Source organism: Pseudomonas sp. PB3P13, from assembly GCF_054897735.1.
Map to the genome: position 1 here is coordinate 3,426,302 of NZ_CM142702.1, position 115,343 is coordinate 3,541,644.

Below are 115,343 nucleotides of genomic sequence, written 5' to 3' on the forward strand. Positions count from 1 at the left end.
CCAAGCGCAAAAGGTTGCGCAGCACTTGGTCATCGCTCTCACTTTCAGCCAGGCATAATTTGCGCGCCCGCTGGACGTCCGACGCTTTGACTTCAGCATTGTCGACCAACCATTGGCCTATTCGGGATTGCGATGGTAGTTGCATCACACTGTTTAACCAGCTCAATAAGAACATGCGAATAAAACAAAAAAACAGACACACTTCACGCGTGTCTGTTTATGAGAATCATCGTTACAGCAACAGAGAAATTCGCACACTTTCGCAAGCGGGGACGAACAACTCCAAGTGACTTAAAAAATACGAACATGGATGAATCAATGAGCGTTGATCATCAAAAATACATCGCTGGAGAAGCTTATCAGATCACTAAACCTAATTGCAACTAGGTTTAGTGATTGATTATTTATTGCTCGAGACACAAAAATTTCGCCGTTCTGTTCTTGGAAAATGATGTAAACCGAATACAAACACCACCTTTGTGTGATTTATAGCTACCCGCACGTCACAGCTACCTTGGCGCTACCCTCCGAAACCGCTCAAGACGTCACTTTTCTCAAACAATAATTTCCTCGCGGAAAAATTTCTTTGCGACAACTGAACTTTCAAGTGCATGCTTCAGACTTATGATGCGACCCACTCTCGGACTTAATTGTCTGCGGTCGATCAATAACGACTCTTCCACCAATCGAGATCCGATCGATGCTTCGACTTATGTCGCCTGTAGTAGGCGCAATACTTTTGTGCGCGCAAAGTTTACCCGCCATGGCCGCGGATTCACCGTCTTCTGGCTATTCCATCAATGCTGAACATCAGCTACGCGAGCAGGTCGAGGCCAAACGGGATCGGCTTTCCGGTGCCGACCAAATCACGCCAACGGCACAAACGGGTTCCGCTGAAGTGCTCGACGCACCTGTGGCAACCGACGACGCCCCGACGCAGGTGCAGCAACCATGAGCGCACCTGACCTTCATCCTCCGATCACCCTCGCCAGAAGGACGCTTGCCATGTCGGCATTCAAACAGACGCTGGCTCTGAGCCTGCTGACCTTCAGTGTTATCCAGGCCAACCTTGCACTCGCGGCGGTCACGCCTGCCACTGGTAACGAAGTCGAAGCACGTGTCAGTTCGATTCTGGACAACATGAACACGTCGGAAAAAATCAACTTCACACGCGTGAACGACGGGCACATGATCCCTTCCCTGCTCAAGTGGGGAATCAAAGGCACTGTCGCCTATGACTCGTCGATGGGCGTACACGTCAACAACGCAACCTTCGGCGCGCAGTACCCGTCGCAGTCCGCGCTCGCCGCCACCTGGAGTATCAACCGGGCGAAGGAATTCGGCCTGGCCATTGCTTATGAAACACGGATTTCCGGCGGACAGCAGATGTTGTCACCGGGCGTAAACCTTTACCGCACCCCGTTCAACGGCCGCTCGGCGGAGTACGTGAGCGGCGAAGATCCGTTCCTCGGCGCGGTGCTCGCCCCCGCCATTGTCAACGCTATTCAGGCGCAAGGCATTCAGGCCAGCGGCAAGCATTACCTGGCCAACGAGCAGGAAGCCAACCGCCAGGCAGTCAACGTGATCGCTGACGAACGTACCCTGCGCGAGATGTACTTGCCTGGCTTCGAATCGATGGTGAAGAACTCCAACGTCGCATCGATCATGTGCGGTTTCAACAAGGTCAACGGCGATTACGCCTGCGAAAACCATCACCTGATCACTGATGTGCTCAAGGGTGAATGGGGCTATCAAGGCACCGTGATCAGCGACTTCAACGCGATCCACGATGCGTTCAAGGGCGCTTGGGCCGGCACCGATATCGATATGCCGTCGGGCCTGCAATTTACCGAAGCCAACCTGATGCCGTACGTGTGGAGCGGGCAACTGACGCAGAATGTCATCGATGACAAGGTCAAGCGCAACCTGCGGGCGATCGTCAGCTACGACTTCCAGGAAAACCTCAACACGGCCAAGACACTCGAGCACCCGGAGTACGGCGCACGCGCTGCACTGAACACCGCCCGTGAGTCGATCGTGCTGCTGCGCAATGAAAAGACCTCTGCTGGCCAGCCGCTGCTGCCACTGGCGCGATCCGCCAAAATCGCCGTGATTGGCGATTGGGCCAATCAGGCACCGGCCTCGCCGTTCGGTACCGCCAACTCACCTCCCAATAGCTACGTCACCGAGTTGAGTGGCTTGCAGCAATTGGCATCGAGCAGCGCCAATGTCACCTACCTGTCCGAGATGAGCCTGAACCCGAAAAGCTCGGTCTGGTACCAGCCTGCCACCGGCGACAACACCATCAGCAATTCCGGGGTAAAGGCCGAATACTTCGCCAACACCAGTTTCTCCGGCTCTCCCGCGCAAACCCGCGTCGAACCGGGGGTGAATTTCAACTGGACCACCCGCACCAACGAAACCAATGCCGGTACCACCACCGTGTCCGGTTTCAGTCCGACTGCCGGTAATTTCTCGGCGCGCTTCACCGCGAACATCAAGCCAACAGTGTCCGGTGCCCATGTGTTCAAAGTCCGAGCAGACGGCCCCTACAAACTGTGGGTGAACGACGAACTGGTGGTGCAGAGCGACGGCGTGCCGTACTCGAGCGACGTGGTCAACGCGCTCACCACTTCCGGTAAATCGGCGGCACTGGTGGCCGGCAAGCACTACACCGTGAAGCTCGAATACCAACGCGTGCAGGGCAACTTCACCCCGGCACTCGGCGGGCTCGCTGGCGTGCAGATGAGCTGGGCGTCACTGCGTCCGCCCAAAGATCTGTCGAAATACGATGCCGTCGTGGTTGCCGCGGGGAGCAATTATGAAAACGAAGGCGAAGGATCAGATCACGGCTTCGACCTGCCCGACCAACAGGCCGAGCTGATCAACTTCGTGACCCGGGCCAACCCGAACACCATCGTGGTAATGCACGGCGGTGGCGTGGCGAACATGCAGCCGTGGGCGAAGAAAGTCGGCGCAACGTTGCAAGCCTGGTTCCCTGGTCAGCAAGGCGGCCAGGCACTGGCCGAGATTCTCTACGGCAAGGTCAACCCGTCGGGTAAATTGCCGGTCACCATCGACAAAAAAATCGAGGACAACCCAAGCTACGCATCGTACCCGGACCCGGCTGCTTATCGCGGCGACAACGCACTGACCGAACTGACCTACAGCGAAGGCCTGTACCTGGGTTATCGCGGTTACGACAAGAAACACGCCAAGCCGCTGTACCCGTTCGGCTACGGTCTGTCCTACACCACGTTTGGTTACAGCGACCTGAAGCTGTCGAGCAACGTGATGACACCCGGGGCCACTGTCGACGTGAAGTTCACGGTGACCAACACCGGCGACAAGGCGGGCTTCGAGGTGGCGCAGCTTTACGTGCAGCCCGTGAACCCTGCGGTCGACCGTCCGGAGAAAGAACTCAAAGGCTTCACCAAGGTGTACCTCGAGCCTGGCCAGAGCAAGACCGTGAGCATCCCGATCGATTCGCGCTCGCTGTCTTACTACGTGGATAAAACCGCCAGCTGGAACGTCGATGCCGGCAAGTTCAAACTCCGCGTAGGTACCGATTCGGAAAATCTGGCCCTCAGCCAGACGCTGATCACCCTGTACCCGGAGCAACTCACCACGCGCGACAGTAACCCGCTGCCCGTGCCTCTGCGCAAAGCCGTTCAGGTATCGGCGGCACAGACTTACTGACCGTTGAATAAAGGCTCAGGGATGAGCCTTTTGCGCGACTTTCAGATCCGCGGCCAGGCGCCGCAGATAAACCTCGAAAACGCTCATGACGTCGACATCAGTCTGCCCCCTGAGCCATTGAATCTGCAGCCCGTCCATCATCGAGAAAATCTCCTGGGCGAGTGCTTTCACGTTCAGATCCTCTCGTATCTCCCCCGATTCGACCAACATGCCCAGGTGCGCCTGCGCATGAGCATGCACCAGCTCGAACTTTTCCTTGTACCAGGGGAAGGCCGGATGCTTGTCGGAGAGACTTTCCGTGTTGATCATCACCGAAGCCTGACATTCGCATGCATCCTCCACGCTTAAGCTCATGCTCAGCCTGAGGAACTGCAGAAAACCGTCCAGTGTCGGGGCCGTGGCCAGATCACCGAACCTGGCAACCACTCGCTCGTCCCGACGATCCAGCAGTGCGCGCAACAACGCGACCTTGTTGGGGAAATGATGCAGCAATCCGACCGTGGTGATTCCCGCAATATCGGCGACATCGCGCATCGAAGCGCCGAGGTAGCCATCGCGGGCAAACACTTCGGTGGCAGCGTCGAGCAGCGCCATACGGCGCATCTCCCCTTTCGGCGCACGTCGACGTTTGGGGCTTGGTGAATCGCCTGATTCGTTGTGAATGTCCATGACTGCCATACAATTCCGTTAATCGTTGACCACTCTGGCTGCCTGCTCCGGCAGTGGCGGGATTGTTATCAATGAGGCCGGGGCGTCTGCGCTCTTTGCAGAAAGTACCGCCGCGACACATGAGAAGCCGTAACGATTGCGACCATCGCCACCAAAGCGTTGCCCAACCACATGCCGATTACCGCGCCGCTCCCGTCAAACAGGTGAGCGCCTGCGTACACAAACGGCAGCGTACCCAGCGTGCCGCGAAGCCAGCCGAAGGTCGGCACCCACCAGGCGCGCTCCATCGTCAGAAACATCGACTGCGCAACAAAGTCCAGCCCGAAGAGAATCCACAGACCGGAGCCGTAATAGCAGACGGCCAGGAAGATCTCTCGGCCCATGTCCATCAGGTGAAAATAATCGGCAATCCAGGCTCCCGAAACGGCCAGCAGAAACCACAACGACACACCATAGAGGACGACTAACCGGCGGGTAAAGGTCAGGGTTTCCTGAGCCCGGTCGTCCCGCCCCGCTCCCAGGTTCTGTGCGAGTACCGGCACCAGCGCACCCGGCAAGGCGAAAAACACACAGTAGCCAAACTGCAGCACCCGATCCACGACCGCCATTCCGGCCAGCGCCGACGCGCCAAAACCGGCGAGCACCAGCATCAGGCAGGTGATCCCCACCGGCATGGCCAGATTTGCGAGCATCGCCGGAAACGCCACGCGCAAGGTGCGCGCCGTGTGCAGGGTCAGGAGCTGGCGATTGACCCTGGTCGACAATCCAATGCGACGTTTGACCAGTACCAGCCCTGTGAACATGGACACCGCCGCCGACAGCAGATAGGCAATGCCGGCACCCTCCAGGCCCATCCCCAAACCGAAAATGAACAATGGGTCGGCGACCGCCAAAGTCCCCGCCCCCACCAGCAACACACTCAGTGCGAGCCTGACCTGTCCTTGCGCCCTGAGCATCTGCACGCACATCTGCGTCGCGGCCATCAAAATGCTCGCGGGCACCACCATCCAGAGAAAATGCCGTGCAGCCCGATACACCGCAAGGTCTCCACCCAGCCACCGGGCCAACGGCACGGCGCTCAACAACTCCACGGCGACGAGAGTGCCCGAAAGCACGAGCGCCATGATCAGCATGTGGCTGGCAAGTCGGGCCAGCGAGCTGGAGGCGTGGCGACCGATGCGGTCCGACAGCAAGGCACCAGCGCCTATTACCAGCCCGGAGGTGAACGCGCCGTTGATGAACACCAGCGTCTTGCCCAGCCCCACGGCGGCCAGAAGACTTTGGTCATCCAGCATGGACACGTACAGCACCGTGAGGATGTCGACGAGAAAAACTGCCAGCAGGCCCAGAGCGCTGGTACTCACCATGCTCATTACATGCTTGCCCACGGGCCCTTCGGTAAACCTGGCACGATAGGTCTTCATAGGGGCTCAAAAAGCATAGGGGGATCAATCACGTTTGGCTGGCCCGTGCTTGCCTTGCTGGAAGCGCGACTGTCCGGGCGAATGTCGTAGGCACACAGGGGCGGATGATACGAGGGCGAGTCGATGTAAGCCAGCGCCAGTATCGTCTCAGGATGCGCTGCATGACACGACTCAGCCCCTCAGTCCGCCAGGTTCAATCCGGCCAATTTGATTGAGTCGTGGTTGTGAGCCTCACGAGTCGGAACATCCCAGGCCGCTCCACTCCGACTTTAATTACCCAAAGAATCTTAAATTTCACATAGACAGTTTCATCAGTAAAAACAATCAGTTGACTGCAACGCCACGCGAATTATCAGGATCAAAGGCATTTTTTTGACAAGTCGCGTTTGACAGTTTCATAAGACTGATCAATAACTAAAACGGTCTACCTAGCAAATAGTTGCGCGGGACTTGTCCTTGAACGCTCTTCCCCAGAGCGACCTTTGTACCCGTTATGTACAAGATCCCCAAACACGGACCATGCGGTAGCTTTGTCTGCGCAAACGCCCTGGAAAGCCCTCTTTATGCCATTACCTGCCCCACCCACTGGCGACCTGTACCAGCGTCCGCCTGACACGCATTTCCAAGCGATTTAGCCCTGGCGTAACAACCGGAGAAACATCCATGTCAGACCAAGCCGCCCCTCTATCGCATTCAGTGTGCGTCGTGATCCCGATGTATAACGGTGCCGCCAGCATCGAGCAAACACTGGCGTCCCTGGTGGAGCAAACCCGGCTGCCGGATCACGTCATTGTCATCGATGACGGTTCCACCGATGACGGGCCGCAGCGGGTCAAAGACTTTGCGGCACCGTTTCGCCTGACGCTGTTGCAGCAAGCCAACGAAGGCCAGGCCAGCGCCCGCAACCATGGTCTGCGACACTCCGAAGAGACGTTTGTGGCGATGCTCGATGCCGACGACCAATGGCTTGCGCAAAAGCTGGAGCTACAACTGGCCCTGTATGACGAACTCAGTGCCCAGGGACGGCCGGTGGGGCTGATCGACTGCTACACGCAGGTCAACTACAGCGACGGACGGCGGCAACTGGACAACATTCGCAAGAACGGCCGGCATTTCTACGACTTCATTCACGCCAACGTCGTTAATGGGGTCTCCACCGCACTGGTCAAGCGCGACGTGATCATGCAACTGGGCGGCTTCGATGCCAGCCTGCGTTATTCCGAAGACCGCTACATGTGGACCCGGATCGCCGAACACTGGGAGATTCACACGGTGCCGCACGTACTGCTGGAACGCACGGTCAATAGCGGAAACATGACCGCGCAACCGAAGAAGTACTACCAGAATAAAATCAGGTTCATCGAGGTTTATCTCGCCCGCTATGGCGCGCAACTGACCAAACAGCAACGGATCGATTTCGTGCTGGGCAACCACACCGACTTTCTCTATGCGTTTTCCCGCAGGGCCGAACATGCCGAAGTGATCGGCGTGTACCGGCGAATGCTGGAGTGTTCCTGGCAAACGCTGGTTTTCGACAACGGCAAACCGACCTTGCGCTACCTCTATGCCTGCGCTCGTTCATGGCGCAAGGCACCTGAATCGACGACCGCTCATTGAAACCAGGGCTACGGGTTTTCAGGACTGGGTATTACCGGGGCCAATGGCACTATGAGGCTTATCATGTTCGCCTGTAGCGAAGGCAGGCCCCTCAACGTGATAGACCGTCGGCTCCTCAGAAAAATAGTCCTGTAAGCCCTGCATGAACATTCGATGGTCTTCACTTTCTTCGAAGCCCGGCGTGTGGTCCTCGAGTGATTGCCATCGCACGATCAGGTTGAACAGCCCGGGCGTTTCGACACCTTGCGCGAGCACGTGACCGCCATAACCCTTGGCACGGCTGAGCAATGGGGCGACTTCGGCAAATGCACATCTAAACTGTGCGATGTGTTCTTTGTGTACGGGGAGCAGAGCGATTTCATAAATCATGGTATGCCTCTTCAATGAGTCCTGCGGTTAAAAATACGGACGTGCAACAAGCGCCGATGGCTAGACCGAAATGGCGATCTTGCCCTGGAGGCCATTGTTGGGACTTTCCAGGCGGGCATGGGCGATCGGGATGTCGGCAAGCGAATAGACGGCGCCGACATGTGGCCGCAACTGACCGCGTTCTATCAACGCGCTCAGCTCATCGAGCTTGCCGCGATTTTGTCTCGTGAAAACAAAGTGATAACTAGCGTTCTTGTCCCAGGCCTGAAGAACGTTTTGTGGCTGTGCAAGGTCTACAATCGTCACAACGCGGCCAAGTTGTGCAAGTGCGTCGGGGCTACGCGATAATGTATGGCCGCCGATGGTGTCGAACACGACATCGACTCCGCGGCCCCCCGTCTCCCGCATGATGACGTCGACGTAATCCTCTTTTTCATAGTCGATGAGCACGTCGGCTCCCAGGCTTCGTGCAAACTCGAAGTTTGCTTCGCGCACGGTCGTGAACACCCTTGCTCCGATGGCTTTTGCCATTTGGATCGCCACATGACCGACGCCTCCCGCGCCGCCATGTATCAGGATGCTTTCCCCTACTCTGAGCGCCGCGCGCACGACCAGTGCTTCCCATGCCGTACCGCCGACCAACGTCAGGCTTGCCGCCTCCAGATGGCTTAGCGAGGCAGGTTTTTTCCCGACAATGCTTTCGTTGGCAACGTGGTACTGAGCATAACTTCCCGGCCCGTCGAATATTTGCGGGGTGTACCAGACTTCGTCTCCGGGAACGAAGGACGTCACACCCGGACCGACGGCTTCCACGACACCCGATATGTCATGCCCTGTGATGGCCGGCAATTGCACCAGGTCTGAATAATCGCCACGTCGGACCTGGAAATCCAACGGGTTGATCGAGGTCGCGTGTACCCGGACCAGCACTTGTCCGGTGTGCGGCACTGGCTTTGGCACCTCGCGCAGTTCGAACGCTTCCGGGCCACCAAATGATTTAAGTATCATCGCTTTCATTTTCGCATCCTCATTTCGATAAAAAGGGATATCGAGATTTCTCGATATTGCCAGGCAAAAAAATTTACTGCGCTTTACCTGCGGCGAGACCACTGACTGCTCAGACTCGCCCTTGTGCTACCTCTTGTACCTCTTCATTTCGGCAAAACGGGATATCGGGATTTTTCGATGTAGCCAGACCAAAGAGAAATTCACAACTCTTTCCCTATGACCTCTGCAAGCGCACTGATGGTTGCTTCGTTGCGCTTGTAGTAAGTCCACTGACCGATGCGCGTAACCTCGACCAAGCCCACTCGTTGCAGTGTTGCCAGATAATCAGAAACCGTCGACTGCGACAGTCCGACGCCTTCCTGAATGCTGCTCACACAGACTCCCACCGTATGAACGTCACCCTCATCCTGCGCGGGGAAATTCCTGGCGGGGTCCTTCAGACCCTTCAGTATCTCCAGCCGTGTCCGGTTCGAGAGCGCTTTAAATATTTCGAGTAATTCCATGCCGCGATGATATCGAGATTTCTCGATATGTCAATACCCCACCCTCCTCGCCGCCATTTTCATACCTGCAATCCACCGCCGGCTCGACGTGCAATTTCTGCAGAATCGGTTTGCCCAGAAGCGCCGACAAGCGCTCAGTGAGTTGATTACGATTGATCGACATCCCGAGGTGCGCAAGATCGTCGCAGAAACGCATCGAGCGGATATCAGCTTGTGCGACAGTCAAGCGCGCGCCAACACGGCCGATAAACAATAAGTCGACGGCTATCAACCGCGCCTGCTGCTTTGAGTAAACCCAGGGTAATCGTCTATGGCTTCGCCGCTTAACCGCCTATTGATGTTCAGCGTCCTCATGTTTTTGGCTGCCTGCGGGTTTTCGCCAATCGCCTCGGCAGAGCCTGCGTTGCGGATCGTCACGGAGGAGTTGCCGCCCTACAACATGACGCAGGATGGCCACGTGACGGGCATGAGCACCGAAGTGGTTCAAGCCGTACTCAAAGAGATTGGCGTTGAAGCTTCGATCCAGCCCATGCCTTGGGCGCGTGCATACGAGCTGGCGCTCAATGAAAGCAATGTGCTGATTTACTCGATCGTCCGCACGCCTGCCCGCGAGCAGCTTTTCCACTGGGTGGGGGCCATCGCGCCGACCCAGTGGTACATGTTTTCGTTGGCAGAGCGGCCGATAAAACTCAACTCGCTGAACGATGCCCGCGGTTATCAGATCGCCACGGTCAATCAGGATGTGGGGGAGCAATATCTGATTTCAAAAGGTTTTCGCATTGGTGAAGAACTTCAGTCGAGCACCAAGTACGAACACAACTACCGCAAGCTCAAGGTCGATCATGTCGAGCTGTGGATTTCCAATGAACTCAACGCGCTGTACCTGACCCGCCAGAATGGCGAGGACCCGGAAAAGGTGCTGATCCGCTCACTGCCGCTTCCAGACCTCACCAGTGAGGAAGGCTTGAGCATGGCGTTCAGCCGCAAGACACCCGTTCAGACGGTCGAAAAATTCAGGAAAGGTCTGGAGACCATCCGCGGCAATGGCGTTTATGACGCCATCATGCGCAAGTGGTTATGACATGGCAGGCGATCTCGATAGCTCATCGCAAGAAACCTCATCTATAGAAACCGGCGGCAACAGGTTCAAATCATTGGGGCGTCGTCTGGTACAGGCGACGCTTATATTTTGTCTGCTCTTTACCTTGGCGATGGTCTCGCTGCGTACCTGGATGGCTTGGGAAAGTAACCTGGCAGAGATGAACTCGGAACTGGTTCTGATCGATCAGGTATTCCAGAACACCTTGTCGCACGCCATCTGGGAAATGGACCGTGAATCGCTGAACAAGCAGCTCGCCAGTGTCGCCAGCGCAGCGCCGGTCGGGCGCGTGGTGCTGAACATCCTGCGGCCCGGTCAATCACCGGAAGTCATCGAGCTGAAGCGATACAACGATGCCACGTCGGACAGGGCGCCCTTGCTGCATCGCCAGCTGGTTGCGCAGCCTTATGCGGGGGCACACGAAATTGTCGGCGAGCTGACGATCGAAGGCGATGCCAATTTGCTGCGGGCACGTCTTTGGGGCGAAGCGCGCAGCATCGTCATTACTCAAGTGATCCAGTCGTTATTGCTGGCCGGGTTGATCATGACCATGTTCAACCGATTGGTGACTGTGCACGTCGTACACATCGCACGGCATCTGGGCGGGCTCGCGCCGCAAACCCTCGGCAATCACCTCAAGCTGCAGCGCTCGATACGGCGTCAGGACGAGCTAGGCCTGCTCGAATCCCAGGTCAATGAACTTCAGGACAATCTTCATGCCCATCTGGAGCGCCAGCGTTCGGATGAACTGGCCATTGCCTCCAGTCGCGATCATTTGGCCGAACTGGTCGAAGCGCGCACCGCGCAATTGAAGGCCGCCAATCAGTCCCTCGAAGCCCTGTCGCGGCACGATGCGCTGACGGGGCTGGCCAACCGTCGCTATTTCGACGAACTGAAGGAAGTGGAATTTCGCCGAGCGATGCGCCACAAAACGCCGCTGGCGGTGCTCATGTGTGACGTCGATTTCTTCAAGTTGTACAACGACGCCTACGGCCACATGCAGGGTGACGAGTGCCTGAAACAGGTCGCTGAAACCCTGAGGGGGGTCTTTGGACGCTCGGGCGAACTGGCTGCCCGGGTGGGCGGCGAGGAATTCGTCGTGGTGCTGCCTAACATCGATGCCAGGCAGGCCTGCAACGCTGCACAACGATTGCGCGCAAGCCTGGCCGCGCGCGAATTGCCACACAGTGGCTCGACGGTGTCGCCCTTTGTGACGTTGAGTATCGGGGTCGCCGAGCTGGACCCGCAGACCATGGATCATTTCGACCAATTGCTGCATTGCGCCGATCAAGCGCTGTACCGGGCCAAATCTCAAGGACGCAATCGCGTCGCCTTATAAACCAGCGTGGCCACGAGGTACGTATGCATTTTGGTATGACGTTTTGCGCAGGCCTGTTTCTGGCTCTGGTCAGCCTGCAATCCCGCGCGGAGGGAATTGAAGTGGTTACCGAGGACTCGATGTACGCTTACCCGCGTGACGGCAAGGTCGCCGGGCCGGGTACTCGTATCGCTGAAGAAACCTTGCGAGGCGCTGCGCTGACCGAGTATCGCCTGTCGCTATACCCATGGGCACGGGCCTACGAAAAGGCTTTGCATGAGCCGAACGTGCTGATCTATCCCCTAACGCGTACCGCAATCCGCGAAGACCTGTTCAAGTGGGTGGGCGAGATCGACAGGGTTACGATCAAGTTCTACAAATTGAGCGGGCGCACCGATATCACGCTGAACAGCCTTGAAGATGCCAAACGCTACATCGTCGGGGTGGTGCGTAACGACACCAAGCAGACTTTCCTGGAGCAGCAAGGGCTGACTCGTCTGGTTGTATCAGCCGATAATCACGCCAACTTTCAAAAGCTGCTCAATCAGCAAGTGGAGCTGCTGCCGATGTCGGAGAACTCGGCACGGCTGGAAAGTACCGCCGCGCAGGTAGATTTCAGCTCGCTGGAGGCCATCTATTCGATCGACAAACAGCCCGCCAGAATCTACATGGCGTTCAGTCGAGACACACCGGACGACATCGTCGACAAAGCCCGGCGCTCATTCGAGCAGCTCGAAGCCTCAGGGGCCGTGGCCCGGATATTGAGTGAAGATCGGCCCTCAACGCAGGCGGACTGAGAAATAGCCAGCTTGTCAGCGACGTTGCGCGACTCCACATTCATAAAACGGTAACAAAATTGTTGCAGAGTTCGGGAGCCCGTTATCACAAGGAACTCCTTAGATGAAAAGTTTGATGAAGTCTGCAGCGCTGGCCATTACGGTTTCTCTTTGTGCCACCTCCGTTTCTTTCGCGGCGGAAAGTGTCCGCCTGACTGGCTCCGGTGCCAGTTTTCCAGCGCCTATCTACCTGACCTGGTTCAAGGATTTCAGCAAAAAATCCGCTGGGGTGACCGTGGACTACCAATCCAAGGGCAGCGGCGCGGGTGTGCAGGATTTCCTGAACAAAACCGTTGATTTCGCCGCCAGTGATTCGGCAATGAAAGATGAAGACATCGCCAAGGTTGCCGAGGGCGCGCAACTGCTGCCGATGACGGCGGGCGAAATCGTCCTGGCCTACAACCTGCCGGGCAGTCCCAAAGGGCTGAAGCTGCCACGCGACGTTTACTCCAATATCTTCCTGGGCAAAATCACCAAATGGAACGACCCGGCGCTCGTCGCGGCCAACCCGGAACTGAAACTGCCCGACCTGCCGATCACTGTTGTCGTGCGGGCTGACTCCAGCGGTACAACCGCGGTGTTCACCAAACACGTGGCAGCCATCAATCCAGAGTTCAAAACAGCACTGGGTGAAGGCAACACAGTCAACTGGCCGGCCAGCGACAAATTCATCAAATCGCCGAAGAACGATGGTGTAACCGCCACCGTACGCCAGACTCCGGGCGCGATCGGCTACATCGAATACGGCTTTGCCAAACTGGCCAAGGTTGACTTCGCCCAGTTGCAAAACAAGGCCGGTCACTACGTAGTGCCTAACGCAGAAAGCGGTGCCGAGGCGCTGGCGGCAGTGAAGATGCCGGAAAGCCTGGTGGCCTGGCTGCCGGATCCGGACGGTGCCAAGTCGTACCCGATCACCTCCTACACCTGGATGATCTTCCGTAAGCAAAACGAAAACCCGGCCAAGGCCAAAGCCATGCGTGAAATGGTCGAGTACAGCCTGACCGAAGGTCAGAAAATCGCCGATTCGATGGGTTACATCCCGCTGCCGCCATCGGTCGTCGATCAGGTTCGTAAAGCTTCAGCCAACATCCAGTAACGCTCGTGAGTCCGCTCCCGGTGTGGGCTGTCAGCCATGCCGGGAGAGTTCCCCCCCTTGTTCCGGAATCAGCCCATGAACAAACCTTTTGTCGTACCGGTTAACCCGGATTCCGCCTGCCAACCACCCTCTACGAAGGATTTCATGGTTGACCGCACCTTTCGTGCGCTTGCGCGAATCGGGGTGGTACTGATTCTGGCGTTGGTCTTTGCCCTGGTGTTCGAGGTGGGACGCAAGGCGCTTCCCGGCATGGAAAAGCACGGTTTCGACGTGCTGTTCGGCAGCGTCTGGGACGTCAACCAAGGCAAGTACGGCATTCTGCCGGCCATCTGGGGCACGCTCTACAGTGCCTTTATCGCGTTGCTGATCGCAGGCTTTTTCGGCGTTAGCATGGCGATATTTCTGACCCAGGATTTCCTGCCCGCAAAACTGGCAGCCGTGTTTCGCACCATCGTCGAATTACTCGCGGCCATCCCCAGCGTCGTCTATGGCTTGTGGGGCATTTATGTAGTGATCCCGGCCATCCGGCCGCTGACCACCTGGTTGAACACTGAACTGGGCTGGATTCCGTTTTTCGGCACGTCCTTGAGCGGTCCGGGTTTGCTCCCGGCCGCATTGGTACTGGCCATCATGATTCTGCCGACCATTGCCGCCGTTTCTCAGGACGCCCTCACCGGCGTACCGATGAAAACCAAGCAAGCCGCGTATGGCATGGGGACCACCCACTGGGAAGCGATTCTCAAGGTCATGGTGCCTTCCGCCGCCACCGGCATTTTCGGCTCCCTGGTGCTGGGCCTGGGCCGAGCCCTGGGTGAAACCATGGCCCTGGCCATGCTTGTAGGTAACGCGAACAATATCTCGCTTTCCCTGTTTGCTCCGGCCAACACGTTGGCGGCCTTGCTGGCGCTGAACTTCCCGGAAGCCGGGCCAAACGAAATTGAAGTGTTGATGTATGCCGCACTGGTGCTGATGGTGATCACGCTGCTGGTGAACATCCTCGGTTCCATGATCATGGTTTATGCCCAACGCGGGACCAAATAATGACTAACCTCACTTCCCCTATCGCCGCCATGCCAAGCCTGCAGCGCAAGTTCGAAGGCCGCGCCTTGCGCAGCCTCGTGCTGACCACGCTGGTGTGGGCTGGCGCGCTACTGGCCAGCGTGCCGCTGATTTCCGTGCTCTACATGCTGATCATGCGCGGCGGTGCACGCCTGAGCATGGAAGTCTTCACCGAACTGCCACCGACCGGGTTCGAAACGGGCGGTGGTTTCGGTAACGCGATGGCGGGCACCTTTGTCATGGTTGGCATCGCGGCGGCCATCGCTGTCCCGGTCGGCATCATGGCGGCGATATTCCTGGCCGAACTCGGGCCGGACAGCAAATTGGCAAACGCTTCACGTTTTGCCGCCAAGATGCTCACGGGTCTGCCTTCCATTCTGGCCGGGGTGTTCGCCTACGCGCTGGTGGTGATGACGACCGGTACCTACTCGGCACCGGCGGGTGGTGTCGCACTGGCGGTACTGATGCTGCCCATCGTGGTGCTCACGGCGGAAGAGTCGATGAGGATGGTGCCCAAGATCATGAAGGACGCCGCCTACGGCATGGGCTGCACCCGCTCGCAAGTGATCTGGAAGATTATCTTGCCGACCGGCATGCCGGCCATCCTGACCGGCGTCATGCTCGCCGTGGCACGCGCCGCGGGCGAAACCGCACCGCTGTTGTTTACCGCGTTGTTCAGCAACTACTGGATCTACCACGAAGGCAGCCTGGAGGTCATGAATCCGACGGCATCGCTGGCCGTGCTGATCTACAACTTCTCCGGCATGCCCTTCGACAACCAGCTCGAGCTCGCATGGGCGGCCTCGCTGGTGTTGGTGATGATCGTATTGGTCGTGAACATTGTCAGCCGTATTTTCGGCAAGCCCAAGTATTGAGAACGGGAGCACCTGAATTTTGAACGTATCAACTGCGCAAAGAGCTGCTCCGTTTGTCACCCAGGCGCCGGTGGTCATGGACTGCAAGCTCGACAAGATTTTCTACGGCAACTTCATGGCAGTGCGTGACAGCCATGTGCCGATCGAGAAAAACAAGATTACCGGCTTCATCGGTCCGTCCGGCTGCGGCAAAAGCACCGTGCTGCGCAGCCTCAACCGGATGAACGACCTGGTCAAAGGCTTCCGCTTCGAGGGCCATGTGCATTTCCTCGGGCAGGACGTCTACGGCAAGGGCGTAGATCCAGTGGTCGTGCGCCGCTACATCGGCATGGTGTTTCAACAACCGAACCCGTTCTCGATGAGCATCTTCGACAACGTCGCGTTCGGCCTGCGCCTTAATCGCTACAAGGGCGATCTGGGCGACCGCGTGAAGCACGCTTTGCAAGGCGCCGCGCTGTGGGATGAGGTCAAGGACAAGCTCAAGGTCAGCGGCCTGTCGCTTTCCGGTGGTCAGCAACAACGGCTGTGTATCGCCCGCGCCATCGCGACCGAACCGGAAGTGCTGCTGCTGGACGAACCCTGTTCGGCTCTCGACCCGATCGCCACCCGCCGGGTCGAAGAATTGATGGTCGAGTTGAAGAAGGATTACACCATCGCCCTGGTCACCCACAACATGCAGCAGGCCATCCGCGTGGCGGACACGACGGCCTTCTTCTCGGTGGATATTTCCCAGGGCACGCGCACCGGCTATCTGGTTGAGATGGGCCCCACCGCACAGATTTTCGACAACCCGCGCGAACAAATGACCGGCGATTACATCAGCGGCAAATTCAGCTGAATAACCAATCTCCGGTCAGGGCCGCATGCCGCCAGGCGCCCAAACGCTTTGGCGGGCATGCGGTCGTTGTACTTTTTCATCAAGCGTTATCCAGGAAAGCCAATGTCTGCAACACGTCGTCTTGATTTGCCAGCGATTGAATGCGCATTGCGTGAGGTGCAGAGCCGTTTTGCAGCGCTCAGCCAGCACTTTACCGAGCCGCGCGATCCTCTGACGGACGAGGTGCTGCACAATATGCTGCAAGGCTACGCGCTGGTTGACGACTATGTCGCCCGTGGCGTCGACCTGTTTGACCTTCAGCAACTCAACCTGATGCTGGAGATCAACGCCACCGTCCTGTGCGGCCGGGACCCGACGAGCCGACTGGAATATGCTCATCATCTGAAGGCGACCGAGGAGCATTTCTTCAACAATGTCGAAGGCGGTATAAAGGACTTGTTCAATTGGTACTGCGCGTATCGCAGCGAATCGGTCTGGAAGCGTGCGGCCGGTGTTTATGTGCGCATCCTCAGCAAGCCGCAACTGTTCATTGAAGGCAACAACCGCAGCGGGTCGCTGATTGTCAGCTACCTGCTCATGCGCGCGGGCTTGCCGCCATTTGTGGTGACCCTGGAAAACGCCGAGGGCTATTTCAACCCTTCATCGGTGATACGCAACTCCGCCAAGCACGGTGTCAAGGCGTTGTACGAGCTGCCCAAAATCAAGAAAAAATACGCACATTTCCTGGAAGAACAGGCACCCGATCCAATGAAGTTTTTTCTCAAAGACACGCCCCTGCCCGCTTGCCAAGGTGGCCATTGATGAACGGCTCCACACTGTTCGCCAAGTGCCACACGTCGATCAGCCGTGCAGCTGAAACCGTCCGGCGGGCCCTGCTGCGGCGCCAGGGCCCGCGCATCCGTATCTCGTTTGATATTGATGACACGCTGGCCTGCCAACTGCACCACTGCGATGTCGAGCCAAGCCGACTGCCGGCTTTTGTTCATCGGTGGCTGGGTGAGCCGTTGCGTCTGGGCACGCGCTCGCTGACCCGAGAATTACGTCGCCAGGGCTGCAGCGTCTGGGTCTACACGTCGTCCGGGCGCACACCGGCTTACATCCGCCGCTGGCTGATGTTGTACGGGATTCACGTCGACGGCGTGGTCAACAGCGTTGTACATAACCGTGCGCTTGAGGCTCACGGGCTTGCAAACTCCCCCTCGAAATTTCCGCCGGCCTTCGATATCGACTTGCATGTCGATGATTCCGAGGGCGTGCGCACTGAAGGCCATGATCACGGTTTTCGCGTCGTCGTCGTCAATCCACAAGATGAGCACTGGGCGCAGAAAGTATTGAACGCTGCCGCTGAAGTTCAGGCACAGCTGGCGTGGCAGCAGTCACGCAGATACGCAGGTGGCGCGCAACAACGTCCGCAAGTGTTCTCTTCCTAGCGTGATCTGGCAGGCAGCAAGCGATCCTGAACGATTCGTCAGAGCAGTGGTAACGATGAGCGAAAACTTAGGCAATCACACGCTGCCTTCACGTTCGATGACCAGAATCCGCGCTTCCCCACGAGGATGCGCAACATGTTCACATCCAACCCCTGCGAAAAACACGTCACCCACCACCAATGTCACGACGCGTTCGATGCCTGACTCGCGATAATGCATATCTACCGTGCCGTCGAGAACTGCGAATACCTCCTCACCATCGTTGACATGCCACTTGTATGGCTGGTCGGTCCAGTGCAAGCGGACGGTGGTTCCGCCCATGTTAGCTATATCGTCAGCACCCCAAGCGCGAGCGGCGGTGAAATCCTTGCTACGAATAACTCTCATTGATCGTGGGTCTCGAGAAGGTAGTGATTTGTACCAATTTATCAGAACCGTTGGCCGTCCACTGCTGAGCGAAAAGAATGCCTGGATTGTGCGACGGCTTCAGGAGACAGCGGTCTGTCTCGACTTACGACTTAATCCAGGCGTCTTCCCCGTAGTGCGCTTGAATGCTCGACTGAATGCGGCCTGAGAGGTATAGCCCAAGCGCTGCGCCACCTCTTCAACAGGCATCCTTTCGAGCGTCAGCCACTGGCTGGCAAGCCGCATCCGCAATTCGGTGACGTAGCGCAGCGGCGCCATGCCAATAGTCATCTGGAAACGGTCCGCGAAGACCGAGCGAGAGGTATTGCACTGTTCCGCGAGCTGCGCAACGGTCCAGTCGCGCCCCGGTTGTTGATGGAGCGCGAGAAGCGCACTGGCCAAGCGTGGATCTCGCAGTGCGGCCACCAGGCCGGAGGCATTGCCGCAGGCGCACTCCACCCAGCCGCGAACGACCATGGCGGCGACCACGTCGGCCAGTCGGGCGAGGATGCCGGCGAAGCCGAGGCGTGCGGCGCTGACTTCGCGCTCCATGGTGGCGAGGATAGGCACCAGTCCAGGATAACGTTGGCCGCCGGCATCAATCAGCATCAGGCCAGGCATCAGCTTGCCAAGGCCATGGATGCTACCCAACTCAAACTCCATGCAGCCGCTGAACACCAGCGTGGTCGGTTCGGGGCCGCCATCGGTTCCTGTATCCACCGCGCTGACAGTGTCACCGAGAGGCTCGCTGCCCAGAAGGTCGATGTCTTGAACAGGCATTTCCGTATGGGAGAGCAGTTGATGGGCCGCGCCATGTGAGATGAACACGGCATTGCCGGTTGACAGCGCATAGGTTGTCCCGTCTTCCATCCGCAGCACCGCGTTGCCGACCGCCAGGAAGTGGAACCAGGCATGGCCAGGTTTGGCAGCGAAGCCCAGACCGAAGGCCGGGCCCGCTTGAATACGCCGGTACTCGACGCCGCGCAGGCGCATGCCGCGCAACAACTCGTTGATGAGGTCCGAGGAGAGAGCAAACTTGTCTGTAGGCATTATTCAGGTGTTTCAGTCAAAAAACCAAGGTTTTCGATCATAGATCATCCAGACCTTCGCGCCTAGACTGCGGGTCGTCATGAAGATTTGGAGATCCGTGCAATGACTGACCTTGTGTGTAATGCCGTGCCCGACAGCCGTCCCGGCGCCGGCCCGGATGTAGAACCTGCAACCCCCGCGTGGATGGCCGTATTCTCGTTGGCCATGGGCGTGTTCGGCTTGCTGACCGCGGAGTACCTTCCGGCCAGCCTGTTGACGCCGATGGCTACCGATTTGGGTGTGTCCGAAGCGCTGGCCGGCCAGGCGGTAACGGTGACGGCAGTGGTGGCACTGTTCGCCGGCCTCTTAGTGCCAGGCCTGACCCGCAGTATCGATCGCCGCTGGGTGCTGCTGGGTTTTTCCACGTTGATGATCGCATCCAATCTGTTGGTCGCCGTTTCCTCAAGTTTCGCGGTGCTGTTGTTGATGCGTATCTTGCTGGGCATCGCCCTTGGCGGGTTCTGGAGCATGGCGGCGGCCGTGGCGATGCGCTTGGTACCGGGGGCTTTGTTGCCCCGAGCGCTCTCGATCATTTTCAGCGGCATTGCCATCGGGACGGTGGTTGCGGTCCCGCTGGGCAGTTTTCTGGGCGGACTCTACGGCTGGCGCAGCGCGTTCTTTGCAGCGGCGGCGGTGGGGGTAGTGACCCTTGCTTTCCAGTCGTTCACGCTGCCGAGCCTTGCGCCGCGTCGGCCGTCACGTCTGCGCACGGTGTTTGAGGTGTTGCAGCGACCGGGCATCGCGATGGGGATGTTCGGTTGCGTGCTGGTGCACAGCGGCCACTTCGCGATGTTCACTTATATTCGGCCATTCCTCGAAGGTACGACCGGCATCGGTCCGCAAGGGTTGTCCCTGATGCTGCTGGGTTTCGGTGTGGCGAACTTTGTCGGCACGCTGGTGGCCGGGTGGCTGCTTGCGCGTCACCCGCTGGCCACACTGGCGTTGATGCCTGCGCTGGTGGGCGTTGCTGCACTGGCGTTGGTCCTGTTGCCGGCCTCGGTGCCGGGGCAGGCCATTCTGCTGGCGGTCTGGGGCCTGGCCTTTGGTGGTGTGCCGGTGGCGTGGTCGAACTGGGTCGCCAGCGCAGTACCTGATCAAGCGGAAAGCGCCGGGGGCATGGTGGTTGCGTCTGTGCAGTCAGCAATCGCAACGGGGGCAGCCGCTGGCGGGGCGATGTTCAGCCTCGGTGGCAGCGCAGGCGTATTCATAGCGGCGGCCGTGCTGATGCTGCTGGCCGCGCTGCTAATTGCGTTGCGTGTCCGAGTCCCTTCTACCCATGGCAGCGCCCAGGCCAGGCCGGCGCTGCACCTTTGATCCGGGTCTCCAGCTGCCGATTCCGTCCGTAACCCGGAGATAAAACATGAATAATACGACGTCTCATCGAGGACGCCTGAAAACGTTGCGCGCGGCAGGTATGGGCAATCCGCTGGAGTGGTTCGACTGGACGCTGTACGCCACCTTTTCGGTGTGGCTGGCAAGCAATCTCGACAAGGCCTGTCAATGTATCCGTGCTGATCAAGCACTCGGCCTGGCCACGACATGCGGCAGTGAATGACCGGCAGAGAACGACCCAGAGCGGCCTTTCGCGGATGCGAGCGCACCTCTCATGCATGCGGAGTCACGCCACTCACCCTTTCTTGCGAGCTGCGTATTAGCTGCTACGTTGACATGGGGCTTTTTTCCTACACGCCACACACCACATGCATCAGTGGCGAGCTGGCTGGCAAGATTGTTCGATTTTTCCGCATAAACGCCGTGCATGGCTCGGTTCGTTTTTCAGGTGACGTAAAATTCTATGTTAGCCAACCGGGCCACGTTTACGAGCAGCGGTAGGAAGTGCGCTCGTCTTAAAGGAGTGTTATCGATGAAATTCACCACCACTTATTGGCTTTACTGGATACCTTTCCAAGAATGTTTGGCATCGTCACGCCTTGAGCCTGAATGCATTTCTCCGGCTCACCGGGACTTCACAGCTGGTGAGGATTAGCCATGTTTCGACCGTCTCTTTGCACGACTGCCACATTGTTAGGCGTAACGTTCCGCCTTTTGCCATTCGCCGCATCGGGGATAACGCCCGTGACTGGCAAAACTCGCCCAATGACTTGAACATGCTGTTCGGGTATTACATCCGAGCGTAACTAGGCACCTTCTGAAGCACCTGGGAGCTTTCCCTCGGGGAGGGGTCAATCTCTTACTCAGCATCAAAACATTGGCCGCCTTTTCATGGTGCTCGGATGGTTCCAGTCTCCTGGCTGTATCGAGCGCGAGCTGGCCTATTGCACATTATTATTCCTGCAATAATCAGTGCCCCCCCCACAAATGTGGGAGCGCCAAGCTGCTCACCTAACAATAGTGCGCCCAACAACACCGCCGTCAGCGGGTTGAGCGCGATGAACACTGCGGCACGGGTTGCGCCGATCTGCTCGATGCCCTTGTAATACCAGATGTATGCTAACGCCGAGCCGATGGCGCCCAAGTACAATAAGCTGGAAAAATCGACAAGCGTCATTGCCCGCAGCGACGCCTGATTGACTTGACCCGTCACGATAGCGGTCGCCGTTAGCATCGCGGCCCCCGCGAAGATCGAATAGGTCACCGTGTGCAAGGCACCGATTTCCTTGACAACCGTTTTACCGAATATGCTGAAGGAAACCCAGCTGAGTACGCAGCCAAAGATCAAAAGGTCTCCGCGCCAGTTGCTTTTATTCAGGATCAACGTGCGCGAGGATTCATTGAGAATTACAACAGCGGCCCCTATCAGGCTAAGAAAAATGCCTGCTGTTTTCATGGCGGACATTTTTTCTCTAAAAAACCAATAAGAGAAGATAGCCATGACGGCTGGATTCAGGGCTACGATCAATGAAGCGCGGGAGGCTGTTGTGTAGTGTAGTCCATAAAAAAAGCAGAGGTTATAGGTATAAACTCCACAGAACCCCAGTCCCACGATCTTGATCAGTTGCGACTGATCAAGCCTGACGAAGCCTTTCTTTGAAAACACCAGGAACAGTCCTAGGATGATTCCGGCGAGTATAAACCTCACGCTGGCGGATAATAGCGCCGGTGTGTCCGCAGATAGATAACGACCGGCAACAAAGGTACCTCCCCAGATCATTGCTACCAGAGAAAGCGTTAAATAGGTAAGGCTGTCTGGAGTGTGGGCTATGCGCGGCGGATGGACGGTCATGCTTGTGTCTCTTGTACAAGAATGGGTAGGGTCTTGAGGGCTGCGTATTCGAGGGTAAGATCAAGGATCTCGCGTTGGGCACGGCTGCCCCCTAACAACGGCCAATGGTCTCGGCTGGTACGCAAGGCCTCCAGGCTTTCTTGGTAACGCTTCAGGGTGAACAACAGAATGCCTTTGAGCACGTCCAGGCCTGCTCGATGCGCTTCAGGCTCGATCCCGAATCCATCGCTTTCGGCGATTTGCTTCTCGATGAGCAGGCTCTGGTTGGTAGCAGAAAAGGCAAGAGCAGCGTGGATTTTGTGAAAGTAAGAGGTCGATCCATAAACGCTGCCGGTCCACAAAAGGGCGAGACGTTCCCAGATAGCATTGAATTTGCTGTCCGTGGCTTTAAGACGCAGGCGCCAGAGAAAACCCACCGCATCCAGATCCTGTTTCGCGAAAGGGCTATCCTTCAATTCATAGAGTTCCTCGAACGCTTGGAGTGCCTGTTCAACCTGGTCGCATCGCTCATGAGCAATAGCCAGGTGCCAATAGACGTGCATCCGCATGCCTTTATTTTCGATCCAGTCAGGCTTGCAGTCGGTCAGGAAGCTCGATAGCTCCTGCCAGCGGCCCATCTCATGCAATGCGTGCGCAGTGGCATGGATGCCGTAGATGTTATAGGGAATTAGCCTGACTGCCTCAAGGCCCAATTCAAGGGCCTCCTGGAAACACTGCCCTTCACACAAGACGAAGGATTTGATTGCCAAGTAGTAGGAATACAGGGCATGTGTGTGGGGTATGTGCGGTTCGCAAAATGAAAATTCTGCCGTTAACCTCGGAGTCTTACCTGTACAGAAGTCCAGCATGTGGACGAAGAAAATCGTGATGATGTCGGACGGATACGCTTGCAGGTGTTGCGAAAACAAGGTCCTTGCCAGTTCATATTCAAAGTTCACCCAAGCGATGAATGCTTTATGGATCAGCAACATTTCCGGCGGGCTAATCATTCGATTGAGAAACAGTTTAAACCGGTAGAGTTCTTTCATTTCGCAGCTTGTGATGGCATCGAACCCCAACAGAAGTTCTTTGTACAGCGCCTGAGTTTCGGTGACCGGCAATAAGTGCTCAGGTATCCCCTGTAGAGAAAGAAATGGCGCGTTGATTTCAGGCCAAATTGCCGCAATGCCGTCAGTCTTCCATTGGTCGACCATAAAAATCCCTTTAATATCAATTAGCGAGAGGGGCAGGCCTATCTCGCCATGCCTGTTTTGTCTATGCTCACGCATAATGTTGATAATAGGGAAATGAGTGATTACTCATGGCTGAACAATGACGTTGACTCAACTGGAAATTTTTGTCGCTGTTGCTGAGCGGCGTGGTTTCACACTCGCAGCCGCTCAACTGAAGATTTCCCAATCGGCGGTTTCTCATGCCATTAGGGCGCTTGAACAAGAGTGGGGTGTCGAACTGCTGCTTCGGCATCAAGGCCAGATCGAGCTGACAGACATTGGGGCGCGCCTACTCCACCGTGTGCAGCCAATGCTCGGTTTGGCAGATGCGATCCGGCAGGATGCCTGCGATGCACGGAGCATGAAGCTAGGCACCTTGCGCATTGGTTCATTTGGTCCCACCTCATCCCAGCGCCTACTGCCAAGAATTCTTACGGTTTACCGTCGGCTTTATCCAGGTGTTGAAATCCATGTGAGCGAGGGGCCCGATCGCCAAGTGATGGAATGGCTGTTGGACAGAGAGGTGGACGTAGGATTCGTCACCTTGCCTGAAACCCAGTTTGACACCCGGCTTTTGATCGAGGATCAGATGGTGGCCTTGCTGCCGATCTCACATCCTCTCGCTTCCAACGAAAGCGTGACCCTGGAAGACTTGTGCTCTGATCCGTTTGTACTCACCGAGGCGGGCTCTTCCGAACTGGTCTCCCGACTCTTTGCCGCCGCCAAGTTGAAGCCGTGTGTTCGTTACAGGACCTCTCAGTTGATGAGTACCCTAGCTGCGGTGACACGTGGGGATGGGGTAACAATGGTGGCTGAGTCCTCTTTGCCTGAGGACGGTGATGCGCACTACATGGTCAAGGTGCTCAGTCCGCCGGTCAAGCGTCAGGTGGGGATCGCGATGCTGGACCGGAGACAGGCTACTGCTGCGGCTCAAGCTTTTTTCGAGTTGGCGGAGAAGCTTTATCCGCAGCCGTTAGTTTGATTTTTGAGAGCGTAGCATCGAGCGAAAAGTTTCTGCCGATGGTAGGGGAGCGATGAATCCTTTGTGTGCCAGCTCAAATGACTTCTTGTCGTTAAACGGCAATTCTTTGAGCAAGGCACTGTTGGCTGCCTTGGTAGCTTCGGAGGCGGGTTTGGTTTTTTCCAGGTCGGCCGCAACCGCCTGATTAGCCCTTTCCGATTGCGGCGATGAGTGAACAGGGAGTGTCCACATTATGGCCACACAGGTAGGAGATTTATTCGGAATATGAGCGAAAATATTGCTGAAGGCTCCGGATTATGAGGCTAGGGTGAAGAGTCATCGACGTTCCGGGTTGATAGGAAATCAATTCAAGGTTTACGTGGCCGGGACTGAGAGGGCCGTTAAAACCCTTGAGCAAGCCTTGTTAGCGCCACGGTATAAGGATTTAACCGGTCTTGAGGGGCCGCTTTTGGCCGATTTCAGTCGGTCGTGGCAGTCAACAATCGGTCAATCACAGACGTTCGATCAAATCCGGTCTGGCAAATTACCAACAGTTCCGGCAGCCGGACTGCCACGGCGCGTTTGCAATTAGCCGTCTAAACTTCCTGCGCGTTCATTCACTTCCAACCCAGCGCAGGTCGCTGAAGCCTGCTGCCCCTGAAGGAGCACGCCATGCGTTATCGCATCTTTGGCAACACCGGCCTGCGGGTATCTTCGCTCGCGCTGGGCACGGGCAATTTCGGTAAAGGCTGGGGCTATGGCTCCGACGCAGACGAGGCCCGCAAGATCTACAACGGCTACCGTGAAATGGGAGGAAATTTCATCGATACGGCCGACCAATATCAATTTGGTCAGTCGGAATCGATGCTCGGCGATTTCATCGCCAGTGAGCGCGACGAAGTCGTGCTGGCGACCAAATTCTCGCTCGGCGATTCCCCCGATGCCGGCGTCCTCCGTTCCGGCAATAGCCGCAAAGCCATGCTCAGCTCGGTGGAAGCAAGCCTCAAGCGCCTCAAGACAGATCGAATTGATCTTTTGTGGGTGCACATGCCTGACGGCGTAACGCCTATCGACGAAATTGCACGGGGTCTGGACGACCTGATCCGCTCTGGCAAAGTTCTCTACAGCGGACTGTCCGACTTTCCGGCGTGGCGTGTGGCAACGGCAGCCACGCTGGCCGAGCTTCGGGGTTGGTCCGCCATCTCGGCGGTGCAATTGGAGCACAGCCTAGTGGAGCGGTCGGCCGAACGCGAACTTCTGCCGATGGCGGCTGCGTTCAACCTGGGAACGGTCGGATGGTCACCGCTGGGAGGTGGTTTGCTGACAGGTAAATACCGCAAAGGCGAAACCGGTCGTGCGCAGGGTCTGGGGGCGGTCATCCACGACGAGAGCAGCGAGCGCAAGACCACGACCGTGGATTCAGTATTGGCGATCGCCGAAGAGACCGGCCATACACCGGGTCAGATCGCAATCGCCTGGGTGCTGGCCAAGGGAACACTCCCCATCATCGGTCCACGTACGCCGGAGCAGATGGCCGATAACCTGGCATCGGCAGACGTTCAGTTGACGGCGGACCAGCTGCAACAGCTGGACGCGGTCAGCGCAATAACCCTTGGATTTCCACACGACGTAGTTGCTGCTTCAGGACCCTCGCTTGCCGGAGGCAAGGCAGACCTCATTGATGCAACGAACCGGGTTGTGAAATAGACACCAGCGTGAGTGCCAGCGATGTCCAAGCTATACCGGTATGACGCCAGCAACAATACCAATGACCGCCAGCACCGCAGCAATGGCAGTCACTATAAATATCCCGCGTTCAAAGGTCTTGAAGACCGGCCTGTTTTGCTCGCGCCTCGCCATTATGAAAAGGATGCTTCCGGGCGCGTAGATCACAGCAGAGAGCAGCAGGTATTTCATGCCACCTGCGACGACCATCAAAATGGTGTAGAGGGTTGCGATCAACGCAATAAATAGCTGCTGTTTCTGGCCACGAGCATCAGCCTCATAGCTTTCGCCCGACCATGCGAGCTTCAGGCCGTATGCAGCAACCAGCAGGTAGGGAATCAGGGTCAACGAACTGGTCAATTCCAGCGCAAGATCGAACGCGGAGTGTACGAACATCGTTAAAACCAAGAACGACTGGACAAAAATGTTCGTCAGCCACAGCGCCGAAGAGGGCACGTCATGGGCGTTCTGCTTTTCCAGAAACATTGGCATGGTCTTGTTGCGCGCTGCCGAAAAGAGCGCTTCGGCAGCGAGTAAAGACCATGACAGATACGCGCCCAGCACCGAGACCAACAGCCCGACACTGATGAGAATGGCTCCCCAGCGTCCGACAATTACCTCGAGAACGCCTGCCATGGATGGCTGACGTAAAGCGGCAAGCTCAGGCCGCAGGAGCACACCGTAAGACAGGATTGTGATCAGCATCAGTAACACCAGAACACAGACGAAGCCAAACACTGTAGCGAACCCGACATCTTTGCGATTACGCGCGTAACGCGAGTACACGCTAGCCCCTTCGATTCCGAGAAATACGAAGACCGTCACCAACATCGTGCTACGTACTTGCGTCAGTAGTGATTCCGCTTGCTGACTCGAGTTATCCATCGACGCACCAGCATGGCCAATCCTGCCAAAATCATCCAGGTGTGCAAGGTCTGCAGGAAGAGCCGTGGGAGCTATGTTGCCCCATAGATTCAGAACAAACAGGTCACTCTTGAACGCGAAGATTAATACCGCGACAAAAATCAGGATGGGGATGATCTTCGCCACCGTGACGATAGTGTTTATGGCAGCCGCGCCCTTGACACCACGCAGGATGAGAAAATGGAAAGCCCAGAGAAATGCGGAGGCGACGGCGACTGCGGCAAGCGTATTGCCTTCACCGAATACTGGAAAAAAAGCGCCCAATGTCGATTGGATCAAAATGAAATAGGAGACGTTGCCAATGCAAGTTCCTGCCCAGAATCCAAAGGCGGAAGCAAAACCAAGGTAGTTCCCGAAACCTGCATCGGCGTAGGCGAAAATCCCGGAGTCCAGCTCCGGTTTACGTTGCGCCAGATTTTGGAATACGAACGCCAGCATCAGCATACCGGCCCCTGCAATAGCCCAGGCGATCAATGCTCCAAAGACACCCGTAGCTCTACCGAACGTGGCAGGAAGTGAAAATATCCCTGCACCGATCATGGAACCTACTACGAGTGCCGTCAGCGCCCAGCGAGAGAGTTTCTGAGTTGAGTTATCAGGCACGTCGCGGCTCCATAGTGAAGTTGACAAACCGCTAAGTGACCATTGCTTCCTATACAGCCGGCCGCTGATGTCACTTAGTTGATGCATTCCGGTGCGGTGAATTGTTTTCTTTCTGAACAATCAGCGCGCTCGTCAAAAATCGTAATGAAGTGTGGTTGCTATCGGGGAGGTGTCAAGCTCGGTGTTTCCAGCTACTTCGGAAACGGATTGTGCTGGCTGGAGACGGCAACTGCCTCACTGATCGAGGTAACAGGGGGCAGCGGCAACGCTTTTGCCAACTGCCGAAGACGACACGCCCAATAGCCGTCCCGCCGCTACAAAGCTGCGGGTCTCGGCAACCTGGACGAAAACCGAGATTCCGCTGAGGTTGTCCATGCTCTCTCCTTGAGTCTGCGCCTTGGATTGCGGAACGAAACGTCCGATGTGTCCGGAACTCTAGCCTCTGTTTCCGCTGTCGTCTGCGACCTAGCATGCCGACGTCCATTGATCCCGCCCTGTTGGCCCAGGGCAAGGCGTTCGTATCCAACGGCCTGATCGACGGCAGCCTGTCCCCGGTGATCGCCAAAACCTTTGTCTTCGACGAGATCGTCGAGGCCCATCAGTACCTGGAAGCCGGTGAGCAGTTCGGCAAAGTTATCGTGACGCTGGAGGACCGACCATGAAAATGTTCAATCCGTTGTTCTTCATTGCCCTCGGTTTGTTCGGGGTCTACACCATCGAGTTCGGCGTGGTCGGTATTTTGCCGGTAATCATCGAACGCTACAGCGTCAGCGCGTCAGAGGCCGGTTACCCGATACCTTTGCCGGGCAGCGAACGCCGTACGGAGAACAGCTGGCTATCCTGCGCAAACCCACGTTGTGGCTCAATATCCTGGCCTCCACCCTGATCTTCGGTGCGATGTTTTCGGTGTATTCCTACAGCGCCGAGTACCTGTCTCGCGAAGCCGGCATGAGCGGAGAGGTGATCAGCGCCATGTTGATCCTGTTCGGCGTAGGCGGTGTGGCCGGTAATCTGCTGGCAGGCCGCTTACTGTCCAGAACAACGTGGGTACCACGCTGATGCATCCGATCATGCTGGGCGCGTCGTACCTGATCCTTCATTTCTTTACCAGCCCCGCCATCTTGCCGATGGTCTTGATCGTCTTGCTGTGGGGAGCCACTCACACCAGTGGCCTGATCGTGACCCAGGTCTGGCTGACCTCCGAAGCCCCGGAGGCTCCCGAGTTTGTGACAGGTCTCTATATTTCGTTCATCAACCTGGGCGTGACGCTCGGCGCAACAGCGGGTGGCTGGTTCCTCGCACGCATGGGCATGGAAGGAACCATTTTCAGCGGACTGGTTTTTTGTGCGCTCGCAGCCGCGGTGATCCTGACCAAGGTGCTTGTGTATGGGGTGCGAGAGCCAGGCCTTGCGCCGGAAACCCAAGCGGTTTTGCACTAAAATCATTCGTTGGAGACCGTGGCTTGCCACGGTCTTTCCGTACGCGATCACATGATCCCGCAGAGCGATCGATATTGCGGTAGGCAGCATTATGATGAGTCCATCGGCCGTTTCCAGCATAAGCCTGGAACAACGTTCTCGTTCACGACCGGCAGCCATTGGCCGATTGCGAGCCTCAACGAAGGTAGCTTTGGGCCATTTCCAGCTGCTCGCCACAGCTAGAAAACGGCTCAGAACAGCCGTCACCAAACGGCAACAGCCGGGCCTTCCTCTCTCGCCCCACTACTACGCACCCGCACCAATTACTCCTGATCCATCACCTCAACCACACCCTTGTCCTCACCCAGAAACCCGCCGCTCTGGTGCTGCCACAACCGCGCATAAACACCGTTCTTGTCGAGCAATTCGGCGTGGGTGCCCTGTTCGATGATGCGCCCGTCGTCCATGACGATGAGCCGGTCCATGGCCGCAATCGTCGACAGCCGATGGGCGATGGCGATCACGGTTTTGCCCTGCATCATTTCATCGAGGCTTTCCTGAATGGCGACTTCGACTTCCGAGTCCAGCGCGCTGGTGGCCTCGTCCAGCAGCAGGATCGGCGCGTTCTTGAGCATCACCCGGGCAATCGCGACGCGTTGGCGCTGGCCGCCCGACAGCTTGATGCCGCGCTCACCCACCAGGGTGTCGTAGCCGGTATGACCTTGTTTATCGCTCAGCTGGCTGATGAACCCGTCGGCCTGGGCATTGGCCGCAGCAGTGCGGATTTGCGCGTCGGTCGCATCGGGTCGACCGTAGGCGATGTTGTCGCGGATGGAACGGTGCAGCAGGGAGGTATCCTGGGTGACCATGCCGATGGAACTGCGCAGGCTGTCTTGCGTCACGTGCGCGATGTTTTGGCCATCGATGCGAATCTCGCCGCTGTCGACGTCGTAGAAGCGCAGCAGCAAGTTGATCAGCGTGGATTTGCCGGCGCCGGAGCGGCCCACCAGGCCGATTTTTTCGCCCGGGCGGATGTTCAGGCTAAGGCCATCGAGCACCTGGCGTTCGCCATTGTAGTTGAAGCTCACATTATCGAAGGTCACCGCGCCGCCGGATGTCACCAGCGCATCCGCGTCGGGCGCGTCCTGCACCTTGGTGCCCAGGGTCAGCGTTGCCATGCCATCCTGAACGGTGCCGATGCTCTCGAACAGCGAGGTCATTTGCCACATGATCCAATGCGACATGCCGTTGATACGCAACGCCATGGCGGTGATCGCCGCCACGGCACCCGCGCCCACCTCCCCCTGATGCCACAGCCACAAGGCATAACCCCCTGCTGCCATGATCAACGCCACCACCAATGCCTGGTTGACGATCTCGAACTGGCTGACCAGGCGCATCTGGCGAAAACCGGTTTGCTTGAAATCCTCCATCGCTGCTCGCGCAAAATGCGCTTCACGATTGGAGTGGGAAAACAGCTTCACCGTGGTGATGTTGGTGTACGCATCCGAAATGCGCCCGGTCATCATCGATCGCGCATTGGCTTGCTCCTGCCCGACTTTCCCCAAGCGCGGCACGAAGTACACCATCGCCAGCCCGAACAACACGATCCAGGCCACGAACGGCAGCATCAGTTTCAGTGCGAAGCCGCCGGCCAAGGCAATGATCGCGATGAAATACACGCCAATCCCGGGTGCGATCTCGATCAGGGTGAACAGCACGTCGCGCACCGCCAGCGCCGTCTGCATCACCTTGGTCGTGACCCGGCCGGAAAACTCATCGGAAAAAAACGACAGGCTCTGCCGCAGCATCAGGCGGTGGAAATCCCACCGCAGCCGCAACGGCAAATTGATCGCCAATATCTGGTGCTGCACCATGGTGCGCAACGCCACCAACCCAACGCTGGACACCATCACGATGCCCATGCCCCACAGCACGCGACTTTCCTGCGCAGCGGCATCACCGCCGGCCTGCCAGGTCGAGAGCAGGTCCACGACTTGCCCGAGGAAGGCAAACAGCCAGGCTTCGTAAATCGACACGCCGGCGCTGAGCAGCGCAAACGCGAGGATATAACCGCGCGCGCCCCGCGTGCAGGCCCACAGGAACCTCGCCAGGCCGTTGGGTGGCGGGGGTACCTCATCGGGAGGAAAAGGGTCGAGCCTTCGTTCAAACGCACGAAGCATGGTGGTCTCCAAAACGATCAAGTTGGGGGGATTCTGCCATGAACGGCGGCTTTGAGGGTTTTGTGAGGTTGGGGGTCGGTGCTTTTTAACAAGTGGCCGGAGCGTGTCGTTCAGAGATTAACGTTGGCGACGCCTGAGTTCAGGCGCGGCTGCGCTTCGGCCCTGAGAAAGTCGACGAACGCCCTGAGCGGCGAAGGCATGTGACGGCGCCCGTGGTAGTAAAGAAACGGGCCGTCGAATGCCTGCCACCAGTCCTCGAGAATCGGCACGAGCCGGCCATCGGAAAGCGGCTCGCGCAGGAAGTCCTCGAAGGTGTAGACGATGCCAAGCCCGTTGATGGCTGAGCGAATCGTCAAGTCGTGCGACGACGTCAGCAACTGCCCCTGGGGCGGGATGCGCACAACGCGCCCGCCTCTTTGAAACTCAAACACGCCCACTTTTCCACTCTCGAATCGATGGCCAAGCAACGCGTGGTCTATCAGTTCTTCGGGCTGCGCAGGCGTGCCACGTTCGGCCAGATAGCGCGGGGCGGCGGCGGCAACGAAGCGCTGGCGACGCGGGCCGATGGGCACCGCGATCATGTCCTTGGCCAGACTCTCTTCATAGCGCACACCCGCGTCATACCCGCCTGCAATAACGTCGATAAAGGTGTTCTCCATGACCACCTCGACGTTAACCCCTGGATAAAGTCGCAGAAAACGCGCCAACAGGTCGGGCAACAGAAAGCGTGCCACAGGCACCGGCACATTGAGCTTCAACGTGCCAACCGGGCGCTGAGCGTCGTCGTCCAGGTCGTTGAAAGCGGCGTCAATTTCCTGCAAGGCCGGGCACAGGCGCTCGAGCAATCGCTCTCCCGCAGCCGTGGGCGTGACACTGCGTGTGGTCCGATTGAGCAGGCGCAAGCCCAGATCGCTTTCCAGCCGACGTATGCAGTCACTCAACGATGAGGCGGACAGGCCTCGCTTTTGCGCAGCGGCGCGGAATCCGCCCGCTTCGACCACCGCAGCAAATAACGTGACGTCGGTAAGGTTTGGTTTACGCATGAGCTCTCCTCCAGAGGGGCTCAGTGTACGCCCGACCGTACGGCCCATCCATCAAAGCCCGACTTATTCTCAGGCAGTCGTACACCGATACTTGCCTCTCGCCCCGTCACCCGGGAACACACAACGCGAAAGGAGAATTTCCCAATGAGTTACTCAGTCACCACGCCAAAAAACAGCGCGAGCCGAAACATCCTCCGTGCCGCCCGAGCGCTGTTCGCCGGGGCCGCGCTGGCCGCACTGGCCGCGCAAGCCACCCCGCGTACCGAGCCCAAGCCGGACTGGTCAACGCACGACATGCCTGACCAAAAAGGCCGCATCGTGCTGGTGACCGGGGGCACCAGTGGCATGGGCTACGAGGACGCGCTGGCACTGACGCGAGCCGGTGCGCAAGTCATCATCGCCGCACGGAATGCCGAGCGCGGTCGCGAAGCGATTGCAAAAATCAAGCAGGTCGTGCCCGAGGCGCGCGTGCAATTCGAAGCGTTGGATCTCGCCAATCTCCAATCCGTGCGCGACCTCGCCAGCCGCCTGCAGGGGCGCCTGCAAAAGCTGGACGTGCTGATCAACAACGCCGCCATCATGTCGCCGCCGACCCGAGGCGTTTCGGCCGATGGATACGAGATGCAGCTGGCGACCAACTACCTGGGCCATTTCGCCTTGACCGGCCTGCTGATGCCCTTGCTACGCCAAAGTGACGATGCACGGGTGGTCAGCCTGTCGAGCATCGCCGCAATGCGCGCAAACCTGAACCTCGATGACCTGCAGGCCGAGCGCAAGTACGACCCTTTCTCCTCATACAGCCAATCGAAACTGGCGGTACTGATGTGGAGTATTCAACTGCAGCAGCGCAGCGATGCCGCCGGTTGGGGAATACGCAGCATCGCCGCTCACCCAGGCGTTGCCGTGACCGAGTTGATTGCCCGTGGCCCCGGACTCAACAGCGAATTTGGCAAGCAATGGGCCAAAGACCGGGACGTGTATCACTCCGCAGCGCAGGGCGCGCTGCCCACGCTTTATGCGGCGACGGCGCCGGAGGCCGTCGGGGGTGCCTATTACGGGCCCACCGGGGATGACGAAAAGCGCGGCCCGCTGGGCTTCGCCAAGATGCCTCAGGCAGCCGCCGACCGCTCCAGTTCCGACGCGCTGTGGCAACTCTCAGAGCGACTGACCGGCGTCACCTACCGCTGACCGCGATGGCGCGGACGTGTCCGTGCCTCGCATCGCCACTCCCTCAGGAGCACACTATGGATATGTCCCGTCTCACCCACCGTGCGAGCGTCATCATCAATGCCCAAGACCACGAACTGCGCCCGGCGCTCGATGGTTTTCTGCTGTTCGTTTGCCTGTTTGCCGGATATTTCATGCTACGTCCGATCCGCGAATCGATGGGTATATCCGCCGGCGTAGACAACTTGCAGTGGCTGTTCACCGCGACTTTTCTGGTCATGCTGGCGGCCGTTCCGCTGTTCGCCTGGCTCAGCGCACGCGTGCCGCGCCTGCATTTCGTGGGCTGGGTGTACGGCTTTTTCTGCGCCAACCTGCTGTTGTTTGCCGTCTTGTTCCTGGGCGAGGACAGCCCGTGGCTGGCCCGGCTGTTTTACGTCTGGATCTCGGTCTACAACCTGTTCGTCGTATCGGTGGCCTGGAGTCTGATGGCCGACGTATTCGATAGCGCCCAGGCCAAACGCCTGTTCGCCTTCATCGCAGCGGGCGCCAGCGTCGGCGGCCTGAGTGGCCCGGTGCTGAGTGCCCTGTTGATCGGTCCGTTGGGTGAGTCCGGCTTGATGCTGCTTGCCGCTGTTTTGCTGGGTACTGCAATACTGTTCAAGCGAAGGCTGATGCACTGGCGTGAACGGGGTGGCGCAGGACGCCCCGGCGCCGCGCCCAGCGAAAACCCACAAAGGCCGTTGCCCGGCAACCCCTTCAGCGGTCTGACGGCCGTTTTGAAATCACCCTATCTGCTCGGTATCTCCGGCTTTGTGGTGCTGCTGGCCTCGGTCACTACCTTTCTCTACTTCGAGCAGGCGCGTGTCGTCGCCGAACACTACCCTGACCGCGAGGCGCAGGTACGCGTTTTCGGGATCATCGACTTCGTCGTGCAGGCGGGCGCCCTGCTCGCTCAATTGTTCATCACTGGACGCATCGCCCAACGGCTAGGGGTCGGCGTGCTGCTGGCGATCGTGCCGCTAGTCATGTGCGCGGGTTTCATAGGGCTGATGTTCGCGCCCAGTTTCGGCCTGATCGCCGCGCTCATGATCGTCCGCCGCGTTGGCGAGTACGCCTTCGTGCGCCCGGGGCGGGAGATGCTGTTTGCCCCGCTCGATGCCGAGAGCAAATACAAGGCAAAGAACGTCATCGACACCGTGATCTATCGCGCCGGCGACGCCATCAGTGCCTGGGCCAAAAGCGCATTGGACATGCTCGGCCAAGGCGCCGGCATGGCGGCGCTGATCGGCGCACTGTGTGCAATGCTGTGGGGCCTGCTGGGTTGGCGGCTTGGCAAGCGGGTGGACCGACGATCTGATGTGCCGGCAGCACTGCCCGTCACCACCTAGCAATGGCCTCGACGGTTTCGCTGGCACGGGCACGCTTCCTGTAGCGCGTCAAAGCGAGGGCCTGTGTCAGGCTCACTGGCAGAAACTCAACTACCCAGCGGTACCCACTGTTATCAGAATCCGTAGTCCAGGTTCTCAAAAAAAACTCCCGCCTCTTCTACGAAAGCTCTGAGGTTGGCAGTTCGTTGTCGGTCCGCCCTGTAGACGAGGCTCAGCGGCATCGAAGGCCCCTGATATTCTTGAAGTATGGGCACCAGCAGCCCCGCCGCTATAGCGTCGGCGAGTGTGTCTTCAGCGCCGAGGACGATCCCGAAATTGTTTACGCCTGCGGTAATCAGCGCTCGCATATCGTTGACCGATAACCGGCTCTTGAAGCGCGCTTCATGTTGTTCTCCATCTTTGGAGAAGCGCCAACATTGTTCAGAAGTCCGATCCGCAAACATGTACGACACACAGTTATGCGCCGCTAGATCTTCAGGGGTACCGGGTGTACCAAACTTCTCGATGTACGCCGGCGATGCGCACGCGACCAACTGGTACTTTTTCAGCTGGCGCCTGACAAGCGAATCGGCTTCCAGGTGTAGACCGCCTATGCGAATGGCGGCTTCGTACCCATCATCCGTGAGGTCAACAAATCTATCTGTCAGCGTCAGTGATATTTCTATCTTCGGATAACGTTCGAGGAACATTTGTATGAACTTCATGAAGCTCCCCGCCCCGAAATTGATCGGCGCACTGATGCGCAACTTCCCGCTCGGAGCGCTAAGCGCTTCGTTGGCCATTGACTCAGCGGCTTCCGTCTCGGCGAGGATCAGTTTGCAGCGATCCAGATAACGTGTACCGAACTCGGTCAGACTTTGACGCCGCGTGGTTCGATTCAGCAAACGTACACCGAGGCGGCTCTCCAGTGCCTGGATGCAATTACCATTGTCCAACGTCTTCAAATGCACCTTGTGGGAACGTCGAGATTTTTATAAACCAGTCGATACACGACTTAACAGTTGATAGCGCTGACGAGTCGGGTCCTCTTAAACATGGGCACCCGTGGCCGCGATTACATTAGGGACGTTCAGCTTCGTGACAGCTGAATTCCTCCCTGTTGGTGTACTACCGGAAGTTGCATCCAGTTTTGCGTTCAGTCCAGGTCATGTCGGGCTCATGGTGACATTGCCGGGGCTTCTGGCTGCCATTGGAGCACCCGGTGTTCTGCTTCTTGCCGGCAATATTAATCGCCGCTCGGTGCTGATCTTTTGCATCGTCCCTTCGGTAAATGAGGAAGCCTCCTCGACCGTATTCATTACAATAATTCAACTTGCAATTGCCGCCGGCTCGGGTTTTGGCGGCGGCATTGTCGACCGCTTCGGGCTAGCCACGGTGTTCTTCGCTGGAGCACTTCTGTATGTGCTGGCGATTGTTTTCCTGTCGACAAGCCTTGCGCTTGCACGACGTGCCTGATCAGGTATTGAACCAAGAGACCGAGGACTCACCCCTATGAACACACCACAAGATCTCACGCTACGATTGCTGTTTCCTCAATGGCAGGGTGGTAACAATCCGCCCTACCACTTTGGGGCGCAGCTTCTCTCCTGGCTCGCACCTGCCCCATCAGGCCCGGTCGCCGAAGTCACGGTCGACGCGCCAACAGATGAACCACTGCCATTGGAGAATGGCATCCTCGGGCGTGGCGCACTTCTCAAACAAATGCGTAACGCGCGCGCGTTGATTGATCAACATGCGCCGGACAGGGTCGTTATTCTGGGCGGCGATTGCCTGGTAGATCTGGCGCCGTTCGCTTACCTGAATGAGCGCTACGACGGTGACCTTGCAGTGCTCTGGGTAGATGCGCATCCGGATGTCTTGACCCCCCATGACTTTTCCAATGCCCACGCCATGGTGCTGGGAAATCTCTTGGGTGAAGGTGACGCCGAATTCGCCGACGCGGTAAAGCGTCCACTCAAGCCACAGAACGTGATGTATGTCGGTTTACAAGCAACCACTCCGGTTGAAACAGCATTGATCGAACGCCTGGGGTTGAGCAAAGCAAGCCCGGCGGAACTGGCGGTCAGCAGTGAACCGATCCTGAGGTGGTTCCGGTCAACCGGGGCAAAACATCTGGCGATCCATTTGGATCTCGATGTACTCGATCCACATTTTTTTCGTTCGCTCTTATTCGCTAATCCTCTGACACCAGCGGGCACGTTTGACGGGATTGCTCAAGGCAAAATGACCATCACCGATATGGTCAGGGTATTGGCAGATGTTGCGGCTATTGCCGACGTTGTCGGAATCGGTATCGCCGAGCACCTCCCATGGGACGCGTTAGCGCTTAAGAACATGCTAAAGGATCTTCCCCTGATTGGACGTGGTCCCCGGTAGTCCCTGGCAACAATACAAGTTGCGCGGCTCTATAAAGTTCCAAAAACAAGGGCTGCTGTTCCAGACATCGGTGGCTCGATGCGGATTATCAGCCGCGCCCCCCGCTCCACCGCAACGGGGCGTGCGCCTGAAGTTTACCCTGTCGCGTCAGTAACCCACACCCCGAACACCGCCCGAAGCCCGGATGGATTCTCCCGTCACCCAGTGCGATTCGCTCGATGCCAAAAACACGGCCAAAGGCGCGATAACTTCGGGCTCTGCGAAGCGACCCAAGGGGTCACCGCGAGAAGCTTTTCGCCAAACTCACCGGCAAAATTTCCCCGGGCGATCCCGGCGCCTATGCCTTTGGACGCTCTCAGACCTCTGACCGCGACGGCGCAACCCCAGGCACCGGGCGTCCGTCAATATTTGTTAATTTATCAAACACATAGTCAGAAATCATTCAGCAATGGCGGGTTTGAACCCTAGGCTTCAACTCTCAGAAAAACCAAAAACAGAGAGAGTCCGAGATGTATTTACCCCGTTCCCCTATCGCTGCCAGCCTGATTGGCGCAAGCCTGATGGTCAGTTTTGCAGCTTACGCAGACACCCTGACCCGCGACAACGGCGCCGCCGTCGGCGATAACCAGAACTCCCAGACCGCCGGCCCAACCGGCCCGATCCTGTTGCAAGACGTGCAATTGCTGCAAAAACTCCAGCGCTTTGATCGTGAACGGATTCCGGAGCGTGTAGTGCATGCTCGCGGTACTGGCGTGCATGGCGAATTTGTTGCTTCCGATGACGCCTCTGATCTGAGCAAAGCCAAGGTCTTCCGCAAAGGCGAGCACACCCCGGTATTCGTGCGGTTTTCAGCCGTTGTCCACGGCAACCACTCCCCTGAAACTCTGCGTGACCCCCGCGGCTTTGCCACCAAGTTCTACACTGCCGACGGCAATTGGGACCTGGTCGGTAATAACTTCCCGACGTTTTTCATCCGCGACGCGGTCAAGTTCCCGGACATGGTCCACGCCTTCAAGCCTGACCCGCGCACCAACCTGGATGACGATTCGCGACGTTTCGATTTCTTCTCCCACGTCCCGGAAGCTACGCGCACGTTGACTTTGCTGTACTCCAACGAAGGCACACCAGCCAGCTATCGCACCATGGACGGCAACAGCGTGCACGCCTACAAACTGGTGAACGCCAAGGGCGAAGTCAACTATGTGAAGTTCCACTGGAAAAGCCTGCAGGGCCTGAAAAATCTGGATCCAAAGCAGGTGGCTGAAGTGCAGTCCAAGGACTACAGTCACCTGACCAACGATCTGGTTGCCGCCATCAATAAGGCCGAGTTTCCGAAGTGGGACCTGTACGTCCAGGTGGTCAAGCCTGACGACTTGGCGAAGTTCGACTTCGACCCGCTGGACGCCACCAAAATCTGGCCAGGTATTCCCGAGCGCAAAATCGGCCAGATGGTCTTGAACAAGAATGTGAATAACTTCTTCCAGGAAACCGAGCAGGTCGCCATGGCGCCAGCCAACGTCGTGCCGGGTATTGAGCCTTCGGAAGATCGCCTGCTGCAAGGTCGGGTCTTTTCCTACGCTGACACGCAGCTCTATCGCGTGGGCACTAACGTACTGAGCCTTCCCATCAACGCTCCACGGGTCAAGGTCAACAACGGCAATCAGGACGGCACGCTCAATACCGGGCATACCACGACCGGCGTGAACTACGAGCCAAGCCGACTCAATCCGCGTCCAGCGGTTGAAGAGGCGCGCTACAGCCAACTGCCATTGTCCGGCAGCACACAACAGGCCAAGACCCAGCGCGAGCAAAACTTCAAGCAGGCGGGCGCCTTGTATCGTTCCTACAGCGAGAAGGACCGCAAGGATCTGATTCAGAGCTTTGGTGAATCACTGGCGACCACCGATACCGAAAGCAAGAACATCATGCTGTCGTTCCTCTACAAGGCAGATCCGGAATACGGCACCGGCGTAGCCCAGGTTGCCAAGGGCGATTTGGCCAAGGTCAAGCAACTGGCCGCTGCACTGAAGGACTGACCGACCACCTCGGCCCGTTTGCTCGGCGGGTCGGGGCTTTTGGAGGACATCACATGCGCACGACCCTTTATGCTTTGCTGCTGTGCATAACTGCGGGCGTGGCCCACGCCAACCCGTCAGATACCCGCACCGCTGCCTATACCCAGGCACAACTTCGGGAGTTGTTTTTTCAGGCCGCCCGAGACGGCCGCCAAGACATGCTCAACGAGTTCATCAATGCCAGGTTCGATCTGAACGTTCAGGACGAAAAAGGCTATACCGCACTGATTCTCGCCGCTTACCACGGCCAACAACCTACCGTAACCCGACTTCTAAACGCTGGCGCTGATCCCTGCGCCAAAGATCTAAGGGGCAACACGGCATTGATGGGGGCGATCTTCAAAGGCGAACTCAGCATCGCTCGGCAACTGGTCGCCGCCGACTGCGCGCCCGATCAACGCAATAACGCTGGTCAGACGGCCGCCATGTATGCGGCGCTGTTCCAGCGCAAAGATATTCTTGAATCACTGGTAGCCAAAGGCGCGGATCTCAATGCAACGGACACCATGGGCAACCGGGTGCAAAACCTGGAGCGCGGCGAATTCCAGCCGTTGCCGACGACCAGGTGACTTATGCAAAGTGCATCCTGTAGCCCAGATATCTTTGACTCGAAGCGGAGCTTTTTGTCCGACAAGCTTTCGTTCCGCCGCTTTGGTCAACGTCTACCCAAGGCCATCGCTGAAGACCCCGGCGACGTGGTCAAGTCGTACCTGAAATCCTGGCACCTGGGGCGAGTACAATCTATGCACGTGGCTGGCGCACAGGCGCGATCTTGCGTAGTGCAATGCGCGGCTGTCAGGCTAGCGGACCTCACTATTTTGATGGATGCAGGCTGGAGCGAAACAGGGTGAAAAGCTTGAGAATGCTCTCGGTCGGCGAGGTGGCGCGGCGTGCCGGGGTGGCTGTTTCAGCGCTGCACTTTTACGAAAAGAAAGGTCTGATCGCCAGCGTCCGCACCAGCGGAAATCAGCGCCAGTTTCCGGCGCACGTGCTCAGATACGTCGCCGTGATCAAGGTCGCGCAGCGCGCAGGCATCTCACTGAAAGAGATCAAGCAGGCGCTTGATGCTTACCCGTCGGACAGCAAACTGGCGGCCGGCCAATGGCGCGATATCTCGTCGCACTGGCGAGACAACCTCAACGAACGCATCATCATGCTCACGCGCCTTCGCGACGAGCTGGATGGCTGCATCGGCTGCGGTTGTCTGTCGCTGGAAGACTGTCCGCTGCGAAACCCGGCCGACAAGTTCGGCGAGCAAGGCTCGGGGGCTGGGCTGCTGGAACGTGATTAGTTGGCAGCCACAGGTTCGGCAAAAATGGGCTTGACCTCAATATACGTTGAGGTCTGACGATGCGACCTCAATCAATTGGAGAGTCCGTTATGCCTTCAGACATGTCTTCGCCCGCGTTCACCCTGTCCAACCCTGCCGGCCTTTACGACCCGACGGACAACGCCTATTCGCACGTCGCTCAGGTGACCCTCAACGCGCGGATCGTGCACCTCGCCGGCCAGGGTGGACAGGACCGCGAGGGCTATCTTGCGCCAGGTTTTGCGGAGCAGGTCCGGCAAACAATCGCCAATGTAGAGATCGGCCTTGCGGCGGCCGGCGCTACGCTCAATGACGTGTATAAACTCACCATACTGGTGGTCGATCACTCCGAGTCGCGCCTCGCCGAATGGGCTGCCGAGGCAAACCGGGCCTGGGGCTTGCACCTGCCCACCGGCACACTGATCGCAGTTCCGCGGTTGGCGCTGGACGGTATGCTGGTGGAGGTCGAGGCGATTGCCGCACTGCCGGCGGCATAGATGGGAATGCCATCCTGAACCGACGTTGATACGGTTAGTGGGTATGATGCGCTCATGCCCACACCCTGATTCCCCCAGCCCCGCGCCGATGCTCAAGTCAAGCGAAACCTCAGGAGTGTGAGCAATGTCCACCGAAGTGACCAACACCGTTAATCTGCGGGCTGCCGCTGGCCGCTCGGATGAGCTGGGCAAGCAATTGCAAAAAATAGTTGAAACCCTGCGCGAACTGCCGGGCTGCGACTCTTATTTGGTTGACCGCTGCCCGGAGGACAGCAACCGCTGGACCGTGAGTGCCCGCTGGCAATCCGAAGCAGCGATGCACATGCATTTCAATTGCCCCGAGGTGCAGGGTTTTATCAGCTTGATTGACCACCAGCTGGCCAATTCGGTGGACTTCAACAGTTTCCCGATTCGTTGAGCTTTCAGGGTGTCGTCGTAGATCGCCTCGCCAATCATTGCTCCAGCTCCACCAGGCGCGCCGTAGTCGGCCAGGTACAGCGCGCCTCGATGCTCGCCGCGTTCAATGCCTTGGGCCTCCGCTTCGAGCCATTTCTGCGAGTGATGAAGGGCAGCTATCGGGCTAGAGTGTGTAAAAACAACAACCGCGCTATCGCCGCCGAACTCAAATGGGAAGGAGTGCCAACGTTTCAAGGTCGATCTCAGTGTAACGCCCCAAGTCAGCCTTGTAGAGGCAGATCCTAGAGACCCCAAACTCCGCCTGCAAGAAAGTGACGAGCTGCCTAAGATTCCCGTTGGCCTGCGCCGTGGTCGGACTTACGACAGTCGCACACCCTGGTTCGTCGTCGTAAGTTCTGATCAGGAACATATCCCCATCGTTCTGCACGCTGTAATTATGGCCACGGTACTCATACCCTAAATCGTGGTCGACATCGTCAAAACGGGTAGATTTCACTATCTTCACAGCAGCATCCAACATTCGGGTTCCACAAGAGGATCGTCTCGTGAAGCGCTTTATTCAAGGGGAGCATAGAGGTCAAGGTACCTTACTTCCCGAAAGCCTCGACAACTACGTCAGCGATACCAAGCCGGTGCGTATAGTCGACGTCTTCGTCGACGAACTCGACCTGGTCAAATTGGCTTAACGACTCACCGGATAAGCAGGTCTCACTGACCGATCCAGACGCCCGATCAATGATGACGCGCGGTACGGGAATCGTCGGCTACAACGTGCAGACAGCAGTCGATACTCGGCACCATTTGATCGTTGCTCATGAGGTGACCAATGTCGGTTCCGACCGCGATCAGCTCAGCTCAGTGGCGGTTTGGGGGTTGGATAGAGTTCCAGCTTGTTGAACACCACTGTGTCGTACGCACTGGCATTCCAGGACGGACTCACCCAGCGCATGGCCTTCTCGCCAGTGGTGGTTGTGACTTCTCCCAAATTGTTGTAGTTGCCCAAGAAGCCGGAGTATTGATTTTCTTCTGTGACCGTCGACGTACAACCACTGAGCAACAGACCGGCCAATGTGGCGCTGACAAGCAGATTCCGGGACAGGTTCATCGTGGTGGTGCTCCCAGGAGTTAGTCTTTTTCATTGGCAGAAGATCAGAATCGCCAGGTCATGTTTCCGGCCAAGGCCTGTAGCCAGGCATTGTCTAACTCACCGGAAATTCGATTGCCGGATACGGACTTTGTCTGGTCCACGGGCTGGTCACCAAGCCAGGCCAGTACCCAACTGACGTTGACATCGGTGTCCTTGTTCAGCGCATAGGTAGCCCCCATTGCAAAGCGCCAGGATTTGCCGATAGGAACCGTCACCGTGCGGTTGTGATCCGACACGGCGCTGCTGTCGTAGGCCACGCCGAAGTTCCACAACAGTTGTTCGGTGGCATGGAATTGCGCGCCGAGGGAGAGATGCCAGGTGTCCTTGAAGCCGGCGTCGACCGTATTTGACTGAGCATCGAACGCCGTGGTGTCGACCTGCACCGCGATATCGCCGAACTCGGACCAGTCCTGCCAGTTGACCGAGGCGAGCAAGGCCCATCGCGGGTCCAGTTGCTGGAACAGACTCAAGGTAAGCGTCTGCGGCACCTTCATGTCGAGTTCGGTTTTGGTATTGTCGACGCGTCCCAGCAATCTTCCGTCGCCTTTCACATCCAGCCGATCCTCAAAATCCAGGTCAACCTCACTGGTGTAGGTTAGACCGATGCGTGTCCCCGGTTGCGGGGCATAGATCACCCCGACGTTGGCGCCATAGCCCCAGGTGCCGTCCTTGTATTTGAACTGGCCGTCGCTACGGTCAGTGAAGCCGAAAGGGGATCGGTCGATAGCGGTTTGCGTTTGCAACATGCCGTACATGGCCTTGACACCCACGCCTACCGACCATTGCTCGTTGAAGCGATATGCCACGCTGGGCACCAGGGACAAACCGAGCAGGCTGGAGTTTTGTGCGAAGTAGCGTCCTGACCAGTCATTGTCGTAATTCACCGCGAGACCGAAATCGCCGTACTGACCGAAGCCGACGCTCCAATGCTCGTCCAGTTCATGGCTGATGAAGAAACTGGCGCCGGGCATGGGATCGAGTGCATTACCACTGCCGCTGCCTGGCACGTTGGTCTGTGCATCGCGATCGAATGTAAGGTTGCCGTAGAGCACTTGTAGACCGCCAGTGATCTGGGTTCCCGGCAGGTAGCTCATGCCCGCCGGATTACTGGCGATGGTCGAAGGACCCTGGGCGCGAGCGGCGGCACCGGCGTTGGCCAGACCGGTGTTGTCCGAGCCGATTTCGTACAGCAGGATGCCGCCAGCCCACGCTTGCGGACAGCACAACGCGAGCAGCGTAAGCGTATGCAGGGCAGTTATTCTGGTTTGCATAAATTAACCTCGCAAATATGCGCTTCGAATTAGCGTAACGGGTTGCCACCGGCCCATGGATTTAGCAGCACTGCCGAACACACTCTCCAGTCGAACGAGCAGCCATGGGAAAACTCGAACTATCCTGAGTGGGACCAATTCGCTCGATCAACCCAATATAAGTTGTAGTCCACAATCTTAATGACGAAGAAGTACGGAAAAAAATGGCTGCAATTGACGCCCTGTTTTAGCATTAGCAATTATTTGGCCTGAAATCGTTTTTTTGCTTTCTGGCCCAGACGTCGAAGAGGTCTTCGCATCCGCCTCCGTTATGAAGCAATGGTAAATCCAAGATTGATTGCCCAGTCTATTATCGTACCGGCTGCAGGAGGCGTAGCCTGTGGCACTGGGGAACTGAGTTCTACTGGTTCCGACCAACTGGTGCCGTTTGCAGTGGAGATGAAATAAAGATTTCCACTTCCGTCTTGATATACAACGCCGAGCTCGTTGTTATAAGCGAATGGGGAAACCGGTGGGCACGGCTTAAAATTGCCTGCATTAGCGCTAGACCAGCTAACTGTGGGAACATTGTACGGACTACTCCACGCGCCAGAGGTAGTGAGCCGGTAATAGCACAAATAGTAGTCTTTGTCGTCGGGATCATTCTCATAAGTCCCCAAATAAAATACGTACAAATCCCCATTGAACACGATCGCGGCAGGCCCTACGCCGTTGTATTGACAATCCCAAACTGTATTGAGCGGCACCAGATAGCTGCTTGACCAACTGCTGGTTTGACCACCGGGAGCGTTAGAAATGCTGTAAGCCAGATTGCAGGGCATTTGACCCGCAGGGGTCTCATAAAAAACGTACAGTTGCTCGTTGAACACGACTGCCGACGGTGTAGCCGCCGTGGTGGCATAAGGCACCTGTATCGGGCTGTCCCACTCTCCCCAAATGAAAGATTGCAGGGTATTGTTGTTGCCCCGAAAGAAGAAATAGGTATACGGACCAAAAACCACCGCAGACGGTGACGATGTCATCGTTCCGGCCCCAAGCACTTGGGACTGCGCGCTCCAGCCACTCTCAGTAAGTATGGTAGATAAAAGAGCACCGCTAGAAGTCGAACTTTCGCTGAAACAACATAGATTGCCGCCGGATACCACCAGCGAGGGACATCCCGCCGTGGAATTCGCGTTGCTCGGCAAGGAAGTCATGGGAATGACCGAAGTGTTGGAAGATCCCGGAGTGAAGGTGGAAAGCCATAAGGATTTGTCGTCCCCAGGTCCCTGCATCATGCAGTAGAGCACGGAGTTGAACTCCACGATGCTCGGCGCGTAAGAGACTTTGAGATCGGCGACTTGGCACGGTTCACTCCAGGTGCTTCCGTCTGAGGAGTAGACATACCAGAATGTGGATGTATTGCTACCCTGGTAGAACACATAGAGCTGGCCGTTATAGATTCCGGCTGACGGGGTCGCAGACATGCTTACGTTTGGCACCTGTGTGTCACCGGAGCAAATTCCCGTTGTATCCATAACCACATAAAAGAGGTCATGGTCGCCACTACCTCCTCCTTCTCCCTGATGGAAAATGTACAATTGATCTGCTCCACTGGAAGGATTGGTGAAAACAACGGTCGAAGGGGAGCTGACCATCCCGACATTGGGCACTTTTGTACTTGCAGACCATGTATTGCCATCGCTTGAAAACGAATACCAAGGAGAGCAATCGGAATCGCCCGAAGGTCCGCGGTAGAAAACGTACAACAGATTATTAAATACAACGGCCGACGGGCAATTAGACATCACTACACCTGGATTATTTCCCTCGACACTTTGTCCCGAATTGATCTGATGGTAGGTGGCGTCATTCATGGTGCGATAGAATAATGTTCCATTGGCGCTGCCCGAACCTACATTATTTACTCCCTGCCAGAATACATAAACTTGCCCATTGAAGGCTGCCGCTCCGACACCAGTTGCTGTTGGGATTGAGGCCAGTCCGCCGGGAACATCGGGGTCAGAGAACTTCAGAATCTCTTGATCTGACCACTCCAAAGTCCCTGTATTGCAAGTGTTATAAAACAGATAATTAGTTTGATTCGATGTGCTCGGATAAAACGCATACATCGTGTCGCCGCAGACCGCGACTGTTGGCGGGTTATTCATGATTTGATTGGTCGTGAATGCCTGCCAGACGGGTTTCCAAATGAGCTGCCCGACCGCATTCCCTAGTTTCTCACCGGTCCAAATGCACAGTCCTTTCATGTCCGTAGGTGGGCCAAATACTCCCAAATAATTCTCCACAGAGGTGCTCATAACGTTCTCCTTAATGGAACGGTGTATCTAATTGTGGACGCCACTGTGATGATGGATGGTTCAGCGTCCAAGTTGAGCTAATTTCATCAATGCTGCCAAGTTGTCAAGTTGCGTGGCTTTGCGTCCACCACAATGCCTGTCCCCCCAACTGATCCGTTTGTGTCGTGTCATCATCGATACCGACGCCATTCACGGAGTTCTGCACAAAAGTTTGAACCATCTGATACCCCCGTACGGCAACTGCCGGTACCTCGCTGCAGGACTGCCAGTAGTGTTCGAAAGGCAAATCGTAGAGCTGTTGTCCGTTCAACACGGCGTTAGCGCCTACATACAGTCCCGGCACATAACCTGCCGCCGACACCGAGTTGTACCAAGCCGAGCAGTAGTCAATAACATCCTGTGCGGTTGCACTGGTCGCCACACCCTCAAGGTCGCACCACACGTTCAAGCCCGGAGACAGGCCGACAGTGTCGGCGTTCGCCGCCGCGTTATTTCCGTTGGTCTGTCCGGCATTCTGAGACGGTGACCACCCAGGATTATCGACGTGCTGGACGACCATCAGGGCGAGTCCTGATGCCAGGATTTCACTGGCCTCGATTGATGACAGATCCCCTGGATCCTGGCCAGATCCCAAGGATAGATATCGGATGCAGAATGTGTAGCCTTGCGCCGCGAATTGCTGTGCCGTAGCGGAAGAAATCACCGTGTCGGTGTCAAACCCGCGGGAGTTAGCTGGCGCACTTTGGATAGTTCCAGAAAGTGGCATCATGCGTTTCCTCTTCCTTGTGGATAATTGAAAGTCGCTACTCTTAATGTGCTGATGGAATGCGCAAGTCGCTGTCGTTAAAACCTCCAAGCCTGAGATATCGGCCGCCGCCACTCAGAAGACTCCCTCTTGAGATGGCCAGGGTTATCTTGGGAAGTTTGGCGTCTATCTGTGCATCAGAGGGTAGTAAGTGAGAGCAGTGAGCTTCGAAAATTATTTATGTTCCTTCAATACATCCCAGCTGGCCCAACGCTTAGCAAGGCTAGTACATGCAGCAAGAGACTCTTATATCATTCCGAAATAAAAAACGTGGGAGTGATTCTCTGCGTCGCCTGTTATGAGAATGGGTTCTCCGCGACTCCCTTTTTCGTCCTCGGATCCTTTTTTGCTGATTGCGGCTGATCGGTTTGTCGACAATGCATGGACGAATTCAGCCACGGCGTATCGGGAAGCGCCCTATGCCAAGAGGGTAAGGGTTCGGCCGCTTGCAGCAACAGCGGCCACAACAAGGCCAAAGCATTGGCGGTTTTCGAATGGCAGTCTGCCGTCTATGACGGCGAGTCCTGAAACGTCGTAGCCAGCATAATAAGCTTCAATGGTTACGTTACGGACGCCTTGCTGACCTCTATATATCAAGACCCAGAAATGCACGTCCTCACCCCGAGGATCGCTTCGCGTCGTATACTCGAGGCAGGAGCCGTATGCGGTATGTTCCGCACATACGGATCTGTGCGGGGTGCGGCAGGTGACTGTCGCCCCTACCGCACCCCTTCAACAACAGAACTCCCGAATACCCCTTTCCGCTCCACCCTATTGAACCTTGACGACTTTCGGCGGTGTCCAGGTGTCATTCAGCACCGACGGAGTGGTGGGCTGCGGCCAGTACATGCGCATCATTAGCACGAAGTCTCCCTTCGGCGCCGGTAGCCAATTGGCTTGTTTGGCCTGACCAGGAGATTCGTGCTGGAAGTACAACGTCAGCGAACCGTCCGAATTGTATTTAAGGTTGTTGCGTGGGCTGACGGTGAATTTGTTCAAGGCATTGGGGGTGAACCACCATCCCTTGTCGATCTCATACATGGTGATCGACCAGAAACCTTTCACTGGCGGGGTTTGGCGCTTAGAGAATGTCACTGTGTACTTTTTCGTACCGTTGAGCTTTTGCCCCTCACTATCAACCTCGGCATATGGGTAGACCGCGTCCTCCTGCAAATTGGCGGGCCAGCCGTAAGCCGCCACTGTGGCGCGCTTCAGATAATCCGTGTTGTAGACACCGAGCCCCTTGGAAATGATCCAGCCGTTGACCTCCTTGCCCATCTTTTCCTTGTGAAGGGCGATTAGTTTTAAAGCATCTTCTGGCAGGCTCTTGATAGCGTTTTGTACGGCCGGGTCCAGTTTGCTTTCATCGAAGGGCTTGCACGGCTCCAGGCCGATAGTCGCCATGCGTGCCAGCAAAGGCGCATCCTGCGCCGCCGGGGGCGCGTCCTTGCACATCAAGGTGGCCATTTTGTTGAAGTAGCTGGCGGTGTCCATGCCGAGGATCACCTTTTGCGGTGCGTCGGTCATGCTGAAACCGGGGTTGGGATCCACGGCCGGCGCCTGGTAGGTGTAGGGCTTGCCCCATGCAGACAGGGGAGTGATTTTGTATTGTTCCTGTAAGGCATTGACGGCCTGATAATCCTTCTCACTACCGTCGGCGTAGGTACGCCCCAAAACGACCACGTAGCGGGTTGAAGCTTTGATTTGAGTCATACCAGCAGGGGCCGTGCCTTGCCAGCCGGGTCCGGTGACTAGGTAATTGGCCGCTTTCCCACCAGAGGTACGAGTGCCTGGGGTATCAAAGTCGGTCATCCACAGATCGCTAAAGGGGAACAGGTAAAGACGTGTGCCCATATCCGGATGGCTGAAAACTTGAGGTTCATTGAGGTCGAGCCAGGCCACCGAGTAGAGCGTGTCAGCATTAGGTGCAGAGATGGCACGAAATTCTGCTGGAGGATAACGCTTAACATTGACGAACTGTCCCATTGGCGCTTGCAGACCTTCAACCTTGGCGACATTGCTCATCTGCACGCGAGTGATTTCGGTGGTGAGCAACGAATAGCCGTAAACATATGCGTCTTCAGCGATCTGTCGCGCTTCCCCGGCCGGAGGTTGATTACTAGCGACTTCCTTGTGTTCAGGTAAATGACTGCCACAAGCGGCCAGACCCAATGTCATGGCGGTAAGCAGCAATAAGTTTTTTTTGATCATAGTTTCGTTCCCTCGGAATTATGGTAGTCACACATAGCCGGAAGCGCTTTAGGGTGCATATCGAACTCTAGACTGTTCTAGTGTCCTGAACGGTAAATTCAAAAATCTATTTTTGATCGCACCCAGCTTTTTAGAGTAATCGTTGCAATGCCCTCCATTGTCAGCTCAGGGTAAGCGTACGCCCACCCCCCTCTTGCTGATCAGACCTTCGCCTGCTTCAACCATTGGTTGATCCACTCGCAGTCAATGCCGTCGGATTAAACCCATCATCCCCATACCGCTCTGACATTGCTTCATGCTCAGGGTGATTCGGATCCGCCAACGCCGCCAGAAAATCTTCGTACCCTGGGGCGCCACCGATGTCCTCCGGCGGGCGAGCATTGGCTCCTTCGATGCAACACGGCACTTGCGGGAAAATAATCGCGGGCAACGTTTTCTCGACTTTAATTCGCAGTTCCCAGTTGTCGCCGAAGTCATAGACATAGCGAAACGTCTTCTTCCCGTACAACACGCTCATCAGCTTTTTGCGCTGCTCCGAAATCACTGGCGGGCCCCATTCCGGGTCCGGCACGCCATAACTTTCACCATCAATTTCAAACTCGTGCAGGTGCGTATCGCTCCAGCCGAAAACGACTTGGATCACCCGATGCAACTTGCTCAAGGTGATGCTTTCAGGCACTGCCACCCGGCGCCAGATCGAAGGCTTTATCCATTTAAATTCCATGTGCAGTATCAGCACACGGTCGGTTTCAACCACGGACAGATGAGATGTTTTTGGCATTGATCAAGCAGCCTCGCAGCGTTCGAAAGGGTTAAGAGAAACGTTCCAGGGTAGTAGTTCGTCCACCCGATTGACGGGATGGTCGGCGATTCGCTCCAGCACATGGGTCAAATAGGCTTGCGGGTTCAGGTCGTTCAGTTTGGCCGAGCCTACCAGGCTGTAAATTGCAGCGGCTCGCTCTCCACCGGCATCGGAACCCACGAACAGATAATTTTTGCGACCCAAAGCGACGGCGCGCAGCGCGCGTTCGGCAGCGTTGTTGTCGATTTCGATCCGTCCGTCATCGCAGTAGCACACCAAGGCCTGCCACCGGTTGAGGGCATAGAAAATCGCACCGCCTAATGCCGATTTTCGACAGCGTGTAGCCGGCGGGTCGGTCATTTCGAATCATACGTCCACAGGCGTGCCGTTTTTGTTTTGCCGGCAGCAGCGGCAAACGAGCCTGGGACGAACATGGCGAATCACCTGGAAACGTGCCGGGACATACACCAGCACCTCAGACACATCCTCCCCCAACTGACGAAGCGTCCCACCACAACCGGAGCAATGCGACTTGGGGATCGGCTTCCAGCTGTGTTTGTACCAATGCTGCCAATCCGTCGAAGCCACGGCGCATGTCGGTGACGCCAGCGGCGATCCAGATACGGGTTCCAGCGGGAGGGGCAATCATCGCAACAACTGCTGCAAGGTGAGTTGTAAGGTCTGCGGGTCAGCTGAGCCGGTGCTCCCTGCGACAATTCTGATTGGATTGGGGAGCGGGCAACGCCGCGGATGTTTTCCAGATCTGCTTGCCACTCGATGGATTTTTAGCTTCAAAAAGATAGCCGAGCTGTACTGCGTATTTATCCTCTTCTGTAATCGTGAAATTGACTATCGACTCACCAGTTAGCCAGTTGCATCCGAAGGAATCCTGGGTTGGATACGTAGGTGACGTATTAGCACACCCCATACTCTGGACTGACAGCACCTTGATAGCCTTTACCAAACTCAGCTCCTTTTGACCCACATCGGATTAGACTTCCGTCCGCTCAAATCGCCTCCCACACCTGTCTTCCCGCTGAGCGGGGCCCCAACAGGCTCCGCGATAAAGCCTCATTATGGCCAATCCTGCTCAGCCACCCATAACGAGTAACCGGCGAACGGCCATCAGTCATCGCGACCCTCAACCGATCAAAGTTCTCTACCCTACGAGTGAGATGTCGCTCTAACTGTCGCGTAACTACTTCAACGCAGCCACCACGGCATCGAAGAATACCATCGGGTCGATCGGCTCTTTATCAACCGGCTTGGGCTGGGCACCGAAGGTGACGATCACCACGTTATTGGCGGGGTTGACGTAGATGTTCTGGCCCTGGATACCGACCGCCGAATAGGCGCCGTCTTTCACCGACGGCTCGGTCCATGCCGTCCACCACATGTAGCCGTAGTCCAGGGACTTGCCGCCTTTGAGGGTGGTCGGCAGCGTCGCCTCCTTGACCCAGCCCTCGGGTAGAATCGACGCGCCATTGATCTTGCCGCCGTTCATGAAAAACAGTCCGAAGCGTCCATAATCGCGCAGCGTGGCGCTGATACCGCTGCCACCGATTTCCACGCCGTCAGGAGAATCGAGCCACCACCGGGCATCACTCTCCATACCGAACGGCTGCCAGATCTTCTGCGATAGATAATCGGCCAGCGGCATCTTCACAGCGCCACGAACGATCTCGCCGAGTACCTGCGTTTCGCCAGTGCTGTAGTTGTTGGTCGTGCCGGGTTCGGCCGCTCGCGGCAAACTTGCCAGCAACGCCACGGCCGAACGCGGTTTCTGCGATATCTGCGCGTTGAGGAGCGCGCGACGATCAGACCCCGGATCGGTGTAGGTCTCGTTCCACTTCACGCCAGAAGACATCATCAGCACGTTGCGCACGGTGACGCCTTCGTAGGCGCTGCCTTTGAGCTCGGGAACGTAATCCACCACTTGCGCATCGAGGCCCTTGATCAGGCCGTCTTTGATCGCTGCACCCGCCAGCGTGGAGGTGATGGACTTGGCGATCGACATCGACATCCACCGGGTTTTCTCGGTGTTGCCACGCTGGTAGGTCTCGAACACGATCTTGCCGTCCTTGAGCACGAGCATCGCCGTAATGCTGTCCAGTGCGACGAAGTCATACAGGTCGTACTTTTTGTCCCCGACAGTGAAGCGAACGTTGGGTAACTGTTTGTCCGATTTCGGCAGCGCATACGGGTGATCGCCGGCTTTGATCCTGTGGGTAGGAAACAGCCGGTCGATGTTGCGGTAGGTACTGACCGCCAGATCGGGGAGCATGGCGCCGTCATAGATCTGCTCCACCGTGCCAATCGGTTCCTGGGCGTGGGGATAATCGTCAGCCCATGCGCCCGAGGTGATACCCGCAACGAGCAGACTCAGCGAGAGAAGCAGCGACCGACCCTGCGCAGCCGGACGAGAAATAGCGGATGAGTGCATAACCTATCCTTTTTTATAAGCCTTTCACGGACGTTAGGGCACGCGCCCGTTTGAACCATAGCCTACTCAGTGCAATTGCGCCGCCCGAGCTGCAGGACGATGCTGTTTGCGTCTCGTCAAGGATCAATAGAAGTGCGTACAACCAACGAAACGACTGCCCACCTACAGACAAACACGCGTCCAGCGAGATACAAACACTGGAGCCGGAAGATATCGCTGACGCCTTGGCTTACATGGGGACCCGCCACGCCATGCTTCAGTTGCCAAGATGTGGGTAGGGCCGAAAGAACAGGTTTGATCCCAGTAACGGAAGGATTTGCGAACGCTGGGCGAACACTCAAAAGTGTGAAATATGAACCAGGTCAGCAGGATGACGCGAACTCATCATCGGCGAAAAAATTATCTGAAACGCGGTGCCGCCCAAGTCTGAATTGCGCTCATGACTCAGCGAACCACCCAGGTTTCCTACAAGCGAAGTAATCACTTTCATGCCCAGCCCGGACATTTTATCAACATCAAAATCCGCTGGAAGTCCGCTGCCGTTGTCACTTACGGTTAAGCAGTATTGGTGCTGACAAGGTGCTAATCGTACATCGACCTTCGAAGCTCCGTATTTCAAAGCATTGGTCACCAATTCGTTAACAATAAGACCGAGTCGACTGAGTTGTTCGCTGGCCAAAGCGAGCGGGACGGCGTCGACCGAAATCGACACCTGATCCCCACAACCCAACATTGTCGATAAGCCAGCACACAGTTGAACCAGATAGTCAGCACTGTCGAGCGTCGTAGCCGCCTTGCCGACGTTAATATGTTGATGCACGTTTGCTACGGCAAATACTTTAGCTGCCGCTCTGGAAATCTCTTTAGCCGCTTGAGAACTGCCCAACTGCGCACTTTGAATGCTCAGCATCGACACAATCAAATGGAGGCTATTCATGACTCGATGGTCGATTTCCTCGGCCATCAAGTGGGAATGATTCAGCGCAGCTTCCTTCTCGCCTATGGATCGCATGGCGGAAAGGCGTAGCTCAAGCTGATCCATTACAACGCTTGCAAGATCCGTCAATGTGTCTATCTGTTCTTGGGTGACCGTGCGCGGCTGCTTGTCCAACACACATAAGGTACCCAGATTGAAGCCATCGTGCGTATGCAGCGGCACACCGAGGTAAAACTGAAGCCCAAATTCGCCTGCGACGAGGGGATTGGAAAGCGTTCGAGGATCATGCCTGGCGTCCGTTACCAGCCAAGGCCCGTTCTGCAAGATCGCGGAGGCACAGAGCCCTGGATTGCGGGGAATTTGTTGTACGTCGACCCCATGATGGGACTTGAACCAGATTCGATCGGTATCGACGATACTCACGATTGCTATCGGAGTTCCGAGGAGACGCGCTGCTATGGCGGTCACACGGTCAAATGCACCATCCGGAGGGGTATCAAGGATGGCATATCTGCGAACGATGTTCATCCGCAGAGATTCATTCGGCGCCAGTTCAGTAGGAGTGTTCATTGTCATGTATCACTCAAAGACTTTTGGGTGCTCGCTGGGACCATCGCTCTTCGAAGAAGCGCTCACATCAGCACGAAGCGCTGTATGACTTCCCCATTGGGAATGGCATGAATGATAGCAACGTCTCAGGATAGTGAGAGGCAACAGGTGCCCCTGCCAGCGCCCTGCGCTAGTTGGAGTAGCTGGAGGCGTTTTCGTTCGCCGAGACTTGAGCGGGGTGTCAGTGCCGGTCAGTCGCCGGGCAATATTTACGCGCCCGCGATGGCTACGGTGTTCGACAGTTTCTTGCAGGGTATTTCCATCCTTGCTCGGGATAACACGCAGCATGGGGTTATTGATGCGGCCATCACCCAGATAATGCTGACGTGGGACATTGCTGCCTCTACCGTGCCGCCCACCTATTGAAATCGTTAAAAGGGACTGAGCATGTATCCCATTCCCGATATCCATGAACCTGTCTCCCATCAGCAGTGCCATTAAGCCAACGCCTCACTCAATGCCGCGCGCTCGGCCACGAGCCGTAAGGTATCGAAATTGATATTGGCACCGGAGTCGATGGCGATCAGGGTCTGATGCCGGACACCCGTTTGCGCTACGTATTTCTTGATTCCGGCCACAGCCAAGGCTCCGGAAGGTTCGGTGATAGAGCGGGTGTCGTCGTAGATATTCTTCATTGCGATGCAGATTTCATCGTCGCTGACAGTGATCACATCATCGACGCAGAACCGACAAACTTCAAAACCATGAGCACCGATCTGTGCGACCGCTACGCCATCGGCGAAGGTGCCCACGCGTGGCAGGACGACCCGCTCATCGGCCTGTAAAGCCGCGTACAAGCAGGCGGAGTGTTCCGACTCAACGCCAATGATGCGCACCTCTGGCCGCAGGTATTTGACATACGCGGCAATGCCGGCAATCAAACCACCGCCGCCAACCGGGACGAAGATTGCGTCTAACGGTCCTTGGTGCTGACGCAGGATTTCCATGGCGACAGTGCCCTGCCCGGCAATGACGTGCTGGTCGTCGAAGGGAGAAACGAAGGTCTTGCCGGTTTGTTCGGCAAGCTTCAGCGCATGGGCCAAGGCAAACGGAAAACTGTCCCCGTGCAACAGCGCCTCGGCGCCGCGACTGCGTACGCCCAGCACTTTCAACTCCGGTGTGTTAGCGGGCATGACAATGGTGGCGTCGATGCCTAGTTCCCGTGCCGCCAGCGCTACGCCTTGAGCATGGTTGCCGGCTGACGCGGTGATCACGCCGCGCTTCTTTTGCGCAGCAGTGAAATTCACCAGCTTGTTGTAAGCACCACGGATCTTGAAGGAAAAGGTCGGCTGCAGATCCTCGCGCTTGAGCAGGATTTGATTGTCCAAGGCGAGGGACAACGCCGGTGCCGGTTGCAGCGGTGTGCATATGGCGAGTTCGTAGACCGGCGCAGCGAGGATTTTTTTAACGTAACACTCGAGCAAGGTTTGTTGGGCGGGCGTACTGAACATGAAGGTCTCCTGACATTGATCAGAGCCCCGAGACAGAAAAACAAAACCCGCCTCCAGGGCGGGTTGGGTGCTGCAGTCGTGAGCTAGCCCGCCAAATAAGGAATGGCGGTAATAATGCTTGGCTGGCAGCGCAATGAAGTGGAAGTCATGTCTGGAAATTAGCCGGGGGACGGGGGGCAAGTCAATGGGTAATCTCCCTGCCCCGCCTTCCGCAAGCACTACACGGAATGCCATGTTTCCACACGATCTGAATGTTGCGCCTTCCCCATTTTTCAGCGTGGGGATTTTTCCAGCGTCCAACTCAGGACGTCCAAGGCATCACAGCCATCCTGAATCAATATGTGTGCAGCGTTGGCGAAATGTTCCAGATCGTGTCCATCAGCGTCTTTCACACACAGGCAGGCAACGCTGTTAAGCAGATTGCGCGCGGCTTTGAATCGGTGGACGGCGGTCTCGAGAAGATCAGAAGCGCGGGCGTCGGTGTCGATGTAAAGAGTCGGCCCGACGCTGAAATTGCCTTGGAGCGGATGGTATTTGGACATGGTTGAATCTCATCTGATGGGTGAAGCTCCCACCCGTCCGCGGCTAAACGAATAAGGGTGGTAGCCGTACGCGGGTTAGCCGACCGGCAGATGAAACCGGCACACCCGAGGGTGTCCCACGCACAGCCACCATAAACACATACATGCCAGGCAGCCAAAAGCGCCACGATTATACCGGCGCTTGTGCATCATCTGTTACGACCGGCTAAGGTCGATCACCGTTTTTTCGGCGACGAACAAACTTTAGATGAGCTTTCAGAGGACTGATACCCGGTTTCCGCGATTCGGAGACGTCCTACACCTCTGTCGGAAATCCCCCGTTCTCAATTTTTTCAGCCGCCCCGCAGCACTCGCTTCTGACCCACGCCTCGATGGCATATTCTCCATATGGCCGTTCAATCAAAGGCACCTGGGAATGGGAATATCAGCAAACTTCATCGTCCATGAGACCGCTCACTGGATCGTCAATCATCACCTGTCATCCGCCCTCCCCGGCTACCTTGTGCTTGGGGCAAGGGCTGACGTCAATTCACTCGGTGATCTTCCTGCCGACGCGCTGAGCGAGTTGGGCGGCCTGCTGGCAACCGTGCAGAAAACCCTCCAGCTGCGGCTCAAGCCGAAATGGCTCTACATCAGCCGCTTCGGCCACGATCCCGGCCATGCCATTCATTTTCACTTCATCCCGGTGTATCACTGGGTGGAAGAGCTATTCTGGAACGATTCGCGGTACAGGCTTTTGAACACGTTCGCGTCGAAGGGAAATGCCCCGTCGTTGACCGACGGCGCGGAGATGACGCTGTTCGTCTGGCGCGAATTTGGCGAGAGCCCTGAGCCACCCGCTGTCCAGGGACCCTCGGTCGCTGAAGTCATCAAAGAGTTGCGCCAGGCGTTCAAATAGCAGAACACCCTGTGTGCAGCCGGGAGTGAAAGCGCATGAGCAGAATCCGCTTCTTCATAGTTGCCGTGCTGATCGCGTGCACGGGGCAAGTGGTGGCCGACACCCTGAAAATCAGTGTGATCGGCGCCGGAAAAGTCGGCGGCACACTGGGCACTCTTTGGGTGAAGGCGGGTCACGAGGTGATGTTCTCTTCACGCCACCCCGAGCAATTGCAGCCGCTGGTCGACGCCGCCGGGCCGAAAGCCCGGGCAGGCTCGGTCAGCGATGCGGCCGCGTGGGGCGACGTGATTGTGTTGAGCGTTCCCTACGGCGCGATGCCGGTACTGTCCGAACAGTTGAAAGGCAAGCTGGATGGCAAGGTCGTGTTCAGCACCAGCAATCCATTCAGCGGCCGCGATGGGGACGTCGGGCAAAAAGCGCTGGATCAGGGTGTCGCGCTCGCCGATCAGCATTACCTGCCCGGCGTGCATCTGGTGCGCGCCTTCAACGCCATCGGTGCCGCATCCATGAAGAGCCAGTCGGGCACCGGCAAAGCGATTGCGACGTTCGCTGACGACGCTAAAGCCCGTGAAACGGGTGCCCGACTGGTGCGCGACGCCGGTTTCGTGCCGGTGCTGTTGCCATTGACACGGGCGAACGAAGGCTTGCCGGGAGGCCCCGCCAGTGGCGTATTAAGCGAGGCGCAAATCCGACAGAGGCTGGGCCTGTAGCCGTCCTACTCTTCGCTCAATGGCGCTTGCGGCATCAACGTCGCAATCAATGCCCTTACTGTCCCCGGCAGCGCATCCAGCTCGCGCACGAGAATGCTGCGCTCGCGCACGGCCCATGGCTCTTCGAGCCGGATCGTCACCAGGTGCATGGTGCGACTGTGACGCAACGCTGCGGATTCGGGGATCACGCCGATGCCGACGCCCGCCTCCACCATGCGGCAGATCGCTTCGAAGCTGGACACCTGGATTCTCAGCGACAGGTTCTGGCCCATCCGTTCGACGTGGTCACGCAAAAAACTCAGCAAGGTGCTGCCTTCATGCAGACCGATGTGCTGAAACGCCAGGGTCTGTTTCAAGGTGATTGTTTTCTGCTTCGCCAACTCATGCCCCACCGGCACGATCAGCACCAGGCGGTCGGTGCTGAAGTGGATGACTTGCAACCCGGCGGCCTCGACCGGCCCGGCAATGATGCCCATGTCGGTGCTGCCATCGAGCACGCCACGGACGATATCGCGCGATAAACGCTCCTGCAGGTCGACGGTCACGCCGGGGCGCTTGGCGAGGAAACCGGCGAGTACTTCCGGCAGGAATTCGGTGACGGCCGTGGTGTTGGCAAAGATGCGGATGTGGCCGGAGGAATCGGTGCCGAAGTGGGTGAATTCGGCTTTCAGGTAGTCCACCTGCGTCATGATCAGCCGTGCGTGCTTGAGCAGTTTATGCCCCGCTGGCGTCAGCTCGACGCCGCGGCTGTCGCGGTACAGCAGTCGGGTGTCGAGCTGGCCTTCCAGCGCCTTGATGCGCGCACTGGCGGCGGCGGGAGACAAAAAGGCCCGGCGCGCGCCCTGGGTCAGGCTCGGCGACTCACCGATATGAATGAAAAGACGCAGGTCAGCCAGGTCGAAATGCATGGTCGTGTCCGGCAATACAAGACGCGTTCAGCATACATGAACGCCGGTATACGCAAATGCAAATTCTCAGAATGCCAAGGGGCTCGCATGATCGGCGCACAAGAACAAGCGCAGAGGCTGCCCCCGATATGAACGGTTCAAGTTCACCCATGGATTTCAGTGCCTGGATCGGCCGCACGGAGGAGGCCCATGACGTGCTCAGCCGTAACCTGATCAAGCGTATCGCGGCGACATTCGGCGAAGTGGCACCGGCCGATGGTGAGGCGCTGCCAGCACTGTGGCAATGGTGTTTTTTCCAGGAGCCGATGTTTGAAGCCCAGCTGGGCGGCGATGGCCATCCGGCGCGCGGTGGATTTCTGCCGCCCGCCGACAACCGCAATCGCATGTGGGCCGGAGGCCGGGTCGAGTTCATCGAGCCGCTCACTGTCGGCGCCGAAGCACACCGTTCATCGACCCTCCTGCGCGTGGAAGAAAAGCACGGCCGCAGCGGTTCGCTGCTGTTTGTCACGGTGCGTCATGACTATCGGCAGGACGGCCAGCTGTGCGTGCGTGAAGAACAGGACATTGTCTATCGCGAACCCAATCCTCCCAAACTCGACAGCGGCCAGACGCCGGACGCAGGCGACTGGAGCGAAACCATTTCGCCCACGCCGACCCTGCTGTTTCGCTACTCCGCCGTGACCTTCAACGGCCATCGCATTCACTACGACTACCCCTACGTCACCGCGACCGAAGGCTACGCGAACCTGGTGGTGCACGGGCCGATGATCGCCACGTTCAACCTGCGTGCGTTCATCCGCGCCAACCCCGACAAACGCGTGCGGCACTTCGCGTATCGCGGCGTTCGGCCGTTGACCCTGCCCACCCCGTTTCAAGTGCGCGGGCGCATCGTCGAAGCCGGCGCAGCGCAGTTGTGGGCCGGCAATGCAGCCGGTGTTGCCCAGACCGCCGAGGTCGTTTTCGACTGAAAGCTTTTCCGTGTACGCCCCGCCCTCTGCCGGGCCGTGCGCCGCTGATTGATCCAGAGAGCCCAGCCATGAATCCGTATGACGACGAAGACCTCAATGCCATCCGCGACGGCGTGCGCGCCCTCTGCGCTGAATTCGGTGCAGCGTACTGGCGCCAGATCGACGAACAGAAAGGTTTCCCGGAAGCCTTCGTCAAGGCCCTGACCGATGCCGGCTGGTTGTCGGCGATGATCCCCGCCGAGTACGGTGGCTCGGGTCTGGGGCTGGCCGAAGCCTCGGTGATTCTTGAAGAAGTGAACGCGTGCGGCGGCAATTCCGGCACCGTGCACGGCCAGATGTACAACATGTTCACGCTGCTGCGGCACGGCAGCGAGGCGCAGAAAAGTCTCTACTTGCCCAAGCTCGCCAGCGGCGAATTGCGCCTGCAATCGATGGCCGTGACCGAGCCTTCCACCGGCACCGACACCACCAAAATCAAGACCACGGCCCTCAAGCAGGGCGACAAGTACGTGATCAACGGCCAGAAAGTGTGGATCTCGCGGGTGCAGCATTCCGACCTGATGATATTGCTGGCACGCACCACGCCGCTGGCCGAGGTGAAGAAAAAATCCGAAGGCATGTCGATTTTTCTGGTCGACCTGCGCGAAGCCATCGGCAAAGGCCTGACCGTTCAACCGATCGCCAACATGGTCAATCACGAAACCAACGAGCTGTTCTTCGACAACCTCGAACTGCCGGCTGACAGCCTGATCGGCGAGGAAGGCAAGGGCTTCAAATACATCCTCGACGGCCTTAATGCCGAACGCACGCTGATCGCCGCCGAATGCATCGGCGACGGGCGCTGGTTCATCGAGAAAGCCAGCGCTTATGCCCGTGATCGCGTGGTGTTCGGCCGCCCGATCGGGCAAAACCAGGGCGTGCAATTCCCGATTGCCGAAGCACATATCGAGATCGAAGCCGCCGACCTGATGCGCTGGCGCGCCTGCGAGGAATACGACAACGGCAAGAACGCCGGGGCCAGCGCCAACATGGCCAAATACCTCGCCGCCAAAGCGTCGTGGGAAGCCGCCAACGCTTGCCTGCAAACCCACGGCGGCTTCGGTTTCGCCTGCGAATACGACGTGGAACGCAAATTCCGCGAGACCCGGCTGTATCAGGTGGCACCGATCTCCACCAACCTGATTCTTTCCTACGTCGCCGAGCACTTGCTCGAACTGCCGCGCAGTTTCTGAGGCCCAGCCCATGCACCATACCGATGCCTTGGCCACGTTCCTGGCCGACCTGAATTACGCGCAGATTCCCGACACCGTGCTCGCGCGCACCGAAGACCTGTTTCTCGACTGGATCGGCTCGGCGCTGGCCAGCCAGGGCGCACGGCCGATTCCGTTGTTCGAGCGCTACGCCGAGCGCATGGGACCGGCCGACGGCAACGCCAGGATTCTGGTCAGTGGCCGCGGTACGTCGGCTTACTTTGCAGCCTTCGTCAATGGCGCATCTTCCCATTTGGTGGAACAGGACGATCTGCACAACAGCTCCGTGCTGCACCCGGCCACGGTGGTTTTTTCCGCGGTGCTGGCGGCGGCTCAGGACTTGAACAGGTCCGGCCAGGATCTGCTGCTGGCCTCGGTCGCCGGCTACGAAGCGGGGATTCGCATCGGCGAATTCATGGGCCGTTCGCACTACCGCATCTTCCACACCACCGCCACCGTCGGCACCCTCGCCGCGGCGGTGGGCGTCGGCAAGTTGCTGGGTTTCGACAAGGAACACTTCATCAATGTGCTGGGCAGTGCCGGCACTCAGGCGGCCGGTTTGTGGGAGTTCTTGCGCGATGCCGCAGACTCCAAACAATTGCACGCCGCCAAGGCTGCCGCCGATGGTTTGCTCGCCGCTTACATGACCGAGGACGGTCTGACTGGCGCGCGCAATATTCTCGAGGGCGGGCAAGGCATGGCGGCCGGCATGTCCACCGATGCAGACCCGGCCCGGTTGTCCGATCGGCTCGGCACGCGCTGGGCATTGGCGGAAACCTCGTTCAAGTTCCACGCTTCATGCCGCCACACGCACCCTGCCGCTGACGCCTTGCTGCGTCTGATGCAACGTGAAGATTTGCGCCACGACCAGATCGCCAAGGTGGTGACCCGCGTGCATCAGGGCGCCATCGACGTGTTGGGCCGTGTGGTGAAACCGACGACTGTGCATCAGGCCAAATTCTCCATGGGCGCCGTGCTGGGGCTGATCGCCGTGCACGGCAGTGCGCAGTTGATCGAGTTCCGCGACCTCGCGCTGACTGACGCCGACGTCGACGCCTTCCGCGAAAAAGTCAGCATGGAATTCGCCCCTGAAGTGGACAGCGCCTACCCCGCGCGCTGGCTCGGCCGCGTGATCGTCGTCACTACCGACGGCCGCACGCTCACCGCCGCCATCGACGAACCGAAAGGTGACCCCGGCAACTCGCTCAGCCGCCCGGAACTGGCGGCCAAGTTCCAGCGCTTGCTGGCGTTCTCCGGAGCGCGCACGCCTGAGCAAGGCGAAGCGCTGATCGACAAGGTCTGGCATCTGCGCGATGCGCAGGTGTTGGCGGATCTGATTTAACCGTTGTGAACAGGTGACCAAAATGACCCAGCTCAATCCCCGTCCGCTGGACGGCATCACTGTCATCAGCCTGGAACACGCGATAGCGGCGCCCTTCTGCACGCGGCAACTGGCCGATCTGGGCGCCCGCGTGGTCAAGGTTGAGCGCCCCGGCACCGGTGATTTCGCCCGCGGCTACGATCAGCGGGTCGACGGTCTGGCCTCGCACTTCGTCTGGACCAATCGTTCCAAGGAAAGCCTCACCCTGGACCTGAAACAGGACGCTGCCAGCGGCATTCTCGAATCGCTGCTGGGTAAGGCCGACGTGCTGGTGCAGAACCTCGCGCCGGGTGCGGCGGCACGCATGGGATTATCGTTCGAGGCGTTGCAGGCGCGTTTCCCACGGCTGATCGTTTGCGATATTTCCGGCTACGGCGAAGGCGGGCCTTATGAAAAGAAAAAGGCCTACGACCTGCTGATCCAGAGCGAGGGCGGCTTTCTGTCGGTGACCGGTGGCCCCGGCGAAGACGAAATGGCCAAGGCCGGCTGCTCGATTGCCGACATCGCTGCGGGCATGTACGCGTACACCGGCATTCTCTCGGCGCTGATGCTGCGCGAGAAAACCGGCGTGGGCAGCCGCATCGACGTGTCGATGCTGGAAAGCCTGGTCGAGTGGATGGGCTACCCGATGTACTACGCCTACCAGGGTGCGCCGCCGCCAGCCCGGGCCGGCGCCTCGCACGCGACCATCTACCCGTACGGGCCATTTCCCACTGGCGGTGGCGGCACCATCATGCTCGGCCTGCAGAACGAGCGCGAATGGGCGCTGTTCTGCGAGAAGGTCCTGCTGGATAAAACCCTGGCAACGGACCCGCGTTTCTCGGCCAATTTCAAGCGCTCGGAGAATCGTGAAGCGTTACGGCAGATCATCGTCGACGGCTTCGCGGGGTTGTCGGTCGATGAGGTGGTCACACGCCTGGAAGACGCGCAAATCGCCAACGCCCGGGTCAACGACATGCAGGGCGTCTGGGAGCATCCGCAACTCAAGGCCCGTGATCGCTGGCGCGAAGTCGACAGCCCTTGCGGGAAACTGCCGTCGCTGCTGCCACCCGGCCACAACAGTGCGTTCACCCCGCGCATGGATGGTGTGCCGGACCTCGGGCAGCACACCCGGGAGATCCTCGCAGAGCTGGGTTTCTCTGCGCAAGAACAGGCTCGGTTGACCGCCACTGGGGTGGTTTGAAGGGTGATGAACTTGAACGCTCAAGAGGATTCATGCATGCGCCCAACCATCGTCCGCTCCGCGCTGTTCGTGCCCGGCAGTCGCCCCGAGCGTTTTGCCAAGGCCCTGGCCGCTGGCGCCGACGCGGTCATCGTCGATTTCGAGGACGCCGTGGAGGAACCGTTGAAACGTCAGGCCCGCGATAATCTGGCGGACTTTTTCAGCGAGCAGCCACAGGCTTCGGTCTGGGTGCGCGTCAATGCACCGGGGCACCCGGAACACGTCGCGGATCTGACGTTTTGCAAGCAACACAATGGCGTCGTCGGCATTCTGCTGCCCAAGGTCGAAAGCGCCGCACACGTCGCCGCCGTGTGGCAAACCGGCAAGCCGCTCTGGCCGATTATCGAAAGCGCCAAAGGCCTGCTGGCGCTGGAACAGATTGCCCACGCCGAGGGGGTCGAGCGCTTGTCATTCGGCAGCCTCGACCTCGCCCTCGATTTGAACCTGAACACCGGCAGCGCCGCCGCGCTGCTTTTTCTCGATCAGGCGCGCATGGCCGTGCAATTGCATTCGCGCGGGGCCGACTTGCTGCCACCGCTGGATGGCGTGTTCCCGGCCATCGGTGATCCCGACGGTTTGCAGCGGGCCGTCCGTCATGCGTACGACATGGGTTATGGCGGCGCGCTGTGCATTCATCCCAATCAGGTGGCGGTCATTCATGCTGCCCTCGTCCCCAGCACAGATGATCTGAACTGGGCACGTCGAGTCGTGCAAGCCAGCGCGGCGGCGCACGGCGCCGGTGCTTTTCAGCTGGATGGACAAATGATCGACGCCCCGGTGTTGCTGCGCGCGCAACGGCTGCTGGCCCTGGCGGCCAACTGAACGCGTTCAGCGCGTCCGAATGCAGGGTTACGCAAAAGCTGATTCAGCAAACGCGCCCGATTCGGCATCTTGAGCATGGAGAAATTTCTAAACTGCCTCACCCGCGAGGGCTCAACACGTCCTCAACGACTGACTTCCCCTACAACAATAAAAAGGTGATCACGATGTTGAAGCTGACCAAGGCGATGCTCTGCGCCGCCGCCATTTCCATGGCAGGCCTCGCGCAGGCGGCCGACCCGATAATCATCAAATTCGCCCACGTGGTGGCCGACAATACGCCCAAAGGCCAAGGCGCCCTGATGTTCCAGAAACGGGTGGCCGAACATCCGCAGCTCAAGGACCGGGTCAAGGTCGAGGTCTATCCGAACTCGGCGCTGTTTGGTGACGGCAAGGAGATGGAAGCGTTGTTGGTGGGCGATGTGCAGATGCTGGCGCCGTCGCTGGCGAAGTTCGAGCAGTACACCAAAAAAGTGCAGATTTTCGACCTTCCCTTCCTGTTCAACGACCTGGCCGCGGTCGACCGTTTTCAGCAAGGCCCGCAGGGCAAAGCGTTGCTGTCGTCGATGAACGACAAGGGCATTCATGGCATGGCCTATTGGCACAACGGCCTCAAGCAGCTGTCGGCGAACAAGAAAGTGATACTGCCCAAGGACGCCCGCGGCCTGAAATTTCGCGTGCAGGCGTCAAGTGTGCTCGAAGAACAGTTCAAGGCGATCCGCGCCAACCCGCGCAAGATGAGTTTTGCCGAGGTTTACCAAGGCTTGCAGACCGGCACCGTCAACGGCACAGAAAACACCTGGTCCAATTACGAGAGCCAGAAAGTCTACGAGGTGCAGCCGTTCTTCACTGAAACCAACCATGGCCTGATCGATTACATGGTCATCACCAACGCCAAATTCTGGAACGGCCTGCCAGAAGATGTGCGCGGCGAGCTGCAAACAATCATGGATCAAGTCACCGTCAAGGTGAACGAACAGGCCGAAGCCCTGAACCGCACGGCCAAGCAAACGATCATCGACGCCAAGACCAGCGAGATCTCCCCGCTGACGCCTGAACAACGCCAGCAATGGCGCGACGCGATGCGCCCGGTGTGGGACAAGTTCTCCGATGAAATCGGCGCCGACCTGATCAAGGCAGCGGACGATTCCAACAAGGCGTCTTGATTGCCAGGCGTTACAGGTGACAGTGAGAGCCGCGCCCGGGCTCTCACGTCATCCGCAGTAAATGCTACGACTGCACGAACGCCAGCAGGTCGGCATTGAGTCGCTCCTTGTGGGTGTCGGTGATCCCGTGCGGTGCGCCTTCATAGACGATCAGTGTGTTGTCCTTGATCAGTTTCGCCGAGGCCCGCCCGGCGGCATCGATGGGCACGATCTGATCGTTGTCGCCGTGGAAAATCAGCGTCAGATCCTCGGTGAAGTCGGTTTCGGGAAACGCCTTGATGCTGTCGTAAGTGTTCTTGTGGCCCCCGCGCACGCCCTGCAACCACCAGGCTCCGCTTCCACGGAGCGGGTGCAAAACCGTCTACGCTGAAAAGAGCAGATGGTCTGAATCAGGGGAACCGGCATGAATGGATCGACAGCGGCGCACTGCTCGTCATGGGTCATTCTTGGCATGCTCGCGACCCTGCTCGGCCTGACGACAGGCTGTTCAGGCAAAGCTGCGACGTCTCGCTACACTCCTTCAAGCACCGGTTCAAGTTGCTACGCCAAAGCGCTTCCGAGCATTGGTGAGGGCGGCCTGGCCTGGGGCGACACTTTGAACGTGGCGCGCAACAAATCCATGAACAATTGCATCCGTTATGCCGAGCGTTCCGGCGGCACGCCGAATACCTGCCAAGTGGTGTTGGCGGAGTGCAGGAAGTGACCCTGTTGCGACCGCCGAGGCGTTGTCCGGACGAGCGACCTGGCCATTCGGCAATTCTTGTTAACTTTAATAATCGCTGGCCTGTTTAGCAGCTGGCGACCCCGGCCGCTACAGTGGTCTGCGATGAAAATCATGCCCGATCAATCCCACCAGCACTTCAGCTGCCGCACTCAGCTCGCCGGGCGCTGACATCAAGCGCAGTTCATGCACGGGCAGCTCGGGGAATCCGTCTGCCGCCGTCAGCACGCGCATGCCTTCACTGACCCGGGCGCGGTCGACGATGCCGATCGCCAGGCCCGCCTCCACGGCGGCATCCAGCGCGATAACGCCTGCGCTGATGATCACCGTCCGCCAGCGTCGACCCTGCCGCGACAGGCTATCAACGGCGACCGCGCGATATGGGCAGCCCTTGCCATGCAACGCCAACGGAACCGGTTTGCTCAGGTCCAGCGCATAGTCGTGCGCAGCGACCCAGACGGGCTCGGTGACCCCGAAGGTTTTCACACAACGTTCGGCCGGTGCCGCCGCGTCAACCGGTTCGACCAGCAGCGCCATATCCAGCTGCCCGCGCTCAAGGCGCACGCCCAAGCGCCCACTGTTCCCGGTTTCGACTTCCAGCTCGATCCCCGGAAAGTCCGCCGTCAGGTGTGGCAACGTACAGCCCAGCACGGCAGCGGCATACTCCTCGGAGATTCCCAGCCTGATCCGTCCACTGGCCACTGGAGCGGTGAAGCCGGCCAGCAGACGATCATGGAGCATCAGCAGCTCGGCGGTTTGCAGCGCGAAGCGTCGACCCAAAGGCGTCAGGGTGACGGTCTGATTGTCGCGCTCCAGCAAGCGCCCGCCCGCCAGCGCCTCCAGTCGGCGAACGTGCAGGCTCACCGCCGAAGGACTCTTGTTCAAAAAATTCGCCGCTGCGAGAAACTGGCCAAAGCGCACGATGGCCTGAAAAGTTCGCAGCAGGTCAATTTCCAGCGTCTCCGACATGGTTCAGGATTCCTGCATCAGTGCTGCTGATCGTATCGTTTGATTGCACCAGCCATTCCTTCATACCATCGAATCCAGCCCACTGTCAGGTGCCAACCGATGAACGTTGCCCTATCTCGAGTATCGCTGTGGGGAAGCGCCCTGCTTCTGCTGACCATGGTCATCAGTTGGAGCTCCGGCTTCATCGGCTACCGTTATGCTGCCGATCAGGGCGGCGTCTACCTTGCGTCGCTGTGGCGTTTCGTTCTCGCGGCGGCGGTGTTGCTGCCCTTCGCCTGGAGGGGATTGCGAGCGCTGTGCCGTCGCGATGTCATCCATCAAAGTTTGCTGGGTGTGTTCGCCATCGGCGGCTACATCGGGCCGATCGCCGGCGCGATCCAACTGGGCGTCGCCCCCGGTACCGCTGCGGTCATCGCCAATCTGTTGCCCTTGACGATTGTGGTGCTGGCCGGCTGCGTGCCGGGGCAACGCACGCGAGGCTGGCAATGGCTGGGATTGGCGCTGTGTCTGCTGGGCATGCTGGTGGCGAGCAGCGCCAGCGTCGAATGGAGCGCCGCCAATCTGTGGGCTTATGTTTTGCCCCTGCTGGCGGTGTTCTCGCTGGCGGCAGCGACGCTGTATGAAAAAGCCGCACCCGGTGCCTCGATGCCTGCGCCGACTGCGTTGTTCATTCAAGTCTGCGCCGTCACGCCGGTATTCGCCGTGCTGGCGTACTTTGAAGGCGCACTGCTACCGCCTGCCACCGCGGGTTTCGCCGCGGGTGTCGCGTGGCTGGTGTTCTTCGCAACGGTTGGGGGCTATGGTTCTTACTGGTTGTGCCTGCAACGCTTCAGCGTGCAAAAAATCAGTGGCGCACTGTTTTTGGCGCCGCCTGTCACGCTGCTGTGGGCGTGGCTGCAGTTTGGCGACCCCTTGCCCGTCAGCGCTTTGGCGGGCATCGGCCTGACGTTGCTGGGTTTGCCATTGCTGGGAATGAAGTCGCCAGACACAGTGGTTGAACGTGACAGCCGTCGAGACGACCTGAGTCAATGTCGTGAATAAGTCCGCGCTACGCAATCGGTGGAGGAATAAACCAATCCGTTGACCTGCGACATATAACGAATGATTTCCAGCGGGCGCATCGCGAAAATGGACATACACTCAGACACTGACTTCAGTGACGTCGGCCTTCGGGCCTGGCTAAGGAATCAATGAGTGAATGTGAATTGGGAAGGGATATTGCCGATTCAGGGCGAAATCATCGTGGTCGAGGACGACCCGACGCTGCGTTCCTTGATGGTGGACATCGTCGAAGAAATCGGCGCCAAGGCCACCGCGTTCGACACGGCCGACGATGCCTTGACCTACCTCTTGCATGCGCACGAACAATGCCGCCTGGTGATCGCCGATCACGGCGTGCCGGGGCAAGTGCAAGGGACGGAGTTCATCGAAATGGTGCGGGGACAATGGCCGCACATCTCGGCGATTCTGACATCCGGTTATCTGATTGATCCACAGACGCTGCCCGCCTTGACGCTGTACCTGCACAAACCGTGGTCACTGGATGAGCTGGTGCTGGCAGTGACGCAACTGCTTCAACCGGATCAGCCCGTGAAAAAGTCCGGTTAGCCAGCTGACACTTTACGGGCTCCGTCATCAACGACCCGACCAAGAGATTTTTGCATTGACTGAAATTGATATCTCTCGATTTATTTCCCGCTGGCAGGATCTCGGGTTAGCGGACGCGGCTACGCAGGCCTGGGACGTCACCCAGGCCGCCGAACATCACGTTGTGACGCTGCTCGGGAGACTAGGGCCCGGTTACCGTCTGCAAGGAAGCGTCGCGGTCCACGAGACAGCCACAGTTGAGCCGGGGGCAATCCTCAAAGGTCCAGTGGTGGTCGGTCCGCATTGTTTTGTTGCAGCAGGGGCATACCTTCGCGGCGGCACTTACCTGGCAAGCCGCTGCATCATCGGCCCCGCTTGTGAGCTGAAGAGCAGCTTCATGCTGGACGGCAGCAAGCTAGCGCATTTCAATTTCGTGGGCGATTCGCTACTGGGTGCAAACGTCAATGTCGAGGCTGGTGCCGTGATCGCCAACTACCGCAATGAGTTCGAGGGCGCGAACATCACGATTCTCGTCAATCAACGCATTATCGAAACGGGCGTCTGCAAGTTCGGAGCTCTGGTGGGTGACGGTGTACGAATTGGCGCCAACGCGGTGGTGGCGCCGGGTGCACTGCTGGAGCCGCGCACTATTGTGCCCAGACTGGGGCTGATCGATCAGGGTGGCTCTCGCTGACCGACGGTGTACCAGTCTGAACCTGCGCGTCGGATACCTGCCTAATGGAAGAATCCAGCGAAGCGAGTCATCACATGCATATGTCCGAGGCATACCAAATCATGGAAGCCCTTTCCACCAATGACGCCAACATGAAAATTCGCGAAGGCTGGAAGCTGCTTTCCGTCGTGGTTACTACTCATCCCAATGGCCACCTTCACCCTGCTATATATTGGCTAAAGGGCAGCCTAACGATCAGAAGTCTGCAGCAGACTGACACCTTCGAATGGTGCGAAGCGCTCAGCCCGCGGAGTACGCTTTCTTTTCTCCGTATCAATCCGCTGACTGCTTTTTTGGAGGCCGGCGAGACGTTAATCACGCCTTGGGAATTTGTAATAAAGAATTTCAGCGGCGGTTTGTGGTCTATTCCGAACCACAAGCCAGAGCCCGCCTCATGAAATTTTCAAAATTCTGCCAAGCCCTCTCCAACCGAGCCGGCAGTTCGAAGACCTTTCTCACCGCCATCATGTTGATCATTGCGTGGGCCGTCACCGGTCCGTTGTTCAATTACAACGACACGTGGCAACTGATCATCAATACCTCGACCACGATCATCACTTTCCTGATGGTGTTCCTCATCCAGAACACGCAAAACCGTGACAATGACATCCTGCATTTGAAAATCGACGAGCTGATTCGAGCCACCAAGGAAGCGCAGAACGCCACCTTGTCACTGGACAAAATGGGCACCCGGGACTTGCGCAAACTGCGCAAGCATTACAGCTCGCTGGGTGATCCCGAGCAGATCCGGTTTGACACCGAGTCTGCGGAAGATCAGCGCCCTTGAGCCAAAAACGATAACGTCCTGATCGGCTTAGTGTTTTTCAGGGGCGCAGTTTGGTCCCTGAAGATTCCGCTTCCAACAGTGCAACAACGCATGGACAGCCGACCGCCGCGGGCCAATGATGCATAGGTGCGCAATACCGGAAACAGACCTCGAATAACAATAAACGAGTGCCGTGACTGCCTATGAACATCCTCTACGACGAACGCGTCGACGGCGTGCTGCCGAATGTCGACAAAGCCGCGCTGATCCAGGCACTGAACGAGCAGATGCCGAACCTGGACGTGCTGCATCAGCCAGAAGAGTTGCGGCCGTACGAATGCGACGGATTGTCGGCCTATCGCACCACGCCGATGCTGGTGGTGTTGCCACGGCACCTCGATGAGGTGCAAGGCGTGTTGCGGCTGTGTCATGAAAGGCGTGTGCCGGTCATCGCCCGAGGCGCCGGCACCGGGTTATCCGGTGGCGCCCTGCCCTTGGAGAAAGGCGTGCTGCTGGTGATGGCGCGCTTCAACAATATTCTGCACATCGACCCTGCGGCTCGCACTGCGCGAGTTCAGCCGGGGGTGCGCAACCTGGCGATTTCCCAGGCCGCCGCACCGTTTGGCCTGTATTACGCGCCTGATCCCTCTTCGCAGATTGCTTGCTCGATTGGCGGCAACGTCGCCGAAAACGCTGGCGGTGTGCACTGCTTGAAGTACGGCCTGACCGTGCACAACCTGCTCAAGGTCGACATCCTGACCGTAGACGGTGAGCACCTCAGCCTGGGCTCCCAGGCACTCGACTCGCCAGGCTTTGATCTGCTCGCGCTGTTCACCGGTTCCGAGGGCATGCTCGGAGTGATCACCGAAGTCACGGTCAAACTGCTGCCGAAACCGCAAACTGCCAAGGTGCTGCTGGCCGCCTTCGACAGCGTGGAGAAAGCCGGGCGTGCCGTCGGTGACATCATCGCGGCAGGCATCATCCCCGGTGGTCTGGAGATGATGGACAACCTGGCGATCCGCGCCGCGGAAGACTTTATTCACGCCGGTTACCCGGTCGACGCCGAAGCCATTCTGCTGTGCGAGCTCGACGGCGTCGAAGCCGATGTCCATGCAGATTGCGACAACGTTCGTCTGGTGCTGCAACAGGCTGGCGCCATCGAAGTGCGGCTCGCCAAAGACGAGGCCGAGCGCGTGCGCTTCTGGGCCGGACGCAAGAATGCCTTTCCAGCGGTGGGTCGGCTCTCGCCGGATTACTACTGCATGGACGGCACGATCCCGCGCCGCGCATTGCCCGGCGTCCTGCAAGCGATTGCGGCGTTGTCGGCTGAATACGATCTGCGCGTGGCCAACGTTTTTCACGCCGGCGACGGCAACATGCACCCACTGATTCTGTTCGACGCCAATCAGCCGGGCGAACTTGATCGCGCCGAAGCGCTGGGCGGCAAGATCCTTGAGTTGTGCGTGAAAGTCGGCGGCAGCATCACCGGTGAACACGGGGTCGGCCGCGAGAAAATCAATCAGATGTGCGCGCAGTTCAACAGCGATGAGCTGACGCTGTTTCATGCCGTTAAAGCCGCGTTCGATCCGAGCGGCCTGCTCAACCCCGGGAAGAACATTCCGACGCTGCACCGCTGTGCCGAATTTGGCGCGATGCACGTGCACATGGGGCAACTGCCCTTCCCCGAACTGGAGCGCTTCTGATGCATGGCGAACGCGATCTCGATGACAGTGGCGCCCTGCTGGAGCAGGTCAACCAGGCGCTGCAAAACGTCACGCCGCTGCGCATTCAGGGCTCCAACAGCAAGGCTTTTCTCGGTCGCATTACGGCGGGCGAAGTGCTCGACACGCGCTCGCACCGCGGCATCGTCAGCTACGACCCGACCGAATTGGTGATCACCGCCCGTTGCGGTACCCCTCTGGCCGAGCTCGCGCAGGTGCTGGACCAGGCACAGCAGATGTTGCCGTGCGAGCCCCCTGCTTTCGGTGACGACGCCACGGTGGGCGGCATGATCGCCAGCGGCTTGTCCGGGCCTCGTCGGCCGTGGTCGGGTTCGGTGCGGGATTTCGTCTTGGGTACGCGGGTCATCACCGGGCTCGGCAAGCACTTGCGCTTCGGTGGCGAAGTGATGAAAAACGTGGCCGGTTACGACCTGTCGCGCCTGATGGCGGGCAGCTTCGGCTCACTTGGCGTGATCACTGAAGTATCGCTGAAGGTGCTGCCCAAACCGCGACAATGCCTGAGTATCAGCCTCGAGATGGATGCCGACCGCGCCTTGCTGCGCCTGGCGGAATGGGGCCAGCAACCGTTGCCGATCAGCGCCGCCTGCCACGACGGGCAGCGTTTGCACCTGCGCCTTGAAGGGGGCGAAGGGTCGGTAACGGCCGCCCATGACCGACTCGGTGGCGAGCTGCTGGACGCTTGTTTCTGGACTGATCTGAATGAGCACCGGCTGAATTTCTTCGACGAGGATCAGCCGCTTTGGCGCCTGTCCGTGCCGAACAATACCTCGCGCCTGTCGTTACCGGGTCGGCAACTGCTCGATTGGGGCGGCGCCCAGCGCTGGTTGAAGTCGGATGCCGATGCCCCGTTCATTCGCAGAGTGGTCGACGAGGTTGGCGGGCACGTGACCTGCTACAGCCACGGGCTGAGCGACTGCCCGTTCCAGCCATTGCCCGAGGCGTTGATGCGCTACCACCGCAGCCTTAAACAGCAACTCGACCCTCAACAGATTTTCAACCCCGGCCGCCTGTATGCGGAGCTCTGAACCATGCAGACAACCCTGAGCGAAGCGTCGCGCCAACTGCCCCGCGCCGAAGAAGCCGAGAGCATTCTGCGGACCTGCGTGCATTGTGGTTTTTGCAATGCGACCTGCCCGACTTATCAGCTGCTGGGCGATGAGCTGGACGGCCCGCGTGGCCGTATCTATCTGATCAAGCAGGTGCTGGAAGGCAACGAGATTACCCGCAAAACGCAGCTGCATCTGGACCGCTGCCTGACCTGTCGCAATTGCGAAACCACCTGCCCCTCGGGCGTCGATTATCACAACCTGCTGGACATCGGACGCGCGGTGGTCGATGCAGCGGTTGTGCGTCCGCTTGACCAGCGGTTGCTGCGCGAAGGCTTGCGCGGCGTGGTGCCCAATCCCGGTCTGTTCAAGGCGTTGATCGGCAGCGGCCAGGTATTCCGCCCCTTGCTGCCGAACAGTCTGCAGGGCAAGTTGCCGCGCAAGGTCTACCCGAGCCGATCGCGACCGGTGACGCAACACACCCGCAAAGTGCTGATGCTCGAAGGCTGTGTGCAACCCAGCCTCTCGCCCAACACCAATGCGGCGACAGCGCGGGTTCTGGACCGTCTGGGCATCAGCATCATTCCTGCACGTGAAGCCGGTTGTTGCGGCGCGGTGGATTACCACCTCGACGCGCAAGCCGCCGGCCTTGATCGCGCTCGGCGCAACATTGATGCGTGGTGGCCGAGCGTTGAAAAAGGTGCCGAGGCGATTGTGCAGACAGCCAGTGGTTGCGGGGCGTTCATCAAGGATTACGGGCATTTGCTTCGGGCTGATCCGGCGTATGCCGCCAAGGCTCGCCAGGTCAGCGCGCTGGCCCGCGACCTCGTGGAAGTACTGCGCGATGAACCGCTTGAAACGCTCGCGCTTCACAGCGATCAGCGCCTGGCCTTTCACTGCCCATGCACTTTGCAGCACGCGCAAAAACTCGGCGGCGCGGTGGAAGCGCTGCTGATCCGCCTGGGTTTCAACCTTACGGCCGTACCGGACAGCCACTTGTGCTGCGGATCGGCCGGGACCTATTCCATCACTCAGCCGGTACTGGCGCGGCAGTTGCGCGATAACAAACTCAACGCGCTGGAAAGCGGCCATCCCGACGTCATCGTCACGGCCAATATCGGCTGTCAGTCCCATCTCGATGGCGCCGGCCGCACGCCTGTGCGGCACTGGATCGAGCTGGTTGAAGACGCCATGTCATCCCCGACTCAGGAGCAATCCGATGAACAGTAAAGCGATTTTGAGCCAGGTCGAAATCAGCCGTATTCTTGCCGCCGCCCGTAGCGAAGCGCAAAACAATCAATGGGCCGTGACCATCGTCATCGTCGACGACGGTGGCCATCCGCTCGCCCTGGAACGTCTCGACGGATGCGCACCCAGTGCCGCCTACATCGCCACCGAAAAAGCCCGCACCTCGGCACTCGGGCGGCGTGAATCGAAAGGCTATGAAGACATGGTCAACGGCGGACGCTACGCCTTCCTCTCGGCCCCCCTGCTCACCTCGCTGGAAGGTGGCGTGCCGATCATATACGACGGCCACGTGATCGGCGCGATCGGGGTGTCAGGGGTCAAAGCCGAGCAGGATGCCCAAGTGGCCAAGGCTGGTGCTCAGTGCCTGAAGTGAGCGGATGGGCCGACCTCATCGCGAGCAAGCTCGCTCCCACTGGGGATTGGTGGTGCGCATACATTCGGGATCTGGCTGCGGTCAATTGTGGGAGACAGCCTGCTGGCGACGGCGGTGTGTCAGTCGCGATTATCCGTCGGCTGTACTGGCCTCATCGCGAGCAAGCTCGCTCCCACTGGGGATTGGTGGTGTGCATACATTCGGGATCTGGCTGCGGTCAATTGTGGGAGACAGCCTGCTGGCGACGGCGGCGTGTCAGTCGCGATTATCGGTCGGCTGTACTGGCCTCATCACGAGCAGGCTCGCTCCCACAGGGGATTGGTGGTGCGCATACATTCGGGATCTGGCTGCGGTCAATTGTGGGAGACAGCCTGCTGGCGACGGCGGTGTGTCAGTCGCGATTATCCGTCGGCTGTACTGGCCTCATCACGAGCAGGCTCGCTCCCACTGGGGATTGGCGGTGCGCATACATTCGGGATCTGGCTGCGGTCAATTGTGGGAGACAGCCTGCTGGCGACGGCGGTGTGTCAGTCGCGATTATCCGTCGGCTGTACTGGCCTCATCGCGAGCAGGCTCGCTCCCACTGGGGATTGGTGGTGCGCATACACTCGGGATCTGGCTGCGGTCAATTGTGGGAGACAGCCTGCTGGCGACCGCGGTGTGTCAGTCGCGATTACCCGTCGGCTGTACTGGCCTCATCGCGAGCAGGCTCGCTCCCACTGGGATTGGTGGTGCGCATGAACTGTGCCTTCGGCCCGGACGCAGCCTTGCGGGCTCGGCAGCTGCTACAACGGCGTGTTACATCGGCTAAATGAGCGTGTCGATTAGTCATCGTGCAGTTCCCCAGCGAGGAAATCCACCAGCGCCGAGACGCGTCTGCTGGTTGTGCGGCCGGTGGTCACTGCGTACAGGTCCACGTGCGCGGGAATGAATTCATCGAGCACTGTTTCGAGCAAGCCTGATTCGATTTCGCGGCGCACTTCCCAGCGGTTCTTGATCATCACGCCGTGCCCCTGCAACGCCCAATGGCGCAATACCCCGCCGTCGTTGGCAATACGGTTTCCCGAAACCCGCACAGTGACCGGCTTGCCGTCGACCATGAATGGCCAGGTCGAAAACGGCACGCCCGGTCGATGCAGGATCAGGCAATTATGCTCCGCTAACTGCTCGGGATGCCCCGGCCTGCCATGCGCATCCCAATAGCCAGGTGCCGCGCAGATGATCCGCTGGCTGCGCACCAACGCTCTGGACCGCAGGTTCGAATCCACCAGCGGGCCATTCGCAGCGCAAGGTCAAGGTTGTGTTCGATCATGTCGATAACGCCGTCGCCCAGATGCAGGGTGACCTGGATGTCCGGGTGCAATTGCATGAATCGATCAATGGCGGGCACCAGTTGTACACGGCCAAAATCGCTGGTCGCGGTCATGCGAATCGGCCCTTTCAAAGGTCCGCTCTGGCGGATCCCGTCGATCGCCGCTTCCCACTCCGCCAGAAACCGCCGGGCATAGACCAGAAACTGCTCGCCTTCATGGGTAAATGTCAGCTTGCGCGTGGACCGCGTGATCAGGCGAGCCGAGACACGTTCTTCCAGCTGCTGCAACGCAAGGGTGACCGTCGAGGTGGCCACGGATTGCTGATGGGCCGCTGCCGTCAGGTTGCCGGCTTCTGCAATGCTGACGAACAGGCGCAAGGCATCAAGTGTGTCCATGACCGTTCAATCCGAAGCGGGGCCTGCGTCGACGATAATTCGGCAGGCTCGAAAAGTCATCTCGAATCCGGCCGGATTATCGTTGCAATGAAAATACCTCAGGATTGAGCCATCCACTGAATTGCGAGGTCATCATGAACATCGACTTTACCGGACGGAAGATTCTGGTTTCCGGCTCAACGAGCGGCATCGGTTTTGCAACGGCCAAGGGTTTCCTGCAGGCGGGTGCGCACGTGGTCATCAATGGGCGCAGTCAGCAAAGCGTCGAGAATGCTCTGCAACGCTTGGGCTCGCTGGCATCAAACGCCACAGGGTTTGCCGGCGATCTTGGCAGTGAGTCCGGCTTCCAAAAACTCGTGGCCGAGCATCGCACCTTCGATGTCGTCATCAACAACCTGGGTATTTTCAATCCGCAGGATTTCTTCGAGACACCTGACAGCGAATGGCAACGGTTTTTCGACATCAATGTCATGTCCGGCGTACGCCTCTCGCGGGCCTATGCCCAGGGCATGGTGGAGCGCAAATGGGGCCGCATCGTGTTCATTTCGTCCGAATCGGCGCTGAATATCCCTGCCGACATGATCCATTACGGATTCACCAAAACCGCTCAACTGGCCGTGTCCCGCGGTTTGGCCAAGCGCCTGGCCGGCACCGGAGTAACGGTCAACGCCGTGTTGCCAGGGCCGACGCTCTCCGAGGGTGTCGCTGAAATGCTCAAGCCCGCGGTCGAAAGCTCCGGCGACAGTCTGGAGCAAGTGGCAGCCGATTTCGTCAACGCCCACCGCGGCTCCTCGATCATTCGACGTGCGGCCAGCGTCGAGGAAGTGGCCAACATGATCATTTACGTCAGCTCCGAACAGGCATCTGCCACCACCGGCGCCGCGCTGCGCGTCGATGGCGGCGTGGTCGACAGCATCGTCTGACAGATGCCCGGCGTGGGCGCGTTTCATTCATTCAGCCTGGCGGTGCGTCGTCCATCCAACACGACCGCCGCCAACCTTCAGAGAGTGAAAATTTGCGATGAAAGATCCAATCATCAGCGCCATTGAGGCGCGTCGTACCGTCAACCTGTTTGATGCGTCGCGGCGCATTGAGGAGGAGCAAATCGCCGAGTTGGTTCGGCTGGCGACCACCGCACCGACGGCGTTCAACCTGCAGAACTGGCGTTTTATCGCTGCGCATACAGGCGAAGGCGCGTCTGCGCAAGATTGCCTGGGATCAGGCCAAGGTTACCGAGGCGGCCGTAACGTTTATTGTGTGCGGCCAGTTGGCGGACTACAGGACGATTCCTGACCGCTTGGCGCCGTCGGTTGAGGCCGGTTTGATGCCTGAGCAGATGGTGCCGGGCTGGGAAGGCGCGGCGAAAAGTCTTTACCATGATCAACCGCTGAGGCAGCGCGACGAAGCAGTCCGCACGGCAACTTTTGGCGCTGGCACGCTTATTTATGCGGCGCAAGCGATGGGTTTGGGGTCTTCGCCAATGATCGGTTTTGATGCCGAGGCGGTGGCCGAGGAGTTCGGGCTGGCCGAGGATGAGATTGCGGTGATGTTGGTGGCTGTCGGGGAGCCGCTGCCGGAAAACTGGCCGCAAAAGCCGCGTCGCCCGCTGACTCAGGTGTTGAGTGTTGTTTGATTAAGGGGCATTGCAAAACCTTGTAGCAGCCGGACGCAGGCTGCGCCAGCTGCTGCAGGTTTGTGTCGTTCACTCAGCATTCATTTCGGCCGCCAGCCATCTCACCAACTCGGCAGCAGGCAATTCACGCGCCAGCGGTGCGCCTTGACCGGCCCATTGCACCGCGAAGTCGCTGTTGTTTTTTGCGCTGGCGGCGGTGTTAAGGGCTTTGTTGGCGTCGTAGGCAATCGGGTAGTCCGGCACGGCAGCGCCGCTGATTTGCAGATCGCTGAAGTTGCGATTGACCATGCCCCGCGCCGGGCGTCCGGAGATGGCGCTGGTGACTTGCGTGTGGTGCGCTCTTGGGCTTTTCAGGGCTTCGCGCCAAGCGGTGTTGGTGGACGATTCCGGGCAGAGGATGAACGCCGTGCCCAATTGGGCAGCGCTCGCACCCAGCTGCAGAACGGCGTTGATCCCTGCGCCATCCATGATGCCGCCGGCGGCGATCACGGGTAGCGTACTCGCGGCGCTGAGGACGCGCACCAGGGCGAAGGTGCCCATTTCACTGTCCTGTTGCGGATCGAACACTCCCCGATGCCCCCCCGCCTCGAACCCTTGCGCCACCAGCGCGTGCACGCCGGCCTGTTCCGCCAGACGCGCTTCAGCCAGGTTCGTCACCGAGCACAACAAAACAATCCCGGCATTCTTCAGCGCGTCGACCGCGGCCTGCGGAGGCAGCCCAAAATGGAAACTGACCACCGCCGGTTTTTCTTCCAGCAGCATCTGCAGCATGGCCGGATCGGCCACGAACGAGGTGTAAATCTCGCGCAGTGAAGCAGGAGGCGCGGCGTTGAACTCGGCGAAACAGGGCGCGAGCGCTTTCAGCCACTGCGCTTCACGATCGCGGTCCTGAACGGCTGGCGCGTGGCAGAACAGATTGACGTTGAACGGCTTGTCAGTCAGCGCTGCCGTCTCGCGCAGCATCGCCCGCGCTTGCTCGGCGGTGCTCGCGCCGATACCAATCGCGCCGAGGCCACCGGCATTCGACACCGCTGCGGCAAGCTTGGGAGTGGACACACCGACCATGGGCGATTGCAGAATCGGCAGCTCGATGTTCAGCAGGGACAGCAATGAACGGGACATGGGATCACCTGAAAATGCCTTGAAGGCAAACTTTACGCATCAATAAAGTGCTCCGTAAAATGCAACCGACGGGACGCCAGACTTCTACCGCTGCACAATCGCGCGATTCAACTTCGGCACGGTGAAGCTGAACTCCGTCCCGCGACCGACTACGCTCTGCGCTTCGATATGTCCGCCGTGAGCATTGACGATGCCCTGGGTAATGTAAAGACCGAGCCCGGTGCCTGTGGGATTGCCGTCCTTGACCGTCCAGTAACGGTCGAACACGTGCGGCAGCTGGTCCTGCGCAATGCCTTCGCCGTTATCACGCACGCTGAAAACAATGTCATCCCCCGCCGCCATCGCAGACACGCCGATCTTGCCGCCGCGAGGAGTGAACTTGATGGCGTTGCCAACCAGGTTCGACAGCACCTGGAACAGGCGCTCGGGATCTCCATGGATGCTGAGCTGCGGTTCGGCCGTGAAGGAAATCTCGATGTCCTTGTCCAGCGCCAGTGGCGACAGCAACGAATCGGCCTCTTCAAACATTTCGTCGACGGCAATGCGCTGCGGCTTAATCGAGTAGCGGCCGGCGTCGATTTTGGACGTATCGAGCAGATCTTCAAGCAGGGTGTTCATACGCCCGGCAGCCTGCTGCATGGTGTCGATGGCGCGACTGATGCGCCGCGAAGTGTGCGGCCCTTTTGAGCTGAAGACTTTCTGCATCATGCCGCAGAGCATCGAAATGACCGTCATCGGTGTACGCAGGTCGTGAGAGACCACGGCCACCAGATCATCGCGGGCCTGCACCGCTCGCTGTTCGCGCACCACCTGACGGGCCAGATCGGATTCCAGCGCGGAACGTCGCAGGTCGTTGGCCGCGAACAGATCACCACCGCTCCACTTGGTGGAAATGCCGGCCATTTCCACCTTCCAGATCTCGAACGAGGTACGCGGACGCAGGCGCAGCCCCGTATCGGAATCTTCCAGGTTGACCGGCTTGGCCGGATCGCCGCTCCAGCTGATGTTCTCCTTCGCTTCCGGACGGAACCACAACACGCCATTGTCGACCGGCTTGGGCAGGCTCATGGCAAGCACGCCGCTGGCAACGGGCGCAAATGCCGCAGCAGGCGGGTACACCTGCGACAGCTGATGGCTGGCAAATACCTGCTGAGAGGACGCTTGCAGCCATTTGTGCAGCGCTCGAATGTCCTCCGGCTCGGGGCAGTTGCCGTAGCGATGCAACTTGTTGTCGTCAATGACCGCCACACCGCCGGCATTGGCCAGCGCCATCAATACCGCAGGCTGCTGCGCCAGACCGTCGAAGACCGTTTCGGGCGAGTCGATCATCGCCTGATTGAGCAGCGCCAGCGCCTCGATTTTTTCCTCTCGCTGGCGGCTGATTTCCAACGCTTGCATCGCACTGATCTGCAGCGACAAGACCTGGCCGATGGTCTGGCAGGCGCTGCGCAATTCATGTGGCACGTGCAGTGGCTGGCGATTGCCACAGCTGATCAGGCCCCAGAGTTTGTCGCCCTTGAGCAATGAGATGCTCATGGAGGACAACACGCCCATGTTTTTCATGTACTGACAGTGGATCGGCGATACGCTGCGCAGGTGGGCGAAGCTCAAATCCAGCGGCTGGCCGGTGTCCGGACGCAATGTTGGCACCAGTGGCACGGGCTGGTAATCAGCATTGGGGATGATCCGCAGCCAGTTGGTTCGATACAGTTCGCGGGCCTGTTCGGGAATGTCCGACGCCGGAAAAAACAGACCTTGGTACACATCCATGGACGGCGACGTCGCCTCGGCGATCACCTGGCCGTGGCCCTCTTCTTCAAAGCGATAGATCAGCACCCGGTCGTAACCGGTGATCGCCTGGATTTCCTGGACACTGCTTTCGTACAACGACTGCAGTGTCTTCGCCGCTTGCAGGCGCTGCAACATGCGCCCCAGGTTATTGCCCTTGCCGTCCACGACGGGTTGCGCAGGCGGGGTTTGAACCTCCAGTTCCAGCATTAGCACGCCCTGGTGCCGATGTACAAAACCCTCGAACTTTGCGTCATTGAGAGTGAAATGCAAGTTGGGGATGTCGAGTGGATTGTCATACTGCGCAGCCTGCTCGACCTCGCGCGCATAAGCGTCGCCAAGGAGCAGATCCAGCGTTGCACCCAATACGTCCTGCGGCATGCGCCGCAGCAGGGTTTCGACGTTGGCACTGACTTGCACGATGCGCATGTCCGGCTCCGACAAGGTCAGCAGCACACCGTGTGGCTGGATGGCGCCGGGCGTGCGAATCGGTTCGTCGTCACAATTGGCCAGTAATTCATCAAAGGCGTCTTTGTCCAACCGGTTCATAACAATACCTCGGAGCTCTCAAGCCAGTTTTCGAAGCAGGCAAATGTCGTTTGGGCAGCGTTCACCACGCAGTGCCGCGCGGCTGGCTCCAGTGGAAAAGTGGCCAGATAGCCGATGAAATCGCGCCAGCGTCGGCCGGTCGCATCACCATAAATATCCAGGAAAGCGGCGCCATTGGCAGCGTCCAGATTGAGCCGGGAGGCGATCTCGCGACGCAGGATCTGTCCGCCCAACGTAGCGCCTTCAAGCACATAAAAAACGCCCAGACAGGCTTCGGCAGAGTCGATCACAGGCAAGGACCGGCACAGCGGCAATCCGGCGATTTCGCGTTCGGTCAGCCCCAATGCCAGCAAGTCGCCGTGCAATGTGGCGGTTTTGAGTCGTTCGGTCAAAACGAAATCTGGCGGCGCTTGATGGCTGTCTTGCAGACGTCGCTCCAGGGGCTGGTAAAAACCAAAATACGCCTGGATAAGTCGCTGGTAGTGATCGAGGTCAAGCACCGGGGAGAAAAACGGCAGGCGTTCTTCCAGGGCGATATGCAAGGGCGCGGTTTCGGCGCGCAACGCTTGAAGCACTAACGAAACTCCGACGCTGCGGCCATTTGATTGCATGTAGTGAGCTCTGGCGGTCGGGCCTCATCACGGCCGTGGGGGGAGGAAAAGCAGCAGGGAATGGTACGCAGGAACAGGGTTTTGTAAAAAAACCTGACCGGGCGTTCACATTTCAGGGAACTGTTTCCTTTGTGATCTGAGTTGGGCGCGGGCAAAAGATTCCACCGGGATCCAGATAAACGGCGCCAATCTTCAATCGACAGCACTGCAGAACAACAATCCGGCAACCCCCGCCGCTGTCTGACCAGCGACATCATCCACTTCCCGGACGCACTGAAGATCAAACAGACCGTGCCGGAGCGAACTCGCCACGGCGCCTTCGATCAGCGTCCCGACCTTCACCCTCGAAGGCGATGCCAACGGCGCGCCGCACCCGGCGCCCGAGGATTACGCCAATCGCTTTACCGGCAAATATGAATTGCGCCTGATCAGCGGCGGCATCGGCCACAACCTGCCGCAAGAAGACCCGCAGGCATTTGCCAAAGCGGTGATTGATGCGGATCACCTGTAAGGCCAGATTCAGCTTCACGCCCCAGGCGCGAACTCTTTGTAGAAAGCCAGCGCCGCGAGGTTTTTGTCCTTGGCCTCCAACATAATGTCGAACCGATCCATGAATAACCGTGCGTAGGTGTTGGTCCAGCGATTCCACATCTGCGCGCTGTGGCCGTAAAGGTCGCGCTTGCTCACCACTTGCAGCAACTCGTGCATTTGCAGTTTGCGGTCGGCGTCGAAACCCAGTTCCTGCAAACGCTCCGGGGGCTGCGAGTAGTGCATCGTTGGCCGCACTCCGCGCCAGCTGTCAACGACCCGCTGCACGCGCGGAGAATCGGGGGCGATATAGTCGTTTTCGTTGATCCAGCAGTGATGAATGTCGAGCACCACCGGGGCCAGATCCGCCAGTTGCAGACAGTCGTCGACGCCGTAGGTCTTCTCTTCGTTCTCGAAGGTGATGCAGTTGCGCGCTACGTCAGACAGCCGTGGCCAGATCGCACGAATGCCCTCGCCCCCCAGGCGCCCGGCAATGTGCACGTTGCATTTGAAATCCTGAAAGCGCCGGCCGTAGCCCATCATCCGGATCATGTCGGCGTGGTATTCGAACTCGGCGAGGCTGTTTTCCACCACGTTCGGCTTGTCCGAGCCCAGCACGCAGTATTGGCCAGGGTGGAACGACAAACGAATATCCGCCGCTCGCGCCAATGTGCCGATGGCTGCGAAGCGCTCGGCCAGCTGCCTTTGAATGGCCGGATCCTGGTAAAAAGCGGCCACCTTCGGATGACTGTAGAACGGCAACAAATCGCTGCTCAGGCGCAGCATGCGCAAGGTCGGCGGCAACTCGGCGACATACGCCAGCAAACGTAATTGCGCCTCCAGGTTGTGCGCGATGACCTCCAGCAACCTGTCCCGGGCCACCTGCGGCGCGACGCCATCCATCCAGCGCAAAGTGGTGGTTCGCGGATTGAACGGGCTCTCGATGACCTTCAGCGCACTGAGCGAAAGGTCGCGCTCGGGATGCTTGAACTGGCAAGCGAAACCGATTCGTGGGTGGGTCATGGGAAATCCTGGCAGTGAGGCTTGATTGGGAATAGACAGCGGGACGGGGCAGACTTTCCATGAGATTTTCGCAATGCGCCAATTGATGAGTGTCGCTCAGCAAACCTGTGGGAGCCGAGCTTGCTCGCGACAGCGGTGTGTCAGGCGACTTTTGTTTTGAGGGTGTACATATCCGTTGCTGCGGGCTTGGCTGCTATTGGTTTCGCCCTTCGCACGCAAAACCCGTAGGAGCCGAGCTTGCTCGCGATGGCTTTGTTTTGGGCGACTTTTGTTTTGAGGGTGTACATATCCGTTGCTGCGGTTGGGGCCGCTATTGGTTTCGCCCTGACGGCGAGTCACTTTGGAAAAGAGCCCCAAAGTAACCAAAAGGCTCTTGCCCCTCCATTCGGTGCCTCGCTGTGGCTCGGCATGCCCTCACTCCGGCATTGCTCCGGGGGCCCGTCACCATCGGCCATCCATGGCCGGGGGCGACTACCGCGGCATCCTTGCCGCGGTGCCCCCTGCGCAACGCCTGCGTTCGGCCTCTGGGAAAGGGGCCGGTGGATCAAGATCTGAAGCAAAGCAAAGCAACGCAAAGCGCTTCGCCTGCCGCGCAGGATTCCAACTCGACACATCACCTGTACGTTCGCGGCGTTCCGTACAAGTCATGAACACGCACACCCGCCCAGCCAGGTCGGCTACCAGGCCGCCTCGGCGGCTGTGGCGGTTAGCGCCCCCTCGGTAGGCTGAGTAGAAGTTCTGCGCAGTGGGCAACCCGGCATGGATGCCGGGTTAGCCGCGCACGGCCAAGGATGGCCGATCGCGGCGGGCCCACGGAGCAGGACCGGAGCGAAGCCACCGGACGAAAGGGGCAAGAATCCGCCTTCGCGAGCATGCTTGCCACAGGCTCACCTGACAACCTGCCGAATCAAATCAACGGCGAACTGCTCACTACCCGCAACGCCAACCCTTCATACGCATCCAGCGTAATGGTGAATTCACCTTGCGCCGTCAGATCCCCTTCAACCCGCTCGTTGATGATATCCACCACCGGCCCCGGGGCGATGTTGGGCAGGTGCAGGGTTTCGGTAATGGCGTGCGCGCTGAAATTGAGCGCGGTGATTTGAGTGCCCTTACCCGCCGGCAATTCGTGAACCATGATCAGCAGCCCCGGGTTCTCGACATCCGGAATCAAAATCTGCTTGCTGGCCGCGATGTCGTAGGAGCGACGCACGGCGAGGATGCGTTTGAGTTGCGAAGCGAAGGAATCCGGGTCTTTGAGCTGAGTCGGCAGGCTGCCATACAAGGTTTTCGGACGCGGCATTTGCCCGGCCGACAGGGGCGCGTCCGGATTCAGATCAACCAGGTCGTACGCGCCGCGATGAATCCAGCGCGTATCGCCATCCTGCATCAGGTGCGCCACTTGCTCGGCCGGCAGCGGCAAAGCGCCGACCAGGTCCCAACCCGACAGCGCAAAAACCCCAGGCTGCATCGCGTTGTACATCACCAGCAGCAAGTGAATCTGGCGGATCTGATCGATGTCGGCTTTGCTGATCAGGTCCAGGTCACGGATGCCGAGCGCAGCGGTGATGATACTGGCCGTGGTGCAGGACACGCCGTTGGTGACGAACTTGAGGTTGTACGGCGCGTGCTCGCCGGCGAGGCGCTCATACATCTGCTCGCGAATATGCTCGCGCAGAATGTTGCCCGGGAAGGTCTGACCCTGATAAAGAAAAGTGTCGTGCGCGTGCAGGGTCCAGAAGTGCACCAGTTCCAGGGTCAGCTCATCGTGGTTCTGCAACGCGTGAATGAGTGAGGCCGGGTCGATGCCGTAGGTGTGCACCTGGCGCAGCATCAGGCGCAAGAATTCGGCATCGCCCATCAGCAACGCATGCTGGTAAGCCGGCCGGGTGATGAAGTCGTAGGACAGGTCGGCGCCGCCGTGGGACATGGAAGCGATGTCGTCGATGGTCAGGTTCAGTTCCTGAAAACTGAAACCACCGGCCTTGCGAATCGCGCCGCCGAGCAACTGGTTGCCGGTGATCGACAATGGATGGCTCTCGGACCAGGCCGTGCCATCGAGTTTGCGTTCCACGCCGAGGAAACCGTTGGCGTCCAGACGGAGGATTTTCGCGCCCATCACGTCAATGGCATGCAGCGCATCGCCGATGATCATCTGTTGCGCGGCAAAACTGGGGTCCAGCCAATTCAGCGACGGCTGGCCTTCCTTGAAATAATGCAGATAGACCCAGCGTCGCGGTTTGCCATCCACACCGATGACTACCGGGGTCGTGCTCCAATCCGTCTCTTTGACGCCCGGCTCGAAGAAGATCACCCGCTGCAACTGGCCGACGATGTAATGTTTGTCGCGCAGGGCATCGACCTGCAGCGGCGTGAGATTCTGCGCATCGCGTCCTTCCAGTACATCGGGAAGCAACGGCCAGTCTTCCTCACGGATTTCCACCATGTGGTAGAGGCCCGGATAGTCTTCGTAAGCCATTTCCGCCAGGCGGAAATCCGCGCCCTTGCCGGTGTGCGACGGGATCACGTCATCAATGATAACGGCGTTGTGCGCGGCGGCGATGCGGCTCAAGCCTTGCAACTGCGCTTCGGTGCCCAGCTGCGGGTCGATGCCGAAACTGATGCGATCGAAATTGCCGTCGATGGTGGGCGTGTGCTCGCGCCCCTGCAAGCCACCCGAGGTTTTCAGCGGGCCATTGTGGATGCCCTGGATGCCGATCTCGGACAGTGCATGCCACAGCGTTTCATTACCGAGCGCCTCCAGCACCGTGCCGTCCTCGGCGGTGATGATGGAAGCGGGATAAGCGGTGAACCATACCGAAGCCAGCGCCGACGCATCTCTGGGTCGTGTATGAGCGAAAGGTTGCTGCCAGAGTCGTCCCTGTCCGGAATACAGTTTCGCCCGTTGCCGGGCTGCATTCAGCATCGATTGCTCGACTAACCAGTTCACATGATCGTTGCTCTCTTTCGCCATAAGTACAGTCGCTCGCAGTCAGATTCAAACATTCGATCCGCCCCATGAAGCACTGTCTTGCCTGGACCAACGGCGCGGTTAGTTTTCATATGAGCCCGCGAGGCGCCATTCGTTGCATGTAATCGCCACTGGCGCCGCCCCGCCGCTTCAGCTGTCTGCCGTTGCCGCGATTCCCACCAGTTCATTGAATGCATCGCTGTCCAGTGGGCGACTGAGGAAATAACCCTGGCCTTCGTCGCACGCCACCGATTTGAGCAACTGCAAATGCTCGGCCGTCTCGATGCCCTCGGCCGTGACCGTGAGCGACAGCGCGCGGCCCAGGCCGACGATCGCCTGAATGATGGATTTGTCATCCTCGCTGCCGGCCAGCCGGTTCAAGAAGCTGCGGTCGATCTTCAGCCCATCGAACGGAAAGGTGCGCAGGTAGCTCAGCGACGAATACCCGGTGCCGAAGTCATCCATGGCGATGCGCACGCCCAGACGCTTGAGGGTGCGCATTATCTCGAGCGCACCGGTGGCATCTTCGAGCATGACGTTTTCAGTAATCTCGAGCTCCAGGCGCGCAGGGTTGATGCCCGATTCGTTCAGCATCTGCTGCACGCGTTCGATGATGTTGCCGCGCTTGAACTCGCTGGGCGACAGGTTGACCGACACGAACAATTCTTCCGGCCACTGCGCCGCGCAGGCACAGGCGGACGCCATGACCCAGTTGCTCAATGAAAGAATCAGCCCGCTCTCTTCAGCAATTGGAATAAAGGTGTCGGGTGGAATCAGCCCACGCTGCGGGTGCTGCCAGCGCACCAGCGCTTCGGCGCCGACCATGTGACCGTCGGCGATGCGGTAGCGCGGCTGGAAATGCAGCCGCAGCTCGCCATGCTTGATCGCATAACGCAAATCGCTCTCCAGCCGCCGCCGCTCGATGATTCGGGCGTTCATGTCACCGGCATAGAAGCGCCAGGTGTTACGCCCGGCCGCTTTGGCCTCATACAGCGCAATGTCGGCGTAGCGCAACAGCTCGGTCGCTTCGCACGCGTCATTGGGCGCCATCGCGATGCCGATACTGGCGCTGACGAAGACTTCCTGCTCTTCAACCTCCACCGGCCGCTCGATGGACTCGATCAGGCGACGGCACAGCGCCTCGACTTCTTCCTGCGAGCTGACATCGGTCAGAATCAGGACGAACTCGTCGCCACCGACGCGGGCGACCAGGTCACCGTGGCGAACGCAGTCGGCCAGGCGATTGGAAATTTCGTTGAGCACCAGGTCCCCCGCCGCATGCCCGAGCAAATCATTAACCGGTTTGAAGCGATCCAGGTCCAGGCTGAGCATGACCAGCGGCTGCTCAGGCGTCGGCATTGCCTTGAGCTTGCCGTCCAGAAATTCCTGCAGGCGGGTCCGGTTGGGCAGCCCGGTGAGGGCGTCGTGCTGCGAGAGAAACTCGATGCGCCGACGTGCCTCGACTTCTTCGGTCACATCGGTTGCAGTGCCACGGAAACCCTTGTCGTCCATTTCCCGTGCAGACAGCCGGGTGATTCGCTCGCAACCCTTGGTGTCGACATAGCGGCACTGGACGCTGATGTCCGGACGCCGGTTGGGAATACTCAGCCACTGCGACAGTGTGCCCAGTTCCGTGTGCAGCAAATCGTCCATTTGCGCACCGCACCATTCGTCTCTGGACAGCCCGGTGACCGCCTCGAAACGTTCGGAAAGATAGGTGAAACGGCCATCGGCGGAGATTTCCCAAACCCAGTCCGAGCTTGCCTCGACCACGTCGCGAAAGCGCGCTTCACTGGTTGCCAGCGCGGCCTGGCTGCAATGGATCGATTCATAACTGGCGTCCAGCGCCTGGGCCGCAGCCGTGGTGCGGCGCAAAATCACCCAGATCATCAGCCACAACAGCAGTGCGGCGAGAGCGAGCAAAGGCAAGCCCACGCCAAGCAAGTGCAGGCCTGGCCTCGGTGGGTTCCAGTGCAAACTGCCGGCGGCGCCATCCTCGCCCAGCGGATAGACCAACTCCTCGCCAGGTTCTCCGGCGGTTGCGATGTGCAGGCCCTTGATCCCGTAATCCTTGCCGATGTCGGCCAGTTTGGTGCTATCGAGCATTTCCACGAAAATCAACACCGACGGCGTTCGCTCATCCGCCTCCACCGTTGGGTCAGTCCCGGTCGTCACCGCTGCCGCCGCGATCAATGCAGGCACGCCGTTGACGTTGACGAACCGTGTGACCGGCGTTTCCTCTTCCGCACCGGCACGGGCTTCGTCAAGAATCGAGGTGACGGACTGGCCCAGCCATTGCGAGATCTCGACATTTACCAGCTCGCCGTTGATCACCGAATACACAGTGCGATCAACGTCGTTGACGACGAACAGTCCCTGAAAGCCGAAATCCGCGTACATCGTCGGGCCGATATTCTTTCGCACGTAGGCCCAGTCAACGTCTACCTGAGTGTGCAGGTGCTTGTAGGCGTCGCCCCAGAAGGCGTAATCCTTGACCGTTATGCGCAGCGACTTTTCCAGCGATTGGATCGCCTTGTTGGTGTAGAAGGCACTTTCGACCTCCTCCGTGCGATCCAGATCATGCGCCAGGTAAATCAGGGCATAGCCGGCAAGCAGAAAGACCCCGGCCATCAAACCGACGAATTTGAACAGAGAGGCACGCGCCAGTGCCACGCTCGAGCGATTGGACAAGGGGCAGGCAATGGGGTCGAGATCGGTCGGCATAAATTCCCGCTGGGCGTTGAGCGTATCGGTTGCATACCAGCCTATCGGCGGGGATGACAGAAATGTGAATGCCAACCGCCAGGCCAGACGCTGCAGGCGACGAACTGCACTGCACGGGCGACACACTCAGTCATTTCAATGGAACCCGCTCGCCGCCCGGTCCTCTATCGCAGATCAGCACAGGAGGACTTCCCCATGTTTGATCGATCAACCGGCATGAAGCCAGGCGAACGCTACGCCTTCAATCGCAACAGCGGTGAGCGCGCGCACCAGTTTCCGGGCTTCTTCCTCGACGGCAAATATTACCTGGCAGCCGAACTGCAAACTGCGGTTGGCTGGCTTGAAGGCCGCAAGTTCATGTATGACGAACTTGATCTGGACGGCGAGCCGGTATTCCCCGATCGATTAGCGGGTACTATTGAAGACCTGACCCTGACCATGGCCGACGGTGAGCGCCTGATACTCGATGAAGTGCCCTATCGCGCGTACCTCGATTCGCCCGCGCGAAAGGCCGATGTCGCCCGCCGGCCGACGCCCCGCGTTCGCCGGCTCGAGGGCAAACTGGTGGTGATCACCGGCGCCTCCAGCGGCGTCGGTCGCGCCGCTGCCCATGCTTTTGCCGAAGAAGGTGCCCGCCTGGTATTGGCGGCGCGGGATACGACAGCCTTGGCAGAGGTCGTCGAAGAATGTGCGGAACACGGCGCCGAGGCGCTGGCGGTGCGCACCGATGTCACCAGCAGCGAAAACATGCAGGCACTGGCGGAACAGGCTGCCGCCTTCGGTGACGGGCGCATCGACATCTGGATCAACAACGCCGGGGTTGGCGCGGTCGGCAATTTCGAGGACACGCCGCTGGCGGCGCACGAGCAGGTACTGCAGACCGACCTGCTGGGTTACCTGCGCGGTGCTTACGTGGCCTGGCCGTATTTCAAGGCACAGCAGCGCGGGATTCTGATCAACACCTTATCCATCGGCAGTTGGGTGGCGCAGCCCTACGCTGCCGCCTACTCGGCGAGCAAATACGGCTTGCGCGGGTTGAGCGAGGCATTGCGCGGGGAGTTGACCGAGTTCGCCGACATCCACGTGTGCGACATCTACCCGGCGGTCATGGACACGCCCGGCTTTCGCGATGGCGGAAATTTCACCGGCCACGCGCTCAAGCCACCACCACCGGTCTACGACCCGCAACGCGTGGCGGACGCGATGGTTGCCCGAGCGCTGCATCCGCGCCCGACCACTACGGTGGGCAGTGCCGCTGTCGTCGGGCGGCTGGCGCATTTTCTGCTGCCCGGTTTCGAGCGGGTGTCGGGCTGGTTGACCCGTTTGAGCGTGAACCGCAGTTCGTCGTCGGCCACGTCGTCGGGGAACCTCTTCGCGCCGTCGAGTGGCGCGCGTCGAGTGAGCGGCGGCTGGCGGGAAAACGCTCAGCGTCCAGCGTTGATGTGGGCGGCAGGCGCCGCCGTGTTGCTGGGAGGGTGCCTGATTGCATTGAAACGTCATCGCGATCGTCATTAGGATCGCAGTGAGCGTCATCGCCGGTCTGCACTTGACGGCGATGGCGAGTAACGCCAGTCAGTTGAAGACTTCGCAATCGGCCCTACGCCAGGCCCTCAGCGTGCACAAAACACAGCTTGTTGCCTTCCGGATCGCGGCAATAGGCGCCAAAATAATCCTCGGAATACTGCGGCCTCAACCCCGGCACGCCTTCATCACTGCCGCCCATGGCGATCGCCGCCGCCCACGCCGCTTCGACATGTTCCTCAGAGCTGCAGGCGAAGCTGATCTGGGTGCCATTGCCCCACGTCGCCGGTAATCCATTGAACGGTTGTTGAATGAAGAATTGCGGCCATCGCTGCCCCGGATAATGCCAGCCTGCACCCGGCGGGCCACCGTCGTTCTCGTCAGGCATGCGCTTGAGGCCCAATGGCGCGAGCACCGCCTCGTAAAAAGCCAGCATGACGCTGAGGTCACGCGCGCCGACGATGATATGGCTGAACATGTTTCCCTCCGATAATGTTGAATACGATGAGACCTCTGGGAGCAAGCTTGCTCACGACTGGCATCACATCGTAATACCGTGCGAACTCAAAAACGCGACGAACGCCTCTTCATCCAGCACCTTCACCCCTAGTTCATTAGCCTTGGTCAACTTCGAACCCGCGCCCGGACCCGCCACCACGCAATGGGTCTTGGCCGACACCGAGCCCGCCACTTTGGCACCAAGGCTTTCCAGTTTGTCCTTGGCCACGTCGCGGCTCATCAACTCCAGCGAACCGGTCAACACCCAGGTCTGCCCTGCGAATGGCAACCCTTCGATGAGCTTTTTCTCGCTCTGCCAATGCATGCCGAAATCGCGCAACTGCTGTTCGGCGGCTTCAGCGAGCTGGCGATTCTCGGCAAGTGCAAAAAACTCCCGTACCGCATTCGCCTGTTTCTCTGGCAGGGCCTGACGCATGTCCAGCCAGTCCGCATTAAAAACGCCTTGCAGCGAGCCAAAGCGGTCCGCGAGCTTGTGTGCGCCGCCTGGCCCGACCGAAGGAATATGCAATTTATCGAGGAAACCGCCCAGCGTGGTGCTCGCCGCAAACTCTGCGCCCAGGTCGCCCTGACCCTGAATCTGCAACCCGTGCCTGAGCAGATCCTTGATGACCTGCTGGTTGTGCGCATCGTCGAAAAAGCTGTGGATTTCGTGCGCCACTTCCAGCCCCACATCCGGCAGGTAAGTGAGCACCTGCGGCAACGCTTGCTGAACCCGTTCCAGCGTACCGAGAGAGCGCGCCAGCACCTTGGCTGTCTCTTCGCCGACATCCGGAATGCCGAGTGCGTAAATAAAGCGCGCCAGGCTCGGCGTCCTGCTGTGCTCGATGGCGCTAACCAGCTTCTTGCTCGACAGCTCGGCAAAGCCTTCCAGGTCGACAATATCGTCGAACTTCAAGGCGTACAGATCGGCGGGTGAACTCACCAGGCCTTCATCGACCAATTGCTCGACGCTCTTGTCGCCCAGACCTTCGATGTCCATCGCGCGGCGCGAGACAAAGTGAATGATTGCCTGTTTGAGTTGCGCACCACACGCCAGACGACCGACGCAGCGATACACCGCACCTTCGCTTACGGTCTCGCGGCCCTTGCTGCGCTTGACCAGTTGCGTGCGCTCCACCTGCGAGCCGCACACCGGGCACTGCTCGGGAATCTGCACTGCTCGGGCGTTTTCCGGGCGGCGCTCGGTGACGACTTGCACCACTTGCGGAATCACGTCGCCAGCCCGACGAATGATCACGGTGTCGCCGATCATCAGGCCCAGACGCGCCACCTCATCCATGTTGTGCAAGGTCGCGTTGGCCACGGTGACACCGGCCACTTTGACCGGTTTCAGGCGGGCCACGGGAGTGACCGCGCCGGTGCGGCCGACCTGGAATTCAACATCGAGCAGCTCGGTGAGTTCTTCCATGGCCGGGAATTTATGGGCAATGGCCCAACGCGGTTCGCGGGCACGGAAACCGAGTTCGCGCTGGGACGCGATGCTGTTGACCTTGAACACCACACCGTCGATTTCATAGGTCAGGTCGTTGCGGCGTAAACCGATGTCGCGGTAGTAATCCAGGCATTCATCGATGCCGTGCGCGAGTTTGAGTTCACGGCTGATCGGCAAACCCCATTGCTGAAGCTGCTTGAGATTGCCGATATGCGTGTCGGCGATGTCGGCCGAAGTCTGGCCGATGCCATAGCAGCAGAATTCCAGCGGACGGTTGGCGGTGATTTTCGAATCCAGTTGCCGCAAGCTGCCAGCGGCCGCGTTGCGCGGATTGGCGAACGTCTTGCCGCCCGCTTCCAGTTGCGTGGCGTTGAGACGCTCGAAACCGGCCCTGGACATGAACACTTCACCGCGCACCTCGAGCGTCGCCGGCCAGCCGCTGCCTTGCAGCTTGAGCGGAATGTTGCGCACCGTGCGTACGTTGACGCTGATGTCCTCGCCGGTAGTGCCGTCGCCGCGCGTGGCGCCGCGCACCAGCACACCCTCCTGATAGAGCAGACTGACCGCCAGGCCATCGAGTTTGGGTTCGCAGCTGTATTCCACTGCGGCGCCGCCGCCGAGTAAATCCCCGACCGGCAGATCCAGCCCTTCCGTCACGCGGCGATCGAACTCGCGCATGTCGGTTTCTTCGAAGGCGTTGCCGAGGCTGAGCATGGGCACTTCATGGCGCACTTGCGTGAACGCCGACAGCGCCACGCTGCCGACGCGCTGGGTCGGCGAATCACTGGTCACCAGGTCGGGATTGGCCGCTTCCAAGGCTTTGAGCTCATGGAACAAGCGGTCGTACTCGGCGTCCGGAATGCTCGGCTCGTCCAACACGTGATAGCGATAATTGTGCTGATCCAGCTCAGCGCGCAGCTCTAAAATGCGGGTTTTGGCGGCAGTCATCGGTGTTCTCTCATAAAGCAAAAGAGCAGCCTGGGCTGCTCAATTTAAATCACGATAGCCTGATGGCTTGCACTTTGTGGTGAGGGGTTTACCCCCTCGCCACAGAGGCCTGTTGCAGCCTTCAAATCAACGCTTTTGCGTCAGGGCACGACGCTCGAATTCCACGATGCGCTGACGGTAATGCTCGATGGTCTGAGCAGTCAGCACGCTGCGCTGGTCATCCTTCAGCTCGCCGTTCAATTCTTGCGACAATTTACGGGCCGCCGCGACCATCACATCAAACGCCTGCTTGGGATGGCGCGGGCCTGGCAAGCCGAGGAAGAAGCTCACGGCCGGCGTGCTGAAATGGTCGATGTCATCCAGATCGAACACGCCTGGCTTGACCGCATTGGCCATCGAAAACAGCACTTCGCCGTTGCCGGCCATGCTTTCGTGACGGTGGAAAATGTCCATCTCACCGAAACGCAAGCCACTTTCCAGAATGTTCTGCAACAGGGCCGGCCCCTTGAAGCCCGCTGCATCGCGGCAGATCACGCTGATCACCAAGACTTCTTCAGCTTGCGGCTGATCTCTGTCGCTGACCGATGGAGACGGCCTGGTGTCATCCGGGAAATCATCGGCGCTGCTGAAACCCGGGCCGCCGTCCAGATCCAGATTCAGGTTCAAGTCGCCCTGCGAAGGCTCGCCATGCCCACGCTTGCCACGCTTGGAACCCGATTCACGGGTGTCCCGGGCAGGCATGCTCACCGACGGCAGATCGTGTTCGTCCAGTTGCGGTTCCTTGTGGGTGTCCAGCACCCGGGGCGGACCCAACAGCTCGGCGCCGGTGTCCTCGTCGGGCAGATTCGACAAATTACGGTCGAGACGAAATTTCAGTTTCCCCTTGCCGCCGCGCATCCGGCGCCAGCCATCAAAAAGAATACCGGCAATGACAATAATGCCGATGACGATCAGCCACTCGCGCAGACCGATTTCCATGTAATCCCGTGCCTCTATAAAAAATGCTGAAAAATAAGGGGTTTACAACTCGCAAACCGCTTTAAAACGTGGCGCCAACTCTATGTTCTGACAGGCGTTTTGCCCACGTATACGAAAAATTGACATTAAACTAGCACGAACAAAGGGACTTTACAGCAGCTATAAGCCACAAGCTTAAAGCTTCAAGCGCTGGCAACACCGCTTGCGGCTTGTAGCTTGAGGCTCGCAGCTGGCCGTCAGGCCTCGACCATCGCCATCGCTTCCTCAACGTCCACCGCCACCAGCCGCGAACAGCCCGGTTCGTGCATCGTCACCCCCATCAGTTGATCGGCCATTTCCATGGCAATCTTGTTGTGGGTGATATAGATGAACTGCACCGTTTGCGACATCTCTTTAACCAGCCGGGCGTAGCGTCCAACGTTAGCGTCATCCAGTGGCGCGTCAACCTCATCGAGCATGCAAAACGGCGCCGGATTCAACTTGAAGATCGCAAAAACCAGAGCCAGTGCGGTCAAGGCTTTTTCACCGCCGGACAGCAAATGGATGGTGCTGTTCTTCTTTCCGGGCGGGCGCGCCATGATCGTCACCCCTGTATCGAGTAGATCTTCGCCCGTCAGTTCCAAATAGGCGCTGCCACCGCCGAAAACTTTTGGAAAAAGTGCCTGTAAACCGCTGTTGATCTGATCAAAGGTATCTTTGAAGCGGTTACGGGTTTCCTTGTCGATCTTGCGGATCACGTTTTCCAGCGTATCGAGCGCCTCGACCAGATCGTCGTTCTGCGCATCCAGATAACGTTTACGCTCGGATTGTTGCTGGTATTCGTCGATGGCCGCGAGGTTGATCGCACCCAGACGCTGAATGCGCGCAGCGATGCGTTCGAGTTCTTCCTCGGCGTCTTTCTCGTTGGCCTCGGCGGTCAAGGTCGCGAGGACGCCGTGAAGGTCGTAACCGTCCTCCAGCAACTGGTCCTGCAACGTCTTGCGGCGCACGGTCAGGGCTTGCCATTCCATGCGCTGTGTTTCCATCTGGCCACGGATCAACTGCGATTGCTGTTCGGCCTGGTTGCGGCGTTTTTCCGCATCGCGCAGCTCGCGGTCGGCGTCTTCCATGGCGATTTGCGCGGTCTTGAGTTCCTCGTCGACGGTCATGCGCTTGTCGAGCAACTCTTCGAGTTTGAGGCGCAACTCTTCCAGCGGTGCCTCGCCCTCCTCCAGATTAAGGCTCAGTTGCTCGCGCTTTTCGGTCAGGCGCTCGGACTGCATTTCCAATCGTTCAAGGGCCTGGCGCGTCGAATCATGCTGCGCCTTGAGCGAACCCAGCCGCACCGCCAGTTGATGCGCGTGATCCTTGTGCTGCCGGGCCTCCTGCCGCACGCGATCGAGGCGCTCGCGCAGGCTGTCGCGCTGGGCCAGCAATAATTCGCGTTGTTCGGTATCGAGCGCCATGGCATCGAGTGCGTCCTGCAATTGCAGGCGCGCTTCGCCAACGCTTTCGTGTTCCAGCGCGCGTTGCTCAGCCAGCTCGGCAAGCTCTTCGTCAAGGCGAGTGCGGCGCAAGGTCAGCTGTTCGGCTTTGGCTTTACCGGCGGACAACTGCGCCTTCAATTCACCCTGCTGACGCGCTTCGTCTTGCAGCAAGCGGCGCAAATGTTCGCGGCCGTTTTCCTGCTGACGCTGCTGTGCGCGCAGGTTTTGCAGCTGCGTTTCCAGGGTTTCGACCGTGGCTTCGCGCGCTTCCCGTTCAAGGCTCAGATCCTGGATTTCCTGGCCACGCGCGAGCACGCCGCTTTGCGCTTCGCTGGCGCGGCGCACGCGTAAAAAATGTCGACCCACCCAGTAACCGTCGCGGCTGATCAGGCTCTGGCCAGCCGACAGCTGACTGCGCAGCGCCAACGCCTGCTCGAGGCTGTCGACCGGCTTGACCTGCGCCAGCCACGGCGACAAATCAATGTTTGCCTCGACCTTGTCGAGCAAACTGCCCGGCACCCGCACGCCATCGCTGGCCGGGCTGACCAGACGCAGATCGCCCTGGGAAAAACCGGCCAGATCATAATCGCCAAAATCATCGACCAGCACTGCTTGCAGATCGGCACCGAGCACGGTTTCCACGGCCAGTTCCCAACCGGCTTCGACCTGCAAATCTTCAGCCAGACGCGGGCGATCCAACAGCTGCTGTTCTCGCAACCATTCTGCCGTTCCAGTGCCCGGGTCGAGGGCGGCTTGCTGCAGCGCTTCGAGTGAGGCGAGACGCCCGTTCAAACGCTGCAAATCGCCTTGCGCCTGCTGCTGCGCCGTCAGCGCTTGCTGCAATTCCTGACGCAATTGCTCGAGGCGTTCGACCTGCGCTTCTTCGCTGGCCTGCAAATCTTCGAGCGTGGCTTCAGAAGCCGCCAGCTGCTCGCTGATCTCCATGATCGCCGCATCTTCCGGATCGGCCGAGAGCAACGCCCGCTCTTCGCCAAGACGCTTCTGCCGGGCCGCCAGACGCTCCATGCTGGTTTCCAGCTGCTGGATGCGCGACTGCTGCACTTCGGATTGGCGGCGCGGCTCGGCGGACGACAGGTTGAAAGCGTCCCACTGCTCCTGCCAGGCATGCATGGTGGTTTCGGATTCCTCCAGCGCGGCGGCCGCTTCTTCTGCGGCGGCGCTGGTGATTTCCTGCTCGGGCGTGAGCATGTCGAGCTCTTCACCGAGGGTCAGCAGCAGGGTGCGGTCGTGGCCCAGGTGCGACTCGGTTTCCATGCGGGCGCGCTCGGCTTCTTTCAGATCATCCTGCAATTGCCGTAGACGCTGCTGACCGTGCTGAATGCTTTGCTCGACCCGGGCGATGTCACCACCGACCGAATAGAAGCGTCCCTGCACCAGATTGAAGCGTTCGGACAGGTCGTGGTGGCCGTCACGCAAGCGCTCGATGCTTGCATCGGCATTGCGCTGCTCGGCGACCAAGGCTTCGAAACTGACTTCCTGAGTGCCAATTACCGCTTCGCGCTGCCCGACCTGCTCATTCAGTGCCTGCCAGCGCAAGGCCGACAATTGAGCCTTGAGCTGACGCTCCTCGCCTTTGTATTCCTGATATTTCTTCGCCGCCTCGGCTTGACGGTGCAAACGCTCCAGCTGACGCTCCAGCTCTTCGCGCAGGTCAGTCAGGCGGGCGAGGTTTTCGTGGGTGCGGCGGATGCGGTTTTCAGTCTCGCGCCGGCGCTCCTTGTATTTGGATATGCCTGCGGCTTCTTCGATGAAGTTGCGCAGGTCTTCGGGCTTGGCTTCGATCAGCTTGGAGATCATCCCCTGCTCGATGATCGAATAGCTGCGCGGGCCAAGGCCGGTGCCGAGGAAGATGTCGGTAATGTCCCGGCGACGGCATTTGGTGCCGTTGAGGAAATAGCTGTTCTGGCTGTCGCGGGTAACTTTGCGGCGAATGGAAATTTCCGCATAGGCGGCGTATTCGCCGACCAGTGTGCCGTCGGAGTTATCGAACACCAGCTCGATGCTGGCCTGGCTCACCGGTTTGCGGCTGGTCGAGCCATTGAAGATGACGTCGGTCATCGACTCGCCGCGCAAGTTCTTCGCCGAACTCTCGCCCATCACCCAACGCACCGCGTCGATGATATTCGACTTGCCGCAACCATTGGGTCCGACCACCGCCGCCATATTACTGGGGAAGTTCACCGTAGTCGGGTCGACAAAGGACTTGAACCCCGCCAGCTTGATGCACTTCAGCCGCACCCTTAAGCGTCCGCCAGGGCGGAAACCACCAGATCGCTGCTGCGCTGGGCGTAGGCCGTCAGCACTTCGCGGATCAGTGGAAAGTCGCGGGCCAGCACGGCCGCGAGCAAACGTTCGAACAGCTCGAGGAATTCGCTCATCGACGCCTTGCGCTGGTCCAGGGCGAGGAAATACGCGCGGCTCATGGCCGGTTGCAGGTTCTCGACGGTTTCCTGCAAGTACGGATTGTTGGCGAACGGGTAAGCCGCGCGCATCACGTTGAAGCTGTCGTCGACGAAGGTGCGGATGTCCTGACGCTCGCAACTGGCAGCCAGGCGCTGCTGAATCTGCACGAACGGCGCCATGTCGGCCTGAACCTGCCAGCCCTTGGCGACGGCGTTGCCGAGCAGAATGTACAACTCGCTCATCAGCCTGCACAGGCTCTGCACCTTGTGCGCGGTGAGCTCGGTGACTTGGGCGCCGCGCCGCGGCAGGATCGCAATCAGGTGGCGCCGTTCGAGGATCAGCAAAGCTTCGCGGACCGATCCGCGGCTGACGTTGAGCGCCAGCGTGACCTTTTGTTCCTGAATACGCTCGCCGGGCTTCATTTCGCCACGAATGATGCGTTCGGCGAGGTGGTGGGCGATTTGCTCGGCGAGGCTGTCCGGCGCCTTGAACGTCATGGTTTTCCCTTCAAACTCTTCGATCTTCACAAGCGGCGCAGTGTAGCGCAGATGAAGGTTCATGGCGGAGTGCCCACTCCGCAGTTTTGGCACGATTCCCGCAAAAAAAGCAGGGTAGCCCGCCAGGGTCAATAATGAAGTGATGCGTTGTTGATCGACAAAATGTTGTTTCTTGACCTTTAAGTCAGAAAACAATTGACCGCAAAGTCAGACCTGATAAATTCGGTCAAAGTCGCTTAACAACAATAATGAGTCTGCGAGGCCTTCCGTGATCCAGTTTTTACTTAACCAGGAACTCCGTAGCGAGCACGCCCTGGACCCAAATCTGACCGTGCTCAATTATCTGCGCGAACATGTGGGCAAACCCGGTACCAAAGAAGGCTGCGCCAGCGGTGACTGTGGCGCCTGCACCGTGGTAGTTGGCGAATTGCAGACGGATGACAACGGCCGCGAACACATCCGCTATCGCAGTCTCAACTCGTGCCTGACATTTGTTTCCTCATTGCATGGCAAACAGCTGATCAGCGTCGAAGACCTCAAGCACCAGGGTGAACTGCACAGCGTGCAGAAAGCCATGGTCGAGTGCCACGGCTCGCAATGCGGGTTCTGCACCCCGGGCTTCGTCATGTCGCTGTTCGCCTTGCAGAAGAACAGTGACCAGCCGGATTCCCATAAAGCGCACGAAGCCCTCGCAGGCAACCTCTGCCGCTGCACCGGCTATCGGCCGATTCTGCAAGCCGCCGCGCAATCCTGCTGCGGCAAGCAACCCGATCAGTTCGATGCCCGTGAAGCGGACACCATCGCGCGTCTGAAAGCCATCGCCCCGACCGACATCGGCGAACTCAACAGCGGTGACAAGCGCTGCCTGGTGCCGCTGACCGTGGCTGATCTGGCCGACCTTTACGATGCCTATCCGCAAGCGCGCCTGCTGGCCGGCGGCACCGACCTGGCGCTGGAAGTCACGCAATTTCACCGTACCTTGCCGGTGATGATTTACGTCGGCAACGTCGCCGAGATGAAGCGTATTGAACGCTTCGACGATCGTCTGGAAATCGGCGCCGCCACCCCCCTCTCCGATTGCTACGAAGCCTTGAAGGCCGAGTACCCGGACTTCGGCGAATTGCTTCAGCGTTTCGCGTCACTGCAGATTCGCAACCAGGGCACCTTGGGCGGCAACATTGGCAACGCCTCGCCGATTGGTGATTCGCCGCCGCTGCTGATTGCGCTGGGTGCGCAGATCGTCCTGTGCAAAGGCGAAACCCGCCGCACGCTGGCGCTGGAAGATTACTTCATCGATTACCGTGTCACCGCGCGCCAGGAAAGCGAGTTCATCGAGAAGATCATCGTGCCGCGGGCAAGCGTCGAACAAATGTTCCGCGCCTACAAAGTCTCGAAGCGTCTGGACGACGATATTTCCGCCGTCTGCGCCGCATTCAACCTGCGCATCGACACCGGGACTATTGCCGACGCCCGCGTCGCATTCGGCGGCATGGCGGCCATCCCGAAACGGGCGGCCCATTGCGAAGCGGTTTTGATCGGTTCGCCGTTCAACAACGCCACCATCGAACGCGCCTGTGCTGCACTGGCCGAAGATTTCACGCCGCTTTCGGACTTCCGCGCCAGCAAGGAATATCGCCTGCTGGGCGCGCAGAATCTGCTGCGTAAATACTTCATCGAACTGCAAACACCGCACATCGAGACTCGGGTGACCGCTTATGTCTAATCATCACGCTGTAGAGAAGACCCAAGCCGAACTGGCTGAACTGTTCGCCAAGGACCTGACCAGCGGTGTCGGCCGCAGCGTCAAACATGACAGCGCCGCCAAGCACGTGTCCGGTGAAGCGCAGTACATCGACGACCGTCTGGAATTTCCCAACCAGCTGCACGTGTACGCTCGCCTGTCGGACCGTGCTCACGCGAAAATCATCAGCATCGATACCAAGCCTTGCTACGCCTTTGAGGGCGTGCGGATCGCCATCACCCACGAGGACGTGCCGGGCCTGAAAGACATCGGGCCGCTGTTGCCGGGCGATCCGCTGCTGGCGATCGACGATGTGCAATTCGTCGGTCAACCGGTACTTGCGGTTGCGGCGAAAGACCTGGAAACCGCGCGTAAAGCAGCGATGGCGGCAATCATCGAATACGAAGACCTCGAACCGGTGCTGGACGTTGTCGAAGCACTGCGCAAACGCCACTTCGTGCTCGACAGCCACACCCATCAGCGCGGCGATTCGGCTGGCGCCTTGGCCACCGCCGAGCATCGTATTCAGGGCACGCTGCACATTGGCGGGCAGGAGCACTTCTACCTGGAAACCCAGATTTCTTCGGTGATGCCGACCGAAGACGGCGGAATGATCGTCTACTGCTCGACGCAAAACCCCACCGAAGTGCAGAAACTCGTCGCTGAAGTACTGGACGTGTCGATGAACAAAATCGTCGTCGACATGCGCCGCATGGGCGGTGGTTTTGGCGGCAAGGAAACCCAGGCCGCAAGCCCGGCGTGCCTGTGCGCCGTCATCGCGCACCTGACCGGTCAGCCGACCAAGATGCGCCTGCCGCGCGTCGAGGACATGCTGATGACCGGCAAGCGTCACCCGTTCTACGTTGAATACGATGTCGGCTTCGACAGCACGGGTCGCCTGCACGGCATCGCGCTGGAACTGGCCGGTAACTGCGGTTGCTCGCCGGACTTGTCGGCGTCGATTGTCGACCGGGCGATGTTCCACGCCGACAATTCGTATTACCTGGGCGATGCGACCATCAATGGTCACCGCTGCAAGACCAACACTGCGTCGAACACCGCGTACCGTGGATTCGGCGGTCCGCAAGGGATGGTCGCGATCGAGGAAGTGATGGACGCGATTGCCCGGCATCTGGCGCTGGATCCGCTGGCGGTGCGCAAAGCCAACTACTACGGCAAGACCGAGCGCAACGTCACCCATTACTACCAGACCGTCGAGCACAACATGCTCGAGGAAATGACCGCTGAACTCGAAGAAAGCAGCCAGTACGCCGAACGTCGCGAAGCCATCCGTCGCTACAACGCCAACAGCCCGATTCTGAAAAAAGGCCTGGCGCTCACACCGGTCAAATTCGGCATTTCCTTCACGGCAAGCTTCCTCAATCAGGCCGGCGCGCTGATCCACGTCTACACCGACGGCAGCATCCATCTGAACCACGGCGGCACGGAAATGGGCCAGGGGTTGAACACCAAAGTCGCGCAGGTCGTGGCCGAGGTGTTCCAGGTCGAAATGGACCGCGTGCAGATCACTGCGACCAACACCGACAAGGTACCGAACACCTCGCCGACCGCCGCGTCCAGCGGTGCTGATCTCAACGGAAAAGCCGCGCAGAATGCGGCAGAAGTCATCAAGCAGCGCCTGGTCGAGTTTGCCGCGCGACAGTACAAGGTCAGCGAAGAAGACGTCGAATTCCACAACGGCCATGTGCGCGTGCGCGATCACATTTTGACTTTCGAAGCGCTGATCCAGCAGGCGTATTTCGCCCAGGTGTCGCTGTCGAGTACCGGGTTCTACAAGACCCCGAAAATCCATTACGACCGCAGCCAGGCCCGTGGTCGGCCGTTCTATTACTACGCGTTTGGCGCCGCATGCGCCGAGGTCATCGTCGACACCCTGACCGGCGAATACAAGATGCTGCGCACCGACATTTTGCATGACGTCGGTGATTCGCTGAACCCGGCCATCGACATCGGCCAGGTCGAGGGTGGCTACATTCAGGGCATGGGCTGGCTGACCATGGAAGAGCTGGTCTGGAATGACAAAGGCAAGCTGATGACCAGCGGCCCGGCCAGCTACAAAGTCCCGGCCGTGGCGGACATGCCGCTGGACCTGCGGGTGAAGCTGGTGGAAAACCGCAAGAATCCGGAAGACACGGTGTTCCATTCCAAGGCCGTCGGCGAGCCGCCGTTCATGCTCGGCATTGCCGCGTGGTGTGCGATCAAGGATGCCGTGGCGAGCCTCGGCGATTACAAACATCAACCAACAATCGACGCGCCGGCAACGCCGGAGCGGGTGTTGTGGGGCTGTGAGCAGATGCGCCAGTTGAAGGTGGCGAAGGCTGTTGAAGCCGAAGTCGAGTTGGCTTCGCTGTAAACCCAGCCGCGGCCAATCGCTAGCAGGCTAGCTCCCTCAGGGGATATTCAGCGGGCACAAATTTTGTGTGCGACAGAGATCAAAATGTGGAAGCTAGCCTGCCAGCGATGACGGCCGAACAGACAACACAGATGTCGAGGTGAATCATGTACAACTGGATCGACGCCCTCGCCGACCTGCAAAATCGCGGTGAATCCTGCGTGTTGGTGACCATCATCGAAGAGCTCGGCTCGACGCCTCGCAATGCCGGTTCGAAAATGGTCATCAGTGCCAGGCAGACCTTCGACACCATCGGTGGCGGGCATCTGGAGTTCAGGGCCATGCAGATCGCTCGCGAGATGCTTGCCAGCGGTAAACAGGACACGCATCTGGAGCGCTTCAGTCTCGGTGCCAGTCTCGGCCAGTGCTGCGGCGGCGTGACCGTTTTATTGTTCGAACCCATGGGCCAGGTGCAGGCGCAAATCGCCGTGTTCGGTGCCGGCCATGTCGGACGCGCACTGGTGCCGCTGCTGGCCAGCCTGCCCTGCCGGGTGCGCTGGATCGACTCGCGGGAAGCGGAATTTCCCGCTCAGATCCCCCACGGCGTGCGCAAGATTGTCAGCGAAGAACCGGTGGATGAGATCGATGATTTGCCCGCCGGCAGTTACTGCATCGTCATGACGCACAACCATCAGCTCGACCTGGAACTCACCGCCGCAATCCTCAAGCGCAACGACTTCGCCTATTTCGGCCTGATCGGCTCGAAGACCAAACGGGTGAAATTCGAACATCGTCTGCGCGATCGCGGCTTCGACAGCAGCGTGCTGCAACGCATGCGCTGCCCGATGGGCATCGGCGAAGTCAAAGGCAAGTTGCCTGTGGAAATCGCCGTCTCCATCGCCGGCGAAATCATCGCTACCTATAACGCCGATTTTGGTCAGCACACTGCCAGTGCCGGCTCATCGATTGCCAAACTGCTGCCTGCGTCTCGCCGCAGCCGCGCTTCGAACCAAACAGCCACGAATTGAGAACGACAATGCCTCTGACTCGCAAAGCTTACCGCGCCGCCATTCTGCACAGTATTGCCGACCCCGCCGAAGTCGGCATCGAAGCGTCTTATGAATATTTTGAAGACGGTTTGCTGGTGGTCGACAACGGCCAGATCAGCGCCGTCGGCCACGCCAGCGAATTGTTGTCGACGCTGCCGGCAGACATCGAAATCACCCATTATCAGGACGCGCTGATCACCCCGGGGTTCATTGATACGCATATTCACTTCCCGCAAACCGGCATGGTCGGCTCGTATGGCGAACAGCTGCTGGACTGGCTCAACACCTATACCTTCCCTTGCGAAAGCCAGTTCGCCGACAAAGCCCATGCCGATGAAGTCGCGGACATTTTCGTCAAGGAACTGCTGCGCAACGGCACCACCACCGCGCTGGTGTTCGGCAGCGTTCATCCGCAATCGGTGAACTCGTTCTTCGAGGTTGCCGAGCAGCTGGACCTGCGGATGATCGCCGGCAAAGTGATGATGGATCGCAATGCGCCGGACTATCTGGTCGACACAGCAGAGTCGAGCTACGTTGAAAGCAAGGCGCTGATCGAGCGCTGGCACGGTAAAGGTCGACTGCACTACGCCGTCACTCCGCGCTTCGCACCGACCAGCACCCCGGAACAGCTTGCCCTGGCTGGGCAGTTGCTCAGCGAATACCCTGACCTGTACCTGCAGACCCACATCAGCGAAAACCTCAAAGAAGTCGAGTGGGTCAAAGCGCTGTTCCCGGAACGCAAGGGATATCTCGACGTTTACGATCACTTCCAGTTACTGGGCGAGCGCTCGGTATTCGCTCACGGCGTGCATCTGTGTGATGAGGAGTGCGCGCGACTGGCGGAAACCGGCTCGGCCATCGCCTTCTGCCCCACTTCGAACCTGTTCCTCGGCAGCGGCTTGTTCAATTTGCCGATGGCGGAGAAGCACAAAGTGAATGTCGGCCTGGGCACCGACGTCGGCGGCGGCACCAGTTTCTCGCTGCTGCAGACGCTGAACGAAGCCTACAAAGTGATGCAGTTGCAAGGCGCGCGGCTGAGCCCGTTCAAATCGCTCTACCTGGCGACCCTGGGTGGCGCGCGGGCCTTGCGCCTGGAAGACAAAATCGGCACGTTGCAGCCGGGCACCGATGCCGACTTCGTGGTGCTCGATTACAACGCCACGCCGTTGCTGAGCTACCGCTTGAAGCAGTCCACCCACATTGCCGAGACGTTGTTTGTATTGATGACGCTGGGCGATGACCGCACGGTGCTGCAGACTTATGCGGCAGGGAATCGGGTGCATCAGCGCTAAGCTTTCTTCGGGCAAAAAAAATCCCCCGCGATCGTAAGATACCGGGGGATTTTTTTGATCCTCTGTAGGAGCGAGCCTGCTCGCGATAAACCTGAGGGCGCCACGGGGTGTCAGGCTTCTCATGTAATCGTTAACCACCATCGCGAGCAGGCTCGCTCCTACAGGGGGCGGTGTTAGATTTTCGCGCTCGAACGCCCAGGCTTTTTGGTCTGCAACAAATGCGAGAACACCGCATGCAAATCATCCGACGCACTTTCTTCGTCCAGGTTGAGCTTGCTGTCGATGTGGTTCATGTGATGCATCATCAGATCCACCGCCAGCGTACTGTTGCGCGCTTCGATGGCGTCGATCAACTGGGTGTGCTCGTCATAGGAACAATGCGAGCGGTTGCCGCTTTCATATTGGGCAATGATCAGGGAAGTCTGCGACACCAGGCTACGCTGGAAGCTGATCAGCGGCGCATTTTTAGCCGCTTCGGCCAGCTTCAGATGGAATTCACCGGAGAGGCGAATACCCGCACCGCGATCGCCACGGGAAAAACTGTCGCGTTCGTCGTTGACCATCTGTCGCAATTCGGCGATTTGCTCGGCCGTGGCGTGTTGCACGGCCAGTTCAGTGATTGCCCGCTCCACCAGCCGCCGCGCCAGAAACACCTGACGGGCCTCTTCGACACTCGGGCTGGCCACCACCGCGCCGCGGTTTGGACGCAGCAGCACGACGCCTTCATGGGCCAGGCGCGACAGCGCGCGGCGAATGATGGTGCGACTGACCCCGAAAATTTCCCCCAGCGCTTCTTCGCTCAATTTGGTGCCGGGCGCCAGGCGCTGTTCGAGGATGGCCTCGAAGATATGCGCGTAGACAATATCGTCCTGGGTGCCGCTGCGGCCGGCTTTGCCCGCTCGCGGTTGTTTCTTGAGGGGTTGCAACTGTTCGTTCATGGGCACTCGAGTCGGGAGAACTGCGGCGAATAGACCGTGACTGTAATACGGCACAGTGGGTCGCTGGCAAGTATCGCGTAAAAATCACGGCGATTGTACACAATGAAAGGTGGCAAGACGACTGTACGGCTGTTTGCCGCTTCTGCTGTATCGCACGACCGCGCAAGTTTGAGTTTAGGCTTAACCACGCAACTCTGTGCTCGCGGATCTGGGTTAAACATGCTTCTTTGGCGAGGGGGCTTGCACCCGTTCGAGTGCGTAGTACTCGCAAGATTTTGGGATCACCAGAGATTTTGGGGCTGCTTCGCGGCCCAACGGGGGCAAGCCCCCTCGCCACGTAGAATCTTTGGCAAGCCCCCTCGCCACGAAGACTCTTTCGGATTCATTGGTTTTATAGACAAGGAACACCACCGTCATGACCGATGCCACGCAATCGCAACTGCGCCCGTTGGCCGACACCTCGCCATCGGCCATCGTTGCCGGGTTCATCGCGATGATGACCGGCTACACCAGCTCCCTGGTGCTGATGTTTCAGGCGGGCCAGTCGGCGGGGTTGAGCAGCGGGCAGATCTCTTCCTGGATCTGGGCGATTTCGATTGGCATGGCGGTGTGTTCCATCGGCTTATCGCTGCGCTACCGCACGCCGGTCACTATCGCCTGGTCGACACCCGGCGCGGCGTTGCTGATCACCAGCCTGGGCGGCGTCAGTTATGGCGAAGCCATTGGCGCTTACATGACCTGCGCGGCGCTGGTGACCCTTTGCGGCCTGACCGGTAGCTTCGAGCGGCTGGTGAAGAAAATTCCGGCATCGCTGGCCGCCGCCTTGCTGGCAGGTATTCTGTTCAAGATTGGCAGCGAAATTTTCGTCGCCGCGCAGCATCGCACGGCCCTGGTGCTGAGCATGTTTTTCACTTACCTGTTGATAAAACGGCTGTCGCCACGCTACGCCGTACTGGCCGCGCTGCTGGTCGGCACGGCGCTGTCGGGATTCATGGGCCTGCTGGATTTCAGCGGTTTCCATCTGGAATTGGCGACTCCGGTCTGGACCACGCCGCACTTTTCCCTGGCCGCAACGATCAGCATTGGCATCCCGCTGTTCGTGGTCGCGATGACCTCACAGAACATGCCTGGCATCGCCGTCCTGCGCGCCGACGGTTACAACGTGCCCGCTTCGCCGCTGATCACCACCACCGGGATTGCCTCGTTGCTGTTGGCGCCGTTTGGTTCCCACGGGATCAATCTGGCGGCGATCAGCGCGGCCATCTGCACCGGGCCGCATGCCCATGAAGATCGCAACAAGCGCTACACGGCGGCGGTCTGGTGCGGGATTTTCTACGGGATCGCCGGGGTGTTCGGCGCGACACTGGCGGCATTATTTGCCGCGTTGCCGAAAGAACTGGTGCTGTCGATTGCGGCGCTGGCCCTGTTCGGTTCGATCATCAATGGCCTGAGCATCGCCATGGCCGAAGCGAGGGAGCGGGAAGCGGCGTTGATGACCTTCATGGTCACGGCGTCGGGACTGACGCTGTTTTCCATTGGCTCGGCGTTTTGGGGGATTATCGCGGGGGTGTTGACGTTGGTGGTCTTGAATTGGCGAAAAAAGCAGGGGTAAGCTTCAAGCTTCAAGCTTCAAGCTTCAAGCCGATTCAGCTTGCGGCTTGAAGCTTGTCACTTGCACCTGCCGTCAGGCCTGATTGATCGGCTTTTCCGGGTACCAGACGTCGATCAGCGGGCTGACCGTCGCTTCGGTCAATTCGCTGCGGCCCTTGAGCCAGGCTTCAACAGCAGCACGCTGCTCTTCGGACACCGAGCCGCGCTTTTGCAGGCAAACCAGACCGAAGTCATCGCCGCCAACATAGCCCAGACCGTTGGCTTCCATGGCTTCTTTCAGGAAAGCGTCGAGGAAAGCATCAATGGCTTCATCAGCCAAATCTTCTTTGAAATCCAGGTTCAGCTCGAAACCCAGCTCTTGAAATTCATCGACGCACAGTTTTTTGCGCAGACGCTGGGAACGGTTAGTCGCCATTGAAACAATCCTCATAAGTAATAACGGGCGGCACTTTAGCAGTTTAAGCCGCCAATTGCCCGACTCTCTGGGAGTCGCTGGCGACCGTCGGTAAAAAAATAGCCGATTAGACGACCTGGGCACGGCACAAGCCGCTACACCTTGGGGCATAATGCCGACACTTTCATGACCACTGAGGGACTTTTCCAGCATACCCTCGTCTTTTTTCCCCCTCGGCTGTAGGGCTTTATTTCACATGATCAAATCTTTGCGTCCATTGTTACTGGCCGGTTTTCTTCTCCCGCTGGCCTTTCCCGTTTCCGCTGCCCCTATCAATACCGGTCTGACGCCTAACGTCGAAAAAGCGCTCAAGGCCAGCAAACTGCAAACCAACGCCCTGTCGCTGGTGATGATCCCGCTCAACGGCCCAGGCACGCCGACCATTTTCAACGCTGACGTTTCGGTCAATCCGGCCTCGACCATGAAACTGGTGACCACCTACGCCGCGCTGGAAATGCTCGGCCCGAATCATCAGTGGAAGACCGAGTTCTACACCGATGGCACCCTCAGCGGCGGCATCCTCAACGGCAACCTGTACCTCAAGGGTGGCGGTGACCCGAAACTGAACATGGAAAAGCTCTGGCTCCTGATGCGCGATTTGCGCGCCAACGGCGTGACGCAGATCACCGGGGATCTGGTGCTGGACCGCAACTTCTTCGTGCAGCCGCAACTGCCGGAATTCAACGACGACGGCAATGACAACAACAAGCCGTTCCTGGTCAAACCCGATTCGTTGCTGGTCAACCTCAAGGCGCTGCGCTTTGTAGCGCGCAATGACAACGGGCGGGTGCTGATTTCGGTCGAGCCGCCGATTGCCACCATTCGGATCGAAAATCAGGTCAAGGCCGTCAATTCCAAGCAATGCACCGGTGGCGTTCGTTACAACCCGGTGGCGCAGCCTGACGGAAGCGTGACCGTCACCGTGGGCGGACAGTTGGGCGATGGTTGCAGTTCGCAGACTTATCTTTCGCTGCTTGATCACGCGACTTATACCGCCGGTGCCGTGCGCGCCATCTGGAAAGAGCTGGGCGGCAGCATTCAGGGCCGCGATCGCCTGGCCTCCGTGCCAGGCGGTGCGAAAGTGCTCGCGCGGGCTTATTCGCCGGACCTTGCGGAAATCATTCGTGACATCAACAAATACAGCAACAACACCATGGCCCAGCAGTTGTTCCTGAGCCTGGGCCAGCGCTTCCGCACCGACGCCGATGGCGATGACGCCAGGGCTGCTCAGCGCGTGGTGCGGCAGTGGCTGGCGAAAAAAGGCATCACCGCGCCGCACCTGGTGATGGAAAACGGCTCTGGCCTGTCTCGCGCAGAGCGCGTGAGCGCGCGTGAAATGGCGGGCATGCTGCAGGCTGCATGGAAAAGTCCGTATTCGGCTGAATTCATCAGTTCGATGCCCATTGCCGGCACTGACGGGACGATGCGCAAGCGTCTGAAACGCACTGCCATGGCCGGTGAAGCTCACGTCAAGACCGGCACCCTGAACACCGTGCGTGCGATTGCCGGCTACAGCCGCGACATCAATGGCAATACCTGGGCAGTCGTGGCCATCCTGAACGACAAAGCTCCGTTCGGTGCGTCGTCGGTATTGGATCAGGTCCTGCTCGACCTGTATCGCCAACCGAAACTGCCTGAGACTGCCTCGGTTCTGTAGCGCCCCATTACCTATGGGAGCCGGTTTGTTGTGGCGAGGCGGGGGGCCAGCCCCCGTTCGCCTGCAACTATGTGGCGAGGGCTTGCCCCCGCTGGGTTGCGAAGCAGCCCCAATGCCAAAAACAGTGCGTCAGATAAATCACCGGCGCAGGATCTACGACTGCTGCGCAGCCGAACGGGGGCAAGCCCCCTCGCCACATCGTTGCAGCCGAACGGGGCTGGCCCCCTCGCCACACGTTGGTAGCGCAGCTTTAGCTCATCTCGCCTTCAACCCGATCCCGGCCGGCCTGTTTCGCCGCGTAAACACCCGAATCCGCGCGCAGCAGCAAGGCGTCGGCACCCTCTCCGACGCGCCAGCTGGCTATCCCGAAACTCGCGGTGACGATCCCGACGTCGTCGATCGGCGTGCTGCGCAAGCCTTGCCACAGTTCCAGCGCCAGGATACGGGCATGCCCGCCGTCGATGTCCGGGCAGAGCACCATGAACTCTTCGCCGCCCAGACGGCAGAACACATCGGAGCGGCGCAGCCGGTGGCCGATACGGTCACAGACTGTCTGCAGCACTTTGTCGCCCACCGCGTGACCATGCAGATCATTGATGCGTTTGAAGTGGTCGATGTCGAGCATGATCACCGAGAGCTGGCCGCCGCCCCGCTCGACCCGGGCCATTTCCGTGGACAGGCGCTCTTGAAAGTAACGGCGATTGTAAATGCCGGTCAGTGAGTCGGTGATCGACAGCGCCCGCAATTCTTCCTCCACACGCTTCAAGTCGGAAATATCCGAGATGTAACCATGCCAGAGCACGCCGCCGCCGGGCAGCTCCTCCGGCGTCGCTTCACCGCGGACCCAGCGCACGCCGCGCTGAGGCAGCTGCACGCGGTATTCCTCGCGCCACGGACTGAGCGTGTCCGCCGAAGCGCGAATCGAGGCGCGAACCCGCGTAGTGTCTTGAGGGTGAATCCGGGTGAAAATCGCTTCGGCGTTGAGCAGCAGCACGTCGGGCTCCAGCTCGTAGATCTCACGAATGCCGTCGCTGGCGTAGATCACACTGAATCGCCCGTCGAACTCCATTTTGAATTGGTAGATCCCGCCAGGAACGTGTGCGCTGAGTTTCTTCAGCAACAGGTCCCGTGCCGCCAACGCTTCGTGCACGCGCTTGCGTTCGGTGATGTCGATGCAGATGGCCAGGTGACCGACCCACAGACCTTGCTCATCCAGCAGCGGCGTCGCCAGCATATTGACTGTCAAGTGGCTGCCATCGGTACGCACCAGCGTCCACTCCCGCGCTTCACGCCCACCCTCCTCGCCACCCTCGACCAGCATGGCCTGGCAAGTGGGAATCGGCTTGCCGTAACGCGCGCTGAGCTCGGCCGCACGCGCCGTCAGTTCGCGCGACAGGTGCAGACTTTCCAGCGTCATGTGGCCGACCGCCTCAGCGCCGGCATAACCGAGCATCTGCTCCGCGCCGGCATTGAACGTGCTGATCACCCCGCGCAGATCGGTGGCGATGATGGCCACTTGGGTCGCCGCATCCAGCACCCCGCGCAACTGGCCATGGGTGCCGCGCAACTCCCGCTCACGAGCATGCAGCTCCCCGGTGCGCTGGGCGACCAGTTTCAGCGCGCGCTGACGTTGACTCACCAGCACGTACAGCAACGCGCTGAGCATCAGGCTGAGCAAACTGCCCAGCACCACCACACTGGTCACAGACGAATGGTTGGCTAGCAGAAACGCTTCGCTGGGCCGGATGTCGACCTGGTAATCATGATCGGCCAGACGCAACAGCCGGGTCGCAGCCAGATCGCTGGGGGCTGCACGGTTCGCTGATTCATACAGCACTTCATGCTGGTCATCGGTGGACAGATCGAGAATGCGCACCGAGAGATAATCACGGGTGGCTTCCGGTAATCCATCGGCCAGTAACTGAAGCATGCTGATCACGGCCATCACATAACCGTAAGGTCTGGTTTGGCCAGCATTGATGACCGGCGCGACCAGCAGCACGCCGCGCGCATAAGCAGGCTCGATGCTGACCAGATGCATCGGCTGCGACACCGCCATCCCGCCGTGTTGATCGGCCCGCTCCAGAGTGGCGCGGCGCAAAGGTTGCGCGAGCAGGTCATAGCCCAGCGCTGTCCCCAGTTTGCTCTGTGTCTGGCTGAACAGCACCGCGACGTACTCATCGCGGTCCGCGGCCAGTTGCAGTTGGCCTTTGTCATCCAGCTCGCGAATGCTGAAGCCAGACAGGCCCTCCCCTCGCACACGCCGCTCCAGGTCGGCCCGTTCGGCCTGACTGATGCGCAATGCAAAGGAATACGCCTGAGTACGGCGTAGCAGCGGTTGGGTGTAGCCGTCGAATTCGTTGCGGTTGACGGTATCGGAATTGATGAAGAACCGTCGCAGGCCGTCGAGGCGCTGCTGCTGATCTTCGAAACGCTCTTCGACACGGCTGTAACGTTCACTGGCGAGCAGCTGGAAACGTTGCCGCAATTGTTGGTGGAACAGATTAAGTGTTGACCAGGCCAACAATCCGGTAAGAAATCCGCCGATCAGCAAGACCAGCAGCGCGACCCGAATGGCCGAAGCGTCTTCACTGATAAATCCCAGAATCTTCGGGCGCACGGCGTGCAGCGACATAGAGAAAACTCATAACGCCAGGTGCCGGAAAAGCCCATTGGCCATAATTGAGTTATAGCTATTAGCCACTAAATTAACCAGTACGGAAATGCTCCGCAGGAGCAGCCGGTCGATGCTCCTGCGGTTCTTACTGTAATTAACGCGCCATGATTTTCCAGGCCCGATGGATCTTGCCGTTGCGGGCGAAATCCGGATCGAGGGTCTTGGCCGTAATTTCTTCCACGGCATAACGTTCGCTGAGGTTTGGCTCGAGTTCGAATTTGCGGAAGTTGTTGGAGAAGTACAGCACGCCACCCGGCGCCAAACGCGCCATGGCCAGATCGATCAACTGCACTTGATCGCGCTGCACGTCGAAGATCCCTTCCATTCGTTTGGAGTTGGAGAACGTTGGCGGGTCGATGAAGATCAGGTCGAACTCGTCACGGCAGGCGTCCAGCCACACCATCACGTCGCCTTGTTCCAGACGGTTCTTGTCGGAGAAACCGTTCAGCGAGAGGTTGCGCCGCGCCCAATCCAGGTAGGTTTTCGACAAGTCCACACTGGTGGTGCTGCGTGCGCCACCTTTGGCGGCGTGAACGCTGGCCGTCGCGGTGTAGCAATACAGATTGAGGAAGCGCTTGCCTTCTGCCTCTTTCTGAATCCGCAAGCGCATCGGCCGGTGATCGAGAAACAGACCGGTATCGAGGTAATCGGTGAGGTTGACCAGCAGCTTGACGCCACCTTCGTTGACCTCGACAAATTTGCCCTGGGCTGCCTGCCGCTCGTATTGCCTGGTGCCGCTCTGACGTTCGCGACGCTTGACCACCACGCGGCTCTTGTCGATGTTCAAGGCTTGAGGAATTGCGGCCAGGGCATCGAACATGCGCGCCGAAGCTTTTTCCGGATCGACGGATTTAGGCGCGGCGTATTCCTGTACGTGAACCCAATCGTGATACAGGTCGATAGCCATCGAGTATTCCGGCATGTCGGCATCGTAGATACGGTAGCAATCGATGCCTTCACGCTTGACCCACTTGCCCAGTGCCTTGAGATTTTTCTGCAAGCGGTTGGCAAACATCTGCCCGCCCTCGCTCAAGCGCGGTTGCTCGATCACCACCGGGGCCGGTTTGATCGGGTTGCCGTTCTTGTTGTACTTCTCGTACTTGCCCGGCACGACATCGTTGTCAAGGATTTCGACTTCGGCTTGTTCACGTTCGACCTGGCGTTGTTCCGGAGTACGGCGCTCACCCGTAACGAACTGATCCGGGGTGACTTTGATCAACAGCAGCTTGCACGGCAGCGCGCCGTTCCAGAACGAATACTGTTTGTGGCTGCGGATGCCCATGCGCTTGCCCAGGTCCGGCGCGCCGGTGAAGACCGCGGCTTCCCAGTTCAGGCAGGCCTGACGCAGACGTTCGCCGAGGTTCTGGTAGAGGTAGAGCAAACTCGCCTCATCACCCAGACGTTCGCCATACGGAGGGTTGCAGATGACCAGACCTTTCTGGTTCTGGTCCGGACGTGGTTCAAAGGTGCCGACTTCACCCTGGTAAATCTTGATCCACTCGCTGAGACCGGCACGTTCGACGTTGTTGCGGCCGGGTTGAATCAGACGCGGATCGGCTTCGTAACCGCGGATCCACAGCGGTGGCCTGGCCAGTCCGGCAGCGGCCCGTTCAGTGGCTTCTTCGTGCAGCTTTTTCCACAGTGCCGGAACGTGACCCAGCCAGGCGGTAAAGCCCCACTGCTCGCGACGCAGGTTCGGCGCCATGTCGGCGGCGATCATCGCGGCTTCGACGAGGAAAGTACCGACACCGCACATCGGGTCAGCCAGCGCGCCACCCTCGGCGGCAATGCGCGGCCAGCCGGAGCGAATCAGAATCGCGGCGGCCAGGTTTTCCTTCAGTGGCGCAGCGCCCTGCTGCAGTCGATAACCGCGCTGGTGCAGGCTGTGGCCGGACAGATCGAGCGACAGAATCGCTTCGCCACGGTCCAGACGCAGGTGAATGCGCAGGTCCGGGTTGAGTTTGTCGATGGAAGGACGATCGCCTTGGGGAGTTCGCAATTTGTCGACGATCGCGTCCTTGACCTTCAAGGCGCCAAAGTGGGTGTTGTCGATGCCCGAGCCGTGACCGCTGAACTCGACGGCCAGGGTGCCGTCGTTGAGCATATGGTCTTGCCATTCGATATCCAGCACGCCGTAGTACAGGTCTTCGGCGTCCTTCATCGCAAAACGCTTGAGCACCAGCAGCACCCGGTTCGCCAGACGCGACCACAGGCAGAGGCGATAAGCGGTTTCCATGGTGGCCATGCCGCGCACGGCAGATGTGTGCTCACGCGCTTCTTCAAGGCCAA

99 protein-coding genes and 11 pseudogenes (2 of these 110 running past the window's edge) are annotated in these 115,343 nt (G+C 58.8%); 60 read left to right on the top strand and 50 right to left on the bottom strand.

The genetic code is table 11. The features are described from left to right. Nucleotides 1-145, bottom strand: the start of a protein-coding gene (gspE, locus tag ACYZT1_RS15790; RefSeq protein WP_462015639.1) for a type II secretion system ATPase GspE. Its footprint begins 1,547 nt before the window's first position; 145 of the gene's 1,692 nt are visible here — the first part of the coding sequence; its start codon is at nt 143-145; its stop codon lies off the left edge, out of view. A 567-nt stretch (nt 146-712) separates the two neighbouring features. On the opposite strand from gspE, the gene ACYZT1_RS15795 reads away from it, so the two are divergent. Continuing rightward, nucleotides 713-955, top strand: coding sequence for a hypothetical protein (locus ACYZT1_RS15795; RefSeq protein ID WP_462015640.1), 243 nt, complete (start codon nt 713-715; stop codon nt 953-955). A 50-nt stretch (nt 956-1,005) separates the two neighbouring features. Beyond that, on the top strand, nt 1,006-3,699 hold the full coding sequence (locus ACYZT1_RS15800; protein ID WP_462015641.1) for a beta-glucosidase: 2,694 nt from the start codon (nt 1,006-1,008) through the stop codon (nt 3,697-3,699). 15 nt (nt 3,700-3,714) lie between these two features. Here ACYZT1_RS15800 and ACYZT1_RS15805 read toward each other — a convergent pair whose 3' ends face one another. Next, nucleotides 3,715-4,377 (bottom strand): TetR/AcrR family transcriptional regulator, encoded by a 663-nt coding sequence (locus tag ACYZT1_RS15805; RefSeq protein ID WP_462015642.1) that lies wholly within the window; start codon nt 4,375-4,377, stop codon nt 3,715-3,717. A gap of 59 nt (nt 4,378-4,436) precedes the next feature. Then, nucleotides 4,437-5,792: an MATE family efflux transporter gene (locus tag ACYZT1_RS15810; RefSeq protein ID WP_462015643.1), complete on the bottom strand. Its 1,356-nt coding sequence runs from the start codon at nt 5,790-5,792 to the stop codon at nt 4,437-4,439. Between the two features lie 663 nt (nt 5,793-6,455). Between ACYZT1_RS15810 and ACYZT1_RS15815 the strand changes: the two genes are divergently transcribed. Further along, nucleotides 6,456-7,409 carry a glycosyltransferase family 2 protein gene (locus tag ACYZT1_RS15815; protein ID WP_462015644.1) on the top strand — a complete coding sequence of 318 codons (954 nt, stop codon included), beginning with the start codon at nt 6,456-6,458 and terminating at the stop codon, nt 7,407-7,409. Between the two features lie 18 nt (nt 7,410-7,427). Here ACYZT1_RS15815 and ACYZT1_RS15820 read toward each other — a convergent pair whose 3' ends face one another. The 3 genes from ACYZT1_RS15820 to ACYZT1_RS15830 all read right to left on the bottom strand — a co-directional run bounded on the left by ACYZT1_RS15820 (nt 7,428) and on the right by ACYZT1_RS15830 (nt 9,289). Next, the gene (locus ACYZT1_RS15820) at nt 7,428-7,778 is read right to left on the bottom strand and encodes an antibiotic biosynthesis monooxygenase family protein (RefSeq protein WP_462015645.1); all 351 of its coding nucleotides are present in this window, start codon (nt 7,776-7,778) and stop codon (nt 7,428-7,430) included. Between the two features lie 60 nt (nt 7,779-7,838). Continuing rightward, nucleotides 7,839-8,795, bottom strand: coding sequence for a zinc-dependent alcohol dehydrogenase family protein (locus tag ACYZT1_RS15825; RefSeq protein WP_462015646.1), 957 nt, complete (start codon nt 8,793-8,795; stop codon nt 7,839-7,841). Between the two features lie 191 nt (nt 8,796-8,986). Continuing rightward, on the bottom strand, nt 8,987-9,289 hold the full coding sequence (locus ACYZT1_RS15830; protein ID WP_462015647.1) for an ArsR/SmtB family transcription factor: 303 nt from the start codon (nt 9,287-9,289) through the stop codon (nt 8,987-8,989). Between the two features lie 310 nt (nt 9,290-9,599). On the opposite strand from ACYZT1_RS15830, the gene ACYZT1_RS15835 reads away from it, so the two are divergent. The 9 genes from ACYZT1_RS15835 (at nt 9,600) to ACYZT1_RS15875 (ending at nt 17,840) form a co-directional block, all read left to right on the top strand. Continuing rightward, nucleotides 9,600-10,370, top strand: a complete 771-nt coding sequence (locus ACYZT1_RS15835) for a substrate-binding periplasmic protein (protein WP_462015648.1) — start codon at nt 9,600-9,602, stop codon at nt 10,368-10,370. Nucleotide 10,371: 1 nt separating this feature from the next. Beyond that, nucleotides 10,372-11,727 (top strand): GGDEF domain-containing protein, encoded by a 1,356-nt coding sequence (locus ACYZT1_RS15840; RefSeq protein ID WP_462015649.1) that lies wholly within the window; start codon nt 10,372-10,374, stop codon nt 11,725-11,727. A gap of 23 nt (nt 11,728-11,750) precedes the next feature. Then, complete coding sequence (locus tag ACYZT1_RS15845) at nt 11,751-12,503, top strand: substrate-binding periplasmic protein (protein WP_462015650.1); 753 nt, start codon at nt 11,751-11,753, stop codon at nt 12,501-12,503. Between the two features lie 103 nt (nt 12,504-12,606). Beyond that, nucleotides 12,607-13,638, top strand: coding sequence for a phosphate ABC transporter substrate-binding protein PstS (pstS, locus tag ACYZT1_RS15850; protein WP_462015651.1), 1,032 nt, complete (start codon nt 12,607-12,609; stop codon nt 13,636-13,638). A 75-nt stretch (nt 13,639-13,713) separates the two neighbouring features. Next, nucleotides 13,714-14,679, top strand: coding sequence for a phosphate ABC transporter permease subunit PstC (pstC, locus tag ACYZT1_RS15855; protein ID WP_462015652.1), 966 nt, complete (start codon nt 13,714-13,716; stop codon nt 14,677-14,679). Beyond that, entirely contained in the window at nt 14,679-15,572 is an 894-nt protein-coding gene (gene pstA / locus ACYZT1_RS15860; RefSeq protein ID WP_462015653.1) for a phosphate ABC transporter permease PstA, read from the top strand. The genes pstC and pstA overlap by 1 nt, the downstream gene beginning before the upstream one ends. Before the next feature lie 76 nt (nt 15,573-15,648). Beyond that, nucleotides 15,649-16,410: a phosphate ABC transporter ATP-binding protein PstB gene (gene pstB, locus ACYZT1_RS15865; RefSeq protein WP_017847588.1), complete on the top strand. Its 762-nt coding sequence runs from the start codon at nt 15,649-15,651 to the stop codon at nt 16,408-16,410. A 102-nt stretch (nt 16,411-16,512) separates the two neighbouring features. Next, the gene (locus ACYZT1_RS15870) at nt 16,513-17,211 is read left to right on the top strand and encodes a hypothetical protein (RefSeq protein WP_462015654.1); all 699 of its coding nucleotides are present in this window, start codon (nt 16,513-16,515) and stop codon (nt 17,209-17,211) included. Further along, a complete protein-coding gene (locus tag ACYZT1_RS15875) occupies nt 17,211-17,840 on the top strand; it encodes a hypothetical protein (RefSeq protein ID WP_462015655.1) in 630 nt (209 codons plus the stop codon). Before ACYZT1_RS15870 ends, ACYZT1_RS15875 begins: the two co-directional genes overlap by 1 nt. 75 nt (nt 17,841-17,915) lie before the next feature. On the opposite strand, the gene ACYZT1_RS15880 is transcribed toward ACYZT1_RS15875, so the two are convergent. Further along, complete coding sequence (locus ACYZT1_RS15880; protein WP_462015656.1) at nt 17,916-18,227, bottom strand: cupin domain-containing protein; 312 nt, start codon at nt 18,225-18,227, stop codon at nt 17,916-17,918. A gap of 99 nt (nt 18,228-18,326) precedes the next feature. After that, complete coding sequence (locus ACYZT1_RS15885) at nt 18,327-19,295, bottom strand: AraC family transcriptional regulator (protein ID WP_462015657.1); 969 nt, start codon at nt 19,293-19,295, stop codon at nt 18,327-18,329. Between the two features lie 102 nt (nt 19,296-19,397). Between ACYZT1_RS15885 and ACYZT1_RS15890 the strand changes: the two genes are divergently transcribed. Continuing rightward, nucleotides 19,398-20,648 (top strand): MFS transporter, encoded by a 1,251-nt coding sequence (locus tag ACYZT1_RS15890; RefSeq protein WP_462015658.1) that lies wholly within the window; start codon nt 19,398-19,400, stop codon nt 20,646-20,648. Nucleotides 20,649-20,694: 46 nt separating this feature from the next. After that, nucleotides 20,695-20,889, top strand: coding sequence for a hypothetical protein (locus tag ACYZT1_RS15895; protein WP_462015659.1), 195 nt, complete (start codon nt 20,695-20,697; stop codon nt 20,887-20,889). A 666-nt stretch (nt 20,890-21,555) separates the two neighbouring features. Here ACYZT1_RS15895 and ACYZT1_RS15900 read toward each other — a convergent pair. Both ACYZT1_RS15900 and ACYZT1_RS15905 read right to left on the bottom strand, forming a co-directional pair. After that, a complete protein-coding gene (locus ACYZT1_RS15900) occupies nt 21,556-22,518 on the bottom strand; it encodes a DMT family transporter (protein WP_462015660.1) in 963 nt (320 codons plus the stop codon). Further along, on the bottom strand, nt 22,515-23,711 hold the full coding sequence (locus tag ACYZT1_RS15905; RefSeq protein ID WP_462015661.1) for a tetratricopeptide repeat protein: 1,197 nt from the start codon (nt 23,709-23,711) through the stop codon (nt 22,515-22,517). The genes ACYZT1_RS15900 and ACYZT1_RS15905 overlap by 4 nt, the downstream gene beginning before the upstream one ends. Nucleotides 23,712-23,829: 118 nt before the next feature. Between ACYZT1_RS15905 and ACYZT1_RS15910 the strand changes: the two genes are divergently transcribed. Both ACYZT1_RS15910 and ACYZT1_RS15915 read left to right on the top strand, forming a co-directional pair. Next, nucleotides 23,830-24,711, top strand: a complete 882-nt coding sequence (locus ACYZT1_RS15910) for a LysR family transcriptional regulator (protein ID WP_462015662.1) — start codon at nt 23,830-23,832, stop codon at nt 24,709-24,711. A gap of 651 nt (nt 24,712-25,362) precedes the next feature. Further along, a complete protein-coding gene (locus ACYZT1_RS15915; protein ID WP_462015663.1) occupies nt 25,363-26,397 on the top strand; it encodes an aldo/keto reductase in 1,035 nt (344 codons plus the stop codon). 30 nt (nt 26,398-26,427) lie between these two features. Here ACYZT1_RS15915 and ACYZT1_RS15920 read toward each other — a convergent pair whose 3' ends face one another. Together ACYZT1_RS15920 and ACYZT1_RS15925 are read right to left on the bottom strand one after the other, a co-directional pair. Continuing rightward, complete coding sequence (locus ACYZT1_RS15920) at nt 26,428-27,942, bottom strand: amino acid permease (RefSeq protein WP_462015664.1); 1,515 nt, start codon at nt 27,940-27,942, stop codon at nt 26,428-26,430. 261 nt (nt 27,943-28,203) lie between these two features. Then, nucleotides 28,204-28,317 (bottom strand): annotated as a pseudogene (locus ACYZT1_RS15925) (LysR family transcriptional regulator); the annotation flags it as partial. A 95-nt stretch (nt 28,318-28,412) separates the two neighbouring features. On the opposite strand from ACYZT1_RS15925, the gene ACYZT1_RS15930 reads away from it, so the two are divergent. Genes ACYZT1_RS15930 through ACYZT1_RS15945 form a run of 4 tightly spaced genes read left to right on the top strand, consistent with a single transcriptional unit; the run spans nt 28,413 to nt 29,381 of the window. Further along, on the top strand, nt 28,413-28,604 hold the full coding sequence (locus ACYZT1_RS15930; RefSeq protein WP_462015665.1) for a zinc-binding dehydrogenase: 192 nt from the start codon (nt 28,413-28,415) through the stop codon (nt 28,602-28,604). After that, nucleotides 28,601-28,828 (top strand): hypothetical protein, encoded by a 228-nt coding sequence (locus ACYZT1_RS15935; protein ID WP_462015666.1) that lies wholly within the window; start codon nt 28,601-28,603, stop codon nt 28,826-28,828. The genes ACYZT1_RS15930 and ACYZT1_RS15935 overlap by 4 nt, the downstream gene beginning before the upstream one ends. Further along, nucleotides 28,798-29,001: a hypothetical protein gene (locus tag ACYZT1_RS15940; protein WP_462015667.1), complete on the top strand. Its 204-nt coding sequence runs from the start codon at nt 28,798-28,800 to the stop codon at nt 28,999-29,001. The genes ACYZT1_RS15935 and ACYZT1_RS15940 overlap by 31 nt, the downstream gene beginning before the upstream one ends. Continuing rightward, a complete protein-coding gene (locus ACYZT1_RS15945) occupies nt 29,001-29,381 on the top strand; it encodes a hypothetical protein (RefSeq protein WP_462015668.1) in 381 nt (126 codons plus the stop codon). The genes ACYZT1_RS15940 and ACYZT1_RS15945 overlap by 1 nt, the downstream gene beginning before the upstream one ends. A gap of 302 nt (nt 29,382-29,683) precedes the next feature. Here ACYZT1_RS15945 and ACYZT1_RS15950 read toward each other — a convergent pair whose 3' ends face one another. Then, the gene (locus tag ACYZT1_RS15950) at nt 29,684-31,543 is read right to left on the bottom strand and encodes an ABC transporter ATP-binding protein (RefSeq protein ID WP_462015669.1); all 1,860 of its coding nucleotides are present in this window, start codon (nt 31,541-31,543) and stop codon (nt 29,684-29,686) included. Nucleotides 31,544-31,653: 110 nt separating this feature from the next. Further along, the gene (locus tag ACYZT1_RS15955) at nt 31,654-32,586 is read right to left on the bottom strand and encodes a LysR family transcriptional regulator (protein ID WP_462015670.1); all 933 of its coding nucleotides are present in this window, start codon (nt 32,584-32,586) and stop codon (nt 31,654-31,656) included. 144 nt (nt 32,587-32,730) lie between these two features. Here ACYZT1_RS15955 and ACYZT1_RS15960 point away from each other — a divergent pair, with 144 nt between their 5' ends. Together ACYZT1_RS15960 and ACYZT1_RS15965 are read left to right on the top strand one after the other, a co-directional pair. Beyond that, nucleotides 32,731-33,774 carry an SDR family oxidoreductase gene (locus ACYZT1_RS15960; RefSeq protein ID WP_462015671.1) on the top strand — a complete coding sequence of 348 codons (1,044 nt, stop codon included), beginning with the start codon at nt 32,731-32,733 and terminating at the stop codon, nt 33,772-33,774. Nucleotides 33,775-33,830: 56 nt separating this feature from the next. Continuing rightward, on the top strand, nt 33,831-35,141 hold the full coding sequence (locus ACYZT1_RS15965) for an NTP/NDP exchange transporter (RefSeq protein ID WP_462015672.1): 1,311 nt from the start codon (nt 33,831-33,833) through the stop codon (nt 35,139-35,141). A 113-nt stretch (nt 35,142-35,254) separates the two neighbouring features. Here the strand turns inward: ACYZT1_RS15965 and ACYZT1_RS15970 are convergent, their stop codons facing one another. Beyond that, nucleotides 35,255-36,085: a LysR substrate-binding domain-containing protein gene (locus ACYZT1_RS15970; protein WP_462015673.1), complete on the bottom strand. Its 831-nt coding sequence runs from the start codon at nt 36,083-36,085 to the stop codon at nt 35,255-35,257. 100 nt (nt 36,086-36,185) lie between these two features. On the opposite strand from ACYZT1_RS15970, the gene ACYZT1_RS15975 reads away from it, so the two are divergent. After that, entirely contained in the window at nt 36,186-36,596 is a 411-nt protein-coding gene (locus tag ACYZT1_RS15975; protein ID WP_462015674.1) for a hypothetical protein, read from the top strand. Between the two features lie 36 nt (nt 36,597-36,632). Then, on the top strand, nt 36,633-37,517 hold the full coding sequence (locus ACYZT1_RS15980; RefSeq protein ID WP_462015675.1) for an arginase family protein: 885 nt from the start codon (nt 36,633-36,635) through the stop codon (nt 37,515-37,517). Between the two features lie 147 nt (nt 37,518-37,664). Here the strand turns inward: ACYZT1_RS15980 and ACYZT1_RS15985 are convergent, their stop codons facing one another. Continuing rightward, nucleotides 37,665-37,790, bottom strand: coding sequence for an SDR family oxidoreductase (locus ACYZT1_RS15985; RefSeq protein WP_462015676.1), 126 nt, complete (start codon nt 37,788-37,790; stop codon nt 37,665-37,667). 287 nt (nt 37,791-38,077) lie between these two features. Between ACYZT1_RS15985 and katB the strand changes: the two genes are divergently transcribed. The 5 genes from katB (at nt 38,078) to ACYZT1_RS16010 (ending at nt 41,816) form a co-directional block, all read left to right on the top strand. Continuing rightward, on the top strand, nt 38,078-39,553 hold the full coding sequence (gene katB / locus ACYZT1_RS15990; RefSeq protein WP_462019262.1) for a catalase KatB: 1,476 nt from the start codon (nt 38,078-38,080) through the stop codon (nt 39,551-39,553). A 53-nt stretch (nt 39,554-39,606) separates the two neighbouring features. Beyond that, nucleotides 39,607-40,161 (top strand): ankyrin repeat domain-containing protein, encoded by a 555-nt coding sequence (locus ACYZT1_RS15995; RefSeq protein ID WP_462015677.1) that lies wholly within the window; start codon nt 39,607-39,609, stop codon nt 40,159-40,161. 293 nt (nt 40,162-40,454) lie between these two features. Next, nucleotides 40,455-40,883 (top strand): redox-sensitive transcriptional activator SoxR, encoded by a 429-nt coding sequence (soxR, locus tag ACYZT1_RS16000; protein WP_462019263.1) that lies wholly within the window; start codon nt 40,455-40,457, stop codon nt 40,881-40,883. Between the two features lie 89 nt (nt 40,884-40,972). Further along, complete coding sequence (locus tag ACYZT1_RS16005; protein WP_462015678.1) at nt 40,973-41,398, top strand: RidA family protein; 426 nt, start codon at nt 40,973-40,975, stop codon at nt 41,396-41,398. 124 nt (nt 41,399-41,522) lie between these two features. After that, a complete protein-coding gene (locus ACYZT1_RS16010; RefSeq protein WP_462015679.1) occupies nt 41,523-41,816 on the top strand; it encodes a putative quinol monooxygenase in 294 nt (97 codons plus the stop codon). A 204-nt stretch (nt 41,817-42,020) separates the two neighbouring features. Here ACYZT1_RS16010 and ACYZT1_RS16015 read toward each other — a convergent pair whose 3' ends face one another. Then, a complete protein-coding gene (locus ACYZT1_RS16015; RefSeq protein ID WP_462015680.1) occupies nt 42,021-42,335 on the bottom strand; it encodes a hypothetical protein in 315 nt (104 codons plus the stop codon). Nucleotides 42,336-42,360: 25 nt separating this feature from the next. Here ACYZT1_RS16015 and ACYZT1_RS16020 point away from each other — a divergent pair, with 25 nt between their 5' ends. Together ACYZT1_RS16020 and ACYZT1_RS16025 are read left to right on the top strand one after the other, a co-directional pair. Continuing rightward, entirely contained in the window at nt 42,361-42,501 is a 141-nt protein-coding gene (locus ACYZT1_RS16020) for a hypothetical protein (protein WP_462015681.1), read from the top strand. Beyond that, nucleotides 42,497-42,679, top strand: a pseudogene (locus ACYZT1_RS16025) (IS5/IS1182 family transposase); the annotation flags it as partial. The gene ACYZT1_RS16020 and the pseudogene ACYZT1_RS16025, both read left to right, overlap by 5 nt. Here the strand turns inward: ACYZT1_RS16025 and ACYZT1_RS16030 are convergent. The 11 genes and pseudogenes from ACYZT1_RS16030 to ACYZT1_RS16080 form a co-directional block, all read right to left on the bottom strand. Continuing rightward, a pseudogene (locus tag ACYZT1_RS16030) lies at nt 42,678-42,920 on the bottom strand (DUF3313 family protein); the annotation flags it as partial. The pseudogenes ACYZT1_RS16025 and ACYZT1_RS16030 sit on opposite strands and share 2 nt — an antisense overlap. Before the next feature lie 44 nt (nt 42,921-42,964). Beyond that, on the bottom strand, nt 42,965-44,233 hold the full coding sequence (locus ACYZT1_RS16035; protein ID WP_462015682.1) for an OmpP1/FadL family transporter: 1,269 nt from the start codon (nt 44,231-44,233) through the stop codon (nt 42,965-42,967). Nucleotides 44,234-44,541: 308 nt separating this feature from the next. Next, the gene (locus ACYZT1_RS16040; RefSeq protein ID WP_462015683.1) at nt 44,542-46,533 is read right to left on the bottom strand and encodes a hypothetical protein; all 1,992 of its coding nucleotides are present in this window, start codon (nt 46,531-46,533) and stop codon (nt 44,542-44,544) included. A gap of 103 nt (nt 46,534-46,636) precedes the next feature. Beyond that, nucleotides 46,637-47,302 (bottom strand): glycoside hydrolase domain-containing protein, encoded by a 666-nt coding sequence (locus ACYZT1_RS16045; protein ID WP_462015684.1) that lies wholly within the window; start codon nt 47,300-47,302, stop codon nt 46,637-46,639. An 807-nt stretch (nt 47,303-48,109) separates the two neighbouring features. Then, on the bottom strand, nt 48,110-49,549 hold the full coding sequence (locus ACYZT1_RS16050) for a DUF1254 domain-containing protein (RefSeq protein WP_462015685.1): 1,440 nt from the start codon (nt 49,547-49,549) through the stop codon (nt 48,110-48,112). A 200-nt stretch (nt 49,550-49,749) separates the two neighbouring features. Beyond that, nucleotides 49,750-50,330 (bottom strand): annotated as a pseudogene (locus ACYZT1_RS16055) (plasmid pRiA4b ORF-3 family protein). A 3-nt stretch (nt 50,331-50,333) separates the two neighbouring features. Continuing rightward, a pseudogene (locus ACYZT1_RS16060) lies at nt 50,334-50,681 on the bottom strand (IS66 family transposase); the annotation flags it as partial. A gap of 36 nt (nt 50,682-50,717) precedes the next feature. Next, entirely contained in the window at nt 50,718-50,891 is a 174-nt protein-coding gene (locus ACYZT1_RS16065) for an IS66 family transposase zinc-finger binding domain-containing protein (RefSeq protein ID WP_462019264.1), read from the bottom strand. Continuing rightward, nucleotides 50,827-51,000: an IS66 family insertion sequence element accessory protein TnpB gene (tnpB, locus tag ACYZT1_RS16070; protein ID WP_462015686.1), complete on the bottom strand. Its 174-nt coding sequence runs from the start codon at nt 50,998-51,000 to the stop codon at nt 50,827-50,829. The genes ACYZT1_RS16065 and tnpB overlap by 65 nt, the downstream gene beginning before the upstream one ends. A gap of 549 nt (nt 51,001-51,549) precedes the next feature. After that, complete coding sequence (locus ACYZT1_RS16075) at nt 51,550-52,794, bottom strand: serine hydrolase domain-containing protein (protein ID WP_462015687.1); 1,245 nt, start codon at nt 52,792-52,794, stop codon at nt 51,550-51,552. A 337-nt stretch (nt 52,795-53,131) separates the two neighbouring features. After that, entirely contained in the window at nt 53,132-54,301 is a 1,170-nt protein-coding gene (locus tag ACYZT1_RS16080; RefSeq protein WP_462015688.1) for a sensor histidine kinase, read from the bottom strand. 207 nt (nt 54,302-54,508) lie between these two features. Between ACYZT1_RS16080 and ACYZT1_RS16085 the strand changes: the two are divergent. Next, a pseudogene (locus ACYZT1_RS16085) lies at nt 54,509-54,706 on the top strand (TetR/AcrR family transcriptional regulator); the annotation flags it as partial. A gap of 71 nt (nt 54,707-54,777) precedes the next feature. Here ACYZT1_RS16085 and ilvA read toward each other — a convergent pair. Both ilvA and ACYZT1_RS16095 read right to left on the bottom strand, forming a co-directional pair. Then, complete coding sequence (ilvA, locus tag ACYZT1_RS16090) at nt 54,778-55,791, bottom strand: threonine ammonia-lyase, biosynthetic (RefSeq protein ID WP_462015689.1); 1,014 nt, start codon at nt 55,789-55,791, stop codon at nt 54,778-54,780. A gap of 272 nt (nt 55,792-56,063) precedes the next feature. After that, on the bottom strand, nt 56,064-56,333 hold the full coding sequence (locus tag ACYZT1_RS16095) for a hypothetical protein (protein ID WP_462015690.1): 270 nt from the start codon (nt 56,331-56,333) through the stop codon (nt 56,064-56,066). A gap of 415 nt (nt 56,334-56,748) precedes the next feature. On the opposite strand from ACYZT1_RS16095, the gene ACYZT1_RS16100 reads away from it, so the two are divergent. Both ACYZT1_RS16100 and ACYZT1_RS16105 read left to right on the top strand, forming a co-directional pair. Next, nucleotides 56,749-57,231 (top strand): HIT family protein, encoded by a 483-nt coding sequence (locus ACYZT1_RS16100; protein ID WP_462015691.1) that lies wholly within the window; start codon nt 56,749-56,751, stop codon nt 57,229-57,231. 35 nt (nt 57,232-57,266) lie between these two features. Then, nucleotides 57,267-57,941, top strand: coding sequence for an NADPH-dependent F420 reductase (locus tag ACYZT1_RS16105; RefSeq protein WP_462015692.1), 675 nt, complete (start codon nt 57,267-57,269; stop codon nt 57,939-57,941). Nucleotides 57,942-57,946: 5 nt separating this feature from the next. On the opposite strand, the gene ACYZT1_RS16110 is transcribed toward ACYZT1_RS16105, so the two are convergent. Then, nucleotides 57,947-58,849 carry a LysR family transcriptional regulator gene (locus ACYZT1_RS16110; RefSeq protein ID WP_462015693.1) on the bottom strand — a complete coding sequence of 301 codons (903 nt, stop codon included), beginning with the start codon at nt 58,847-58,849 and terminating at the stop codon, nt 57,947-57,949. A 128-nt stretch (nt 58,850-58,977) separates the two neighbouring features. Here ACYZT1_RS16110 and ACYZT1_RS16115 point away from each other — a divergent pair, with 128 nt between their 5' ends. The 6 genes from ACYZT1_RS16115 to ACYZT1_RS16140 all read left to right on the top strand — a co-directional run bounded on the left by ACYZT1_RS16115 (nt 58,978) and on the right by ACYZT1_RS16140 (nt 65,655). Then, nucleotides 58,978-59,817: an HTD2 family dehydratase gene (locus tag ACYZT1_RS16115; RefSeq protein WP_462015694.1), complete on the top strand. Its 840-nt coding sequence runs from the start codon at nt 58,978-58,980 to the stop codon at nt 59,815-59,817. 68 nt (nt 59,818-59,885) lie between these two features. After that, entirely contained in the window at nt 59,886-61,049 is a 1,164-nt protein-coding gene (locus ACYZT1_RS16120; protein ID WP_462015695.1) for an acyl-CoA dehydrogenase family protein, read from the top strand. Nucleotides 61,050-61,059: 10 nt separating this feature from the next. After that, complete coding sequence (locus ACYZT1_RS16125) at nt 61,060-62,409, top strand: MmgE/PrpD family protein (protein ID WP_462015696.1); 1,350 nt, start codon at nt 61,060-61,062, stop codon at nt 62,407-62,409. A gap of 22 nt (nt 62,410-62,431) precedes the next feature. After that, nucleotides 62,432-63,631 carry a CaiB/BaiF CoA transferase family protein gene (locus tag ACYZT1_RS16130; RefSeq protein WP_462015697.1) on the top strand — a complete coding sequence of 400 codons (1,200 nt, stop codon included), beginning with the start codon at nt 62,432-62,434 and terminating at the stop codon, nt 63,629-63,631. A gap of 36 nt (nt 63,632-63,667) precedes the next feature. Next, a complete protein-coding gene (locus ACYZT1_RS16135) occupies nt 63,668-64,492 on the top strand; it encodes an HpcH/HpaI aldolase/citrate lyase family protein (RefSeq protein ID WP_462015698.1) in 825 nt (274 codons plus the stop codon). A gap of 164 nt (nt 64,493-64,656) precedes the next feature. Then, on the top strand, nt 64,657-65,655 hold the full coding sequence (locus tag ACYZT1_RS16140) for a TRAP transporter substrate-binding protein (RefSeq protein WP_462015699.1): 999 nt from the start codon (nt 64,657-64,659) through the stop codon (nt 65,653-65,655). A gap of 64 nt (nt 65,656-65,719) precedes the next feature. Here the strand turns inward: ACYZT1_RS16140 and ACYZT1_RS16145 are convergent. Further along, a pseudogene (locus ACYZT1_RS16145) lies at nt 65,720-65,986 on the bottom strand (alpha/beta fold hydrolase); the annotation flags it as partial. A gap of 72 nt (nt 65,987-66,058) precedes the next feature. Between ACYZT1_RS16145 and ACYZT1_RS16150 the strand changes: the two are divergent. Then, nucleotides 66,059-66,358 carry a hypothetical protein gene (locus tag ACYZT1_RS16150; RefSeq protein ID WP_462015700.1) on the top strand — a complete coding sequence of 100 codons (300 nt, stop codon included), beginning with the start codon at nt 66,059-66,061 and terminating at the stop codon, nt 66,356-66,358. A gap of 108 nt (nt 66,359-66,466) precedes the next feature. Here ACYZT1_RS16150 and ACYZT1_RS16155 read toward each other — a convergent pair whose 3' ends face one another. After that, on the bottom strand, nt 66,467-67,345 hold the full coding sequence (locus ACYZT1_RS16155; RefSeq protein ID WP_462015701.1) for a LysR family transcriptional regulator: 879 nt from the start codon (nt 67,343-67,345) through the stop codon (nt 66,467-66,469). A 99-nt stretch (nt 67,346-67,444) separates the two neighbouring features. On the opposite strand from ACYZT1_RS16155, the gene ACYZT1_RS16160 reads away from it, so the two are divergent. The 9 genes from ACYZT1_RS16160 (at nt 67,445) to ACYZT1_RS16200 (ending at nt 74,840) form a co-directional block, all read left to right on the top strand. Beyond that, entirely contained in the window at nt 67,445-68,386 is a 942-nt protein-coding gene (locus ACYZT1_RS16160) for a DMT family transporter (protein ID WP_462015702.1), read from the top strand. A 153-nt stretch (nt 68,387-68,539) separates the two neighbouring features. After that, entirely contained in the window at nt 68,540-68,953 is a 414-nt protein-coding gene (locus ACYZT1_RS16165) for a response regulator (protein ID WP_462015703.1), read from the top strand. A gap of 55 nt (nt 68,954-69,008) precedes the next feature. Then, a complete protein-coding gene (locus ACYZT1_RS16170; protein ID WP_462015704.1) occupies nt 69,009-69,626 on the top strand; it encodes an LbetaH domain-containing protein in 618 nt (205 codons plus the stop codon). Between the two features lie 44 nt (nt 69,627-69,670). Further along, a complete protein-coding gene (locus ACYZT1_RS16175) occupies nt 69,671-70,063 on the top strand; it encodes a hypothetical protein (protein ID WP_462015705.1) in 393 nt (130 codons plus the stop codon). Beyond that, nucleotides 70,060-70,452, top strand: coding sequence for a low affinity iron permease family protein (locus tag ACYZT1_RS16180; protein WP_462015706.1), 393 nt, complete (start codon nt 70,060-70,062; stop codon nt 70,450-70,452). The genes ACYZT1_RS16175 and ACYZT1_RS16180 overlap by 4 nt, the downstream gene beginning before the upstream one ends. Before the next feature lie 182 nt (nt 70,453-70,634). Beyond that, a complete protein-coding gene (gene glcD, locus ACYZT1_RS16185; RefSeq protein WP_462015707.1) occupies nt 70,635-72,134 on the top strand; it encodes a glycolate oxidase subunit GlcD in 1,500 nt (499 codons plus the stop codon). After that, nucleotides 72,134-73,198 (top strand): glycolate oxidase subunit GlcE, encoded by a 1,065-nt coding sequence (gene glcE, locus ACYZT1_RS16190; RefSeq protein ID WP_462015708.1) that lies wholly within the window; start codon nt 72,134-72,136, stop codon nt 73,196-73,198. The genes glcD and glcE overlap by 1 nt, the downstream gene beginning before the upstream one ends. A gap of 3 nt (nt 73,199-73,201) precedes the next feature. Beyond that, nucleotides 73,202-74,449, top strand: a complete 1,248-nt coding sequence (glcF, locus tag ACYZT1_RS16195) for a glycolate oxidase subunit GlcF (protein ID WP_462015709.1) — start codon at nt 73,202-73,204, stop codon at nt 74,447-74,449. Next, nucleotides 74,439-74,840, top strand: a complete 402-nt coding sequence (locus ACYZT1_RS16200) for a heme-binding protein (RefSeq protein WP_462015710.1) — start codon at nt 74,439-74,441, stop codon at nt 74,838-74,840. The genes glcF and ACYZT1_RS16200 overlap by 11 nt, the downstream gene beginning before the upstream one ends. An 824-nt stretch (nt 74,841-75,664) precedes the next feature. Here ACYZT1_RS16200 and ACYZT1_RS16205 read toward each other — a convergent pair. Beyond that, nucleotides 75,665-76,548, bottom strand: a pseudogene (locus ACYZT1_RS16205) (LysR family transcriptional regulator). A gap of 134 nt (nt 76,549-76,682) precedes the next feature. Between ACYZT1_RS16205 and ACYZT1_RS16210 the strand changes: the two are divergent. Both ACYZT1_RS16210 and ACYZT1_RS16215 read left to right on the top strand, forming a co-directional pair. Further along, on the top strand, nt 76,683-77,471 hold the full coding sequence (locus tag ACYZT1_RS16210) for an SDR family NAD(P)-dependent oxidoreductase (protein ID WP_462015711.1): 789 nt from the start codon (nt 76,683-76,685) through the stop codon (nt 77,469-77,471). A 97-nt stretch (nt 77,472-77,568) separates the two neighbouring features. Further along, nucleotides 77,569-78,181 (top strand): annotated as a pseudogene (locus ACYZT1_RS16215) (nitroreductase family protein). Nucleotides 78,182-78,250: 69 nt separating this feature from the next. Here ACYZT1_RS16215 and ACYZT1_RS16220 read toward each other — a convergent pair. The 3 genes from ACYZT1_RS16220 to ACYZT1_RS16230 all read right to left on the bottom strand — a co-directional run bounded on the left by ACYZT1_RS16220 (nt 78,251) and on the right by ACYZT1_RS16230 (nt 82,251). After that, entirely contained in the window at nt 78,251-79,303 is a 1,053-nt protein-coding gene (locus ACYZT1_RS16220; protein WP_462015712.1) for an NAD(P)H-dependent flavin oxidoreductase, read from the bottom strand. 84 nt (nt 79,304-79,387) lie between these two features. Then, nucleotides 79,388-81,640, bottom strand: a complete 2,253-nt coding sequence (locus ACYZT1_RS16225; protein ID WP_462015713.1) for an ATP-binding protein — start codon at nt 81,638-81,640, stop codon at nt 79,388-79,390. Beyond that, nucleotides 81,637-82,251 carry a biliverdin-producing heme oxygenase gene (locus tag ACYZT1_RS16230; RefSeq protein ID WP_462015714.1) on the bottom strand — a complete coding sequence of 205 codons (615 nt, stop codon included), beginning with the start codon at nt 82,249-82,251 and terminating at the stop codon, nt 81,637-81,639. The genes ACYZT1_RS16225 and ACYZT1_RS16230 overlap by 4 nt, the downstream gene beginning before the upstream one ends. Nucleotides 82,252-82,552: 301 nt before the next feature. Here ACYZT1_RS16230 and ACYZT1_RS16235 point away from each other — a divergent pair. Continuing rightward, nucleotides 82,553-82,762 (top strand): annotated as a pseudogene (locus tag ACYZT1_RS16235) (alpha/beta fold hydrolase); the annotation flags it as partial. Between the two features lie 14 nt (nt 82,763-82,776). Here the strand turns inward: ACYZT1_RS16235 and uvsE are convergent. The 3 genes from uvsE to ACYZT1_RS16250 all read right to left on the bottom strand — a co-directional run bounded on the left by uvsE (nt 82,777) and on the right by ACYZT1_RS16250 (nt 89,497). Next, the gene (uvsE, locus tag ACYZT1_RS16240; protein WP_462015715.1) at nt 82,777-83,802 is read right to left on the bottom strand and encodes a UV DNA damage repair endonuclease UvsE; all 1,026 of its coding nucleotides are present in this window, start codon (nt 83,800-83,802) and stop codon (nt 82,777-82,779) included. Between the two features lie 907 nt (nt 83,803-84,709). Next, a complete protein-coding gene (gene treS / locus ACYZT1_RS16245; protein ID WP_462015716.1) occupies nt 84,710-86,776 on the bottom strand; it encodes a maltose alpha-D-glucosyltransferase in 2,067 nt (688 codons plus the stop codon). A 147-nt stretch (nt 86,777-86,923) separates the two neighbouring features. Further along, the gene (locus ACYZT1_RS16250) at nt 86,924-89,497 is read right to left on the bottom strand and encodes a bifunctional diguanylate cyclase/phosphodiesterase (RefSeq protein ID WP_462015717.1); all 2,574 of its coding nucleotides are present in this window, start codon (nt 89,495-89,497) and stop codon (nt 86,924-86,926) included. A gap of 195 nt (nt 89,498-89,692) precedes the next feature. Here ACYZT1_RS16250 and ACYZT1_RS16255 point away from each other — a divergent pair, with 195 nt between their 5' ends. Further along, a complete protein-coding gene (locus ACYZT1_RS16255) occupies nt 89,693-91,012 on the top strand; it encodes an SDR family oxidoreductase (protein WP_462015718.1) in 1,320 nt (439 codons plus the stop codon). An 82-nt stretch (nt 91,013-91,094) separates the two neighbouring features. Here ACYZT1_RS16255 and ACYZT1_RS16260 read toward each other — a convergent pair whose 3' ends face one another. The 5 genes from ACYZT1_RS16260 to ACYZT1_RS16280 form a co-directional block, all read right to left on the bottom strand. Continuing rightward, complete coding sequence (locus ACYZT1_RS16260; protein ID WP_462015719.1) at nt 91,095-91,496, bottom strand: VOC family protein; 402 nt, start codon at nt 91,494-91,496, stop codon at nt 91,095-91,097. Between the two features lie 63 nt (nt 91,497-91,559). Continuing rightward, on the bottom strand, nt 91,560-93,917 hold the full coding sequence (ligA, locus tag ACYZT1_RS16265; protein WP_462015720.1) for an NAD-dependent DNA ligase LigA: 2,358 nt from the start codon (nt 93,915-93,917) through the stop codon (nt 91,560-91,562). Between the two features lie 126 nt (nt 93,918-94,043). Continuing rightward, entirely contained in the window at nt 94,044-94,895 is an 852-nt protein-coding gene (zipA, locus tag ACYZT1_RS16270; protein WP_462015721.1) for a cell division protein ZipA, read from the bottom strand. 236 nt (nt 94,896-95,131) lie between these two features. Continuing rightward, on the bottom strand, nt 95,132-98,620 hold the full coding sequence (gene smc, locus ACYZT1_RS16275) for a chromosome segregation protein SMC (protein WP_462015722.1): 3,489 nt from the start codon (nt 98,618-98,620) through the stop codon (nt 95,132-95,134). A 2-nt stretch (nt 98,621-98,622) separates the two neighbouring features. Continuing rightward, entirely contained in the window at nt 98,623-99,282 is a 660-nt protein-coding gene (locus ACYZT1_RS16280) for a GntR family transcriptional regulator (RefSeq protein ID WP_462019265.1), read from the bottom strand. Between the two features lie 268 nt (nt 99,283-99,550). Between ACYZT1_RS16280 and xdhA the strand changes: the two genes are divergently transcribed. From xdhA to guaD, 4 genes are all read left to right on the top strand, one after another. After that, nucleotides 99,551-101,005, top strand: coding sequence for a xanthine dehydrogenase small subunit (gene xdhA / locus ACYZT1_RS16285; protein WP_462015723.1), 1,455 nt, complete (start codon nt 99,551-99,553; stop codon nt 101,003-101,005). Beyond that, nucleotides 100,998-103,397 (top strand): xanthine dehydrogenase molybdopterin binding subunit, encoded by a 2,400-nt coding sequence (xdhB, locus tag ACYZT1_RS16290; protein WP_462015724.1) that lies wholly within the window; start codon nt 100,998-101,000, stop codon nt 103,395-103,397. The genes xdhA and xdhB overlap by 8 nt, the downstream gene beginning before the upstream one ends. A 146-nt stretch (nt 103,398-103,543) precedes the next feature. Continuing rightward, nucleotides 103,544-104,404, top strand: coding sequence for a xanthine dehydrogenase accessory protein XdhC (gene xdhC / locus ACYZT1_RS16295; RefSeq protein ID WP_462015725.1), 861 nt, complete (start codon nt 103,544-103,546; stop codon nt 104,402-104,404). 8 nt (nt 104,405-104,412) lie between these two features. Beyond that, nucleotides 104,413-105,717 carry a guanine deaminase gene (gene guaD, locus ACYZT1_RS16300; protein WP_462015726.1) on the top strand — a complete coding sequence of 435 codons (1,305 nt, stop codon included), beginning with the start codon at nt 104,413-104,415 and terminating at the stop codon, nt 105,715-105,717. A gap of 63 nt (nt 105,718-105,780) precedes the next feature. Here guaD and ACYZT1_RS16305 read toward each other — a convergent pair. After that, nucleotides 105,781-105,858: pseudogene (locus tag ACYZT1_RS16305) on the bottom strand (YqgE/AlgH family protein); the annotation flags it as partial. A gap of 32 nt (nt 105,859-105,890) precedes the next feature. Further along, nucleotides 105,891-106,655, bottom strand: coding sequence for a GntR family transcriptional regulator (locus tag ACYZT1_RS16310; protein WP_462015727.1), 765 nt, complete (start codon nt 106,653-106,655; stop codon nt 105,891-105,893). A gap of 415 nt (nt 106,656-107,070) precedes the next feature. Here ACYZT1_RS16310 and ACYZT1_RS16315 point away from each other — a divergent pair, with 415 nt between their 5' ends. Then, a complete protein-coding gene (locus tag ACYZT1_RS16315; protein WP_462015728.1) occupies nt 107,071-108,267 on the top strand; it encodes a benzoate/H(+) symporter BenE family transporter in 1,197 nt (398 codons plus the stop codon). A gap of 72 nt (nt 108,268-108,339) precedes the next feature. On the opposite strand, the gene ACYZT1_RS16320 is transcribed toward ACYZT1_RS16315, so the two are convergent. Beyond that, nucleotides 108,340-108,681: a YggL family protein gene (locus tag ACYZT1_RS16320; protein ID WP_150582134.1), complete on the bottom strand. Its 342-nt coding sequence runs from the start codon at nt 108,679-108,681 to the stop codon at nt 108,340-108,342. A 235-nt stretch (nt 108,682-108,916) separates the two neighbouring features. Between ACYZT1_RS16320 and dacB the strand changes: the two genes are divergently transcribed. Further along, a complete protein-coding gene (dacB, locus tag ACYZT1_RS16325) occupies nt 108,917-110,377 on the top strand; it encodes a D-alanyl-D-alanine carboxypeptidase/D-alanyl-D-alanine endopeptidase (protein ID WP_462015729.1) in 1,461 nt (486 codons plus the stop codon). A gap of 250 nt (nt 110,378-110,627) precedes the next feature. Here the strand turns inward: dacB and ACYZT1_RS16330 are convergent, their stop codons facing one another. Together ACYZT1_RS16330 and rlmKL are read right to left on the bottom strand one after the other, a co-directional pair. Beyond that, nucleotides 110,628-113,012 (bottom strand): sensor domain-containing diguanylate cyclase, encoded by a 2,385-nt coding sequence (locus ACYZT1_RS16330; RefSeq protein ID WP_462015730.1) that lies wholly within the window; start codon nt 113,010-113,012, stop codon nt 110,628-110,630. Between the two features lie 136 nt (nt 113,013-113,148). Continuing rightward, nucleotides 113,149-115,343: the 3' portion of a bifunctional 23S rRNA (guanine(2069)-N(7))-methyltransferase RlmK/23S rRNA (guanine(2445)-N(2))-methyltransferase RlmL gene (gene rlmKL, locus ACYZT1_RS16335; protein ID WP_462015731.1), read on the bottom strand. 76 nt of this gene lie beyond the right edge of the window; 2,195 of the gene's 2,271 nt are visible here — the last part of the coding sequence; its start codon lies beyond the right edge, outside the window — the gene reads right to left on this strand; its stop codon occupies nt 113,149-113,151.

Coding starts and splice junctions, on each gene's coding strand:
- ACYZT1_RS16315 (WP_462015728.1), top strand. CDS start 107,071: ATGACCGATGCCACGCAATCGCAACTGCGCCCGTTGGCCGACACCTCG.
- ACYZT1_RS16095 (WP_462015690.1), bottom strand. CDS start 56,333: ATGTCCAAATACCATCCGCTCCAAGGCAATTTCAGCGTCGGGCCGACT.
- ACYZT1_RS16150 (WP_462015700.1), top strand. CDS start 66,059: ATGAATGGATCGACAGCGGCGCACTGCTCGTCATGGGTCATTCTTGGC.
- ACYZT1_RS15995 (WP_462015677.1), top strand. CDS start 39,607: ATGCGCACGACCCTTTATGCTTTGCTGCTGTGCATAACTGCGGGCGTG.
- ACYZT1_RS16255 (WP_462015718.1), top strand. CDS start 89,693: ATGTTTGATCGATCAACCGGCATGAAGCCAGGCGAACGCTACGCCTTC.
- ACYZT1_RS15980 (WP_462015675.1), top strand. CDS start 36,633: ATGAACACACCACAAGATCTCACGCTACGATTGCTGTTTCCTCAATGG.
- ACYZT1_RS16010 (WP_462015679.1), top strand. CDS start 41,523: ATGTCCACCGAAGTGACCAACACCGTTAATCTGCGGGCTGCCGCTGGC.
- ACYZT1_RS15825 (WP_462015646.1), bottom strand. CDS start 8,795: ATGAAAGCGATGATACTTAAATCATTTGGTGGCCCGGAAGCGTTCGAA.
- ACYZT1_RS16105 (WP_462015692.1), top strand. CDS start 57,267: ATGAGCAGAATCCGCTTCTTCATAGTTGCCGTGCTGATCGCGTGCACG.
- ligA (WP_462015720.1), bottom strand. CDS start 93,917: ATGACTGCCGCCAAAACCCGCATTTTAGAGCTGCGCGCTGAGCTGGAT.
- ACYZT1_RS16050 (WP_462015685.1), bottom strand. CDS start 49,549: ATGATCAAAAAAAACTTATTGCTGCTTACCGCCATGACATTGGGTCTG.
- treS (WP_462015716.1), bottom strand. CDS start 86,776: ATGGCGAAAGAGAGCAACGATCATGTGAACTGGTTAGTCGAGCAATCG.
- pstB (WP_017847588.1), top strand. CDS start 15,649: ATGGACTGCAAGCTCGACAAGATTTTCTACGGCAACTTCATGGCAGTG.
- ACYZT1_RS16155 (WP_462015701.1), bottom strand. CDS start 67,345: ATGTCGGAGACGCTGGAAATTGACCTGCTGCGAACTTTTCAGGCCATC.
- ACYZT1_RS16015 (WP_462015680.1), bottom strand. CDS start 42,335: ATGTTGGATGCTGCTGTGAAGATAGTGAAATCTACCCGTTTTGACGAT.
- ACYZT1_RS15885 (WP_462015657.1), bottom strand. CDS start 19,295: ATGCCTACAGACAAGTTTGCTCTCTCCTCGGACCTCATCAACGAGTTG.
- ACYZT1_RS16280 (WP_462019265.1), bottom strand. CDS start 99,282: ATGACGTTCAAGGCGCCGGACAGCCTCGCCGAGCAAATCGCCCACCAC.
- ACYZT1_RS15835 (WP_462015648.1), top strand. CDS start 9,600: ATGGCTTCGCCGCTTAACCGCCTATTGATGTTCAGCGTCCTCATGTTT.
- ACYZT1_RS15945 (WP_462015668.1), top strand. CDS start 29,001: ATGCATCCGATCATGCTGGGCGCGTCGTACCTGATCCTTCATTTCTTT.
- ACYZT1_RS16140 (WP_462015699.1), top strand. CDS start 64,657: ATGTTGAAGCTGACCAAGGCGATGCTCTGCGCCGCCGCCATTTCCATG.
- ACYZT1_RS16230 (WP_462015714.1), bottom strand. CDS start 82,251: ATGCAATCAAATGGCCGCAGCGTCGGAGTTTCGTTAGTGCTTCAAGCG.
- ACYZT1_RS15810 (WP_462015643.1), bottom strand. CDS start 5,792: ATGAAGACCTATCGTGCCAGGTTTACCGAAGGGCCCGTGGGCAAGCAT.
- pstA (WP_462015653.1), top strand. CDS start 14,679: ATGACTAACCTCACTTCCCCTATCGCCGCCATGCCAAGCCTGCAGCGC.
- ACYZT1_RS15895 (WP_462015659.1), top strand. CDS start 20,695: ATGAATAATACGACGTCTCATCGAGGACGCCTGAAAACGTTGCGCGCG.
- ACYZT1_RS16320 (WP_150582134.1), bottom strand. CDS start 108,681: ATGGCGACTAACCGTTCCCAGCGTCTGCGCAAAAAACTGTGCGTCGAT.
- zipA (WP_462015721.1), bottom strand. CDS start 94,895: ATGGAAATCGGTCTGCGCGAGTGGCTGATCGTCATCGGCATTATTGTC.
- ACYZT1_RS16180 (WP_462015706.1), top strand. CDS start 70,060: ATGAAATTTTCAAAATTCTGCCAAGCCCTCTCCAACCGAGCCGGCAGT.
- ACYZT1_RS16115 (WP_462015694.1), top strand. CDS start 58,978: ATGAACGGTTCAAGTTCACCCATGGATTTCAGTGCCTGGATCGGCCGC.
- ACYZT1_RS15815 (WP_462015644.1), top strand. CDS start 6,456: ATGTCAGACCAAGCCGCCCCTCTATCGCATTCAGTGTGCGTCGTGATC.
- ACYZT1_RS16225 (WP_462015713.1), bottom strand. CDS start 81,640: ATGAACCGGTTGGACAAAGACGCCTTTGATGAATTACTGGCCAATTGT.
- ACYZT1_RS15870 (WP_462015654.1), top strand. CDS start 16,513: ATGTCTGCAACACGTCGTCTTGATTTGCCAGCGATTGAATGCGCATTG.
- ACYZT1_RS15900 (WP_462015660.1), bottom strand. CDS start 22,518: ATGACCGTCCATCCGCCGCGCATAGCCCACACTCCAGACAGCCTTACC.
- ACYZT1_RS16100 (WP_462015691.1), top strand. CDS start 56,749: ATGGGAATATCAGCAAACTTCATCGTCCATGAGACCGCTCACTGGATC.
- ACYZT1_RS16160 (WP_462015702.1), top strand. CDS start 67,445: ATGAACGTTGCCCTATCTCGAGTATCGCTGTGGGGAAGCGCCCTGCTT.
- ACYZT1_RS15880 (WP_462015656.1), bottom strand. CDS start 18,227: ATGAGAGTTATTCGTAGCAAGGATTTCACCGCCGCTCGCGCTTGGGGT.
- glcF (WP_462015709.1), top strand. CDS start 73,202: ATGCAGACAACCCTGAGCGAAGCGTCGCGCCAACTGCCCCGCGCCGAA.
- katB (WP_462019262.1), top strand. CDS start 38,078: ATGGTCAGTTTTGCAGCTTACGCAGACACCCTGACCCGCGACAACGGC.
- pstS (WP_462015651.1), top strand. CDS start 12,607: ATGAAAAGTTTGATGAAGTCTGCAGCGCTGGCCATTACGGTTTCTCTT.
- ACYZT1_RS15890 (WP_462015658.1), top strand. CDS start 19,398: ATGACTGACCTTGTGTGTAATGCCGTGCCCGACAGCCGTCCCGGCGCC.
- ACYZT1_RS15960 (WP_462015671.1), top strand. CDS start 32,731: ATGAGTTACTCAGTCACCACGCCAAAAAACAGCGCGAGCCGAAACATC.
- ACYZT1_RS15800 (WP_462015641.1), top strand. CDS start 1,006: ATGTCGGCATTCAAACAGACGCTGGCTCTGAGCCTGCTGACCTTCAGT.
- ACYZT1_RS15905 (WP_462015661.1), bottom strand. CDS start 23,711: ATGGTCGACCAATGGAAGACTGACGGCATTGCGGCAATTTGGCCTGAA.
- ACYZT1_RS15915 (WP_462015663.1), top strand. CDS start 25,363: ATGCGTTATCGCATCTTTGGCAACACCGGCCTGCGGGTATCTTCGCTC.
- xdhB (WP_462015724.1), top strand. CDS start 100,998: ATGTCTAATCATCACGCTGTAGAGAAGACCCAAGCCGAACTGGCTGAA.
- pstC (WP_462015652.1), top strand. CDS start 13,714: ATGAACAAACCTTTTGTCGTACCGGTTAACCCGGATTCCGCCTGCCAA.
- soxR (WP_462019263.1), top strand. CDS start 40,455: ATGCTCTCGGTCGGCGAGGTGGCGCGGCGTGCCGGGGTGGCTGTTTCA.
- xdhC (WP_462015725.1), top strand. CDS start 103,544: ATGTACAACTGGATCGACGCCCTCGCCGACCTGCAAAATCGCGGTGAA.
- ACYZT1_RS16310 (WP_462015727.1), bottom strand. CDS start 106,655: ATGAACGAACAGTTGCAACCCCTCAAGAAACAACCGCGAGCGGGCAAA.
- ACYZT1_RS15840 (WP_462015649.1), top strand. CDS start 10,372: ATGGCAGGCGATCTCGATAGCTCATCGCAAGAAACCTCATCTATAGAA.
- ACYZT1_RS16330 (WP_462015730.1), bottom strand. CDS start 113,012: ATGTCGCTGCACGCCGTGCGCCCGAAGATTCTGGGATTTATCAGTGAA.
- ACYZT1_RS16130 (WP_462015697.1), top strand. CDS start 62,432: ATGACCCAGCTCAATCCCCGTCCGCTGGACGGCATCACTGTCATCAGC.
- ACYZT1_RS15910 (WP_462015662.1), top strand. CDS start 23,830: ATGACGTTGACTCAACTGGAAATTTTTGTCGCTGTTGCTGAGCGGCGT.
- ACYZT1_RS15930 (WP_462015665.1), top strand. CDS start 28,413: ATGCCGACGTCCATTGATCCCGCCCTGTTGGCCCAGGGCAAGGCGTTC.
- ACYZT1_RS15795 (WP_462015640.1), top strand. CDS start 713: ATGTCGCCTGTAGTAGGCGCAATACTTTTGTGCGCGCAAAGTTTACCC.
- guaD (WP_462015726.1), top strand. CDS start 104,413: ATGCCTCTGACTCGCAAAGCTTACCGCGCCGCCATTCTGCACAGTATT.
- ACYZT1_RS16005 (WP_462015678.1), top strand. CDS start 40,973: ATGCCTTCAGACATGTCTTCGCCCGCGTTCACCCTGTCCAACCCTGCC.
- ACYZT1_RS16250 (WP_462015717.1), bottom strand. CDS start 89,497: ATGCCGACCGATCTCGACCCCATTGCCTGCCCCTTGTCCAATCGCTCG.
- ACYZT1_RS16110 (WP_462015693.1), bottom strand. CDS start 58,849: ATGCATTTCGACCTGGCTGACCTGCGTCTTTTCATTCATATCGGTGAG.
- glcD (WP_462015707.1), top strand. CDS start 70,635: ATGAACATCCTCTACGACGAACGCGTCGACGGCGTGCTGCCGAATGTC.
- uvsE (WP_462015715.1), bottom strand. CDS start 83,802: ATGACCCACCCACGAATCGGTTTCGCTTGCCAGTTCAAGCATCCCGAG.
- ilvA (WP_462015689.1), bottom strand. CDS start 55,791: ATGTTCAGTACGCCCGCCCAACAAACCTTGCTCGAGTGTTACGTTAAA.
- ACYZT1_RS16210 (WP_462015711.1), top strand. CDS start 76,683: ATGAACATCGACTTTACCGGACGGAAGATTCTGGTTTCCGGCTCAACG.
- glcE (WP_462015708.1), top strand. CDS start 72,134: ATGCATGGCGAACGCGATCTCGATGACAGTGGCGCCCTGCTGGAGCAG.
- ACYZT1_RS16045 (WP_462015684.1), bottom strand. CDS start 47,302: ATGATGCCACTTTCTGGAACTATCCAAAGTGCGCCAGCTAACTCCCGC.
- ACYZT1_RS16135 (WP_462015698.1), top strand. CDS start 63,668: ATGCGCCCAACCATCGTCCGCTCCGCGCTGTTCGTGCCCGGCAGTCGC.
- ACYZT1_RS16040 (WP_462015683.1), bottom strand. CDS start 46,533: ATGAGCACCTCTGTGGAGAATTATTTGGGAGTATTTGGCCCACCTACG.
- ACYZT1_RS15875 (WP_462015655.1), top strand. CDS start 17,211: ATGAACGGCTCCACACTGTTCGCCAAGTGCCACACGTCGATCAGCCGT.
- ACYZT1_RS16220 (WP_462015712.1), bottom strand. CDS start 79,303: ATGTCCCGTTCATTGCTGTCCCTGCTGAACATCGAGCTGCCGATTCTG.
- ACYZT1_RS15965 (WP_462015672.1), top strand. CDS start 33,831: ATGGATATGTCCCGTCTCACCCACCGTGCGAGCGTCATCATCAATGCC.
- ACYZT1_RS16125 (WP_462015696.1), top strand. CDS start 61,060: ATGCACCATACCGATGCCTTGGCCACGTTCCTGGCCGACCTGAATTAC.
- ACYZT1_RS15830 (WP_462015647.1), bottom strand. CDS start 9,289: ATGGAATTACTCGAAATATTTAAAGCGCTCTCGAACCGGACACGGCTG.
- tnpB (WP_462015686.1), bottom strand. CDS start 51,000: ATGATTGCCCCTCCCGCTGGAACCCGTATCTGGATCGCCGCTGGCGTC.
- ACYZT1_RS15805 (WP_462015642.1), bottom strand. CDS start 4,377: ATGGCAGTCATGGACATTCACAACGAATCAGGCGATTCACCAAGCCCC.
- ACYZT1_RS15845 (WP_462015650.1), top strand. CDS start 11,751: ATGCATTTTGGTATGACGTTTTGCGCAGGCCTGTTTCTGGCTCTGGTC.
- ACYZT1_RS15820 (WP_462015645.1), bottom strand. CDS start 7,778: ATGATTTATGAAATCGCTCTGCTCCCCGTACACAAAGAACACATCGCA.
- ACYZT1_RS16075 (WP_462015687.1), bottom strand. CDS start 52,794: ATGCACTCATCCGCTATTTCTCGTCCGGCTGCGCAGGGTCGGTCGCTG.
- ACYZT1_RS16120 (WP_462015695.1), top strand. CDS start 59,886: ATGAATCCGTATGACGACGAAGACCTCAATGCCATCCGCGACGGCGTG.
- ACYZT1_RS16260 (WP_462015719.1), bottom strand. CDS start 91,496: ATGTTCAGCCATATCATCGTCGGCGCGCGTGACCTCAGCGTCATGCTG.
- ACYZT1_RS15935 (WP_462015666.1), top strand. CDS start 28,601: ATGAAAATGTTCAATCCGTTGTTCTTCATTGCCCTCGGTTTGTTCGGG.
- ACYZT1_RS16200 (WP_462015710.1), top strand. CDS start 74,439: ATGAACAGTAAAGCGATTTTGAGCCAGGTCGAAATCAGCCGTATTCTT.
- ACYZT1_RS16080 (WP_462015688.1), bottom strand. CDS start 54,301: ATGAACACTCCTACTGAACTGGCGCCGAATGAATCTCTGCGGATGAAC.
- ACYZT1_RS15950 (WP_462015669.1), bottom strand. CDS start 31,543: ATGCTTCGTGCGTTTGAACGAAGGCTCGACCCTTTTCCTCCCGATGAG.
- ACYZT1_RS15955 (WP_462015670.1), bottom strand. CDS start 32,586: ATGCGTAAACCAAACCTTACCGACGTCACGTTATTTGCTGCGGTGGTC.
- dacB (WP_462015729.1), top strand. CDS start 108,917: ATGATCAAATCTTTGCGTCCATTGTTACTGGCCGGTTTTCTTCTCCCG.
- ACYZT1_RS16175 (WP_462015705.1), top strand. CDS start 69,671: ATGGAAGAATCCAGCGAAGCGAGTCATCACATGCATATGTCCGAGGCA.
- ACYZT1_RS16035 (WP_462015682.1), bottom strand. CDS start 44,233: ATGCAAACCAGAATAACTGCCCTGCATACGCTTACGCTGCTCGCGTTG.